Annotated in this window: 105 protein-coding genes and 1 other RNA gene (1 of these 106 only partly in view); 78 read left to right on the forward strand and 28 right to left on the reverse strand. The window is 63.5% G+C overall.

Going from position 1 to position 114,942, the window contains the following annotated elements; translation table 11 throughout:
• Positions 1–348 precede the first annotated feature (348 nt).
• The 4 genes from GT613_RS06720 (at position 349) to hisS (ending at position 5,425) form a co-directional block, all read left to right on the forward strand.
• Positions 349–762, forward strand: a complete 414-nt coding sequence (locus tag GT613_RS06720) for a PadR family transcriptional regulator (RefSeq protein ID WP_009609487.1) — start codon at positions 349–351, stop codon at positions 760–762.
• Positions 763–796: 34 nt separating this feature from the next.
• Entirely contained in the window at positions 797–1,177 is a 381-nt protein-coding gene (locus tag GT613_RS06725; protein ID WP_009305176.1) for a NifB/NifX family molybdenum-iron cluster-binding protein, read from the forward strand.
• A gap of 117 nt (positions 1,178–1,294) precedes the next feature.
• The gene (locus tag GT613_RS06730; RefSeq protein ID WP_009305175.1) at positions 1,295–3,985 is read left to right on the forward strand and encodes a hypothetical protein; all 2,691 of its coding nucleotides are present in this window, start codon (positions 1,295–1,297) and stop codon (positions 3,983–3,985) included.
• 66 nt (positions 3,986–4,051) lie between these two features.
• Positions 4,052–5,425 carry a histidine--tRNA ligase gene (gene hisS / locus GT613_RS06735; RefSeq protein ID WP_009305174.1) on the forward strand — a complete coding sequence of 458 codons (1,374 nt, stop codon included), beginning with the start codon at positions 4,052–4,054 and terminating at the stop codon, positions 5,423–5,425.
• Positions 5,426–5,518: 93 nt separating this feature from the next.
• On the opposite strand, the gene GT613_RS06740 is transcribed toward hisS, so the two are convergent.
• Positions 5,519–7,285: an FAD-dependent oxidoreductase gene (locus GT613_RS06740; RefSeq protein WP_021410710.1), complete on the reverse strand. Its 1,767-nt coding sequence runs from the start codon at positions 7,283–7,285 to the stop codon at positions 5,519–5,521.
• Between the two features lie 174 nt (positions 7,286–7,459).
• Positions 7,460–7,816 (reverse strand): hypothetical protein, encoded by a 357-nt coding sequence (locus tag GT613_RS15455; protein WP_229061881.1) that lies wholly within the window; start codon positions 7,814–7,816, stop codon positions 7,460–7,462.
• A gap of 647 nt (positions 7,817–8,463) precedes the next feature.
• Between GT613_RS15455 and GT613_RS15460 the strand changes: the two genes are divergently transcribed.
• The 4 genes from GT613_RS15460 (at position 8,464) to aspS (ending at position 11,920) form a co-directional block, all read left to right on the forward strand.
• Positions 8,464–9,006, forward strand: coding sequence for a helix-turn-helix transcriptional regulator (locus tag GT613_RS15460; RefSeq protein WP_271802128.1), 543 nt, complete (start codon positions 8,464–8,466; stop codon positions 9,004–9,006).
• Positions 9,007–9,184: 178 nt separating this feature from the next.
• Complete coding sequence (locus tag GT613_RS06750; RefSeq protein ID WP_009305171.1) at positions 9,185–9,577, forward strand: argininosuccinate lyase; 393 nt, start codon at positions 9,185–9,187, stop codon at positions 9,575–9,577.
• Positions 9,574–9,987, forward strand: a complete 414-nt coding sequence (locus tag GT613_RS06755) for a type II toxin-antitoxin system VapC family toxin (RefSeq protein WP_035577846.1) — start codon at positions 9,574–9,576, stop codon at positions 9,985–9,987. Before GT613_RS06750 ends, GT613_RS06755 begins: the two co-directional genes overlap by 4 nt.
• A 154-nt stretch (positions 9,988–10,141) precedes the next feature.
• Positions 10,142–11,920: an aspartate--tRNA ligase gene (aspS, locus tag GT613_RS06760; protein WP_114516666.1), complete on the forward strand. Its 1,779-nt coding sequence runs from the start codon at positions 10,142–10,144 to the stop codon at positions 11,918–11,920.
• Between the two features lie 85 nt (positions 11,921–12,005).
• Here aspS and GT613_RS06765 read toward each other — a convergent pair whose 3' ends face one another.
• Positions 12,006–13,466 carry a radical SAM protein gene (locus GT613_RS06765; RefSeq protein ID WP_114516667.1) on the reverse strand — a complete coding sequence of 487 codons (1,461 nt, stop codon included), beginning with the start codon at positions 13,464–13,466 and terminating at the stop codon, positions 12,006–12,008.
• A gap of 323 nt (positions 13,467–13,789) precedes the next feature.
• On the opposite strand from GT613_RS06765, the gene ffs reads away from it, so the two are divergent.
• The 13 genes from ffs to GT613_RS06830 all read left to right on the forward strand — a co-directional run bounded on the left by ffs (position 13,790) and on the right by GT613_RS06830 (position 26,991).
• Positions 13,790–13,885: signal recognition particle sRNA small type (ffs, locus tag GT613_RS06770), an RNA gene on the forward strand.
• 36 nt (positions 13,886–13,921) lie between these two features.
• A complete protein-coding gene (locus tag GT613_RS06775) occupies positions 13,922–14,761 on the forward strand; it encodes a VTT domain-containing protein (RefSeq protein ID WP_114516668.1) in 840 nt (279 codons plus the stop codon).
• A gap of 20 nt (positions 14,762–14,781) precedes the next feature.
• Entirely contained in the window at positions 14,782–17,013 is a 2,232-nt protein-coding gene (dnaX, locus tag GT613_RS06780) for a DNA polymerase III subunit gamma/tau (protein ID WP_114516669.1), read from the forward strand.
• 66 nt (positions 17,014–17,079) lie between these two features.
• The gene (locus GT613_RS06785; protein WP_009305164.1) at positions 17,080–17,421 is read left to right on the forward strand and encodes a YbaB/EbfC family nucleoid-associated protein; all 342 of its coding nucleotides are present in this window, start codon (positions 17,080–17,082) and stop codon (positions 17,419–17,421) included.
• Positions 17,422–17,445: 24 nt separating this feature from the next.
• On the forward strand, positions 17,446–18,042 hold the full coding sequence (gene recR, locus GT613_RS06790) for a recombination mediator RecR (protein ID WP_009609491.1): 597 nt from the start codon (positions 17,446–17,448) through the stop codon (positions 18,040–18,042).
• Between the two features lie 145 nt (positions 18,043–18,187).
• Positions 18,188–19,708: a response regulator transcription factor gene (locus GT613_RS06795; protein WP_009305162.1), complete on the forward strand. Its 1,521-nt coding sequence runs from the start codon at positions 18,188–18,190 to the stop codon at positions 19,706–19,708.
• A gap of 224 nt (positions 19,709–19,932) precedes the next feature.
• Positions 19,933–22,665 carry a molybdopterin-dependent oxidoreductase gene (locus tag GT613_RS06800; protein WP_009609481.1) on the forward strand — a complete coding sequence of 911 codons (2,733 nt, stop codon included), beginning with the start codon at positions 19,933–19,935 and terminating at the stop codon, positions 22,663–22,665.
• Positions 22,665–23,246 (forward strand): 4Fe-4S dicluster domain-containing protein, encoded by a 582-nt coding sequence (locus tag GT613_RS06805; RefSeq protein WP_009305160.1) that lies wholly within the window; start codon positions 22,665–22,667, stop codon positions 23,244–23,246. The genes GT613_RS06800 and GT613_RS06805 overlap by 1 nt, the downstream gene beginning before the upstream one ends.
• Positions 23,247–23,248: 2 nt before the next feature.
• Positions 23,249–24,064 (forward strand): DmsC/YnfH family molybdoenzyme membrane anchor subunit, encoded by an 816-nt coding sequence (locus tag GT613_RS06810; RefSeq protein WP_009609485.1) that lies wholly within the window; start codon positions 23,249–23,251, stop codon positions 24,062–24,064.
• A gap of 65 nt (positions 24,065–24,129) precedes the next feature.
• Entirely contained in the window at positions 24,130–24,759 is a 630-nt protein-coding gene (locus GT613_RS06815; RefSeq protein WP_009305158.1) for a 4Fe-4S dicluster domain-containing protein, read from the forward strand.
• A 20-nt stretch (positions 24,760–24,779) separates the two neighbouring features.
• On the forward strand, positions 24,780–25,661 hold the full coding sequence (locus GT613_RS06820; RefSeq protein ID WP_370516111.1) for a 4Fe-4S binding protein: 882 nt from the start codon (positions 24,780–24,782) through the stop codon (positions 25,659–25,661).
• Positions 25,658–26,314 carry a hypothetical protein gene (locus GT613_RS06825; protein WP_009609483.1) on the forward strand — a complete coding sequence of 219 codons (657 nt, stop codon included), beginning with the start codon at positions 25,658–25,660 and terminating at the stop codon, positions 26,312–26,314. Before GT613_RS06820 ends, GT613_RS06825 begins: the two co-directional genes overlap by 4 nt.
• Positions 26,314–26,991: a molecular chaperone gene (locus GT613_RS06830; RefSeq protein ID WP_009609473.1), complete on the forward strand. Its 678-nt coding sequence runs from the start codon at positions 26,314–26,316 to the stop codon at positions 26,989–26,991. The genes GT613_RS06825 and GT613_RS06830 overlap by 1 nt, the downstream gene beginning before the upstream one ends.
• A 240-nt stretch (positions 26,992–27,231) precedes the next feature.
• On the opposite strand, the gene GT613_RS06835 is transcribed toward GT613_RS06830, so the two are convergent.
• Complete coding sequence (locus GT613_RS06835; protein WP_009609478.1) at positions 27,232–28,620, reverse strand: LuxR C-terminal-related transcriptional regulator; 1,389 nt, start codon at positions 28,618–28,620, stop codon at positions 27,232–27,234.
• 285 nt (positions 28,621–28,905) lie between these two features.
• Here GT613_RS06835 and GT613_RS06840 point away from each other — a divergent pair, with 285 nt between their 5' ends.
• From GT613_RS06840 to GT613_RS06875, 8 genes are all read left to right on the forward strand, one after another.
• On the forward strand, positions 28,906–30,762 hold the full coding sequence (locus tag GT613_RS06840; protein ID WP_009609475.1) for an FAD-binding protein: 1,857 nt from the start codon (positions 28,906–28,908) through the stop codon (positions 30,760–30,762).
• Positions 30,763–30,907: 145 nt separating this feature from the next.
• A complete protein-coding gene (gene mobB / locus GT613_RS06845) occupies positions 30,908–32,245 on the forward strand; it encodes a molybdopterin-guanine dinucleotide biosynthesis protein B (protein WP_009609488.1) in 1,338 nt (445 codons plus the stop codon).
• 24 nt (positions 32,246–32,269) lie between these two features.
• Entirely contained in the window at positions 32,270–33,415 is a 1,146-nt protein-coding gene (locus tag GT613_RS06850) for a 4Fe-4S binding protein (RefSeq protein ID WP_086414952.1), read from the forward strand.
• Between the two features lie 191 nt (positions 33,416–33,606).
• The gene (locus GT613_RS06855; RefSeq protein ID WP_009305145.1) at positions 33,607–34,071 is read left to right on the forward strand and encodes an Rrf2 family transcriptional regulator; all 465 of its coding nucleotides are present in this window, start codon (positions 33,607–33,609) and stop codon (positions 34,069–34,071) included.
• Between the two features lie 9 nt (positions 34,072–34,080).
• Positions 34,081–35,418, forward strand: a complete 1,338-nt coding sequence (locus GT613_RS06860; RefSeq protein ID WP_009609497.1) for a cytochrome c biogenesis protein CcdA — start codon at positions 34,081–34,083, stop codon at positions 35,416–35,418.
• A gap of 208 nt (positions 35,419–35,626) precedes the next feature.
• Positions 35,627–37,315, forward strand: coding sequence for an FAD-binding protein (locus tag GT613_RS06865; protein WP_009609479.1), 1,689 nt, complete (start codon positions 35,627–35,629; stop codon positions 37,313–37,315).
• A 4-nt stretch (positions 37,316–37,319) separates the two neighbouring features.
• Positions 37,320–37,697 carry a cytochrome c3 family protein gene (locus GT613_RS06870; RefSeq protein WP_009609470.1) on the forward strand — a complete coding sequence of 126 codons (378 nt, stop codon included), beginning with the start codon at positions 37,320–37,322 and terminating at the stop codon, positions 37,695–37,697.
• Between the two features lie 147 nt (positions 37,698–37,844).
• On the forward strand, positions 37,845–38,501 hold the full coding sequence (locus tag GT613_RS06875) for a TetR/AcrR family transcriptional regulator (protein WP_009609474.1): 657 nt from the start codon (positions 37,845–37,847) through the stop codon (positions 38,499–38,501).
• An 81-nt stretch (positions 38,502–38,582) separates the two neighbouring features.
• Here GT613_RS06875 and GT613_RS06880 read toward each other — a convergent pair whose 3' ends face one another.
• On the reverse strand, positions 38,583–40,382 hold the full coding sequence (locus tag GT613_RS06880) for an FAD-binding protein (protein ID WP_009609484.1): 1,800 nt from the start codon (positions 40,380–40,382) through the stop codon (positions 38,583–38,585).
• Between the two features lie 282 nt (positions 40,383–40,664).
• On the opposite strand from GT613_RS06880, the gene GT613_RS06885 reads away from it, so the two are divergent.
• The 18 genes from GT613_RS06885 to GT613_RS06970 all read left to right on the forward strand — a co-directional run bounded on the left by GT613_RS06885 (position 40,665) and on the right by GT613_RS06970 (position 60,080).
• On the forward strand, positions 40,665–42,146 hold the full coding sequence (locus GT613_RS06885) for a helix-turn-helix transcriptional regulator (protein WP_229033313.1): 1,482 nt from the start codon (positions 40,665–40,667) through the stop codon (positions 42,144–42,146).
• 297 nt (positions 42,147–42,443) lie between these two features.
• Positions 42,444–43,148 carry a sugar transferase gene (locus tag GT613_RS06890; RefSeq protein WP_009306544.1) on the forward strand — a complete coding sequence of 235 codons (705 nt, stop codon included), beginning with the start codon at positions 42,444–42,446 and terminating at the stop codon, positions 43,146–43,148.
• Positions 43,149–43,183: 35 nt separating this feature from the next.
• Positions 43,184–44,248, forward strand: coding sequence for a glycosyltransferase (locus tag GT613_RS06895; RefSeq protein WP_226844230.1), 1,065 nt, complete (start codon positions 43,184–43,186; stop codon positions 44,246–44,248).
• Positions 44,245–45,246 (forward strand): glycosyltransferase, encoded by a 1,002-nt coding sequence (locus tag GT613_RS06900; RefSeq protein ID WP_009306541.1) that lies wholly within the window; start codon positions 44,245–44,247, stop codon positions 45,244–45,246. Before GT613_RS06895 ends, GT613_RS06900 begins: the two co-directional genes overlap by 4 nt.
• Positions 45,247–45,293: 47 nt before the next feature.
• Complete coding sequence (locus GT613_RS06905; protein WP_226844156.1) at positions 45,294–46,490, forward strand: O-antigen ligase; 1,197 nt, start codon at positions 45,294–45,296, stop codon at positions 46,488–46,490.
• Positions 46,487–47,878 (forward strand): hypothetical protein, encoded by a 1,392-nt coding sequence (locus tag GT613_RS06910; protein ID WP_009609524.1) that lies wholly within the window; start codon positions 46,487–46,489, stop codon positions 47,876–47,878. Before GT613_RS06905 ends, GT613_RS06910 begins: the two co-directional genes overlap by 4 nt.
• Positions 47,875–49,194: a nucleotide sugar dehydrogenase gene (locus tag GT613_RS06915; protein ID WP_009306534.1), complete on the forward strand. Its 1,320-nt coding sequence runs from the start codon at positions 47,875–47,877 to the stop codon at positions 49,192–49,194. The genes GT613_RS06910 and GT613_RS06915 overlap by 4 nt, the downstream gene beginning before the upstream one ends.
• A 1-nt stretch (position 49,195) precedes the next feature.
• The gene (wecB, locus tag GT613_RS06920) at positions 49,196–50,290 is read left to right on the forward strand and encodes a non-hydrolyzing UDP-N-acetylglucosamine 2-epimerase (protein ID WP_035577888.1); all 1,095 of its coding nucleotides are present in this window, start codon (positions 49,196–49,198) and stop codon (positions 50,288–50,290) included.
• A gap of 1 nt (position 50,291) precedes the next feature.
• Positions 50,292–51,365, forward strand: a complete 1,074-nt coding sequence (locus tag GT613_RS06925; protein ID WP_009306530.1) for a Gfo/Idh/MocA family protein — start codon at positions 50,292–50,294, stop codon at positions 51,363–51,365.
• A 50-nt stretch (positions 51,366–51,415) separates the two neighbouring features.
• Complete coding sequence (locus GT613_RS06930) at positions 51,416–52,654, forward strand: GNAT family N-acetyltransferase (RefSeq protein WP_009609513.1); 1,239 nt, start codon at positions 51,416–51,418, stop codon at positions 52,652–52,654.
• Positions 52,654–53,376: a WbqC family protein gene (locus GT613_RS06935; protein WP_009306526.1), complete on the forward strand. Its 723-nt coding sequence runs from the start codon at positions 52,654–52,656 to the stop codon at positions 53,374–53,376. The genes GT613_RS06930 and GT613_RS06935 overlap by 1 nt, the downstream gene beginning before the upstream one ends.
• The gene (locus GT613_RS06940) at positions 53,373–53,951 is read left to right on the forward strand and encodes an acyltransferase (RefSeq protein ID WP_009306525.1); all 579 of its coding nucleotides are present in this window, start codon (positions 53,373–53,375) and stop codon (positions 53,949–53,951) included. Before GT613_RS06935 ends, GT613_RS06940 begins: the two co-directional genes overlap by 4 nt.
• Positions 53,938–55,065 (forward strand): DegT/DnrJ/EryC1/StrS aminotransferase family protein, encoded by a 1,128-nt coding sequence (locus tag GT613_RS06945; RefSeq protein WP_009609515.1) that lies wholly within the window; start codon positions 53,938–53,940, stop codon positions 55,063–55,065. Before GT613_RS06940 ends, GT613_RS06945 begins: the two co-directional genes overlap by 14 nt.
• A 3-nt stretch (positions 55,066–55,068) precedes the next feature.
• Positions 55,069–56,346 (forward strand): polysaccharide biosynthesis C-terminal domain-containing protein, encoded by a 1,278-nt coding sequence (locus tag GT613_RS06950; protein ID WP_009609516.1) that lies wholly within the window; start codon positions 55,069–55,071, stop codon positions 56,344–56,346.
• Between the two features lie 21 nt (positions 56,347–56,367).
• On the forward strand, positions 56,368–57,960 hold the full coding sequence (locus GT613_RS06955; RefSeq protein WP_226844146.1) for an asparagine synthase-related protein: 1,593 nt from the start codon (positions 56,368–56,370) through the stop codon (positions 57,958–57,960).
• A gap of 177 nt (positions 57,961–58,137) precedes the next feature.
• Positions 58,138–58,815, forward strand: a complete 678-nt coding sequence (locus GT613_RS06960; RefSeq protein WP_083803375.1) for a DapH/DapD/GlmU-related protein — start codon at positions 58,138–58,140, stop codon at positions 58,813–58,815.
• Positions 58,816–59,056: 241 nt separating this feature from the next.
• Positions 59,057–59,542, forward strand: coding sequence for a GDSL-type esterase/lipase family protein (locus GT613_RS06965; protein WP_009609517.1), 486 nt, complete (start codon positions 59,057–59,059; stop codon positions 59,540–59,542).
• A gap of 223 nt (positions 59,543–59,765) precedes the next feature.
• On the forward strand, positions 59,766–60,080 hold the full coding sequence (locus GT613_RS06970) for a UDP-glucose dehydrogenase (protein WP_009609532.1): 315 nt from the start codon (positions 59,766–59,768) through the stop codon (positions 60,078–60,080).
• 153 nt (positions 60,081–60,233) lie between these two features.
• Here the strand turns inward: GT613_RS06970 and GT613_RS06975 are convergent, their stop codons facing one another.
• Positions 60,234–60,914, reverse strand: coding sequence for an alpha/beta fold hydrolase (locus tag GT613_RS06975; RefSeq protein ID WP_009609525.1), 681 nt, complete (start codon positions 60,912–60,914; stop codon positions 60,234–60,236).
• A 338-nt stretch (positions 60,915–61,252) separates the two neighbouring features.
• Here GT613_RS06975 and GT613_RS06980 point away from each other — a divergent pair, with 338 nt between their 5' ends.
• The 16 genes from GT613_RS06980 to GT613_RS07050 all read left to right on the forward strand — a co-directional run bounded on the left by GT613_RS06980 (position 61,253) and on the right by GT613_RS07050 (position 77,004).
• Positions 61,253–62,671, forward strand: a complete 1,419-nt coding sequence (locus GT613_RS06980; protein ID WP_009609521.1) for a cytosine permease — start codon at positions 61,253–61,255, stop codon at positions 62,669–62,671.
• Positions 62,668–63,771, forward strand: a complete 1,104-nt coding sequence (locus GT613_RS06985) for a DUF917 domain-containing protein (RefSeq protein WP_161172571.1) — start codon at positions 62,668–62,670, stop codon at positions 63,769–63,771. The genes GT613_RS06980 and GT613_RS06985 overlap by 4 nt, the downstream gene beginning before the upstream one ends.
• The gene (locus GT613_RS06990; protein WP_156732820.1) at positions 63,772–65,322 is read left to right on the forward strand and encodes a hydantoinase/oxoprolinase family protein; all 1,551 of its coding nucleotides are present in this window, start codon (positions 63,772–63,774) and stop codon (positions 65,320–65,322) included.
• Positions 65,323–65,460: 138 nt separating this feature from the next.
• Complete coding sequence (locus GT613_RS06995; protein WP_009306515.1) at positions 65,461–65,847, forward strand: GntR family transcriptional regulator; 387 nt, start codon at positions 65,461–65,463, stop codon at positions 65,845–65,847.
• Positions 65,848–65,856: 9 nt separating this feature from the next.
• Complete coding sequence (locus GT613_RS07000; RefSeq protein ID WP_021410655.1) at positions 65,857–66,792, forward strand: slipin family protein; 936 nt, start codon at positions 65,857–65,859, stop codon at positions 66,790–66,792.
• 362 nt (positions 66,793–67,154) lie between these two features.
• Entirely contained in the window at positions 67,155–68,774 is a 1,620-nt protein-coding gene (locus GT613_RS07005) for a molybdopterin-dependent oxidoreductase (RefSeq protein ID WP_009609514.1), read from the forward strand.
• A 25-nt stretch (positions 68,775–68,799) separates the two neighbouring features.
• A complete protein-coding gene (locus tag GT613_RS07010; RefSeq protein WP_227101289.1) occupies positions 68,800–69,807 on the forward strand; it encodes a molybdopterin-dependent oxidoreductase in 1,008 nt (335 codons plus the stop codon).
• A gap of 38 nt (positions 69,808–69,845) precedes the next feature.
• Positions 69,846–70,505: a 4Fe-4S dicluster domain-containing protein gene (locus tag GT613_RS07015; RefSeq protein WP_057385287.1), complete on the forward strand. Its 660-nt coding sequence runs from the start codon at positions 69,846–69,848 to the stop codon at positions 70,503–70,505.
• A 1-nt stretch (position 70,506) separates the two neighbouring features.
• On the forward strand, positions 70,507–71,499 hold the full coding sequence (gene nrfD / locus GT613_RS07020; protein ID WP_114518494.1) for an NrfD/PsrC family molybdoenzyme membrane anchor subunit: 993 nt from the start codon (positions 70,507–70,509) through the stop codon (positions 71,497–71,499).
• A gap of 193 nt (positions 71,500–71,692) precedes the next feature.
• The gene (locus tag GT613_RS15465) at positions 71,693–71,968 is read left to right on the forward strand and encodes a hypothetical protein (RefSeq protein ID WP_240132872.1); all 276 of its coding nucleotides are present in this window, start codon (positions 71,693–71,695) and stop codon (positions 71,966–71,968) included.
• Positions 71,965–72,744 (forward strand): tyrosine-protein phosphatase, encoded by a 780-nt coding sequence (locus tag GT613_RS07025; protein WP_021410662.1) that lies wholly within the window; start codon positions 71,965–71,967, stop codon positions 72,742–72,744. The genes GT613_RS15465 and GT613_RS07025 overlap by 4 nt, the downstream gene beginning before the upstream one ends.
• Before the next feature lie 509 nt (positions 72,745–73,253).
• Positions 73,254–74,084, forward strand: coding sequence for a transporter substrate-binding domain-containing protein (locus GT613_RS07030; protein WP_015760081.1), 831 nt, complete (start codon positions 73,254–73,256; stop codon positions 74,082–74,084).
• A gap of 186 nt (positions 74,085–74,270) precedes the next feature.
• On the forward strand, positions 74,271–74,924 hold the full coding sequence (locus tag GT613_RS07035) for an amino acid ABC transporter permease (RefSeq protein WP_009306506.1): 654 nt from the start codon (positions 74,271–74,273) through the stop codon (positions 74,922–74,924).
• A gap of 10 nt (positions 74,925–74,934) precedes the next feature.
• Positions 74,935–75,711 (forward strand): amino acid ABC transporter ATP-binding protein, encoded by a 777-nt coding sequence (locus tag GT613_RS07040; protein WP_009306505.1) that lies wholly within the window; start codon positions 74,935–74,937, stop codon positions 75,709–75,711.
• Between the two features lie 133 nt (positions 75,712–75,844).
• Positions 75,845–76,312, forward strand: coding sequence for a YbaK/EbsC family protein (locus GT613_RS07045; protein WP_009306504.1), 468 nt, complete (start codon positions 75,845–75,847; stop codon positions 76,310–76,312).
• Positions 76,312–77,004: a histidine phosphatase family protein gene (locus tag GT613_RS07050; protein ID WP_009306503.1), complete on the forward strand. Its 693-nt coding sequence runs from the start codon at positions 76,312–76,314 to the stop codon at positions 77,002–77,004. Before GT613_RS07045 ends, GT613_RS07050 begins: the two co-directional genes overlap by 1 nt.
• Positions 77,005–77,051: 47 nt before the next feature.
• Here the strand turns inward: GT613_RS07050 and GT613_RS07055 are convergent, their stop codons facing one another.
• From GT613_RS07055 to GT613_RS07070, 4 genes are all read right to left on the reverse strand, one after another.
• Positions 77,052–78,083 (reverse strand): SDR family oxidoreductase, encoded by a 1,032-nt coding sequence (locus tag GT613_RS07055; RefSeq protein WP_009306502.1) that lies wholly within the window; start codon positions 78,081–78,083, stop codon positions 77,052–77,054.
• A gap of 149 nt (positions 78,084–78,232) precedes the next feature.
• Complete coding sequence (locus GT613_RS07060; RefSeq protein WP_009306501.1) at positions 78,233–79,525, reverse strand: MFS transporter; 1,293 nt, start codon at positions 79,523–79,525, stop codon at positions 78,233–78,235.
• Positions 79,526–79,632: 107 nt separating this feature from the next.
• On the reverse strand, positions 79,633–80,451 hold the full coding sequence (locus tag GT613_RS07065; RefSeq protein ID WP_015760083.1) for a MerR family transcriptional regulator: 819 nt from the start codon (positions 80,449–80,451) through the stop codon (positions 79,633–79,635).
• Positions 80,452–80,474: 23 nt separating this feature from the next.
• Positions 80,475–81,140 (reverse strand): hypothetical protein, encoded by a 666-nt coding sequence (locus GT613_RS07070; protein ID WP_015760084.1) that lies wholly within the window; start codon positions 81,138–81,140, stop codon positions 80,475–80,477.
• Positions 81,141–81,351: 211 nt separating this feature from the next.
• On the opposite strand from GT613_RS07070, the gene ptcA (GT613_RS07075) reads away from it, so the two are divergent.
• The 5 genes from ptcA (GT613_RS07075) (at position 81,352) to GT613_RS07095 (ending at position 86,596) form a co-directional block, all read left to right on the forward strand.
• Complete coding sequence (gene ptcA / locus GT613_RS07075; protein ID WP_015760085.1) at positions 81,352–82,377, forward strand: putrescine carbamoyltransferase; 1,026 nt, start codon at positions 81,352–81,354, stop codon at positions 82,375–82,377.
• Positions 82,378–82,406: 29 nt separating this feature from the next.
• Positions 82,407–83,909, forward strand: a complete 1,503-nt coding sequence (locus tag GT613_RS07080) for an APC family permease (RefSeq protein ID WP_015760086.1) — start codon at positions 82,407–82,409, stop codon at positions 83,907–83,909.
• Positions 83,910–84,138: 229 nt separating this feature from the next.
• Positions 84,139–85,254 (forward strand): agmatine deiminase, encoded by a 1,116-nt coding sequence (gene aguA / locus GT613_RS07085; RefSeq protein ID WP_161172572.1) that lies wholly within the window; start codon positions 84,139–84,141, stop codon positions 85,252–85,254.
• Between the two features lie 31 nt (positions 85,255–85,285).
• Positions 85,286–86,239: a carbamate kinase gene (gene arcC, locus GT613_RS07090; protein ID WP_021409845.1), complete on the forward strand. Its 954-nt coding sequence runs from the start codon at positions 85,286–85,288 to the stop codon at positions 86,237–86,239.
• 129 nt (positions 86,240–86,368) lie between these two features.
• Positions 86,369–86,596, forward strand: coding sequence for a hypothetical protein (locus GT613_RS07095; protein ID WP_147271071.1), 228 nt, complete (start codon positions 86,369–86,371; stop codon positions 86,594–86,596).
• 7 nt (positions 86,597–86,603) lie between these two features.
• Here the strand turns inward: GT613_RS07095 and GT613_RS07100 are convergent, their stop codons facing one another.
• The 5 genes from GT613_RS07100 to GT613_RS07120 all read right to left on the reverse strand — a co-directional run bounded on the left by GT613_RS07100 (position 86,604) and on the right by GT613_RS07120 (position 93,575).
• A complete protein-coding gene (locus tag GT613_RS07100) occupies positions 86,604–88,025 on the reverse strand; it encodes an MATE family efflux transporter (RefSeq protein WP_009306494.1) in 1,422 nt (473 codons plus the stop codon).
• Positions 88,026–88,343: 318 nt separating this feature from the next.
• On the reverse strand, positions 88,344–89,975 hold the full coding sequence (locus GT613_RS07105) for an amidohydrolase (RefSeq protein WP_009306493.1): 1,632 nt from the start codon (positions 89,973–89,975) through the stop codon (positions 88,344–88,346).
• Complete coding sequence (locus GT613_RS07110; RefSeq protein ID WP_009306492.1) at positions 89,972–91,399, reverse strand: MATE family efflux transporter; 1,428 nt, start codon at positions 91,397–91,399, stop codon at positions 89,972–89,974. Before GT613_RS07110 ends, GT613_RS07105 begins: the two co-directional genes overlap by 4 nt.
• A 217-nt stretch (positions 91,400–91,616) precedes the next feature.
• Positions 91,617–92,585, reverse strand: a complete 969-nt coding sequence (locus GT613_RS07115; protein WP_161172573.1) for a LuxR C-terminal-related transcriptional regulator — start codon at positions 92,583–92,585, stop codon at positions 91,617–91,619.
• A gap of 30 nt (positions 92,586–92,615) precedes the next feature.
• Positions 92,616–93,575 carry a helix-turn-helix transcriptional regulator gene (locus GT613_RS07120; protein WP_009306490.1) on the reverse strand — a complete coding sequence of 320 codons (960 nt, stop codon included), beginning with the start codon at positions 93,573–93,575 and terminating at the stop codon, positions 92,616–92,618.
• Positions 93,576–93,861: 286 nt separating this feature from the next.
• On the opposite strand from GT613_RS07120, the gene ptcA (GT613_RS07125) reads away from it, so the two are divergent.
• The 4 genes from ptcA (GT613_RS07125) (at position 93,862) to arcC (GT613_RS07140) (ending at position 99,101) form a co-directional block, all read left to right on the forward strand.
• A complete protein-coding gene (gene ptcA / locus GT613_RS07125) occupies positions 93,862–94,902 on the forward strand; it encodes a putrescine carbamoyltransferase (RefSeq protein ID WP_009306489.1) in 1,041 nt (346 codons plus the stop codon).
• A 133-nt stretch (positions 94,903–95,035) separates the two neighbouring features.
• Positions 95,036–96,538: an APC family permease gene (locus tag GT613_RS07130; RefSeq protein ID WP_009306488.1), complete on the forward strand. Its 1,503-nt coding sequence runs from the start codon at positions 95,036–95,038 to the stop codon at positions 96,536–96,538.
• A gap of 164 nt (positions 96,539–96,702) precedes the next feature.
• A complete protein-coding gene (aguA, locus tag GT613_RS07135; RefSeq protein WP_009306487.1) occupies positions 96,703–97,863 on the forward strand; it encodes an agmatine deiminase in 1,161 nt (386 codons plus the stop codon).
• A 284-nt stretch (positions 97,864–98,147) separates the two neighbouring features.
• Positions 98,148–99,101 (forward strand): carbamate kinase, encoded by a 954-nt coding sequence (arcC, locus tag GT613_RS07140; protein WP_114513594.1) that lies wholly within the window; start codon positions 98,148–98,150, stop codon positions 99,099–99,101.
• Positions 99,102–99,597: 496 nt separating this feature from the next.
• On the opposite strand, the gene GT613_RS07145 is transcribed toward arcC (GT613_RS07140), so the two are convergent.
• A complete protein-coding gene (locus tag GT613_RS07145; protein ID WP_015760091.1) occupies positions 99,598–100,227 on the reverse strand; it encodes an endonuclease domain-containing protein in 630 nt (209 codons plus the stop codon).
• A 592-nt stretch (positions 100,228–100,819) separates the two neighbouring features.
• On the reverse strand, positions 100,820–101,356 hold the full coding sequence (locus GT613_RS07150; RefSeq protein WP_035585906.1) for a hypothetical protein: 537 nt from the start codon (positions 101,354–101,356) through the stop codon (positions 100,820–100,822).
• A gap of 624 nt (positions 101,357–101,980) precedes the next feature.
• Between GT613_RS07150 and GT613_RS07155 the strand changes: the two genes are divergently transcribed.
• The 4 genes from GT613_RS07155 to GT613_RS07170 all read left to right on the forward strand — a co-directional run bounded on the left by GT613_RS07155 (position 101,981) and on the right by GT613_RS07170 (position 105,567).
• Entirely contained in the window at positions 101,981–102,712 is a 732-nt protein-coding gene (locus tag GT613_RS07155) for a response regulator transcription factor (RefSeq protein ID WP_161170873.1), read from the forward strand.
• 249 nt (positions 102,713–102,961) lie between these two features.
• Entirely contained in the window at positions 102,962–103,912 is a 951-nt protein-coding gene (locus GT613_RS07160; protein ID WP_015760093.1) for an ATP-binding cassette domain-containing protein, read from the forward strand.
• Positions 103,905–104,681 carry an ABC transporter permease gene (locus GT613_RS07165; protein WP_009607865.1) on the forward strand — a complete coding sequence of 259 codons (777 nt, stop codon included), beginning with the start codon at positions 103,905–103,907 and terminating at the stop codon, positions 104,679–104,681. Before GT613_RS07160 ends, GT613_RS07165 begins: the two co-directional genes overlap by 8 nt.
• A 4-nt stretch (positions 104,682–104,685) precedes the next feature.
• Positions 104,686–105,567, forward strand: a complete 882-nt coding sequence (locus GT613_RS07170; RefSeq protein WP_114513595.1) for a sensor histidine kinase KdpD — start codon at positions 104,686–104,688, stop codon at positions 105,565–105,567.
• Positions 105,568–105,751: 184 nt separating this feature from the next.
• Here the strand turns inward: GT613_RS07170 and GT613_RS07180 are convergent, their stop codons facing one another.
• From GT613_RS07180 to rsxC, 9 genes are read right to left on the reverse strand one after another with little or no spacing between them, the layout of a single operon-like run.
• Positions 105,752–106,315 (reverse strand): Gx transporter family protein, encoded by a 564-nt coding sequence (locus GT613_RS07180; protein ID WP_161172574.1) that lies wholly within the window; start codon positions 106,313–106,315, stop codon positions 105,752–105,754.
• On the reverse strand, positions 106,290–106,691 hold the full coding sequence (locus tag GT613_RS07185; protein WP_035585912.1) for a NusG domain II-containing protein: 402 nt from the start codon (positions 106,689–106,691) through the stop codon (positions 106,290–106,292). The genes GT613_RS07180 and GT613_RS07185 overlap by 26 nt, the downstream gene beginning before the upstream one ends.
• Complete coding sequence (locus GT613_RS07190) at positions 106,688–107,860, reverse strand: FAD:protein FMN transferase (protein ID WP_240132873.1); 1,173 nt, start codon at positions 107,858–107,860, stop codon at positions 106,688–106,690. Before GT613_RS07190 ends, GT613_RS07185 begins: the two co-directional genes overlap by 4 nt.
• Positions 107,832–108,635: an RnfABCDGE type electron transport complex subunit B gene (locus GT613_RS07195; protein WP_009306470.1), complete on the reverse strand. Its 804-nt coding sequence runs from the start codon at positions 108,633–108,635 to the stop codon at positions 107,832–107,834. Before GT613_RS07195 ends, GT613_RS07190 begins: the two co-directional genes overlap by 29 nt.
• A 12-nt stretch (positions 108,636–108,647) precedes the next feature.
• Positions 108,648–109,241 carry an electron transport complex protein RnfA gene (locus tag GT613_RS07200; RefSeq protein ID WP_009306469.1) on the reverse strand — a complete coding sequence of 198 codons (594 nt, stop codon included), beginning with the start codon at positions 109,239–109,241 and terminating at the stop codon, positions 108,648–108,650.
• The gene (rsxE, locus tag GT613_RS07205; protein WP_009306468.1) at positions 109,241–109,948 is read right to left on the reverse strand and encodes an electron transport complex subunit RsxE; all 708 of its coding nucleotides are present in this window, start codon (positions 109,946–109,948) and stop codon (positions 109,241–109,243) included. The genes GT613_RS07200 and rsxE overlap by 1 nt, the downstream gene beginning before the upstream one ends.
• Complete coding sequence (locus tag GT613_RS07210) at positions 109,948–110,556, reverse strand: FMN-binding protein (RefSeq protein ID WP_240129787.1); 609 nt, start codon at positions 110,554–110,556, stop codon at positions 109,948–109,950. Before GT613_RS07210 ends, rsxE begins: the two co-directional genes overlap by 1 nt.
• Positions 110,553–111,536, reverse strand: a complete 984-nt coding sequence (locus tag GT613_RS07215) for an RnfABCDGE type electron transport complex subunit D (RefSeq protein WP_161170874.1) — start codon at positions 111,534–111,536, stop codon at positions 110,553–110,555. Before GT613_RS07215 ends, GT613_RS07210 begins: the two co-directional genes overlap by 4 nt.
• Entirely contained in the window at positions 111,537–112,814 is a 1,278-nt protein-coding gene (rsxC, locus tag GT613_RS07220; protein WP_233671048.1) for an electron transport complex subunit RsxC, read from the reverse strand.
• Between the two features lie 469 nt (positions 112,815–113,283).
• On the opposite strand from rsxC, the gene GT613_RS07225 reads away from it, so the two are divergent.
• A complete protein-coding gene (locus tag GT613_RS07225; protein WP_009607899.1) occupies positions 113,284–113,724 on the forward strand; it encodes a DUF3788 domain-containing protein in 441 nt (146 codons plus the stop codon).
• Positions 113,721–114,149: a pyridoxamine 5'-phosphate oxidase family protein gene (locus GT613_RS07230; RefSeq protein WP_009607861.1), complete on the forward strand. Its 429-nt coding sequence runs from the start codon at positions 113,721–113,723 to the stop codon at positions 114,147–114,149. Before GT613_RS07225 ends, GT613_RS07230 begins: the two co-directional genes overlap by 4 nt.
• Positions 114,150–114,243: 94 nt before the next feature.
• Here the strand turns inward: GT613_RS07230 and GT613_RS07235 are convergent, their stop codons facing one another.
• Entirely contained in the window at positions 114,244–114,675 is a 432-nt protein-coding gene (locus GT613_RS07235) for a hypothetical protein (RefSeq protein ID WP_009607911.1), read from the reverse strand.
• A gap of 67 nt (positions 114,676–114,742) precedes the next feature.
• Positions 114,743–114,942 carry the 3' portion of a LytTR family DNA-binding domain-containing protein gene (locus tag GT613_RS07240; protein ID WP_009607806.1) on the reverse strand. The gene runs 238 nt beyond the window's last position, so only the last 200 of its 438 coding nucleotides appear in the window; its start codon lies beyond the right edge, outside the window; its stop codon occupies positions 114,743–114,745.

Consider the following 114,942-nt stretch of genomic DNA (forward strand, 5'->3'; position numbering starts at 1 on the left):
CTCGCGGAGGGCGTTTCGGCATGCGAAGGCCCCGCCCCCCTCGGGAGGCGGGGCCTTCGCGCGTTCTGGGGCTCCGCTCCTCTAGGAGGCGCGTGGCGTTCCGTGTCCGGGGTCTTGAGGTTCATCCCGCCCGGGAGCTGGATCGCGAAGCCTTCGAGTAATCCGTCTCCGGCCTTATTCGCCCTCTTCTTTCTCCCATTGTCTACTGCTTCCCTTTTCCTTGCGTTCCGCATGCGCCGAAGCGCCGTTGGGACAACTCGCTTGCTATATATGTTGACAACATGCATGCTTAAGGAGTATAGATGTTATTAGCATATAGAGGCGAGCTTGCGGAAGGAAGTGGGGCCTATGCCGAGAGACGATTGCGGCGGAGAGGGTGCGGCGCGTCAGCCGTGTTGTCGACGCCGCGGAGGCGGCGGCGGGGCGTTGGTCGAGCCTGCCGCCCTTGCAGCATTGCTGTATGCGGGCGGATATGGCTACGACATGCGCAAGGCGATCCTCGAGCGTACGAATGGCGAGGTGGATGTCGACGTAGGCGGCTTGTACCGGTCGCTCAGACGGCTCGAGGACGAAGGTGCGGTGGCATCTCGATGGTGCGACGAGGACGTTGGGCCGCGCCGTCGCGAGTACGAGCTGACGCAGCAGGGAGTCGAACTGGCCGAACAGTGGCTCGATGCGCTTCGGGCGCGACGGCGCCTCGATGATTTGCTGGTCGAGTTGCTGGAAGGCGGCTTGGCGGAGCTGAAACGAAACGACGTTTGAAGTATTATCCGGACATGAATGAAAGAAGGGCGAGATGGGCGAGACGATGAAGCTTGCGGTGCCGACGATGGGCGAAGCGGGGTTGGAATCCGAGCGCGCGGGGCATTTCGGCCACTGCGACTGCTTCACTGTGGTGGAGATCGCCGATGGCGAGATCACGGGTACGAGCGAGGTGGCCAACCCTCCGCACGAGGAAGGCGGGTGCATGCGTCCGGTCGGCTTGTTGGCCAAAGCCGGAGTGGACGCTATCGTGGCGGCGGGCATGGGCATGCGCCCGCTCACGGGCTTCAACCAGGCGGGCATCACGGTGTACTTCGAAAACCAGACGCCGATCGTGGGTGATGCGGCGAAGCTGGTGGCTGCGGGCAGCGTGCCGGTGATGAGCGCGGACAACGCGTGCAACCATCACCACTGATCATCTGTTTGACGAGGTCGTTCGAACACCCTCGAAGCTTGGGCTTCGAGGGTGTTCTTCTTTGCGCGTTTGAAAGGTCATGCTATGCTGCAAGGAAGCGAATGAAAGGACGAAGCGGTGCGGCAACTCGATGAAGAAGGCAGATATCGTCTCGGGGCAGCGGACCTTCTGACGTCGAAGCGCTGCGTGCTGGAAGGGGCGGTGCCTCCGATCGCTATCACGCAGGAGGAGCCTGTTCGGTCGTACGGTTGGGTGAGCAAGGGGCTGCCGACGCCCGCCACGGGCGGACTCTATGTTGTCGAGTTCTTCGGAAAAAGCGATATCGCGATCTTGGCTTATATCGATCCGTTCGGGCGCGTGTTTTCGACGAGCGAAGCGTCTGCCGTGCCTCCGGCGAGGACTCCCGATCTGACGTTCGCGAGGGTTCCCCAGCAGGCTGCCGGAGAAGAGCTGGGGTGCGTGTACGTCCATGAAAGCGACGGGTCGAAAAAAGATGTTGCCCAGTACCGCTGCGCAAGCGGCCGCTATGCGCTGTTCGATTCTTGGTACGACTTCGGCCCGTACGACATGAACTTGACGTACGAAGACGCGATGGCTCGGGCGTATTTGGCGTTCGTGCTGCGTCCTTCGCTCGGAGCGCCGTCGGTACCCGAGCGCGGCATCGGCGGCGTGTTCGAGCGGCTGAAGGGTGACAAGCCCTTGACGGCGATGCGATCCATCGTGGAGGACGCGCGCTGTGCCGAGGACGATCCGGTGTGCAAGCCTCCTGCGCTCGTCAGCTGCTTGGCGCACTGGCTGACCGAGGCGGGGCTGGACAAACTGGCAGGGGTCAAGGACGAGGCGCTGCGCTTGGTTCGCACCGTGCGCTACGCCAACACCTATTATCTAGGCGTGGAAGACGGGGAAGCTCCTATCACGATCGAGACGGTGTGGGCGATCGAGGCTGCGCTCAATCGGTTTCTGCTGGTAAGCGAGGCGTTCGGCGATCGCGCCTCGATGGCAACGGAGGCGGATTGCGCTCGGTGGGACGCCTATCTGCTGGAAACGGTGGCTGCGCAGCGTCCAGTGATGGACGGGCCTGCGGATGCGCCTGCGGCAGAGCGGGCGGGCGAATGGAGCGTGCGGTGCGCGATAGGGGCGATGCTCGAGCGGTTGCGGCTTCCGGTGCGTTTGGACGCGTCGATGCGCTTCGACGTGGAGGCGGGGGCGGCGGCGTTCGATCTGAAGGTTCCGGGCGCGTCGCTCATGCCGTCGTGGGCGTGGCGGGAGGAAAGCGGCTGGGTGCAGGCGAGCGAGCGCGATCGGGACGCGCAGGCGCATCGCTACGCGCTGCATCTGGGGCTGGTGCTGGCTGCTGCTGCATTCGACGCTTCGTCTGGAATCCGACGCGTCGACATCGTGGCGCGGCCGTGCGAGAACGCGGCGCCGAGCTCGAGCGACGAAAGTAAGGGAGAGTTTCCGCGCGAGTCGTCTGCGCGGGCGTTCGTGCAGACGACGTTCGCTCGGGAAACGTACGAGGCGTTCGGACGCTTCGAGGATGCGCGCGCCGGCGACCCGTTGCCGCCGTATGCGGCGAGCGGGGCGATCTTCGATGTGGAGGCGGCCGAAGCGTTCGCGTACGTCGACGCCCTTCCGTCGCACGAGCTGCGTCTGCAGATGCCGGAAGTGGTCGACGGGGCGTTGGCGGACGACATGCGCGTCCAGCTGGGCGCCGAGCGATGCAAGGACATGCGCATCACCTTTCATGCTGCGCGTCGCCGCATGGCCGAAGGCCTTGCCGACGAGATCGTGCGCGCTTCGAGCACGGCGGACGCCATCCGGCTCGTTCGCGCGGCGCAGGAGGAGGCGGCAGTCCAGGACGACGACCGTACGGTAGCGTCGTGCACGCGGCTCATGGCGGCGCTTGCCGAAGGCGAGATCGGCTTGGGCGATCAGAACGCAGTGGTGGCGCGCTTCCTCGGAGAGGATCGGTGCCTTGCGGCGCTCGGACGTGCTCGGTCGTTGTCTACGAGCGGCGACCAGGAGACGGCGGTGCAGGTGCTCATCGATGCCGTAGGGGAAGCGGCGGCCCTTGACGGGTTCGTGGACGGCGCGACCACCGTGTACCGTTCGTTCGACTCGTACGCGTCGCGCGTGCTGTACAACCGTGCGCGGGCGGGTGCGGGCGCTCCGTCGCGCGCTTCGGCGGATGCGGGCAAGCGGGTGGAGGTGGTCCCCGATTCCTACTACCTGTGCCATCTGGAGATCACGCAGCTTTTGGAGCACTCGTTCGAGCGTACCGAAGAGGCGTTGCGGTTCGGCCAGCGCGCCATCGAGCTGGGGCCTGCGACGGCAGCCGGCTACCGTCAGCTGGGTCGCGCTTACATGTTGGTGGGCGACATGGAGAACGCCGCCGCGGTGCTGGAGGAGGGACTGCTGATCGCCGTGCAGCCCAGCGACATCGCCATGGCGTACTACCAGCTTGCGTACGTGCTGTGGAAGGCGGGACGGCCGCAGGCGGGCGCGGCATGCTACCTTAAATCGCTCATGACCTCGTCGTCGATGGCGATGCAGGCCACGGCCGAACTCCAGGAGCTGGTGGAGGAGACGGGCGTGGCGCTGCCGCCGAGGGAAGTCGTCGACGAAGAACTGGCGAAGCATGCGGTGCCGGTGGCGCCTACCGCCGAGGTGCTCGAAGCGTTGGGCTCCGGCGCGTCCGCTGCCGTCGATGTCGGGATGTTCCCCGTCGCACGCAACCTGCTGGCCCTGCGCCTGCGCTACCGTCCGGACGACGCGCTGGTGAACGTGCTCCGTTCGTTGGGCGAGTGATGGCGGCTTCGCGGGTGTTTGCGCTACAATAGACCGATTCAGAATGCGAGAGACGAAGGATACGCCATGGCTTTGCAAGCTCCCGAAGGAACGAAGGACCTCCTGCCCGACGAGGCGAAATTCTGGGCGCACTTCAAGGCGACGGCCGCCGACATGTTCGGTCGCTACGGCTATGTGACTATCGAGACGCCCGTCTTCGAGCAGACCGAGCTGTTCGTGCGCGGCATCGGCGAGGCTACCGATGTCGTGTCGAAGGAGATGTTCACGGCGATCTCGGGCGAGAACCTGAACAAGCTTCTGGGCGGCGGCACCATCAAGGGCAAGAGCCGCCTGTCGCTGCGTCCCGAAGGCACGGCGGGTGTGGTGCGCGCGGTGGTGCAGCACGATCTGGTGCCGCAGGGCGCGGCTCCGGCGAAGCTCATGTACGCAGGCCCGATGTTCCGCGCCGAGCGTCCGCAGAAGGGTCGCCAGCGTCAGTTCAACCAGGTAGGCGTCGAGTGCCTGGGCGCCGAAGATCCCAGCGTGGACGCCGAGGGCATCATCATGCTCATGCGCTTCTTTGCCGCCATCGGCATTCCCGTGGACGCCACGCGCCTTCTGGTGAACTCTATGGGCTGCGAGCAGTGTCGCCCGGCGTACCGCGATGCCGTGAAGGCGTACATGGACGCGCATGCGGACGAGCTGTGCGACGAGTGCAAGCGCCGCGCGGAGATCAACCCGCTGCGCGCGTTCGATTGCAAGAACCCCGACTGCGCCGCCGTGATGGCCGATGCGCCGAAGATCACCGAGCACCTATGCGACGACTGCCGCGAGCACTACGACACCGTGAAGGCGTACCTCGGCGGCGCGGGCCTTTCCTTCGAGGAGGATCCGAAGCTGGTGCGCGGCTTGGACTACTACACGCGCACGGTGTTCGAAGTGCAGGTGACCGAGGGTATGGGCAGCCAGAACGCCATCGGTGGCGGAGGGCGCTACGACAAGCTGGCCGAGGAGGTGGGCGGGCGCCCCACGCCCGGCTTCGGCTTCGCGCTGGGCTACGAGCGGTGCGCGTTGGCGCTGCAGGCGGCGGGCTACGAGTTCCCCGCGGCTCGGCGCTGCGACTTCTTCGTGGCCTGCGTGGACGACTCGGTGCGCGCGGAGGCGTTCTCGCTCGTTCAGGCTTGCCGTGACGCGGGGCTCATCGGCGAGATGGATCATCAGCATCGCAGCTTGAAGAGCCAGTTCAAGCTGGCCGACAAGCTGGGCGCCGTCGTCGTGGCGGTGCTGGGTCCCGACGAGCTGGCCGCCGGCCAGGTGAAGGTGCGCAACATGCGGACGCACCAGGAGAGCGCGGCGGATCTCGCCGCGCTGAAGAAGCTGCTGGCGCATTTCGGCGGCGAGCCGTTCGGCGGAGAGGCGGATTCCCTCGAGGCTATGCTGGGCAAGCTGGAAGCCCGATAGCCGTCAGCGTGCGGGAGGGGCGATAGCGAGCAAGACGACGAAGGCGGCCGAGAGGCCGCCTTCGCTTGGGAGGGGGAGGATCTTGTTAGAGGCTTACCATTTCCCGGCGCTCAGGTTCTTGCCGAGCAGGTAGCCGAAGGTGGTGCAGGCCCCGCCCAGGTTGATGCCGGGCACCTTGTAGTCGTACACGTCGCCGTACATGTCTCCCACGACGGTGCCCACGCCGTACAGGCCGGGGATGGGGTCGTTTTGGCTATCGCACACGTGCATCTGGATGTCGGTGTTGAGGCCTCCTGTGATGCATAGCGTGTAAGGCTCGTTTTTGATGCCGTAGAACGGGGGCTGCTTCACTGGCAGCAGGAAGCGCTTGTCCTTGTGGAACTCGTCGTCGAGGCCCGTCTCGCAGTACGAGTTGTACCGTTCGACTTGGGCGAGGAACTCCTCGCGCGGCAGGCCCAGACCGTCGGCCAGCTCTTCGAGCGTGTCGGCCTTGACGGCGTTCTCGGCCATTGTGGCGTCGAAGCCGGCGTACTCGTCGGTGGTGGTCCAATCGGTGTTGGGGTCGAACAGCGCCTGGATGGCGTCGTAGACCTCCTGCGTGTCGCGCGGCTCGCCGCCCACGCGGTCGCTCTGCCAGGGGGCGGAGTCCTGCACCCAGTTCTCGTCCCAGATGAGGAACGCGCATCCGTCGGGCTGCACGCGCTGCGGATAGGGCATGTAGCCATACGTGCAGTTCTCGTTGGAGTAGCGCACGCCCTTCTTGTTCACCAGCAGGCCGGGGAACGTGGTGAGCGCGCCTTCCGCCCACCAGCGGCAGGGCAGCACCTCGTCGCCCATCGTGGCCAGCATGGGGGCGTTCGGCGTGTACTTCTGCCAGGACGCGCCGATCCACAGCGCCAGCTTGAGGCCGCTGCCGTCGTAGACGCCGCCGTAGCCGAAGGGCAGCGCCATGGGGCAGTACTTCGCCACCATGTCCTTGTCCTGCGAGAAGTCGCCCGTGGCCAGCACGACGCCCTTCGTGGCCTTGTAGCGGGTGTACTCGCCGTCGTGCTTGGCCACGCAGCCGGTGACGCGGCCGGTGTTGTCGCCCTCGCGGTCGAGCTGCACGGCGGTGGTGCTGAAGAAGACCTGGCCGCCGCCCTTCTGGATTTCCTCGGTCAGCGCTTCGACGACGATCTGCTGCGACGCGCCGGCCGCTTGGGCGCCCTCGGCGACGAAGGAGTGGGATACGTTCAGCGTTTTGAGCGGGCCGCCGTCCCACCAGTCGGTGCCGCCGTCGCGCTGGTTGTTCTCGATGACGGCGGAGATGCCGTAGGGCTCCATCTTGTCCATGAGCCAGTTCATGGCTTTGCCGGACTCGTTGTAGACGAGCCACCACTTCTCCTGGTCGAGGCGGAAGCTGTTCGACGCGAAGATCTCCTGGAAGATGGGTTCGATCTCCTCGCGGGTGAAGTCGAGGCCCAGCTCGTGGGTGAGGCGCGTGTTGAACGCCGCGTTGGAGCCGCCGCGCGACACGGGGCCGTCGCTCGAGGCGATTACCACGACGTCGGCGCCTTCCTCGACGGCGGACGTGGCGGTGACGAGGCCGCCCACGCCGGCGCCGATGACGAGGATCTCGCATTCCACGGTGTTTCCGATCTTGCTCTCGTCCACGGGCTCGGGCGGAATCTCGAAGTTCCACTTCGCGTTCGTGAATTTCTCGGCATCGAGCACGAGGTCGCCCGATGCGGCGGCGACGGTTTCCTTATCCTGCGGCGCGCATCCGGCCAAGCCGAGCGTGCCCGCCGCGGCCGCGGCGGCTCCGGCCACTGTGGCGCCCTTCAGGAAGCTGCGACGATCCATCGACCTTGCTGTTCCCATGTTCCCTCCTTTGTTCGGATGATCCCCTGCCGAGCGCTGCGGCGATGTCTTTTGCTTTGTCTTGCGCGACGCTCGACGGGATGTAGCGTATGATCAATCGGGCCGGCGCGCGTCACTCAAAACGTGGCATTGGCGGCTTCGAAGGCAAGCGGCGCGCATCTCACTCGAAATGCGTTATTCCTTGGCGGCGCCGTCATTTATACTGGCACCATGGCATCGCGTCCATGGAAGGGGAGTCATGGAAAAGGGGAGAGCCGATACCGAAGGAGGCTCCGCGCTGTTCGTCCGCCCGACGGTGCTGGACGCAGGAATCGGGGTGCTGTACTTCTTCACGTCGCACATGGTCATCCGGGCGATGTACTCGATCGGGGTTGATCGCACGTCGACGGAGCTGTCCGTGTTCTTCCTCGTGGTCATCGCATCGGTCATCGCGGCGCATCTGCTGTCGAGGCCGCTGCTGCGGGCGCGCCGGTTCGCGGAATCGGCTTTGGGGATACCGGCGGTCAGCGTGACGGCGGCGTTGGGAGCCACGCTCGCGCTCGTGTCGATGCTGCCGGTGGTGGACGTGGGGCTGTTCTACGTGTCGGGCGCCTTGCTGGGGCTTGCCTGCGGGTGGATCATCGTCATCTGGACGTCGACCATCCACGCTTCGCGGCCCGAGAGCGCCTCGTTCTACCTCGATCCGGCGCTCGTGGTGGCCGTCGTGTGCTATTTTCTGTTCCGCTGCGTCAGCTCGTTCTCGGACACGATCGCGCAGGGGTTCCTGCTCGCGCTGCCGCTGGTGACCATCGCGTGCATCATCCGCGCCGCCAAGCCCGCCGACGAGGGCGATGCGCCCGCGCTGGGCGAGGGGACGCAGGCGCTGCAAGTGCTGGTGGCGGTTGCAGCGGCGTTCGCCATCGGCTGCAGCGTGACCGTGTACTTGGCGGGGCGCGAGAACGACGTGCTGTCGTCGGGGCTTAACTACATGGTGCTGTTCGAGGTGCTGGCGGTCATCCTCATGGCGTTCTGCTGCTGGCTGATGAGCCGGTTCTCGCAGCAACGGGGCGCGCTGTCGCCGCGCGGCACCGCGGTGCTTTCGTTTTGCGTGTGCTATCTGCCCCTGTTCTCCATCGGGCTGGTGATGGGCGGGGCGGCCATCCCGTCGAACGCGCCGGGACGCGCTGTGGGAGAGCAACGTGTGGGTGCTGCTCATCGCCATCTTCGCTTACGACATACGCGATTCGGTGTACGCCATCCGCGGCTTGGCCGTGGGGCTGATGTTCGAGGCCATGTGCATCGGCCAGCTGATCGCGCGCGTGTCCACGCTGAGCTTCTCGTCGTGCGCGCTTGCGGTGGCCGGGGCGCTGACGGCGCTGTACTTCTTCAGCGTGGGAGGGCAGCTGCTGCGCGGGGTGCCGAAGAGGAAACGGCCGCGCGAGGAGGAGAGGCAGGTCGAGGAGCCGCGGGCGCGCGCCGAGACGGAGACGGAAGGCGAGGCGATGCCGTCCGAGATGCTGGCGTACTGCCGCAAGCTCGCGCTGGAGAACGGCTTGACGCCGCGGGAGGCCGAGATACTCGGGCTCATCGCCATGGGGCGCAGCGCGAAGTACATCGCCGAGGAGCTGACGATCTCGCACAACACGACGCGCACCCATATCAAGCACGTGTACGAGAAGCTGAACATCCACTCGAAGCAGGAGCTGCTCGACCTCGTGCTGTTCGGGTCGGGATTGATGTGAGGCGCGCCCGCGCCGCCGGGGCGGGCGGCGTGTTCGCGAGGGGCGGGATAGGCAAACGTCTTAAAAGGCACCTGCCCCTGTTTACGGCATTGATCGGTGTCGCGTGGGGCGCCGGTGGCGTTTGAGTGCTCGGTCATGTATACTACATGCATATCGCAGTTTCATGAAAGGAGCCCTCATGCCGGCTTTGCAGGTGCGAGATTTTCCCGACGATTTGTACGAGCAGTTGAAGGCGTATGCGGCCAGCCAGCATCGCAGCATCGCGCAGCAGACCATCGTGGCGGTGGAGCAGATGCTGGAGGCCGCCGACGCGCAGCATTATTGGGACGGGCATGACCTGCACCGCCTGGAGCGGCGCCCGCGTTACTTCGACTTCGACACTGAGGCGAAGCGAGCCGCGCGCATCGAGAAGCGCAAGGAGCTGTTCGCGGAGATCGACAAGCTGCCGAAATTTGACGTTCCGGATGATTTTCCGGACACGGTGGAACTCATACGCCAGGGTCGCGAGGAGCGGGATGCGATTATCGACGCGATGATTGCTGCCGAGAAGCAGAAGGCGGTCGAAGCATGATAGTCCTTGATTGTTCTGCGGCGGTTGACATGGTAAGGGAGACCGAAGCCGGTCGAGCTCTGAGGCAATTGATGCTTGAAGGAGAAGAGGTAATCAGCTCTCAGCTCTTTCTCATTGAGGTGTCGAATGCTTTTTGGAAATACCATAAAGCGGGTCTTCTTGATGAGAAAACGGTATGCGCCAACATCGAGAAAGCGATCGCTCTCGTAGACGAGTTCTGTGATCTTGATAAAACCCAGTGCTGCGAGGCCACGAAAGAAGCGATGCGCTTGCGCCATCCCGTTTACGACATGCTGTACTTCGTGCTCGCGCGGCGCAATGCGGCCACGTTGTTCACGCTGGATCGCAAGCTGCAACAGTTGTGCTTGGACAACGGGGTGGACTGTGTGCTGACCGATACGAACTTCTAGCGGGTCGTTCGCGCGCATTTTGCATGAAACCGGATACCTGTTTCGACCCGCGCGCCTTCGATACTGTACAATGGCTAAGTTTGAGTAACGTTTGCCGCGTCACGGAGGGGCGGCGAATGCAGATAGCAGTGCTGAGGAGCAAGGAACCAACGTTATGACGGACTTCATGAACGAATACTGCATGCACACCGCCACGTGCGGCGAGCTGCGCAAAGGCGACGTCGGCCGCGAGGTCGTGCTGTGCGGCTGGGCGTGGCACAACCGCGACCACGGCGGGCTCATCTTCGTCGACCTGCGCGACCGCGCGGGCTACACGCAGGTGGTCGTCGATCCCGACTGCGTGAGCGCCGACGACTTCGCGAAGGCCGAGCACCTGGGCCGCGAGTACGTGCTGAAAATCGCCGGCACCGTGCGCGAGCGCGGGGCGGAGGCCGTGAACCCCAACATGGCCACGGGCGAGATCGAAGTGCTGGCGAAGTCCGTCGAGGTCCTGAACACGAGCGTGACGCCGCCGTTCTCCATCGAGGACGGCATCGAGACGGACGAGACCACGCGCATGAAGTGGCGCTACCTGGACATCCGCCGTCCCGAGATGTATCAGGCCCTGCACTTGCGCCACAAGGTGGCCCAGGCCATGCGCGGCGCGCTGAACGAGCGCGGCTTCCTGGAGGTGGAGACGCCCATCCTGGCGAACTCCACGCCCGAGGGCGCGCGCGACTACATCGTGCCGAGCCGCCCGAACCCGGGCCGTTTCTACGCGCTGCCCCAGAGCCCCCAGCAGTTCAAGCAGATGCTGATGGTGGGGGGCATCGAGCGCTATTACCAGATCGCCCGCTGCTTCCGCGACGAGGACCTGCGCGCCGACCGCCAGCCCGAGTTCACGCAGGTGGACATCGAGATGGGCTTCGTGCAGGGCGAGGACGTGATGAACCTCATGGAGGACGTCATGGCCGAGACGCTGGCGGCCGTGGGCGTGGAGCACGCCTTCCCGCTTGAGCGCATGCAGTACCGCGAGTCCATGGACCGCTTCGGCAACGACCGTCCCGACACGCGCTTCGGCATGGAGCTGGTGGACATCACCGACATCGTGAAGAACACGGGCTTCAAGGTGTTCTCGAGCGTGGCGCAGTCCGGCGGCGTGGTGAAGGCCATCAACGCGAAGGGCGCGGGCGACTGGAGCCGCGGCGACGTGGAGAAGCTGGCCGACATCGCAGCCGAGAACGGCGCGAAGGGCATGGCCTGGATCGCGTTCACGACCGACGGCAAGGAGAAGAGCCCCATCATCAAATTCTTCAGCGACGAGGAGTTCGCCGCGCTGAAGGAGGCCATGGACGTGGAGCCGGGCGACCTTCTGCTGTTCGCCGCCGACACCTACGAGGTGGCGAGCGCCGTGCTGAGCGCGCTGCGCCTGCATATGGCCGACGCGCTGGACGTGCCGCGCGAGGGCCATCAGCTGCTGTGGGTGGTGAACTTCCCCATGTTCAAGTACGACGAGGACGAGAAGAAGTACGCCGCCGAGCACCATCCGTTCACCCACGTGCTGGACGAGGACGTGGACAAGATCGAGAGCGACCCGCTGGCGTGCGGCAGCTACAGCTACGACTTGGTCATGGACGGCTTCGAGGTGGGCGGCGGCACCATCCGTATCCACAACGCCGACGAGCAGCGCGCCGTGCTGCGCACGTGCGGTTTGACCGACGAGGAGATCGAGGAGAAGTTCGGCCACCTCATCCACGCGCTTGAGCTGGGCGCCCCGCCGCATGGCGGCATCGCGCTGGGCCTCGATCGCTTGGTCATGCTGCTGGGCGGCAAGGCGTCCATCCGCGACGTCATCGCCTTCCCGAAGACGAGCTCCGCGAGCGATCCGATGACCGGCGCCCCGAGCGCCGTGACGGGCCGCCAGCTCAAGGAAGTCAACCTGCGCACGCTGTAGGGAAGCGAGCGAAAGAACGCATCGAGGGGCCCGTTGATCTCAACGGGCCCCTGTTCTATCCGAATGCGTTGTCGTCTGCGCCGGACTACGCCGCTGGTTCGCCGGTCTGGGCCTTGTCTTCCAAAGGCTTGCGCTGCCGGTTCAGGCGATCGAACTTGTTCTTATCGGTTTCGGCCATGCCTTGGCCGGGATCGTGACGTTTATCGAACAGCGGATCGGCGGCGTTGGTCCAGATGCGCTCGGCCACAGGTTCCCATTCCTCGATGGAACGCGTGCACTTGGCGCACAGGTCGCGCGCGCTTTCCTTCGCCTGCAGGTCGGTGGAGTGGGCGCCGGCGGTTTCCACCATGTCCGCCAGCACGTCCCGGTTCTCCAAGATGGGGCAGGGGCGCAGCAAGTTGTCGTTGAACGGCTGCCGCTCGTAGTACTGCATGAAGATCGGAGATTTCAGGGCATCGAGCAACGTCGTCTCGCGTATGTTCGCGTTGGCGTAGTGCGCGAACACGCACGGCTCCACGTCGCCGGCGGCGTTGATATGCAAATAGCGTCGTCCGCCGGCGATGCATCCGCCCACGAACTCGCCATCGTTTTGGAAGTCGAGGGTGAACAGCGGTTTCTTGCTGCGCATCTCGCGGACGAAGCGGTAGAGGCGTTCGCGCTGGTCGGCTTGCACCATGAGTTCGACGGGCGCGTCCACGCCTACGGGCATGTAGGTGAATATCCAGGCGAATAGGACGCCCTGGCCGATCATCCAGTCGAAGAACTCCTCGGAGGCGATGGAATCGGCGTTGGCTGACGTGTAGCAGCACGAGACGCCGAAGGGGAGCCCGTGCTGTTTGAGCAGGCGCATTGCCCGGACGACCTTTTGGTACGTGCCCTCGCCGCGGCGTCCATCGGTTGCTTCCTCGAAGCCTTCCACGCTGATGGCGGGAATGAAGTTCTTCACGCGCAGCAAATCTTGGCAAAACTCTTCGTCTATGAGCGTCGCGTTGGTGAACGAGAGGAACGAGCAGTCGGGGTGCGTTTCACAGAGCGCGATGAGATCCCGCTTGCGCACGAGCGGCTCGCCGCCCGTGTAGATGTACACGTAGGTGCCGAGCTCGGTGCCTTGGCGGATAATGGAGTCCAGTTCGTCGTAGGAGAGGTTTTCCTGGTGACCGTACTCGGCGGCCCAACAACCGGTGCAGTGCAAGTTGCAGGCGCTCGTAGGATCCATGAGGATGGCCCAGGGCACGTTGCAGCGGTGCTTCTCGCGCATGGTCTCCTGCTTTGGCCATGCCATGAGGTTGCCGTCAACGAGGAACGTCTTGATGAAGTCGTTGCGCATCGCGGGATTCAGCTCGAGCACGCGCGTGATGAGCTGGTGCCAATTGCTCTGCTGGTCGATAGCGTTGCGGAAGGCGGTCCTCTGACTGGGGAACAAGTCGGCAGGTGCTACCTTGTCCAGCATATCCATGATCTTGGTGGCGTTGCGCTCGGGGTCTTCCAAGAGATAATCGAGCGTCTTCTCGAAGGCCGCGTGCTTGATTTGATCGGTTGCCTTCATCGCTTCCTCCTCTAATGCATTGATTGTTCCACGAATGCCGAATAATCATCTTACGTAGATTCCGGTAACGAAATGAAGAAGGGCGATCGCCAAGTTGGAAACGAATGGATCTATCTGGGTGTTCTGCAGAGGATCGGGTTCGATCAACTTAGCTGGAAAGACGACGGCTTGCGATGGCGCGGCACCGCAAGGCAAAGGATTCCTGCGGTCTCGACGGCGAACGCGATGGTCGAGACTGTGTGCTTTTGGTTGCTTCAGAGGGTTGGGGTTCGACCGGATTTTGCGCTTCCTTTATACTGGAACGGTTGTTGTTTTGAGTATCTCGAATGGGCCGGGGCGGCGCCATGTTCCGAACCTGGTCAGGTCCGGGAGGAAGCAGCCATAAGGGACCGCTGGCGAGCGCCCCTGCCTATTCGAGATACTTTTTTGTATCGGGCTGTGACCGCGAGGACGACATGGACATCATCAATTTCTTCGTCAACCTGCTCTCGGATCCGCGGGGGGCTATCGCGGGCTGGATCATCGCGCTGGGGCCGCTGTGGGTGTACTCGCCGCTGTTTCTCATCGTGTTCGTGGAGACGGGTCTTGTGTTCTTCCCGTTTTTGCCGGGCGATTCGCTGTTGTTCGCGGCAGGCGTGTTCTCTGCCGACGGTGGAGGGTTGAACGTCTGGGCTACGCTCATCGTGTTCTACGTTGCCGCTATCTTGGGCAACACGTCGAATTACTGGATCGCGCGGTTCTTCGGCGTGCGCATCATCGATTCCGGCAAAGTGAAAGCGCTCACGCCTGAACGCATGAGCAAGCTCGACCATTTCTTTGCCAAATACGGCGGGCTCACCATCGTCATCACGCGCTTCATGCCGTTCTTCCGCACGTTCGCCCCGTTCATTGCGGGTACCGGCCATATGAACTTCGGCAAGTTCACGCTGTTCAACTGCATCGGCGGCATAGCCTGGGTCAGCCTGTTCGTTTTGGTGGGATACTTCTTCGGCGGTATTCCGCTCGTGCAGGATCACTTCGAGGTCATCGTGCTGGGCATTGTCGCCGTGTCGGTGGCTCCGGCTATCATCGGCGCCGTCAAGGCCGCTATGAGCTCGCGCAAGAAGAAGACGGCTGACGGACGCACGCAGGCCCAAGCCGAGATCGATGCCGAATTGGTCGAGGAGCTCGAGCTGCGCGGCGCTCATGCGGCAGTCGAAGAAGGGCTCTCCGGCAAGCATGCGGCCCCTGTCGCGAAGGCGGTTCAGGAGATGCCGCACGGCGCTCATGCGAAGGCGGAGTCCGAAACGGAGTAGCAGGGAAGAGGGCGTACGCGATGGCAGAGGCACTTTACCGTAAATACCGGCCGCAGATCTTCGAAGACGTTGTCGGTCAGGAGCATATAGAGCGCACGATCAAAAACGCGATCGAACAGGACAAGGTGAGCCACGCCTACCTGTTCACGGGTCCGCGCGGCACCGGCAAGACCACCACGGCTCGTCTGCTGGCGAAAGCCTTGCTGTGCGAATGCGGCCCTACCTCCGAGCCTGACGGCACGTGCGATGACTGCGTGATGATTGCGAACGGCGAACATCCGGACGTCTACGAGCTGGACGCCGCGTCGCGTACGGGTGTGGAGAACGTGCGCGAGGAGATCATCGGTCGCGTCCAGTTCGCTCCTACGCGCGGGCGCTATAAGATCTATATCATCGACGAGGTTCACATGCTTTCGACGGCGGCGTTCAACGCGCTGTTGAAGACGCTCGAGGAGCCGCCGAGCCACGTGGTGTTCATCCTGGCCACCACCGATCCGCAGAAGGTGCCCGAGACCATCCATTCGCGTTGCCAGCGGTTCGACTTCCGCCGCATCTCGGCCGAGTCCATCGTGTCGCGCCTGGGTGCCATTTGCGTGTCCGAGGACGTGGAGTTCGAGGGCGAGGCGCTCGATCTGATCGCCCATCGCGCCGAAGGCGGCATGCGCAACGCGCTGACGTCGCTCGAGCAGCTGATCGCGTTCGGCGAGGGCAAGGTGACGATGGAGGTGGCCGAGAGGCTATTGGGCTCCATCGACACGAACGACCTGGCCGAGATCGTGCGCGCAATCGGTACGCGCGACGTGGCCTCGTGCTTCCGCTGGACGGCGGAGTACGTGGAAACGGGTGCGGATCTGGCGCAGTTCGTGCGCGATTTGGCCGAGCATATGCGCAACATGTACGTGCTGTCGCTGGCGGGCGCCGACGTGGCGCTCGAGGTGAGCGAAACCGTGCGGCGCGAGCTTGCGAGCGAGCTGCCGCTGTTCGGCCCTGACCGCCTGGCGCGCCTGCTGGGCGTGCTGGGCGACCTGTCGGCCGAGTTGAAGACGTCGACGAACCCGCGTCTGTCGTTCGAGATCGCGCTCACGCGCATGGTGCGGCCCGATTCCGACTTGACGCTGGAGGCTCTTGCCGAGCGCATCGAGGCGCTGGAGAGCGGGCACTCCGCGGTTGCGCACGTGATCGGGGGAGGGGCTGCCGCGGTTGCCGCCCCTCAGGTTGCGGCGGCTTCGGCTTCCCAGGTTTCGGTTGCGCCCGTGCCGGCTTCTCCGCCTGCATCCCCTGCGACCCAGGGGGCTCCGATGCCCGCCTCCCAGCCTTCCGCGGCTCCCGCTTCCGCTCCTGGTCCCGATCGCGCATCGTCGGCCGAACGCGCTGGGGCGGTGCCTGCCGCGTCGGTGCAACCCGTCGCTGCTCCGCAGGTTGCGGCGCCGTCGCGCGAGGCGGGCGGCGTCCCGCCGCAAGGGGCGGAGGGCGTTTCGGCTCCTCGACCCGCATCGCCCGTGATGCAATCTCAGGCTCCGTCCGCCGCGGCCCCCTCCGACCAGCTCAAGGCCAGCCTGCAGAATCCGGCCGCCTTGCAGCGCGTGTGGCAGGCGGTGCTGGCGACGCTCAAGAAGAACAAGGCTGCTTACGGCGTGCTGTTCCTCAACACAAAAGCGGTGTACGACGCGGGCAAGGACACGTTGATCATCGAGTTCCCGGCCGAGAACTCGTTCGCCTTCAAGGCGGTGCAGAAGCCCGACGTGCAGGAAGCGGTGTCGGTCGCGCTCAACCAGGCGTGCGGCGAGTCGTTGCACTTCGCGTATGCGCAGGGCGGCGCGGTTGCCACGGCGGCGGCTCCGGCCGCGCGTCCTGCGCCGACGTCGGCTTCCGCGCCGTCGCCGACGCCGCGTCCGACGCCTGCTCCGGCCCAGCGCCCGCAGCAGCCTCAGCAGGCGGCTCCGGCGGTTTCTGCTCCCGCGCCGCGCCCGATGCCCGTGCCGGACTACGACATACCTCCGTACGAGGACGAGGTGGTTCCGTACGATGACGGTTACGTCTCGTCCGCGCCGACGCCCGCGCCTGCTCCGAATCCAGCTTCGGCGCCGACGCCTGCTGCCGCCCCGGCTCCCGCGGCTCCGGCTCCGACTCCGGTGGATGCTCGCACGTCGGCGACGCCCGAGCCTGCGGTGCGGCAATCGCCCGAAGAGCTGCAGGCCATTCTGGCCGCCGGTTTCGGCGATGGCGTGCGCGTCGAAGAAGTGAGAGAATAGCGCGACAGCTAGTTCGCCGCACGTATGCGGCTTGTTCGAAACGACCATGACAGATAGGAGACGACGATGTCGAAACGAGGCGGTTTTCCCGGCGGCGGCGGTAACATGGGCGCCATGATGAAGCAGGCGCAGAAGATGCAGGCCGAGCTTGCGCGCGCCCAAGAGGAGATCAAGGACATGACGTTCGAGGCCACCGCCGGCGGCGGCATGGTGAAGGTGGTTGCGAACGGCGACATGACCGTGGACAGCATCGTCATCGACCCCGAGGCCGTGGATCCCGAGGACGTCGAGATGCTGCAGGACATGGTGGCCGCCGCGGTGAACGAGGCGCTGCGCGGCGTGTCCGAGATCAGCTCCCAGCGGTTGAACGCCGCGACCGGCGGCTTGAACATCCCGGGCCTCATGTAACCAGGTTCGGAGAGAATCGCGATCATGTACGCTGCGCCGTCCATTCAGAAACTGCTCGACGAGCTTGAGCGCTTGCCGGGCGTGGGGCCGAAGTCGGCGCAGCGTATCGCGTACTGGATCCTCAACGCCGATAAGGCTACGGCGCTGCGCTTGTCGGATGCCATCGCCGAGGTGAAGGAAACGGTGCGCTTCTGCTCGCGCTGCTTCAACTACGCCGAGGACGACCTGTGCGAGATCTGCCAGTCGTCCAAGCGCGACGCAGGCATCATCTGCGTGGTCAGCGAGCCGCGCGACATCCCGCCCATCGAGCGCACCGCGGTGTACAACGGCGTGTACCATGTGCTGGGCGGCGCCCTTTCCCCGATGGAGGGCATCGGCCCCGACGAGCTGCGCATCGCCCAGCTTATGAAGCGCCTCGCATCCGACGAGGTGCGCGAAGTGGTGCTGGCCACGAACCCCAACGTTGAGGGGGAGACCACGGCGACCTACCTCGCCCGACTCATCAAGCCGCTCGGCATCGCCGTCACCCGTCCCGCCAGCGGCCTGCCCGTCGGCGGCGACCTCGAGTTCGCCGATGAGGTTACCCTCGGCCGCGCTATCGAAGCCAGACGGCCGCTGTAGGGGAGGCGGGCAGGGGAGTTTACTCCTCTCGCTTGCGAGTTTAATCTTGCCGCGAACGTATCGAAGCGAGCGTATGAAGTACTATGGGACGTATGGCGACGGCATTGACGGGTGATGTCGGGTGCCGAAGGGGCGAGGGGGACGTATGAGGGCTTGGCCGGCGGCGAAATACCTGACGTACTGTTTCTGGCGTTCGTGGATCCTCGTGGTGTATACGGCGCCGATCTGGAGCTACGTAGCGAACGGGACAGGGTCCGCATCGTGCTCGTTCTCCATGTATGCTTGGTCGACCGTTGCATTCGCGCTGGTCGCGGCTCTGTTGGCGTTGTTCCATGAAAAGGCTTCTCTCGTTTTGGCGCGCAAGGGCGTTATGTGCCTTGCGGGCGTAATCTCGTCGGTCGGCATGTTGATGGAATATGCGGGCGCGTTTCTGTTCTTTGACGGAGCCAACCTGCTGTTCGTGTCGGGAGCGCTCCTAACGGGCGTCGGCACCGCGTTCATTGCCGTACGCGCCGGTCAGATCTACGCGGCGACGCGTCCGGTGGTGGCCGTGACGAACACGGCGCTGTCCGAGTTGGCCTCCGGGCTCGTCTTCTTCTTCGTGGTGGGCACTGTGCCGCAGATCGCGCTGTTGGTGGCGGCGCTATTGCCGTTGGCCGCCGCGTTGATGACGCTGTTCGAGTCCGACGCGGACGCGACGCGCGGACTTGTGCGTCGCCGCGCGGCCGACATCGATGCGGCCACGCGTCGTGCAAGCGTCTTCGCGTTCGCGCGCTTCCTCGTAGTGGTGTTCCTGCTCACGTTCATGGCGAACCTGTCGAAGGGCGCTTTCGCCCTGCAAGATGCCGAGGCGTCGTTAGCGAGCGGCACGATAGGCGTGTCGCTGGTCATTTTGGTCAGCTTCGTGTTGGTGCTGGTGAGCAGCTTGCTCAAATCGTTCGATTTCGGCGTGGCGTATTACCCGCTCGTGCTCATGCTCGTGCTGGCCGTGGTGGTGGTGTTCTCGTCGGATGCGGGCAATATGGCCGCTGCGGCGGTGATCGTGCTGGTGTACTGCTTGTTCTCTCTGTTCATGTGGTGCTTGCTGACGTATTTGGCTCGCAGCGATTATTGGAGTTCGATTCAGGTGTTCGGGTACGGACGCTCGGTTTTCGCGCTCGGTTCGTTGGCAGGGCTCGTCGTGGGGCAGGGTTACCCGCTTGCCGAGATGGATGGCTCTGAGTCGTTCATCGTCGGCTTGGTGTTGGCGTTTTTGCTGGTGGCAGCATCCATGCTGATTTTCAGGGAAAGCGATGTGCGCAAGATCACCAGCGCGGGATGGCTGGCGGTCGAAGCGGTGGCCCCGAAATCGTCGGTATCGGACGGGCTCGATGTCGTTCGCGATGCCGTCGTCGCAGACGACTCTCGCGACATGTTTTCCGAGGAGGTGATCGCCGAGATGGGGTCCGGGGTCGATGCCGATGGGTTCGCGGCCGATCACAACCTCACTGCACGCGAGCGCGAAGTGTTCGAGCTTATGCTGCGCGGCCGCGATGCGAAGTCCATCGGCGAGGCGCTGGTCATCTCCGACAACACTGCGAAGGCGCATATCCGCAGCATCTACGCCAAGACGGGCGTGCACACGCGTCAGGAGTTCATCGACGCCACCGAGCATGTGATGCGCTGAGCCGTTAACGATCTCGCCTCCCCTCGATGGCCGCCTCTGCGGCCATTGCTTTGTCTAAGGGTTGTTTCTCCTGATGAAAAGACAGTTTACTCCTGCAGTCAGCCGGTTTAGCCCTTCCAGGCGATAGGCGAGCGCCTTCGTCGCGCGCACAATCTCTCTCGTGAAGGTCGCAGGAACGTTCTACCCCTGCGGCCGTAAGGAGACGAGAGAGAAAGGCGATGTGTATGAGTCAGCTCAACATGTCGAGGCGCGGGTTCGTGAAAGCCGCAGCCGCCACCGGAGCGCTTGCCGCATTCGGCGCGACGGCGGTCGACGGCGCGACGTTCCGCGAAGCGCATGCCGACGAGACGACCTCCCAAACAAAGAAGGTCTACACCTCGTGCCAAGCGTGCATCTGCAGCTGCGCCGTCATCGCGACGGTGCGCGACGGACGCGTCATTCGGCTCGAAGGCAATCCGGAAAGCCCCATCAGCCGCGGAGGCCTGTGCGCGAAGGGCCTTTCGGGCATCCAAGCGCTGTACAACCCCTGTCGCAACAAGTACCCCATGAAGCGCGTGGGGGAGCGCGGCACGAACAGCTTCGAGCGCATCAGCTGGGATCAGGCTATCGAGGAGATCGCGCAGAAGCTCACGCAGGACTTCTTCAAGTACGGCGGCGAGTCGCTGGTGACCTCTACGGGCGGCGGCGGGAACCCGCACTTCAGCTCGCCGTGTCGCTTCACGCAGGCGTTGGGATCGCCGAACATCTTCGAGCCGGGCTGCGCGCAGTGCTTCCTGCCGCGCATGGCCACGTTCTCGCTCATGTACGGCGGCAGCAAGTCGGGCACCACGTCGATGGCCGATTCCAAGTACGGCGGCTGTTCGTCGCTGTACTTCCCGGAGGACAATCCTATCCAGACGCTGGTCATGTGGGGCACCTGCACCAGCTACCACGCGCCCAGCGGTTCGGGGCGCGCCATTGCCGAGCTGCGCGCACGCGAGCAGGGGCTCAACATGGTAGTGGTGGACCCTCGCTTCACGCCCGATGCGGCTATGGCCGACGTGTGGCTGCCCATTCGTCCCGGAACCGACGTGGCGCTTATGATGACGTGGATCCGCTACATCATCGAGAACAAGCTGTACGACGAAGATTTCTGCAAGCGTTGGACGAACCTGCCGTACCTCATCGACACCGATACGAAGAAGATGCTGCGCGCCTACGAAGTGGGCCTGGGCGAAGCCGATGCGGAAGATGCGGAAAAGACGTTCGTGGTGTGGGATCAGAAGACGAACTCCGCGAAGGCGCTGCCATGGCCGTACGACGAAGCGCTGGACCCCGCGTTCTTCGGCACGTACGAGATCGACGGCGTCGAATACCCCACGGCGTTCACGCTGCTGCAGGAGCGCGTGGACGAATGGACGCTCGAAAAGGGCTGCGAGGTATGCTGCCTTGAGAAGGACCAGGTGGAGAAGGCCATCCGCATCTACGCGGAGAACGCGCCGTCCGGCCTGGTTCTGGGCGTGGCCACCGACATGAGCCCTCAGTCGGCCCAGGGTACGGAAGGCGCCTGCATCCTGGAGTTCTTGCTGGGCAACGTGGAGAAGCCGGGCGCGCTGCTGCAGCGTTTCCCCGACCCGCCGAACAAGGTGGATCTCGGCACTATGAACACGCTGGTCACAGGCGATATGCTGGAGAAGCGCCTAGGGTATCGCGAGCACAAGGGCCTGGGCATCTGGTCGCATGCGCACATCCCCACGGTGTTCAAGGCCATCACCACAGGCGAGCCGTACCAGCCGCGCAACTGGATGGAGCGCTCTGGCAACAAGCATGCGATGATCGGCAACGCGGGGCAGCTGTCCGAGATCATCGACAAGATGGAGATGATCTGCCATCTGTACATGTACCCCACGGCCTTCACCATCGAAGCGGCCGATTACGTTCTGCCCACGCAGGAGTGGCTGGAGAGCTATTTCACCATCGCCCACGCGAACAAGATCATCATCCGCCAGCCGGTGGTGCACTTGTACGAAACGGTGAACGAGGGCGTCATCTGGTCGGAGATCGCGCATCGTTGCGCCGAGCTGGGCAATCCGTTCGCTCAGAAGGCCTTCGACAAGGAATACCTGGCAACGCTGGGCACCGATCTGGTGTACTGGCGCGGCCAGCAGGAAATGATGGACTTCCATATGGGCTCGCTGCCTATGAGCTGGGACGAACTGGCCGAGATGGGCACGTACGAGTGGATCTCCAAGGAAGACTACCTGACGTATTACACCTACAAGACCATCGATCCGAAGACGGGCAAGGAGAAGGGCTGGAACACGCCGTCCAAGAAGGTCGAGCCGTATTCGGAAGGCACGCTCATGCTAGGCCGCACGGGCGAGCCGTGGGCGAGCGCCGAGGGCAAATCCTACGTCATGCCGCCGGCCGACGAAGATTACGATCCTTTGATCTACTATCTGGAGCCCGAGGAGACGAACCTCACCGATACGGAATATCCCATCATGCTGACCCAGGGACGCATTCCGCACTACCATCACGGCACGTTGCGCAACATTCCGTATCTGCGCGAGCTGTATCCGGTGCCGCTGGTCAGCATCCATCCCGAGACCGCCGAGAAGTACGGCGTGGAGGACGAGCAGTGGGTGTGGGTGGAAAGCCGTCGCGGCAAGGTGCGCGGGAAGGCGCATGTGACAGCGGGCATCGCAAAAGACGCCGTGCACATGGAACGCTTCTGGAATCCCGAGTACCTGGACACCGACACGCCGAGCAAGGCCTGGACTGAGATGAACGTGAACATCCTCACCAAGACCGACGGGCGTTACAGCCCCGAGCACGGCACGTACACGCTGCGCGGCTTCACGGTGAAGGTGTACCCGGCTCCCGAAGGCGCGCCTGAAGGCGCATGGATCAACCCGACCGATTTCGAACCGTGGATGCCTGAATTCAGCGAATCCACTGAGGTGGTGTTCAAATAATGGCTCATTACGCTATCGTCGTCGATCTCGACCGCTGCATCGGCTGCCACGGCTGCGAGATCGCCTGCAAGAACGAGAACAATATCGCATTGGGCGAGTACTGGAACAAGGTGGTGGAACGCGGGCCTTTCGGCGAATATCCCGATTTGGAGATGTATTTCCTGCCCACCATGTGCCAGCAGTGCCAGGATGCGCCCTGCGTGAACGTGTGTCCCACCGGGGCCAGCTATCGCGACGCCGACGGCATGGTGCTGGTGGACAAGGAGAAGTGCATCGGCTGCAAATACTGCATGATGGCCTGCCCGTACGGCGTGCGTTCATGGAACGCGGCCGAGAGTGTGGTGGAGAAGTGCACGCTGTGCGCGCATTTGTCCAAGAACGGCGAGCTTCCCATGTGCGTGCGCACGTGCTCGGCCGGCGCCCGGTTCTACGGCGATATCGACGACCCCTCGTCCGATGCGTCGAAGGCTCTTGCCGCGGCCGATCCCGCCAGCATCCACACCCTGCAAGATGTGGGGAACCATCCGGCGACGCACTACATTCTGTCGCCGAAACGCGCCGCTTGGAAGGAAGGTGAGTAGCCATGACGATCCAGTGGTCTTTGGTTCTGTTCACGGTGCTGTCGGGATGCGGTGCCGGACTGTTCGCCTGCACGGCCCTCGATGAATTTCGCGGAGGCGCGGCGTCGAAGGTGCGCTTGCCGGCATGCGCGGTGGCGGTGGCGCTGCTGGTGGTGGGCGGCATCGCGTCGGCTACGCACCTGTCGCACGTCGATCGCATGATGGCGGTGCTGGCTCATCCTACGGCGGGCATCTTCCTGGAAGCTTTGCTGCTGGGCCTGCTGGCGGTTTGCATCGCGGTATACGCGCTGCTGGTGAAGCGCGAGGCATCATCCGGAGCCCGCAAGGCGCTCGCCGCGACGGGTATCGTGCTGGCCGTGGCGTTCGCGTTCGCCTGCGGCGTGTCGTACATGATGACGTCGCGCCCGGTCTGGAACACCGTCGCGCTTCCGTTGGCCTACTTGGGAACGGCGCTGGCGACAGGTGCGGCGTTGTACCTGGTGCTGTGTGCGGCGCTCAAGGTTGACGAGGGCGACGTGAAGAAAGCCGGCGTGTACGCGGCGGCGGGCGGTGCGCTGTCGCTGGTGTTGACGGTGGCGTTCGGCCTTGTCAGCGGTACCGCCTTCGGCGATCAGGCCGCGCTCTTCTGGGTGGCCGTGGTGCTGTGCGGTTCTGCGGCGCCGGCGGTTTGCGGCGTGCTGGTCGCGCGTAAATCCGGCGGCGCGCTTTCGTTGGGCGTGGTGGCGCTGGCGGGCGCCCTGGTGGGCTCCGTCGCCGTTCGCGCGGTGATGTGGCTGGTAGGCACGGCAGTGGCGAACTACTTCGGGTTCGCGTTGTAACCGGAGATCCCCCGAGCGCCGTATCGCGCGGCGCCCGGGTTCGAGGATGAAAGCAAGGCGAGAGTATGGCTGACTACACAAGGCGAGCCTTTCTGGGATTCACCGCCGCCACGGCCGCGCTCGCGGGCGTGGGCGCCTCGGCGATCGCCTTCGCGGGCGAGGGCGGGCTGCTGCGACCGCCGGGCGGCCAGGACGAAGGCGCGTTGGTGGCTGCATGCGTGAAGTGCGACCGCTGTCGCTCGGCATGCCCGACGAACGTGGTGGGGGTAGCGCATGTGGAGGATGGGCTGCTGCAAGCTCGCACCCCCGTGCTCGACTTCCACAAAGGGTACTGCGATTTCTGCGGAAAGTGCCAGACGGCCTGCCCGACCGGGGCGTTGGGGTCGTTCGATCCCCAGCGCGACAAGCTGGGCGTGGCGGTGGTGCAGAAGGACCGCTGCATCGCGTACTTCGAAGGATGCGTCGAATGCGAGAAGGCGTGCCCGTACGAGGCGATCGCGTTGGACGATGTCGGGCATCCGGTGATCGATGCAGCGAAGTGCAACGGTTGCGGCGTGTGCGAGAACGTGTGCCCCGCGCTCGTGTACCGTTCGTTCGCGGGCGGGTCTCGGCGGGGCGTTGTCGTGGTGGCGCCCGAGCGCTACGAGCGTTTGGGGAGGACGACGGTTGAGGGCGAGAGCGAGATGATCGTATGAAACGGGAAGGGAAGCGGCGCGTGAGGGCGTCGACGTTGCGCGTGCTGAGCGCGCTCGGCGTGGCGGCTCTCGTGTGCTTGGGGCTGGCGTTGCACACCGGCACCGGCACGCCCAGCTCGTTCGGCATCGCGGACATTGCGGCGCTCTGCCCGCTCGGCGGTGTCGAGGCGGCCATTGCTTCGAGAACGGTTGTCCCGCCCCTGCTCATCGGGCTGGCGGTGGTCGTAGCGCTGACGCTGCTGTTGGGCCGGGCCTTCTGCGCCTGGGGCTGTCCCGTCCCGTTGTTGAGACGGGTGTTTCGAGGAAAGAAGGCCTCGAAGCGCGATGCTTCTTCACCGGATTCCGGGCCTCTCGATGTCCCGGCGTCCGAGCGCGGGGGCTTGCGCGATTCGCGCAACTGGGTGCTGGGCGGGGCCATCCTCTCGACGGCTGCGTTCGGGTACCCGGTGTTCTGCCTTGTGTGCCCGGTCGGTTTGACGTTCGGAACGCTCGTCGTGGTGTGGAGGGTGTTCCAGTTCAACGAGGTCACCTGGTCGCTTCTGGTGTTTCCAGCCATGCTCGTGCTGGAGTTGGCAGTGCTGCGGAAATGGTGCCATCGGTTCTGTCCGCTGGGAGCGCTGCTGTCGTTGGTGTCGCGCGGCAACCGCACGTTCCGGCCGCAGGCGAACGTCGGGACGTGCTTGCATGCGGCTCACGGCGAGCGCTGCCATCGGTGCGCCGACGCGTGCCCGGAAGGCATCGACTTGCATGATCGGGCGGCTTCCGCTCCGCTCAACGAGTGCGTGAAGTGCCGCGAGTGCGCCGACGCGTGTCCCGTGCACGCCATCACGTTTCCATTCCTGTCCAAGAAAACCCTGCTCGAGCCTTCTGCGGCCGAGCGCGATACGAAGGAGGAGCAATGAATGTCGAAGAGGTGTTCAAGGCCGCACCGGGATGCCAGAAGGTGCTGATGACCGCGTTGAAAGCGTGCCGTACGCCGCGCACGCCCAGCGAACTGGACTCGATCATGGACGAGGTGCTCCGGTGCAACCGTTCGGTCTATCGTCCGGCGGAGCTGCGCGCGCTGCTGGAGCGCTACGGCGCGCTGGCGTACGAACCCAGCGAGGAAGAGCAAGCGGCGCAAGCTGCCCTTGAAACGGGAGAGGAACCCGAACTTGCCGTGGACGAGGACGGCAACTTCGTGACGACTGCGCCGGCCGAGGGCGTATGGGCGATCACCGAAGCCGGCGTTGCGTATCTCGATTCCGATCCTATCGGCGCGAAGGCGCAGGCGCTGCTGGCCAAGGACGCGGTCTACCTGCCGGTGTATCGCGCCTTGCTGGAGTTCGCCGCCGAATGCCCGCGCGACAAAAGCGCCATCGACGCGGTGATCGACCCTCATCCGCTCGTGCAGAATCCGCGCTTGTTCGCCGGATATTTCCTGGGCGAGCTGGAGCGCATAGATGCAATGGAGTGGGCCGATGCCTGGCATGTCACGGAGCGCGGTCTCGACTTGCTGGAAGCGCTGCGCGATGGAGAAGACGACGAAAGCGGCGTTGCCGCGAAGGAGGCATGATGATTGACGAGGGAATGCGCGCCTTGGCCGAGGCGCTCCGGCAGCAGAGTGCGGCGTACGGGTTCGTGGCGCGTTTGTTGCGCACCGAGGTGGATGACGAGGCTCTCGGGAGGCTGCGCGCGATGAGGTTTCCTGCCGCGAGCGGCAACGATCATCTCGATGCGGGCTATCGAGGGTTGTGCGCTTATCTGAACGCAGGCGGAGAGCGCCAGCGCGGCGATTTGGCCGTGGACTTCCTGCATACGTTCATCGGCGTGACGCAGGATCGAGAGCAGGTGGCTTTTCCGTACGAGTCGGTATACACCTCGCCTGAGCATCTGCTGATGCAGGATGCGCGCGACGAAGTGCTGGCGGCGTACCGTGCGGCAAAGGTGGTGTTGGTGGACGAAGCGTGCGAGCCCGAGGATCATCTGGCGTTCGAGTTGGAGTTCATGCAGCTGTTGGGAGAGCGCGCCGCCGAGGCGCTGGAAGCGGGGGACGATGGATCGTGCGCGAACCTTTTGGAGGCTCGCCGTGCGTTTCTCGAGGAGCATCTGCTGAACTGGGTTCCCGATTTCGCCGACGACGTGCAACGCGTTGCACGCACGGGATTCTATCGGGCGTTGGCCGACATCGTGTTAGGGGTGCTTGAAACGGATCAAGCGTTCCTGGAAGACGTGCTGGACGATGCCGCATAGCGCGGAACGCAGGCATAAAAAATGGGACGCGAACGTCCCAAAGAAAGACAAAGGGTTCTGCCCCCTCCAAAAAACAGAACCCTTATCTTTACCGAAGCATCAAAGCCTCTGTAAATGCACGGATTATTATACCACCCCTCTTCACGAAATCACAACATATATTTTCGGCGAACAACGAGCGGGGAGCTGAGCTGGGGCGACGATGCCGACGAGTTCGTATTCGGCTCGGTGCGACCGAGATCAACCTTTCGTCAGACGCAGGATGTCCTCGCGCGAGGAGACGTCGAGCTTGCGATAGATGTTGTGGATGTGGGTGCGCACCGTGTTCGGCGAGATGAACAGCACGTCGGAGATGTAGGCGCCGCTGTGGCCTTCGGCGAGGTAGGCGAGGATTTCCTGCTCGCGCGCCGTGAGGTTGTGCGCGTCCGCCAGCTGGGCGCAGCGGTCGGGCGAGCTTGCGGGCGTCGCCTCGTCCTCGGCGTGCTCGGCGGCGCGTTGTTCGTCGTGCGCATCGCGGGTGCGGCGCACGTACGACGAGAGCACCATGACGAACGCGTACAGCGTGGTGGTGACCGTCACCGCCACATGGACGAGGTCGTCGTCGAGCGCGCTTGCGAAGCTCTGGCCGGCGAAGGAGGCTGCGCAGAACAGCAGCACGGCGGTGGAGAACACGAGGTCGGCCGAGAACTCGCCCGCGTTCGCGATGGCGCATAGCGTGGCCAGCGTGAGGATAGCCGCCAGCGCGTACAGCGCGTAGGTCAGAAACGACACGAGCCCCGAACCGCTGCCCACCGATGCCGAGATGCTGGTGGCCGCCAGCAGCACCATGGCCATGAGCGGCAGGAACGTCTGGTGCATGCCGCCTCGCAGCGCGAAGCGCTTTTTGCGCAGGGTCGTGTACGCCAGCAGCGCCGCGGCATCGAGCGCGAGCGCGGCCAGGTAGGCGTCCTGGCTCTCGTTGAACGCGGTGCGCATGACGGCCATCGCGAACGCGAACACGAGCAGCCCCAGCCCGGGCGCGACGATCACGTCGGCCAGCGAGGCCAGGGTGGCGCCCGTCGTGCGGCCCTCGGCTCGTTCGGGGGTGGTCTGCACGGTGCCGTCCGCCGTTCCCGAGAACGCGAGAGGGACGATGACGGCCGCGATGGAGCTGAGCACGAACAGCACCGTCACGCCTGGCAGGGGCAGCACGGCGTACAGAAAGCAGATCCCGGCCGATAGCATGCTGGCAAGGGAAACGGCGACGAGCGCGCGCTTGATTTTGAAACGCGCGCATATGCGCCCCCACGTGAGCGCCAAGCACACGTCGCCGAGGGCGGCGGCCACGGCAAGCGCGATGAGCAGCGCCGTACCCAAGCTGCCGAACCAGGAGAAGTACGCGAACGCGAGCGCGCAGCACAGGTACAGCATGCCGCCCCCGGCGCCCAGCAGCATGGACGGCAGGCGCTTTCCCGCCAGCGACAAGCCGAGGAACAGCGCGCCGAACAGCGTGGCCGCCAACAGGGTGGTTTCGGCGAAGGTGCCCACGAACAGCAACGTATGCTCGAAGCGCAGAAACGAGATGACCGTTCCCGAATAGATGAGCAGCGTGGAGAACAGGCAGGCGACGCCCACGATGAGCGCTGTCATAGCGGGTAGGGAAAGCCCTTCGCCCGCCCGCCCGCGTTCGAGCTTGCCCGTTGTTTCGCGTTGCGTCTCGATAGCCGCCTCCTTCCCTCGCCGTGCGTCGCATTATAGCATCCGCGCATCTCACCTGCGCAAACAATCGGCGTTGAGGCGTCTACGTAAAACCGTTGAGAAGCATTCGCCATCTGCGGAAACGCAAATCAACGTTTTTTCGGATGGAAGCGTGCGTCGGTTCGGGCAAAGATGGGGTCGCAGGGTACGAAGCACAACGCAAAGGAGATGGGGAACATGGAACTTTCTCGCAGGAACTTCTTGGTGGGTGCCGCCAGCGCCGGCGTCCTCGGCGCGATGGCCGGGCTGACCGGATGCGCGCCGCAGGCGTCGTCCGCGTCGGCCAAGAGCGGCGACGTGTCGTCCGCCGACGCGGCGGTCGCGCGTCCGACCTATTACATGTGCGACGAGGATTGGCTGGGAAGCGCGCCCGAGATCGCCGACGCCGACATCAAAGAGACGAAAAGCTTCGACGTCGTGGTGGTGGGCGGCGGCCACGCCGGCACGCAGGCGGCGCTTGCAGCGGCGCAGGAAGGCGCGAAGGTCGCCGTCATCGAGAAGCACAACGACGGCGAGATCGTCTACCGCGGCGACGACATCTGCTCGTACAACTCCAAGATGCTGGAGGCGTGGGGCTTCGGCCCGTACGACCTCGACGAGATCGTCAACGAGTACGTGCGCCGCGCCAACGGCCGCTGCAACACCGAGGTTATCCGCTCGTTCGTGTACAACTCCGGCGAGATGATGGACAACCTGGCCTCGCTGATCCCCGACACATCGGACGTGTTCGACTACGAGGGCGGCCAGTGCATCGTGCAGATCGCCTACGACAAGCCCAGCGGCGCCGATTACCCCGTGGAAGTTTCGGGCTACAAGATGTGGGCGTCCACGGTGCAGACGGTGGGCACGAAGAACGAGCAGCCCGTGGGCAAGAAGCAGAAGACGGGCATCTCGCGTCTGGCCGAAATCGAGGAATACTGCCGCGACGCGGCCGAGGACCTGGGCGCCGAATGGTTCTGCGGGCAGACCGCGGCGCGCTGCGTGCAGGATGCCGACGGCGCTGTTAAGGGCATCATCGCCGAGGACGCCGACGGTAACTACGTGAAGTTCGAGGCGGCCAAGGGCGTCATCCTGGCCACGGGTGACTTCGGCGGCAACACCGACATGGTGTGGGAGCTGTGCTCCGAATGCGCCGAGAACGCCGAGCGCCACGGCGTGGACCGCGCCGAGCTCATGGGCATGACCGACTGCGACGGATCCGGCCATAAGATCGGGTGCTGGGCGGGCGGCGCCATCGAGAGCCATCCCCGCCCGGTTGCGGGCGACGCGCCCTCCATCTCGTTCGGCCCTTGGGGCTCCACGCCGTGTCTGTGGATGAACTGCAACGGCCAGCGCTTCATGAACGAATCGTTCGCGGGCCTCGTGCTGGCGCAGTCGTGCCGCCAGCCTATCAACCCGGAGGCCAAGATGGTGGGCAACTTCGCCATCATGGACAGCAAGTACATGAGCTACATCCAGGCGGGCGGCCTCGATCACGGCGCTCCCAACTGGGGCTTCCCCGAGGGCATCGAGGAGTTCCAGGCGCAGATGGAGGCGGCGGATCCCGCTGCCGGCACGGTGGAAGTGCGCGGTTTGGAGATCGCGAACCGCACGAGCCCGTTCGTGAACGAGATATTCGTGGGAGCCACGCTCGAAGACGCGCTGAAGAACGCCGGTCTCGAAGGCAAGGCGCTCGAGAACGCCAAGACCAGCGTCGAGCGCTACAACGAGCTGTGCGCCGCGGGCAAGGACACCGACTTCGGCAAGCCCGAGAACCTGCTGATCCCCATCGACGAAGGTCCGTTCTTCATTGCCACGCAGGGTACGAACAGGTTGTACGGCCCTGGCCTGAACACTCTGGCGGGTCTGTGCGTGAACGGCGATTACCAGGTGCTGACCGCTTCGAAGAGCGAGGTGATTAAGGGTCTGTACGCCGTGGGCAACACGATGGGCGAGCGCTACGGCAACGCCTACAACTGCCCCTCGGCCGGCAACAACATGGGCAACGCCATGACCAGCGGCCGCGTGGCCGGCAAGCACGCCGCGACCGCGTAGCTCTTCAACCTGCCATACCCTCCCTCCCTCGGAAGCCGCGCCTTTTGGCGCGGCTTCCGGCGTGCGGGGGAGCGCGCCCCGGCTCTCCTTCCCGGTGCGGGCGGCGCTTCGTGCTATACTGTGCGCCGAACGAACGGGGGAGCGCATGGTCAACATACCGAGCCCCGCCCTGGCTATCGTCGGGCGGCATAATTCAGGCAAGACGACGCTCATCGAGCAGCTCATCGCCGAGCTGGTGCGACGCGGGCGCGACGTGGGCAGCGTGAAGCATCACAGCCACGTGGGTTTCGACATCGACTATCCCGGGAAGGATTCGTACCGCCACCGCGCCGCTGGCGCGCGCGAGACGGTGATCGCCGCGCCCGGGCAGATCGCCCGCATCAAGTCCGTGGAAGGCGAGATCGAGTGCTCGGACATCGTGCGCAGCATGCCCGGCCACGACATCGTGGTGGTGGAGGGGTACCGCAAAAGCGGGCTGCCCACCATCGAGATCATGCGCTCGGGCAACGACGCCGACGCGCGGGTGGCCGACGTGTTCGCCGAGGGAGCGCGTTGCGGCTGGCCGCTGGGAACCGACTTCACCCAGTTCACCCGCGGCACCGTGCCTCCGGCCGACGACGATGCGGCGCGCGAGGAGCTGAGCCGTGCCGCGCAGCGGGTCGAGAGGGCTTCAGGAGACCATTTCAAGACGCAGCATCCCGACTACGCCGACATATCGAACAAGCTGCCGACGTCGGACACGGTGGCCGTCGTCACCGACATCGAGGAGGCGCGCCATGCCGCCGAGCTGTACCACGTGCCGGCGTTCGCGCTCGACGACATTGCCGGCCTCGCCGACTTCGTGGAGCAGCGTTTCGTGCGGCCGCGCGTGACCATGGTCATCCAGGCGGGCGGCGAGAGCAGGCGCATGGGGCAGAGCAAGGCGACCGTGCCGTTCGCGGGCCGGCCGCTGATCTGCCGGCTGGTGGAGCGTCTGGGCCCGGTTGCCGACGACCTCGTGATCACCACGAACGAGCCGGAGCGCCTGGACTTCCTGCACGCTGAGTTCCCGCAGTATCGCATCCAGCTGGTGCGCGACGCGTTCAACGTGCGCGGGGCGCTGCCGGGTCTGTACACGGCGCTGGAGGCTGCGCGCAACCCGTATGTGGCCGTGGTTGCCTGCGACATGGTGTTCGCTTCCCCGTCGCTCGTGGTGGCCGAGGCGCTGGCCATGAACGAGACGGGCGCCGACGTGGTGGTGCCGGTGAACAAGCACGGGTTCGAGCCGTTCCATGCGATGTACCGCCGCGCGGGCTGCCTGCCGGCCGTGAGCGCCGCGCTCGACCGCGGCGAGAAGCGCGCCCAAGGGTTCTTCGCGGACGTAGAGGTGTGCGAGTTCCCGCAGGAGCGCGTGCTGGAGGCCGAGCCCATGGGCGGCTGCTTCATCAACGCGAACACGCCCGAGGAGCTACGCGCCATCGAGGAGACGTTTCTCGAGAAGTAGCGGAAGACGAGACGAGGAATTGGCATGCCGAACCTGGTAGACATCGTGGAAGTGGCCGAGGCGCTGGAGTCGAAGGCCGTGTACCTGGCGAGCGATCGCTGCGTGGTGGTGCGCAACCGCCATGCGTCGTGCGCGAAATGCGCGGACGCCTGTCCGACGGGCTCGGTGTTCGCGGCCAACAACGTGTTGGAGCTTGACGGCGAGGGATGCGTGGCGTGCGGCGCCTGCACCACGGTATGCCCGGTGGAGGCGCTCATCCCGTTGCGCCCGCTGGACGAGGACCTCGCCTCCAGCGTGGCGTCCGCCGTGGCGGCAACCGGCGGGAAGGCCGTGTTCGCATGCGCGCGCATAGCGTCGAAGCGCCTGGCCGACCCGGCGAAGTACGCCGAAGTGCCCTGTCTCGCGCGCATGGAGGAAAGCGTGCTGCTGGGTCTTGCGGCGCGCGGCGTGGAGGATATCGTGCTGGTGGACGGCACGTGCGCCACGTGCAAGTTCCGCTCGAACGTGCCGGGCATCGACGCCACGGTGGCTTCGGCGAACGAGCTCATGGCCGCGCAGGGCTCGGACGTCTGCGTGCGGCGCGCGTCGGCGTTTCCCGACGAGGTGCTGCTCGAAGACAAGCGCACGCTGCTGGGCGAGTCGCGCCGCGGCTTCTTCACCAGCGCGCGCACGCGGGCGAAGGACGCCGCGGGCAAGACGGCCGAGGTGATGGTGTTCAAGAACGACAACGCCGCGCCGTCGCTGCGCGAGCGGCTGCGCATGTCCGACGCTGGCACGCTGCCGCAGTTCAACCCGCAGCGACGCATGCTGGTGCTGGATGCGATGGACCGGTTGGGCGCGCCGACGGTTCCCGAGATCGACACGCGGCTGTTCGGCTCGGTATCCATCGACACGCAGGCGTGCAGCTCGTGCAACATGTGCACGGTGTTCTGCCCGACGGGCGCGCTGCGCAAAAGCGAGCTGGTGCCTGAGGAGGGGGAGGGCAGCTTCCTGGAGTTCTCGGCGGCCGACTGCGTGCAGTGCAACCTGTGCGCCGACGCGTGCTTGAAGAGCTGCCTGACGGTGAGCTCGACGGTGTCCACCGAGGAGCTGTTCGACTTCGAACCGCGGCTGATCCATCTGCCGAACCCGCCCGCGCGGCCCGGAATATTGTCGAGCTTGAGGCGATAGCGGTCGGAAGGGCTCATCATCGGCTCAAAGACACGGAATTCGGCTCGGAAGCGTGTTTTCGGGCCGATGATTCGCCCTCGCCTGCTCTCTACGGGTTTTTCGGCTCGATTTCTCAACTGTATCTTTCTTTTGTACAAAAGTTACTGTATAAAGAAGTGAAACAGTTGATTTGTCGTAGACGGAGCAGCATCATGAACAGCGATTTCATTGTTGCGGTGCACGCGCTGGTGTATCTGAACCATAAGGCGGACATCGTTTCCAGCGAGGCTTTGGCCAAGAATATCTGTACGAACGCGGCGCGTGTGCGCAAGGTGATGGCTCCGCTCAAGCGCGCCGGGTTCGTGACCACGCGCGAAGGCAACGTGGGCGGCTACCGTTTTGCAGGGGACGCTTCGGCGGTCGACCTGCACATGGTGGCCGATGCGCTCAACATCAGATTTGTGCAATCCGGTTGGCATAGCGGCGATATGGACATGAAATGCCTTGTGGCATCCGGTATGGCGGGCATCATGGACGACATATTCCTCGATTTAGACGAGCGTTGCCGTGAACGGCTTGCGCAGATATCGATCGCCGACATCGACGACCGCATATTCGGCTCCGACGGCGTCGTGCCTTTCGATGGTCGGCCGGCATCGTCCGGCGCAGAGGGCTAGGAGGAGATCATGGGCTTCTCCCTCGAAACAAGCATTCCCGTGCTCACCGTGTTCGTGCAAGGCCTGCTGAGCTTCTTCTCGCCGTGCGTGCTGCCTCTGATTCCTCTGTACGTGGGCTATCTGGCAGGCGGCGCGGCGAAGACGAACGATGACGGAACCGTCGAGTACCCGCGTAAGAAGGTGTTCGTGAACACGCTGTTCTTCGTCGTGGGCGTGAGCTTCGCGTTCTTCCTGTTAGGCTTCGGGTTCACTGCGCTCGGCCAGTTCTTCACCGGAAACCAGCGCGTGTTCTCGATCGTCGCCGGCGTCATCATGGCGGCGTTCGGCCTGTACATGCTGGGCGCGTTCGGCAAGACGAAGGCGGTGGAGAAGGAGCGTCGTCTGCCGTTTCGGCTGAATAGGTTCGCGATGAACCCGCTGGTGGCGCTGGTGCTGGGCTTCACGTTCAGCTTCGCGTGGACGCCGTGCGTGGGTCCGGTGCTGGCCAGCGTGCTGCTGATGGCGTCGTCGAGCGCTTCGGCCGCGGCAGGCTTCGGGCTGGTGGCCGTGTACACGATCGGCTTCGTGCTGCCGTTTTTGGCGGTGGGTCTGTTCACGGGCGAGGTGCTGCGCTTTTTCCGTACGCACGGCAACGTGGTGAAGTATACGGTGAAGGTGGGCGGCGCGCTGCTCATCGTCATGGGCGTGATGACCGCGACCGGGTGGATGAACGGCGTGACCAGCTATCTGTCGTCGTTCGGCGGCGCGCCCGCTGCGCAGGAGCAGCCGGCCGACCAGGGCGCGGATGAGGCGAAGGGCGACGGGGCGAACGGCGGTTCGTCCGATGCTTCCGATGCGGGCAAGGACGCCGGCTCGGGCGATGGCGCTGCGAGCAAGGCCGATGCGCAGGCGGCGCCGCTGGCCGACCTCAAGCTGGTCGACCAGAACGGCGAGGAGCACTCGCTGGACGAGTACCGCGGCAAGACGGTGTTCCTCAACTTCTGGGCCACCTGGTGCGGGCCGTGCCAGCGCGAGATCCCCGACATCGAGAAGCTGTACCGGGATCGTGGCGAGAACGAGGGCGACCTCGTGGTGCTGGGCGTGGCGAATCCGAAAACCGACAGCCGTCCCAACAACAGCGACGTGTCCGAAGCGGACGTGAAGGCGTTCATCGACGAGCGGGGCATTGCGTATCCCGTGCTCATGGACACGACGGGCGAGATGTTCAGCGGCTACCGCATCAGGTCGTTCCCCACGACGTTCATGATCGACAAGGACGGCAACATCTTCGGCTATATCAGCGGCATGCTGACCCCCGACATGATGGACAGCATCGTCGAGCAAACCATGTCCGGTGTGAGGAAGTAGCGCTACGCCGCCCGCCCGCCGCTTCGCGCGGCGCCTCCGTAACGCGGATGTTTCACGTGAAACATCTGTTCGTAAAAGGGATCCTGCGGGATCCCTTTTCGCGCTCTGCTGCTCGACGCGGCGTATTCGCAAGCTCTTACTTTACAACGTAAATAAAACACGTTACCATTCACTTTACGTTGTAAAGAAAAACGAACAAGGAGGGACTATGGGAGAGTACGACGTATCTCGTCGCTCGTTCCTGAAGGGGATCGGCTTGGCGGGCCTTTCAGCTGGCGCGCTGGGGACGTTGGGCGCGACAGGCATCGCCTTCGCCGACGATGCGCCCGCCGTAGAAGCCGGGGACGCATATAGGCAGCTTGCGTGCGACACGGCGCTCGTGCCGGTGAAGAAGGCGGCCTGCCCTGGGCCGCGCGGGCCGGTCGGCTTCGAAGACCGCGACATCGCCGCGAGCGACATCGCTTCGACCGAGGATTGCGACATCGTGGTGGTGGGCGCGGGTATCGCCGGGCTCATGGCCAGCCTCAAGGCAGCCGAAGAGGGCGCGAAAGTCATCTGCATCGAGAAGATGACGAAGGGCCGCGGCTGCTTCGAGTGCTTCGGCGCCGTGGGGGCGAAGTGCCAGGAGGGCACCGAGATCGACAAGGTGGCGCTGTTGGACGAGATGTACCGCAGCGCGTACTGGCGCGTGCGCCCCGAACCCATACGCACCTACGTCGACCGTTCGGGCGAGGCTACCGATTTCTGGCAGGCCGAACTCGACAAGGGACAGAACGGCTTCGTCATCTCGAAGGTGGAGCAGGCTCCCTCCACCTGCGGCATGCCGGCGCTGACCCCGCTCATCGACACGGAGCTGGGCTTCTACGACAGCCCCTCGCTGCCGCCCGACGCCGGAGTGCGCTCCGGCTATTCGGGCATCTACGTGTGCCTCGAGATGCAAGAGGTGGCGAAGGCCTACGACAACCTCGACCTGCGCTTCAGCACGCCGGGCGTGCAGCTGGTGCGCGACGGTTCGGGACGCGTGGGCGGCGTCATCGCCAAGAGCGGCGACGAGTACGTGCAGATCAACGCCGGAAAAGGCGTGATCCTGGCCACGGGCGGCTACGATGCGAACCCTGAGCTCATGGAAGCGTGGACGCGTCCGGAGGATTATGCCTCGTCGAGTTGGTGGAACCCCGGTTGGGGCACCACGGGCGACGGGCATCTCATGGGCATCAAAGCAGGCGCGCAGATGGATCCGTGCCCTCAGCCGGTGATGAACTTCCGCTGGGGCAATCCCGATTCGTTCTACGACGCGCGCACGTGGAACGCCGTGTACTTCGCCCTCATGGTGAACGGCGACGGCAAGCGCTTCGTGCGCGAGGATCTGCCCTTCCAAAGCGTGTCGAACGCGCAGAACGCCCAGCCCGACTTCGGGAAGAGCTGCTGGCAGGTGTTCGACGATACCATGTTCGAGGGCATGGAGGACGCGGTTGAGGAGTTCAAGCAGAAGGGCTGGCTGTTCGAGGGATCAACGCCCGAAGAGCTGGCCGCCGCCTGCGGCGTCGACCCGCAGGGCCTCGCCGACACCATCGCGCGGTACAACGGGTTCTTCGAGGCCGGCGTGGACGAGGACTTCGGACGCGACCTGGCGGGAACCATCCCGTTCACGGGCACGCGCTTCTTCGCGCTGACCACGAACAGCTGCGTGCTCGCCACGGTGGGCGGGCTCACCATCGACGGTTCGTGCCGCGTGCTCGATACCGACGACCGGGTGATCGAGGGGCTGTACGCCGTGGGCAACGCGTCGGGCAACTTCTTCGCCGGCAACTACCCCCGTCATATCCCTGGAACGTCCATCGGACGCGCCGTCACGTTCGGCTACGTTGCCGCCGAGCATGCGGTGAAAGGAGCGTAAAGCCATGTTGAACGTCAAACGATCCACGGTAGGCGCGTTGTCGACGGTTGCGCTTGTCCTTTGCCTGACCTTGGGGTTGGCGGCATGTGCGCCGCAGACATCAGAACCCGGCGCCGATGCGGACGGCTCGTCGGCCAAGACGACGCAGACCGCTGCCGGCGACGGCACCGGTGCGTATGTGTCCGACGAGCAGTGCTTGAGCTGCCATGGAGGCTCGTACGAGGCGCTGGCCGAGACCACTTCGTCCTACGAGCAGAGCAACCCGCACGACCCCCTCCACGGAGGGTACAACTCCTGCGTGAACTGCCATGCGCGCGACAAGGAGATCACCGACAACCAGTGCATGCACTGCCACGATTGGCCGCATAATCCCGCGGCGTAACGCCGATCGGCCTGTTCGGAAGAGGAGCCGGAGCGAGCGCGCTTCGGCTCCTCTTGGTTTTCGCATGCGAAGGAGGCGGGAGGGCTCGCGGCCGGGCATGCTCATGCTATGCTGGGCGAAACGAGGTGCTGGCAGGAGGGACGCGGCGTGGATGCGGAAACCGAAAAGAAGCGGAAGAGCGGGCTGACCCGGGACGTCATCGTGGATACCGCGTATCGCATGATCGATCGCGACGGCATGGGCGCATTCACGATGCGTGCCCTCGGCGCGGAGCTGGGCGTGTCGGCCATGGCGTTCTACGCGCACTTTTCCTCGCGCGAGGAGGTGCTGGTGGCGGTGCTCACGCGCTTCATGGAAACGCTCGACACCGATCCGGTGCCGGGAGAGCGGTGGGACGACACGCTGCGGCGCACGATGACGTCCATCCATCGGGAGTACTGCGCGCATCCGCACATGAACGATATCGACCTCGATCCGAACATCTCCTACGCGGGTTTGGCGGCCCACACCGAGAAGATCGTGTCGCTGCATCTCGACCAGGGTATGCCCGAGCCCGTGCTCACGAAGGCGTGGGCCATGGTGGACGCCTTTCTCACCGGGTTCAACGGAAGCGCGATCGCCGCCCAGAAGCGACGGCTGGCAGACGAGGCGGCGGGTGGCGCGACGCGCGACATGCCCGTGTGGCAGCGCATCGTGGATTCGGCGTACTCGGAAGAGTCGTTCGCGAACGGCGTGGAGATGATCATCATGGGCGTGCGTGGCTTGGCGGCACCCGACCCGTGCGAGTGGCATACCCCGAAATAATGCCGCGCCCCGGGGAGGTCGGGGCGCGGGTAGGATGCTGCGCGCGGGAGGGGAGGGCGCGCAGCTTATGAGGGGAACGCGTTACTTGGCGGCCACGAGCTTGACCACGTGCAGGGCCTCGGTCATCGTGCGGCCGCAGGCGACGCCGTGCATCTGGTCGGGGTAGTTGCCGCTGAAGAGCGACCCCGAGCAGTCGCCGGCGCAGTACAGGCCCTCGATGGGCTCGAAGTCGGTGTTGAGCGCCTGGCAGTCGGCGTTGATGCGGATGCCGTCGATGGTGGTGAGCAGCGTGCCGCCCAGCGTGGCGCCGAAGAACGGCGGGGTGCGCAGCTCGGAGAGGCGGTAGGGCTCCTTGCCGAAGTCGACGTCTTCCTGGTTGTCGTACAGCTCGTTGTAGCGCTCGCAGGTGGCGAGGAACGTCTTCTTGGCGTCGGCGTCGAAGCCAAGCTTGTCGGCAAGCTCGTCGAGCGTGTCGGCCTTCTGCAGGCGACCGTCGGCCAGCTCCTTCTCGAAGTACTTGTCCAGGTCGTACGTGCCGTCTCCCTTCTTCACGCCCAGCACGCCCATGCGGGTGCCGGCCGAGCAGCCGAGGGTGTGGAAGCGCTGCACGTCGTCGCCGAAGTTGCCGTCCCAGACGCTGATGTACACGCCGCCGGGCTGCTGCGCGGCCGCATGGGGCAGGTAGTCGTAGTCGGCGGACTCGAGGGCGAAGCGCTCGCCGCGCAGGTTCACCTTGAGGAAGGGCTGCGTGCCGGGGTTGAACTGGCCGTTGCCCGGCCACTGCGGATTGCCGGCCTTGACGGACTCCTCGGTGTAGCCCGCGGTGGTGCCGGGCGCGACGAGGCCGCGGTCGAAGATCATCGTGGCGCTGGTGATGTCCTTCACCGCACCCGCCCACAGCGCCGCCTTGATGCCGTCGCCCGTGTTGTTCTGGTTGTAGCCCAGCGCGGTCACCGACGCGGTGGTGATGGGGGACAGCGACGAGAGCATGGCCGGGTTCGCGGAGTACCCGCCCGTGGTCAGCAGCACGCCCTTCTTGGCGTTGATCTGCGTGTAGCCGTTGTCGGTCTTGAAGATGGCGCCGGTTACCTTGCCGGAATCCTCGGTGACCAGCTTTACCAGCTCATGGTTGTAGGAGATCTCGTAGCCGTTGTCGTTCATGACCTTCTCGAACAGCTCGTTGCGCACGGGGACGCCGTCGCGGCCGCCCTCGGCGTTGCCGTAGTGGTGCTCGCCGCAGGGGGTGTAGAAGGGGGTGGCGCCCATGCCGCCCGGCATCTCGAACTCGTCGGCGATGACCACGGCGCCGGCTTCGCTCATGAACTTGTCGACGTACTCGAACATGTCGTTGCTCTCGTTCATCCACATGTTGATGAGGTTGTGGTCGCACGTGCCGCTGGAATAGCGAGCCCACTCGCCGTGCAGGCGGGCGCGGTCGGTGTGGTAGCCCTGGTCGGTGAAGGGCTTGGTGTCGACGGCGTTGAACCAGTGGCGCGTGGCGCCCACCTCGGTGCCCTTCTCGCATAGGATGAAGTCCATCTTCTGGTCGGATGCGTACGCGCCGGCGATCATGCCGCCGTTGCCTGCGCCCACGATGAGCAGGTCGGTGTCCTTCGTCTCGGTGATGTCGCCGATCTCCGGCGGGGCGCCCAGCCAGTCGACCGTGATGGCGGCGCTGCCGTCGTCCACGGCCACCGCGTTGTTGTCGGCCACGCCCGTGGCTGCGCTGGCAGAGCTGGAAGCGCTCTCGGCTCCGGTTGTACCCGCGGCCTTGGGCGAGCAGCCGGCCAGGCCCATGGCGGCAAGCGCGCCGACGCCTGCGACGCCGCCCAGGAAGCTGCGGCGGGAGATGCCGCCTTCGTTCGTTACGTTCGTTCCCATGATGATCCTCCTAATGGTGCGATTTGTTTTGCGGCTCCGGATGAGGAGCCGCTTCCCTCGACGTGCACTCTACGGCGTTCGGCGAGGCTTGAAACCACCCCGTCGGGGGTGTTTCGGCTGGCGAAAGGCGAGTTGGCGCGCTCCCCCTGCGAGGGTGATTTGAGGGCGATAAGGCTGATGAACGTGGTGGATGCGGGGTGCCGTGATCGGATGGCGCAGGTTTCGCTTACAATGGGAGCAAGCGATGAGGGGGAGGGAGCCTTGCAAGCGATGGTGGAACGTATGCGCGATTCGAAGCACGGCGAAAGCGCGGCTATAGTGGTGTGCGTGATCGCCTTTGCGATCATGGGCTGTGTCGGCGGCATTCTGAACGCGAGCGTGTATTCTCGCGTGGCCGAATACTACGGCATCGCTCGGGAGATTTCCACGATGACGTCGGGCTTTCTGTTCTTGATCTTGTTTCTGATCGCCACGCGCAAGCCTTCGCTGCTCGATCGGCGCTTATTAACCGTGGTGGCGCTGGGCTGTGCGATCACGGCGGCGTTCGTGCTGGAGTTCGCTCTGCAGATGGCGAACGGTCCGCTGACGGTGGCGGGCTTCCTGTTCTACAACACGGCCTCCGCGTGGGCGTCGATCATGATGGTTTCCGCGTTCTCGTCGTTGCGTTCGTCGAAGGCGGTGCTTGCGGGGGTGGTGTGCGGCATGGCGTTGGGCGAAGTGGTGCGCGTGGCGCATCCTCCGGTCTCGTACGAGCTGGGCATCGTCGAGGCGACATGCTCGTACGCGCTGGTCATCGTAATGCTGTATCGCCGAGGCGGGCGGCAGCTGGACGCGATCGCGCGCGAAGCGTCCCCGGCCAGCCTCGAACTGTCCAATCCGGAATCGTTCTTGCGGCCTGCTCATGCGCTGTTTTTATGCGTAGGATTGTTCAGCGTTGCGACGGGTTACGGACTCACGCTCAACGAAGTGTCCCATGCTCCTATCAGCGTCGATGTTTCGGCGGTCGTGCTGGTGGGGGTGGCCGCATGGATGCTGCTGTCGCGCAGCGAGAGCAAGGAGGACATGTTGTTCTCGTTCGCGATGCTGTTGGTGGTGGCCGGCTTCATCATCGCGCCGTTCACGTTTTTGACGGATCTGCCCTCGGCGAATGCGCTTTTGCGCATCGGCGTGCGCAGCTTCGACATGCTGGTGTGGCTTGTGGTGTTGGCGGTGGGGCGGCAAAACCTGTTGGCTTTGTTGCCGACGTTCGCGCTTGTGCGTTTCATGAGCGCGGTTGGAACCGACGTGGGCGCGATTGCCGGGCATACCACGAACGATATCGTGGGCACGAATGACGATGCAGCCATGCTCATCGCCGAGGTCGTGCTGTTCGCGTTCGTCGCGTTTCTGTGGTTGGGATTCAGGAAGTTCAGTTTCGCCGACACGATCCGAGGCGTGGTGAACGTGGGCGAGCGCGAGGCTGGGTCGGCTGGGGCTGCTGCTGCCGAGGCAGTCGGCGAGGTGAGGTTTGGCGGCGCTGGTGAGACGGTGCGGCAGCTCAGCATCGAGGAGCGGTGCGCTGAGCTGGGTGCGCAGCACGGCTTGACCGAGCGCGAGACGGAGATCTTCGCCATGTTGGCCCGCGGGCGCAACGGGCAGTTCGTCATGGAACACTACGTGGTGTCGCGCAACACGGTGAAGAGCCATGTCAAACATATCTACGCGAAGTTGGATGTGCATTCCCAGCAGGAGTTGATCGACCTGGTGGAGCGCGCGGGGGAGTAGTGCGGGGTAACGCTGTACTGATAGTGGTACATGCTGCAAGCGTTGTGCGCCGTCGCGAAGAAGCCTGTACGTTGTTTACGGGGTCATGGTGACCCCGTAAGAATCAAGAGGTTAGCTAACCGCCCGATCAAGGTGTTGTCGGCAACATTGCTCGATAAGCGCGGTTATGGAAACCTAAGCGGGAGCATCGGGGTTTGTCATCCTGAGCGGAGCGACTCCTCGGGTTGTCATCCCGAGCGAGCGAAGCGAGTCGAAGGATCCCGCGCGGCGGCAGGAGCCAGATGCGCCTCCGAGTCGATGGCCGCCTCCGACGTGGCGTTCCTGGCGCCCGAACTGGTGTCGGAGGCCGAGGGCCCGGTGCCCGTCCCGGCTCCGGCGGAAGGGCGGCTGGGGTACCGCTTCGTCAAGCGGGTGTTCGACATCGCCTTCAGCCTGTGCGCGACGATAGTCGGCCTGGTTCCGATCGCGCTCCTTTGCGTCGCTATCGGCCTGGAGTCCCCCGGATCCCCCATCTACCTCCAAAAGCGCGTCGGGTATCAAGGAAGGCCGCTACGCATCTTCAAGCTGCGTACCATGGTGGCCGACTCCGACGATGTTGAGAAGCATTTGGATCCCAAACAGCTCGAGCGGTGGAGGCGCGAGCGCAAGGTGGATGACGATCCTCGCGTCACCAAGGTGGGGCGCTTCCTGCGCAGGACCTCCCTCGACGAGCTGCCTCAGTTCCTGAACGTGCTGGCTGGCCAGATGAGCGTTGTCGGCCCGCGTCCCATCGTTGAGGAGGAGCTGGCGGCTTACGGCGACGCGGCGGGCGAGCTCCTTTCCGTCAAGCCCGGCATCACCGGCTGGTGGCAGGTGCAGGCGAGAAACGATGCGACCTACGGCGACGGCAGCCGCCAGGAACTGGAGCTTTATTACGTCAGGAACGCCTCTCTTGCTATAGATGCGAAGGTGTTCCTGAGGACGTTCTCGATCATGTTCGGAAAAGGCAGGACGGGAAGATGAGTGAGCCTATCCGCGTAGCGCATGTTGTGGGCAAGATGTGCGGCGGCGGCGTCGAGGCCGTGGTCATGAACTACTACCGGCATATCGACAGGAGCCGCGTGCAGTTCGACTTCCTCGTGGACGAGGACTCCGCGCTCGTGCCGCGCGAGGAGATCGGGTCGCTCGGCGGCCGGGTGTTCGTGGTTCCTCCTTACCAGCGCCTCCTCGCTTACATGGGGCGCCTGGAGGGTCTGTTCTCGGACGAGGGGTGGTCCATCGTCCACTCCCACGTCAACGCGCTCTCGGTCTTCCCGCTGCGCGCGGCCGCCCGGGCGGGCGTGCCCGTGCGCATCGCCCACTCGCATTCGACGGCGGGCAAGGGCGAGCCCGTCAAGAACGCGCTCAAGCGCCTGCTGCGCACCCAGGCGAACCGCTACCCGACGCACCGCCTCGCGTGCTCACGCTATGCCGGTGAATGGCTGTTCGGCAAGGAGGTCGAGCTCGAAGTTGTTCCGAACGCGATCGACATGAATGCATTCGCCTTCGACGAGCGTTGGAGGTCGAAAGCTCGCCAAATGTGGAACATCGAGGATGGCCAGGTGGTGATCGGGCATGTAGGGAGGCTTGCCCCTGTGAAGAACCAATCATTCCTGATAGAGGTTTTGAGTTGCCTAAGAAAGAGCGGCGTGGATGCTCGATTGGTCTTGGTTGGAGAAGGAAAGGATCGCATCGCCATTCAGAATCGTGCGGCCTGCCTAGGTCTTTCGGAGTATATGGTTATGCCCGGCCAAATGGACTCTTCGTTGGCGTATCAAGGATTCGATGCATTTGCCTTCCCCAGTACGTACGAGGGGTTTGGCATGGCGGCGCTTGAGGCGCAGAGGGCCGGCTTGCCGTGCCTGCTGTCCGACGCGATCACCCGCGAGGTGGACGTGACGGGAGCGGTGCGCTTCCTGCCGATCGATGATCCTTCGGCCTGGGCGGACGCGCTATGCGCCTTGAGGGCCGGCGACAGGGTCCCTGTGCGTCCGGAGCGTTTCTCGTACTACGACATTGATGCAGCGGCGCAGAAACTTGCAGCGTTATACATCGCTCTCGATGGCGAAAGGGCGGGAAAATGAACCCGCTTGTCAGTGTTATCATCCCTGTTTATAACGTTGAGTCGTACGTGTCGGAATGCATAGAGAGCGTGATCGCTCAAACTTATAGCAATATCGAGATCGTTGTAGTAAACGACGGATCGACAGATGGATCGGGGTTTTCTTGCGATCAATACGCTTGTAGCGATTCCCGTGTGGTTGTGGTGCACAAAGAGAACGAAGGGCTGAGTGCTGCCCGAAACGCTGGAATAGCCGTTTGTCGGGGTGATTTCGTGGCCTTCGTTGACGGCGATGATTTCGTGTCCCCTGTTTTCATTGAGACGCTTATGCATGCTATCGAAGTGTGCGACTGTGAGATAGCGGCGATACCTTGTGGTACGGCATTCGAGGACGGCTCTTCATGCGAGCTTGTTGCGAAGGCGGCCTTTATTCCCGACGCAAGGGTTATGGATTCATATACGGTTCAGAAGTTGATGCTCTATCAAAGGCTCGATACGGGAGTTCCATGGAGGCTTTATGCTAGACGTATACTCGGCGATGCTCCTTTTGCTGTGGGGTTGTATTACGAGGACCTGGCAAGCGTTTACAAGTTCATTCATGATGTAGATCGTGTTGCGTTGGTTGATTGCAGGGCCTTGTATGCGTATCGTCTGCGGAAATCCGGGATCATCAGTCAGGCGTACAGTCCGATAAAAGCCTTATCTGCCATTGAGGTTTCACGACGACTTAGCTCGGATATGCAGGAATGGTATCCGGATCTAGCCGTTGCATCCGCATCGCGCTGTTTTTCTCTTTGCCGGATGGTTTATGCACAGATACCGGTAGAATACGAGCTTTCCAGTAAGTTCGAGAATGATCGTCGAGCTTTGTGGGGCGAACTCAAGGAGAGAAGAAAGATCGTTCTGAGTGATTCTTCGGCTCGGAAGAGGGAACGACTTGCTGCAGCCATTGCCTTGATCGGCGAAGCTCCGTTTGCTCTTTTTTGCCATGCGTGTAGAAAAGCCGGTCTTCTCAGATGAGGGTTTTGAGAAAAATCTCATTTTGTATGACTGCGAGAGAGACGGCCTTGTCAGCTCTGTTGATTTCTGCGTGTTTCCAGAACGTCGTTATCTTCTCTCTGGGTGGGGCGGCTATCAAGCCGTTTCATGTCATTGCCTTGATCTTGCTGGTTTTGTCCATTGTGGCACTTAGGGCTTCCTGGTCTCTATTCAACAGGTGGTTTCTGATTTCCGTTTTATACGTGATTGGAATATCGCTGATTGACTCCATGCGTTTTGGGATAAATGTCGTTTTATTCAATTATGCGTTTTTCTTCGTCATGATAGCTTCTGTGATGAATTACGGAAGAGGCCTCCCCATGGATAGATGGGGCGTGATTGTTAGATCGTCGGCGTTATTTGTTATAGCTGTGGTAGCTATTAAGATTGTGCTCTACGGAGATGCTGTTATGGGGTTTGTTTCTTATGGGGGTAATGGGCATCCTTCCATCCCGTCCTTTTTTAGCGACAGCGTTAATTTGGAGGCATCATGGCTAGCATTGTTTGGAGTCTTCTTTAATAGGGATAGAGTTGGTCTGCTATACCTAATTGGAAGTTTGTCCATTTCGGCTCTTTATGCCTCTCGTGTGGGGATCATTCTTTCATTGTTGTCCATCGCCTACGTTCTGTTCGTGAAATCAAAGGATCGAATTGGAGTATCGAAGCTTGTTGGCATTGCCGTGTTGATTGCGGGTCTGATTGCGGTTGCTCAAATCGCAGGACTCCCAATTATGGATCGGTTTCTTGCAATAGGAGAGGACAAGGGGTCGACTGGGAGAATGGACATGTGGCAATACGCATTAAGTGCCTTTATCGACGCTCCTTTGTTCGGAAATGGTGCAGGAAACGCCGTTGTTCACTTGAAAATGGTCAGTGGAACGCCTTTCTCTGAGGGCAACATACATAATTATCCTCTTCAGGTTCTTTTGGATTTTGGCTTCATAGGATTCGTCTTTTTTATTGCGTTAATCTTAAATGTTATGGCTATTTTTCGGAAGGAGAGGTTCTCGAACCCCTTCGCTGCATACATCCTTTGCTGGGTAGTAGGTTCATTATTTCAATTCAGGGGTGCGGATGCGTTACTAGCCTTTTTCATTGCGGGTTATCTTCTGACAACGACCATGGAGCCGAAAGCGCGTTTTTGTGGCAGCAGATCTTCGTTCGCATCGCAGGAACGAATATTGGTTGGAAATGCTTCTCGAAAGCTTAGGGGTTCTGGAAAATGAAAGTGCTTCTTATCGCGGAGTATATTGCGCCGGTTAACGCAATTGCTTCGATTCGATGGACAAAAATTTCGAAGTATCTAGTACTGCATCATCAAGCTTCGATCGATCTCCTTACGAACGAGAAAAACTTTTCAGGGAAAAAACTATTGTCTGAAAACTATTCGGTAGATCCAACGCTTATGCAAGATGTGTCTAATTTTCAAAAGGCTTACCTGGTTCGTGATGGGGCTAAATTAAAAATCTTTCATGGAATCCATAATTTTCTAAGATATGCAAAGAACATATCTTCAAATAAATGGGAGAAAGATAGGAAGAATCGAAAGAATAGTGAATTCGTCTCACCAAAGAATGGATCTCGCGATACACGCGGCATATTGTCATGTATTAGAAGAAGTTTAAATCAAGCGGTTGATGAATCGATCTACGGAAGAGCATGCCATGCAATAGGCGATTGCTCTCAGTACGATGTCGTTATTTCGTCCTATGGACCGCGATGGACCCATAGAGTGGCGGCGGAAATAAAGAAGAAAAACCCATCGATCATATGGGTTGCCGATTACAGGGATTCTTTAGTGTATTCCGATGCGACCGACACTGAGGACAACCGTTCCTTTGCCAAAAAAACCACGCATAACGCGGATTGTGTCATATCCGTTTCTAAAGGGGTTTCCGACCTTTTGTTTCTTGACCCCTTGCAGCGTAGAGAGATAGTAACGAATGGATTTGATCCAGATGATGTGCTTTTTCGCAAAAAGAGACATCGATCAAATAAATTCGAAATCACTTATACGGGAACCTTGCACGATGAAGGCGATGCTCGAAGGGATCTGACTCCGCTATTTCGAGCTCTCGTGGACCTTGTTGATGGGGGTGTAGTTTGTTGCGATGATATCGTTGTTAGATATGCGGGAGGTACCGAGGGCATCTTTTTCAGGCAAGCTAGCTGCTTTCCCGACATACCTGTAGAATCCGTTGGCTTGGTTTCGCGTGATCGGGCTATGGAAATGCAATCAACGGCCTCATTACTGATTTTCAGTAACTGGAATACCTCTTTGCAAAAGGGAGGGATAACAGGCAAGCTTTTCGAATATCTAACTAGTGGCGTTCCCATTGTCGGTGTAAGCTCTGGCGATTCTCCCAATTCGGAAGCGAAGAAAATTATCGAGAAATCCGGTGCTGGATTTTGCTACGAAGAGGCTTCGGATTTGATGGATTATCCCAGATTAATCGATTTCGTTCGTGAATCATATACCCAATGGAAGAATCGAGGTTTGACTTCCTGCAGAGTCGATTCGAGCTATGTTTCGAAGTTCAGTTATCCGGTGATTGCCAATCAGGTGGCTGGAATATTGTGCACCCTTTCAAGAAGCAAGGAGAATACGTTATGATGGGTTTTCAAGAGGGATGGGTGAGCATCCTGTCTCGCACCCTCGTCTGCGGCACGGTCGGCCTCGGCTACGTCGGGCTGCCGCTGGCCGTGGAGAAGGCCAAGGCGGGCTTCAAGACGATTGGCTTCGACGTGCAGGCCGACAAGGTCGACATGGTCAACCGTGGCGAGAACTACATCGGCGACGTCGTGCAGGAGGACCTCGCCGCGCTCGTGGAGGCCGGCACGCTCGAGGCGACCTGCGACTTCTCGCGCGTCGCGGAGTGCGGCTTCGTCGCCATCTGCGTGCCCACCCCGCTCGACGCCCACCAGATGCCCGACACCTCCTACATGGAGGCGTCCGCCCGCGAGATAGCGCCCTACATCCGCGAGGGCTGCATGGTGGTGCTCGAGTCCACCACCTACCCCGGCACCACCGAGGAGCTGATCCTGCCCATCCTGGAGGAGGGGTCGGGCCTCAAGTGCGGCGAGGGCTTCTACCTGGGCTTCTCTCCCGAGCGCGTGGATCCTGGCAACCTCGTCTACAAGACCAAGAACACGCCCAAGGTGGTGGGCGCCGTCGGCGAGGAGGCGCTCGAGCTCATCAGCGCGGTCTACGAGGCGGTGCTCGAGGGGGGCGTGACGCGCGTGTCGAGCCCGGCCGTGGCCGAGATGGAGAAGATCCTCGAGAACACCTACCGAAACGTCAACATCGGCCTCGTCAACGAGCTCTGCATGCTCTGCGACCGCATGGGCATCGACGTGTGGGAGGTAATAGACGCCGCCAAGACGAAGCCCTACGGCTTCACGGCCTTCTACCCCGGCCCCGGTCTCGGCGGCCACTGCATACCGCTCGACCCCTACTACCTGTCGTGGAAGGCGCGCGAGTACGGCTTCCACACCTCCATGATCGAGGCGTCCATGACCGTGAACGACTCTATGCCCGAGTGGGTGGCCTCGCGCGCGGCCCGCATCCTCAACCGGGAGGGCAAGGCGATGAGGGGGTCGAAGGCGCTCGTGCTGGGCGTCGCCTACAAGCAGGACATCGACGACTATCGGGAGTCGCCGGCCCTGCGCGTGATTGAGCGCCTGGAGGCGCGGGGCGCCGAGGTCTCCTACTACGACCCCTGGGTGCCGCGCTGCCAGCACAAAGAAGAGGTAAAGGAATCCATCCCGGACCTGTCGGCCGAGGCGATCGCCTCGGCCGATATTGTTCTGGTCGCCTGCGCGCACACCAACGTCGACTACGCCCTCGTGCAGAGGCACGCGAGGGCCGTGCTCGACGCCAAGAACGCCATGAAGGGCGTGTCCCCGCGAGAGAACATCGAGGTGCTGTGACGTGAAAGTGCTTACCGTTGTGGGGGCAAGGCCCCAGTTCATAAAAGCAGCCATGGTTTCACATGAAATCGAGAAGCGACACGGCATAGACGAAGTGTTGGTTCATACGGGACAGCACTTTGATCGGAACATGTCCGAGCTATTTTTTGAGCAGATGTCCATTCCTCGGCCTAAGCATAACTTGGGCATTTCAGGGGGTAGCCATACATCTATGACGGCGAGAATGATGCTCGGCCTTGAGGCGGTTATGGAAGAAGAGCGCCCAGACGCCGTTCTTGTTTACGGAGACACCAATTCAACCCTTGCCGCAGCGCTCACTGCCGTAAAAATGCAGATCCCAATCGCGCACGTCGAAGCGGGTCCTCGCTCTCATTCGCTCAGAAACGCCGAAGAGTCAAACCGCGTATGCGTCGATCATCTTAGCTCGATACTGCTTGCGGCAACAGAATCGGGGTTTCGAAACCTTAAAAAAGAAGGCCTCGAGGATAGGACCTTTCTCGTAGGTGATCCGATGTACGATGCGTTTCTGCATTACGGCGAAATCGCGGACTCCGAAGCGCTTCGTCCGGAATTGGTTTCAATCAGTGGAGGTTCGATTGATGTTCCGTCGCGTTATTGCTATCTAACATGTCATCGGGCAGAAAACATGGAAAAGGGGGCCATGTCCGAGATATTGATCGCTGCGTCTACTCTGTCTTGTCCCGTTATTTACCCTGTGCACCCCCGCGCTCTTGAACTCGCCAGAGACATCGTCATTCGTTATAGGCTAGATTCGATCATGCTCGTCGAGCCGGTCGGTTATCTTGAGAGCATTTTTCTTACCAAACACGCAATGCACGTGATCACCGACTCAGGAGGGGTGCAAAGAGAAGCCTTTTTTGCGAAAACGCCCTGTACAGTGCCTATGACGCTTCTTGCGTGGCCTGAGATTATGGTGGACGGGCGTTGCGTTCTCGTCTTTCCGGAGAGAAGCGAGATAGAGCGTGCGTTGGATAGAGCGCAAACGGTAAATGAGGACTATTTGCCGTTCGGCGACGGCAATGCGGCCAAGCGAATCGTCGATATTCTTGCCGGTCGTTCGAAAGAGGTGCTGTAACATGAAGTGCGCAATAATAGGCTGCGGGCGCATAGCGCTCAACCACGTCAAGGCCGTCCGCGCGAACGGATTCGAGCTCGCGGCGCTCTGCGACACCGCCTCCGGCAAGGCCGAGGGCCTGCTCGAGCGGGCGGAGTGGGACGGCCCGGCACCGAGGATCTACGGCGGCCACGGCGAGATGCTCGCGGCGGAGCCGGACCTGGACATCGCGGCCGTCGCCACCGAGAGCGGCGAGCACGCGCGCATCGCGCTGGACTGCATCGACGCGGGCGTCAACGCGATAATCGAGAAGCCCGTCGCGATGTCGATGGCCGACGCCGACGAGATCGTGCGGCGCGCCGAGGAGCGCGGCGTGAAGGTATCGGCCTGCCACCAGAACCGCTTCAACGTCGCCGTGCGCCACGTCCGCCGAGCCGTGGAGGAGGGTCGCTTCGGGCGCATGTCCCACGGATCGGTCCACGTGAGGTGGAACCGGGACAGGGGCTACTACGGCCAGGCCCCCTGGAGGGGCACCTGGGCCCAGGACGGCGGCTGCCTCATGAACCAGTGCATCCACGGCGTCGACCTGCTGCGCTGGATGATGGGCGGCGAGGTGGTCTCGGTCTACGCCCAGACCCGGCAGCGCTTCCACGACTACCTGGAGGCCGAGGACGTGGGCGTGGCGGTGCTCACGTTCGCGGACGGGTCGGTGGCCACCGTGGAGGGCACCTCCAACGTGTTCCCGAGAAACCTCGAGGAGACGCTGTACCTGTTCGGCGAGTCCGGCACGGCCAAGCTCGGCGGGACCTCGACCAACGAGATCGACGTTTGGGATTTTGCCGACGAGCGCGAGGGCGACGATGGGATGGCGGGGCTCAAAGAGCCCACCTCCAACGTCTACGGCAACGGCCACGCCCTGCTCTACGCCGACGTGGCCGACGCGATCGAGAACGACCGCGCGCCCTACGTGGACGCGAGGGCCGGCCGCGACGCTCTGGAGGTGGTGCTCGCCATCTACAAGAGCCAGAGGACGGGTCTTCCCGTGGAGCTGCCGCTGGAAGATTTCGCGAGCACGGACATGGAAGGGGAGTTCTAGGCATGCCTTCATGTGCTCAGATGCCTTTCACTCACAGCGCTTACAGGAACATGCTTCAGATCCTGAAAGAACGGGGGTACGGGTTCTGCGGGTACGGCGATTGGGGAGGTGTTGGGAAGCCTGTCATTTTGCGGCACGACATCGACTTCGATCCGATCGCAGCGCTCGCGATGGCCGAGCTCGAATCGAGCGAGGGCGTCCGATCGACGTATTTCGTGCTCTTGCGAACGGATTTCTACAACCCCCTAGAGCGCGGAAACGTCGAGAGGCTTCGAGAGATCGCGAGGCTCGGCCACGACATCGGGCTCCATTACGACGAAACGCAGTACGAGGACGGCGACGACGCGATCGCCGCGATCCAACGCGAGGCGGACACGCTGGGGGGCGCCCTCGGCCTGCCCATCGAATGCGTTTCCATGCACCGTCCGAGCAAGGCGTCGCTCGAAGCGCAGTGGAGCATCCCCGGCATCGTCAACAGCTATTCGAGCGAGTTCTTCCAGGGCTTCGAATACGCTTCGGACAGCCGGAGGCGGTGGCGCAAGCCCATTTTGGACATGATCGAGTCCGGGAAGTATCCGCGCCTGCATATCTTGACCCATCCGTTCTGGTACGGCGGGACGGAGGCCTCGCTCGAGGAATCTCTACGGCGGTTTATAGAAAGGGCGGGCGCCGATCGCCTGGGCAGCCTCGATCGCAACTTTACCGGGCTCGACTCCGTGCTCGGCTCTGCGGACGTCCTTTCCGCCCGCCTCGCTTCCCTGCGCAATGAGCGGTTTGGGACCGAAAGGCTCGTCTTGCGTCCCTTGCGGCTGGAGGATGCTGCCGACATGTTCGAATACACGTCGGACCCCGAGATAAGCAGATTCCTGAATTGGGCACCCCATGGCGAACCCGGGGAGGCGCGGGATTGGATAGCCTCCAAGCTCGCCCGACCGGAGCCGGACGACCTGCTGCTCGGCATAGAGCTCCGCGAGCCTCGCAAGCTCATCGGCACCGTGCGCGCCTACCGCTTCGATGCCGCCGCCTGCTCCTGCGAGGTGTCTTACGCGCTCAACTCCGCCTTCCAGGGCTGCGGCTACATGAGAGAAGCTCTGGGAAAGCTCGCCGACATCTGCTTCGACGAGGTGCGCGTGGGCAGGATTGTCGCCCGCATCGACGAGGAGAACGCCGCCTCGGCGCACGTTGCCCGCCGCCTGGGCATGAAGCGCGTCCGTGACGGGGACTTCGTGGTTCCGATCAAGGGCGAGGAGCGGATCCAGCACACCTACGTTCTCGGAAGGAGGCCGTGATGAAGACCGTCGCCATGCATCAGCCCCATTATTTCCCGTGGCTCGGCTATCTAGACAAGATGGCGAAAGCAGACGAGTTCGTCGTGCTCGACGAGGTGCAGTTCGAAGACGGCTCCCCTATGTCGAGGAACAGGTTCCTCCAGGTCGATGGAGAGGCGAAGCTCCTGTCCTTGAGCGTGGAAAAGAAGGGCTACCTTGAAAAACCGACCAGGGATGTGCGACTTTCCAATTGGCCGAAGACAAGGAAAAAGCACCGTGGCTTTATCGATTGCAACTATAGGAAAACCCCCTATTTCGACGAGGTGATGCCCCTTGTGGCGAAGGTGCTCGAAGCTGACTGCGACACCCTTCTCGATCTGGACATGGCGAGCATCGAGATGCTGCGATCCGCTTACGGCATAGAAACCCCCTTGGTGCTGCAAAGCTCGTTGCCATACGATATCGAAGCCAAGAACAACGATCTGGTCCTGGGCCTCTGCAGGGTTTGCGGGGCCGACGTGTACCTCTCGGGTCGCGGTGCGCGAGCGTACATGGACGACCGGTCGTTCGCTGAAAAGGGAATCGCTGTGCGCTATCAGGAGTTTTCCTATCCCGAGTACCCGCAATATCGGCAGAGCGGGTTCGTCCCCAATCTTTCAGCGCTCGATCCGCTCTTCCAGTGCGGAATCGACGGCGCCCGGAGGATGTTCAACGAGAACATGCGCAAGGAGATGATCCCATGACGGCTCCTTACGTGCACGAGAGCTCTTATGCTGACGAGGGCGTGGCAATCGGTGACGACACGAAGGTTTGGCACTTCTGCCACATCCAATCGGGTGCCTCCATCGGCCGAGGATGCTCTCTCGGCCAGAACGTTTACGTGGGCGCGAACGCGAAGATCGGCGACGGGGTCAAGATCCAGAACAACGTCTCGGTTTACGAAGGAGTGGAGTTGGGGGACCACGTGTTCTGCGGCCCCTCCTGCGTGTTCACGAACGATCTGACGCCGAGGGCGAAATACCCCAAGGGCGGCGATGGGTACAAGAGGACGGTCGTCCGCCGAGGCGCGTCGATCGGGGCGAACGCGACGATCGTCTGCGGCCACGAAATAGGCGCGTGGGCGATGGTCGGCTCGGGCGCCGTGGTCACCTCGGACGTCCCGCCGCATGCGCTCGTGCTGGGCGTTCCGGCGCGGCAGCGCGGATGGGCGTGCGAATGCGGAGCGGTCCTTTCGGAGGACCTGGCGTGCAGCGCCTGCGGGAGGACGTACGCGCAGAGCGACGAGGGGCTGAAAGAGGTGCAGCATGGAGTTTCGTGACCTGAATGCCCAGTATCAGGCGCTCAAGGGCGGCATCGACGCGGGCATCGCCCGCGTGCTCGAGCACGGCCGCTACATCGGCGGCCCGGAGGTCGCCGAGCTCGAGGCGCGCCTCGCCGCCTACGTCGGCGCCAGGCACTGCATAACCTGCGCCAACGGCACGGACGCCTTGCAGCTCGCGCTCATGGCGTGGGGCGTCGGGCCGGGCGACGCGGTGTTCGTCCCCGACTTCACGTTCTTCGCAAGCGGCGAAGCTCCCGCGCTGCTCGGTGCGATGCCGGTGTTCGTCGACGTGGACGAGCGTACGTTCAACCTCGATCCCGCCAAACTCGAGGAGGCGGTGCGGTTCGTCGAGGACGGGACGGACCTCGCACCCAGGGTCGTCGTGGCCGTCGACCTGTTCGGTCTGCCGGCGGACTACACGGCGATACGCGAGGTGTGCGAGCGGCACCGGATGCTCCTGCTCGAGGACGGCGCGCAGGGCTTCGGCGGGTCGATCGGGAGCCGGATGGCCTGCTCGTTCGGCGACGTCTCCACCACGAGCTTCTTCCCGGCCAAGCCGCTGGGCTGCTACGGCGACGGCGGCGCGGTGTTCACCGACAACGACGAGTGGGCGGAGCTGGTCCGCAGCTACGCCGTGCACGGAAAAGGGTCGATGAAGTACGACAACGTGCGCGTGGGCGTGAACAGCCGCCTCGACACCGCGCAGGCGGCGGTGCTGCTTGCGAAGCTCGACGCGTTCGAAGGCGAGCTGGACGCCGTGGGCGGGGCGGCGGCCCTCTACTCCGGGGCCCTCGCCGGAAGCGGCCTCGCCCTGCCGGAGGTCCCCGAGGGCTTCCGCAGCTCGTGGGCTCAGTACACCGTGCGGCTGCCCGAGGGCCTCGACCGCGACGCCCTGCAGGCCGCCCTCAAGGAGCGGGGCGTCCCGACGATGGTCTACTACCCCAAGCCCATGCACGGGCAGGGGGCGTTCGAGGGCGCGTGCCTGTGCCCCGACGGCTGCCCCGTGACGGAGCGGCTGTGCGAGACGGTGCTGAGCCTGCCGATGGGGCCGTATATGATCTCGGAAGACGTATCGGTCGTGGCGGATTCCCTCGTCACCGTTTTTGGGTAGACGATGTCGATACGCGACACATTGGCGGTGCAAGCGAAGAATCTTCTGAACAGGGGGTTCTTTCATATACTGGGCTCAACCCTTACGAACAAGCTGATCGTGTTCGCTTCGAATATCCTCATAGTGAGATTCTTGACGCAAGACGAATACGGCGTCTTCTCCTACGCCAACAGCATATATTCGATCGTTCTTCTTTTTACGGGGCTTGGACTGATAAGCGGTTTGTTGCAGTTTAGCTCAGAAAAAAGACCGGTCGAAGAGAAGTTCGAAATACAAAGGTACGTGTTGACGGTCGGGCTATTCATAGATGCGGTCATAATGATGCTTCTTGTTTTTGTCGGATATGGAGCAGGGCTTTCAATTGCAGGCTCGGGGCATTGCTTAGCAATGCTTGCTCCCTTGATTCCTCTGGATTACTTTTTCCAGTACGCAAGCAGCATACTGCGTTCAAGGAAACTCAATAAAGAATACTCCTTGTTGCTGAACGTCAATACGATTGGATATACGGGGCTGAGCTGTGTCGGAGCCTTTGCGGCGGGTGTGCCGGGAGTGATCAGTGGTAGGTACGCCGCCTACGCTATCACTATTTCTGTCGCTGTAATTCTATTGAAGGGCGTCGGCTTCCCCCTTCGATCCACTAAGTTCCTCTCTTCAAAGAAAGCGGTCGGCTTATGGAAGTTTTCGCTTCCGACGGGGATATCGAGCGTGTTCAACTCGGTAGTGTACCTCTTGGATGTGCTTATGGTGGGTATTATCGTAGCGAGTTCGATCGACGTGGCGTGTTACAAGGTCGCTACGATGCTCCCGGAAGGTTTTCTTTTCATTCCGCAGTGCATCGTCATATTCGCCTTGCCTTATTTTGCTGAACACCGTTTGGATTCAGTATGGTTCTCGAAACATGCTAGAGTGCTTCTTTTTGGGAGTCTTGTTCCTATGGCTGTCATTGCGGTCGTTCTCTTCATTTGGGCGCCGGACATTATCAAATTGCTATGGGGGGAGGAGTATGTTGATGCGGCTACGGCATTTCGAATAATTTCTTTGAGCCTGATTGTGTCCCCGTTGCGAACCGTAAGCGTCAATCTCCTAGCTTGTCTTCATCGTGTTCGCTTCAATCTTGTTGTTTCGGTTGTATCTCTGGCTGCGAACGTCGCTCTGATCGTCCCCCTAACGTTTGCTTTCGGCATTGTTGGTGCGGCGTTGGCTACCGTTTCGACAACGGTTCTCGTATCGCTGCTTTCTTTGAGAGGCTTGCGCTCCTCTCTCAAAGAAAGCGATAAGTAATTGAAAGCTTGGTGATTGTGCGTGAATTTGTCTCTAAAACTGGGGAGTTATCGTGGGTTTTTTTGGGAACAGGTTGGATCAGCTTGGGTGATCGGCTGTCTTCACCGAATAGAAAAGGAAACCCTTGCTGCTGTCGCATCTCGATGCGGCAATGCCGTATCTTTGGAAACGGATCTACTCGATTTCTTAGAGAAACAATGCTGCTTCTTTTCAATAGTGATCGATTCTGAGGAGTCGGTTTACTTAGCTGTCGACCACCTGGGGTCCTTCCCTTTGTTCTTTTCGGTTGATCGTATTTCCGGCACTATAGTAGTGAGCGACGATGCCCCTAGTTGTTCTAAAAGCAAAATGATTGATGATTTAGGACTGCTTGAATATCAATGTACTTACGTCACCTACGGGGGAAGGACTCTTTGGGAGGATGTCCGAGAGGTTAACGAGGGGACGTATGTGAGGATTGACAAGAAAATCGGGAGTGTCGAAGAGCGCAGATATTGGGAATTCAAAAGAGCATTTCCATCTTCCTCCGCCAGTCTTGATCAAGTTGAGGATGTCGTACGGCCTGTTTTTCGGGATGTTATCAGGTTTCTTGATGGTAGGACGGCTGTGATTCCCATTACGAGCGGGTTGGATAGCAGGACGATAGCAGCATGCTTGAAAGCGGCTGATTACGAGCGAGTTCTGACTTTCTCGATAGGAGCGCGCGATAGCGAGGATGTTATGATCGGGAAGAGAGTCGCGAGCAATCTCGGTTTTCCGTGGGAGCATGTTGAAATTACGGGCGAGATGTGGCGCGAAAGATTCGGTTCCGATCGATATCGGGAAGCTTTACGCTATAGCATTTTAGGAGGACGCATAAACCATATATTAATGGCATTTGCGCTCGACATTCTTAAAGGGAGGGGGGCGTTGCCGGACGATGCCGTTTTTTTGCCGGGGCATGCTGGTTCTATTATGGGAGGGGAGTTGAAATGCTCTCCTGTCTTTAAAAGAGCGATCTCGAAGGCGCGGCTCGTTGCGAATTCGTGTCTTGTCGAATGCCGAATCGACTTGCCGTCGGGCGTACGACGCAATCGACTCGAAAGCGTAATTGCTGATTTGATTGACCTTCCCGAAGGAGGGTATTCCTACAAAGATTGCGCTGCGGCTGCCGACACGATTCACACGATAGGGTATATCAATAAGTTCATTGTGAACGATGTGAGAAACTACGAATTTGCGAACTATGAATGGTATCTCCCACTGTTGGACAGGAGATGGTGTGATTTCTGGATGAATGTCTCGTTCGAGGACGCATGGCGTAAAGAATTGATCAGGCGTTTTGTAAATGAAGGGACGGCGCAATTCGGTCTTTTTTACGAAAAGGGTGATGCGCCTGTAGTTACGCTGCGCAACATTGTTAAATCCCATGCTCATTTGATTTCCGCAGTGAGACGAATCAAGGGGTGCATATGTCGTTCTCCCGCTCGGCGAAACGCCTATTTCAGTGCCTATGGCCAATTGGAATTTAAGTCGGTCTTAAAGAAAAATAGATATGCGATGGAGCTTCCCAATGCGAAGGTAATGGATGATAGCTTGGCTGTCGTTCTGGAAGACGGTCTGCTCCAGACGTAGGTCTCCGCTCTTCTTTGTAGGTTGAAGGTCAAATGAGTCGAACAATGAAGCGCAGATGCAATCAAAGCCAAAAGAAGCTAACTTGACCATTTCGTGTGACGAAGACGATGCAATGCTGAAGGTATGGAAGATGTATCGAGGATTTGGTTTGCGTCGTTGTGAGAAAGGCTTGAGGTAGTGGAAGTAAAAAAGGGTGGACTGGAGGAAGATCACCAGTCGTCAAGCCTAAAGGAAAAGATTGTTAATCGCAAGAAGCCAATTCATCTGTTTATCCTTAACGGAATTGATGCCTTTTTCGTATTCGGGTTTGTCAAAGTATTTGGGATACTCGCTTATGATCGAAAATTTCTTTCCGGAAAGCAATTCGAGCATTTTTGGTCACCAGGATGGCGTTGGGCCTTCAACGGAATGATTAGGAAATTGCTCACTGGCCACGGCCGTGGGATTCCGTGGCCTATCGGCCGATCATGCGATTGCGGTAGAAATGTTGACTTTCACATTGATGATTTGAACAATTTTAACGGAACCGCGCTTTTTCAGACTTTCGGTAACGCCCGAATCAGAGTCGGAAGAGGGGTTTGGATAGCGAGAGGATGTTCTCTCATCACCGCGAATCACGATTTAGCGAATCCCGACGTTCACGCCGAGCCGCAAAACATTGATCTTGGAGATCATTGTTGGTTGGGAGCGAACGTCGTTATCACTCCCGGTGTCGTATTGGGACCCCATACGGTTGTTGGCGCAAACGCTGTTGTGACGAAAGGTTTTCCCGAAGGGCACTGCGTTTTAGGCGGAGTTCCCGCGAAGGTTATCAAGCGTCTTGACAACACTCTCGAGAAAGAGGCAGATCGATGAGTTGCAGAAGCGGAAGACGTTGTGCTGAAAAGCCTAGAGAGCGGATTGCTCATTGTCTTTCGCTTGTCTTGAACATCGTTCTCATCGTGGGGATTTTGATTTTCGGGGCGATCAAGGTCGCTCCTAAGGTTGGGGGGGGGGGTATGATTATCGCGCCAATCACTATTACTACGATTTCACTTCTCAGTTTGATCAAGTCGTTCGAATCGACAAAGCCGATATCTGCTTTGTCGGCGATAGCTTGACGCAACTCGGGCTCTGGAGTGAGTTCTTTCCTGGTTGCACGGTTATCAATAGGGGAATTGGAAGCGATGTTTCCGAAGGGGTGCTCAATCGTCTGGATTCCGTATCGGATTGCCGCCCAGATATTGTATTCCTTATGATCGGCGTAAACGACTTGGCAACGGGCGTTCCTGAAGCCACGACGGTTGCCAATGTCAAAAAGATCGTCGAATCGCTTTTGGTTAGCCTGCCTGACACGACGATAGTGATACAGAGCGTATTGCCAGCGGAAGACGTCGACGAAGTCGCGATCCTCCGGCTTAACGAGAGCTATGAAGAGATTGCTTCCGAATACGTCTCCGTTGAATACTTGAATCTCCATCCTTTGTTTCTTGTTGATGGAGAGCGCAACGCCGATCTTTATTCAGCCGATGGGGTTCACCTTGTAGGTGCCGGATATGAAACATGGTTGAATGCGTTGCTCGATTGCCCTGCGATAGAATGAGGTTAGATGCAGTAGATGTGAAGATGCCTCGCTCCAATAATGAAAACAGAAGCATGTTTCTGGTAAGGTCATCTCTCGCAACTTGAGGTATTCTCTTAATCATGAGTATCTGCTTCTTTGCAACATGAACTAGTCCGGTATAAGAGCATCTAGAAGAAGCGAGCAAGGTTTTAAAGAATCGAATTTGCGTCTTTTATAGCAGCTGCTGGCGAACTACGCGGACGTGTCCCAGAACATAATGGGGGCCGTCGTGGACGCGAACCGCACGCGCAAGGACTTCGTGGCCGACGAGGTGCTGGCGAGAGTGGCGGGCGTCAAGAGCCCGGTCGCGGGGGTCTACCGTCTCACCACGAAGACCGGCTCGGACAACTTCCGCGCCTCTTCCGTGCAGGGGATCATGAAGCGCGTGAAAGTGAAGGGCGTGTGCGTGGTCGTGTACGAGCCGACGCTCGACGCCCCCGACTTCTTCGGCAGCGAGGTCGTTCGCGACCTGGCTTCGTTCAAGGAGCGCTGCGATCTCGTCGTGGCCAACCGTTGAAGCGACGAGCTGTCCGACATTGCCGGCAAGGTGTACACGCGCGACTTGTTCAGACGGGATTAGATCCGGTCTTCCGACACTCGCGACTACCTGATTTTTCGCTTGCATTATGCAATTTACATGCGTATTGCATAAGCATCCTGGCTAGGTTTATCAGCTTTCCAAAAACCTCCTCACGACCTTGTTGAACTCCTCGGGGTTCCCCGCAGCCACGAAGTGATCCCCCTCCACGAAGGCCAGCCTTGCGCCTGGAATGTTCCTCGCGATCAACCTGGTATGCTCCTCTTTGATCATGTCCCTCGTGCCGGCTACCACCAGTGTCGGCACCCTCAGCTCGGCTAGCTCCTCCGGGGCGATGTTCGGGTCGTTCACCATGAGGCTCAGCATTTCGGCTTTGCGGTGCGCGCGGACGCTCCAGCGCGCGAAGAGCGACGCCGCCCCGTAGCCCGCCACGATGGGCAGCTGCACCGACGGCTTCACGCCGCCGCCGTCCAGGTTCGCCCCGTTCAACACGAGCTTGCCCACGCGCTCGGGATGTGCGAGAGCGAACGCGAGCGCGATATTCCCTCCGTCCGAGAATCCCAGCAGATGCGCGCGCTCGATGCCTTGCCCGTCCATGAACGCCAGCAGGTCGTCGGCGAACTGGCGGATGGTGAAGGGCGCCTCCCCGCGCGGCGAGCGACCGTGCCCGCGCGTGTCGAGCGCGATCACGCGGAAGCGCGACGCGAACGCGTCCATCTGTCGCTCGAAGTACGAGCCGTCCTCGCCGTTGCCGTGCAGCAGGATGAGCGGCTCGCCGGTTCCTTGCTCACGGTAGTGCAGGTCGACGTCCATGCGGGCTCCTTTTCTTTCGCCGGGCGGCTCCCATTCTACTCCCTTGCAGTTGCGGAAATCTCCTGCCACGCTGCGGCGACGGGTCGGAATCGGATTGCGGTGGACGCAAAACGGCACCCATGACAATTTCAGCAGCTTAGTCGGGCGGGAAAGGGCATGCTCGATCTTCGCCACCTGGGCTTATGCGATCTGGTTACATGCTGCGATGCATCGGAAGCGCTCCAAGATTGTCATGGGTGCCGTTTTGCGTCCAAATCGTGATTGTCCCAGCTTGGCGCGCGGCTGTGCTACACTTTCGAGCCGATACCACCTGAAAAACGACGGACGAGGAGGCACCGGTGCCCACGGCACGCAACACCACTGCCGCGGCGGAAGCCGACGGCCTGCGCATCGACGAATCCGAGCGCAAGAGTTGGACCAGCATCGCATTCATCCGCGCGGGCGGCATGTTCAGCGCGCCGACGCTCATGGTGGGCGCGGCACTGGGGTTGGGGCTCGCGCTCAGCGGCGCGGCGCTGGCCACGCTCGTGGGATTCGGCTTCATCGTGGCGTACATGTGCTTCGTGTCCATGCAGGCCTCCGACCTGGGGCTTCCCACAGCTTCGCTCGCGGCCCCCGCGCTCGGGCGCACCGGCGCGCGCTACCTCGTGTCGCTCATCGTGGGCGTCGTCACCATCGGCTGGTTCGGCGTGCAGACAGCCGTGTGCGGCGCCTCGCTGGCGCTCATGCTGGCCGACGTGTTCGGCTTGGCCGTGCCCGTGTGGGCGTGTTCGACGGCGCTCGGCGCCCTCATGCTGGCGACGGCGCTCGTGGGCTTCGACGGGCTGAAATGGGTGAGCTCCGTCGCCGCGCCGCTGCTGGTGGCCATCTGCCTGTACGGCGTGGGCGCTTCGGTGGCGCAGACCGGCAGCCTCGACGCGCTGTTGGGCTACGTGCCGCTGCCCGCCGACGCCATCGGCCTCATCGCGGGCGTCAACATGGCGGTGGGGCTGTTCGCGTTCGCGGGCGCCACGGCCGGCGACTTCGCCCGCTTCGCGCGCACGCGCAAGGACGCCGTGCTTTCGTGCGTCGTCGGCGTCATCCCCGCAGCGCTTGTGGCGCTGCTGGCCGGCGCGGCGCTGGCCATCGTAACCGGCCAGGGCGACATCGCGCGTATCATGAACTCCATCGGGCTGCCCGCGGTAGGCCTCATCGCGCTCGTGCTGTCGGCGTGGACGGTGAACGCGAGCAACGTGTACTCCGCCGGGCTCGGCTTCGCGGTCATGCTGGGGAAGGGCGAGGGCGGCAGCAAGCTGACCACGGCCGTCTCGGGCGTTGCGGGCATCGTGCTGGCGGTGGGCGGCATCCTCGGGCAGTTCGAGGCGTTCCTCACCGTGCTGTCGGCTTGCGGCCCCGCGCTGGCCGGCGTGATGGTGGCGGACTACTGGCTGGTGCGCAAGGGCCGCCCGGCGAACGTGCGCGTGCCCGACGGCGTGTCCGCGGCGGGCGTGGCAGGGCTTGCGTGCGGCATCGCGGTGGCGCTCGTCACGGGCGGCACGTTCGCGCTGGTGCCGGGGCTGGAAGCGCTCGACCTGCCGTTCTTCGTCGGGCCGGTGAACGGCATCGTCGTGGCGATGGCCGCCTATGCGCTGTCCTACCGCCTGACGGGCGGCGAGCGCTTCGCGGGGCCCGTCGCGTTCAAGCGACCCGCGGAATCGGCTATCATGAACCAGGTCACACTCGACGCTTCGGAACGCGCACAGGAAGGACAAGCATGAGAAAGATCGGCATCCAGGAAATCGAGGACATCGCGCTGGGCGCGGCGCTCCTCGGCGCCGGCGGGGGCGGAGATCCCTACATCGGCAAGCTCACGGCCATCGGCGCCGTGAAGGAATGCGGCGAGGTGGAGCTGATCGGCATCGACGAGGTGCCCGACGGCGCGTTCATCATGCCCGCCGCATCCATGGGCGCACCCACCATCCTTGCCGAGAAGGGCGTGGGCGCCAACGAGTTCGCCAAGCTGTTCGATATGGTGTCGCGCTACTACGGCAAGCCCATCTACGCCACCATGCCCATCGAGGCCGGCGGCGTGAACTCCATGCTGCCCATCGCCGCGGCCGCGCGTCTCGGCATTCCCATGGTGGACGTGGACGGCATGGGCCGCGCATTCCCCGAGCTGCAGATGGTCACGTTCACCATCGGCGGCGCGTCGGCCACGCCCATGGCGTTCATCGACGAGAAGGGCAACTCCGGCATCCTCGATACCATCACGAACAAGTGGACCGAGGACATCGCCCGCGCCGCCACCATGACCATGGGCGGCACGCTGACCATCGCGCTGTTCTGCATGGACGTAGACACCTGCAAGCAGTACGGCGTGCACGGCATCGTGACGCGCTCCGAGGAACTGGGCCGCGCCATCCGAACGGCGAAGGACGAGGCGGCTGCGGCCGGCCTCACGCCCGAGGGGTTCTTCCTGAAGTTCACGGGCGGCCACAAGCTGTTCAAGGGCAAGATCTCCGACGTGCTGCGCGAGACGCGCGGCGCGTTCAACTTCGGCAAGGTGATGCTCGAGGGCATCGCCGACGACAAGGGATCCCAGGCGTTCGTCGAGTTCCAGAACGAGAATCTCAGCTGCACGGTGGACGGCGAGATCGTGGCTACGGTGCCCGACCTCATCTGCCTCGTGGACCCCGACACGTTCATTCCCGTGCCCACCGATGCGCTCAAGTACGGCAAGCGCGTGTTGGTGGTGGGCCTCGAGTGCTTCGATATGTGGCGCACGTCGGCGGGCCTCGACCTCGTGGGACCGCGGTACTTCGGCATCGACACCGACTACATCCCCGTGGAAGAGCGCTCGGCGCGGAAGGGAGCGTAAATGTACAAGTTGGGCATCGACGTGGGCGGGACGAACACCGACGCCGTCCTGATCGACGAGAACCTGCAGGTGGTGGCCGCGGTAAAGAACCCCACCTCGGGCGACATCTACATGGGCATCATGGGCGCGGTGGACGCCGTGCTCGACGAGAGCGGCGTCGACCGCACACTCATCGGGCAGGCCATGCTGGGCACCACCCAGTGCACGAACGCCATCGTGGAGCGCAAGGGCCTCGCGCCCATCGCCATCCTGCGCATCGGCGCGCCGGCCACGGTGGGCATCCCGCCGATGGTGGACTGGGCAGACGACATCGCGGCAGTGTGCGTGGACGCGCTCATCATCGAGGGCGGCTTCGAGTACGACGGCAAGCGCCTGGCGGAGTTCGACGAGGCCGCGTGCCGCGCGTTCTTCGAGGGCGTGCGCGGGCGCGTGGAGGCGGTGGCCGTGTCCAGCGTATTCTCCACCGTGCGCAACGACGACGAGCTGCGCGCCGCAGAGATTGCGCGCGAGGTGCTGGGCGAGGACGTGCACGTGTCCATCTCGAGCGAAATCGGCTCGATGGGCCTGATCGAGCGCGAGAACGCCACCATCCTGAACGCGGCGCTGTACGATGTGGCGCGCCGCTTCACCGAGGGCTTCGCTCAGAGCCTGGCCGACAAGGGCGTGGTGAACGCCGAGGTGTACCTGTCGCAGAACGACGGCACCCTCATGACCATGGAGCACGCGCGCCGCTATCCCATCCTCACCATCGCGTGCGGGCCGACGAACTCCATCCGCGGCGCCAGCTACCTGTCGCGCCGCGACGACGCCATCGTCATCGACGTGGGCGGAACCACTACTGACCTGGGCGTTCTGTCGCACGGCTTCCCGCGCGAGAGCGGCGTGGCGGTGACCATCGGCGGCGTGCGCACGAACTTCCGCATGCCCGACGTGGTGTCCATCGGCCTGGGCGGCGGTTCCATCGTGCGCGTGGCCGATGACGGCAGCGTCACCGTGGGGCCGGATTCGGTGGGCTACGCCATCACCGAGCGCGCGCTGGTGTTCGGCGGCGATACGATGACGGCCACCGACATCGCCGTACGCCTGGGAATGGCTTCGGTGGGGGATGCCTCGCTCGTGGCCGATATCCCGCAGGACGTGGCCGAGCGCGCGATGGCCGTCATGCGCGCGATGGTGGAGGACGCCATCGACGTGATGAAGGTGTCCAGCGATCCTATCGACGTGGTGCTGGTGGGCGGCGGCGCCATCGTGCTGCCGCACGAGCTGGCCGGTACGGCCGAGGTGGACGCGCCCGAGCACGCGGGCTGCGCGAACGCCATCGGCTCGGCCATCTCGAAAGTCAGCGGCGTGTACGAGGCGCTGGTGGACTACGACGTCACGCCGCGCGACGAGGCGCTGGCCGCGGCGCGCGCAGCAGCGGTCGAGGCGGCCGTGGAGGCCGGCGCCGTGCGCGACACCGTGGAGATTATCGACGCCGAAGACGTGCCGCTGGCGTACTACCCGGGCCACACGAACCGCGTGAAGGTGAAAGCCGCGGGCGACCTGGCGTAGCTTCCGGGTTGCAAGAATCGCGCCTTGCCGAGCGCGGCCGTCAACGCGACGGCCGCGCTTCTTTTCCCAGTCGATCCGTTGGCGTTCGCTTGTGTTATCATACGACTAGATGATACTTTGGCAGGAAGGTTGGGGCGCGTGTTCGAGACGTTGCGGGTGAACGATACATCGGGCGTTCCCGTGTGGATCCAAATCCGCAACCACATGATCTTCCTCATCAGGTCAGGGCACTTGAGGCCGGGGGATACGCTGCCTACGGTGCGCGAGCTGGCCATTCAGCTGGGGGTAAACTACAACACCATCCATAAGGTGTATCAGGATCTGGAGACCGACGGGCTGATCTTGTCGGGACGTGGAAAACGCTCGACCATCGCGGAAATCGATCGGGAAGCGCTCAGCCTGCCCGATTCGCCTGTAGACGTGGTGATCGAGGAATTGGTTCGCGTGGTACGGGAGACGGGGGTTTCCCGCGCGGACGCGATGACGCGAATCGAGGAAGCGTTCGCGAAGCTCGAGGATCGATAGGGGAGAGCCATGGGCGAAAAGAAGCCGTACTTCGACGAGTTGGACGACGTGAGCGCCGACGACGTCGTGATTGCGACCGAAGCGCAGTTCGACGAGACGACGACCAGCCGCACGGGTGCGACAGCGCTTCGGTGGGTGCTGACGCTGATCGCGTTCTTCCTGTTCGCAGGCATGGGGTGGCTTACATGGTCGCTTGCGCCTGTCGTCGTGGGCGCGTTGGCCAGCGCCGTGCTGTTCAGCTGCATGCACGTGGTGCTGGAGTGGGAGCGTTCGGTGGTCCTGCGCTTCGGCAAGTTCAACCGCGTGGCCGGCCCCGGCCTCATCTTCATGATCCCGCTGGTGGAATACTCGGCGGCTACGGTGGACATGCGCATGCGCTCGACGGCGTTCAAGGCCGAGCACGTGCTGACGGCCGACCTGGTTCCCGTGAACGTGGACGCCGTGCTGTTCTGGACGGTGTGGGATGCCGGGAAGGCGTGCTCGGAGGTGAAGAACTACGTCCGCCTGGTGTACTGGGCGGCGCAGACTACGCTGCGCGACGTGATGGGCGCGGTGAACATCGCCCAGCTGAGCACGCGCCGCGAGCAGATCGACCGCGAAGTGGCCGACATCTTGGAGCGCAAGACGAACGAGTGGGGCATCACCGTGGTGTCGGTGGAGATCCGCGACATCGAGATCCCCGACGAGCTGCAGGAATCGCTGTCGGCCGAGGCGCGCGCCGAGCGCGAGTACAACGCGCGCGTGATACTGGCCGAGGTGGAGAAGGAGATATCGGAGATGTTCGTGGACGCCGCGCGGACCTACGGTCGCGAGGATGCGGCGCTGCAGCTGCGTGCGATGAGCTTCGTCTCCGACAGCGTGCGCGAGAAGGGCGGTCTCGTGGTCATCCCCAGCGCCCTGTCCGAGGCGTTCGAGGGGTTGGAGAACATCGCGAAGAAAGCCTAGCGCGCCGTCTGCGCATCCGTTTGCCTGAAGGGGCTCCGCCGTCGCGGAGCCCCTTTCGCGTGTGCGAGCTCGACGCATGCCGGTTGACCACGGTTCCATCTGTGCCCGGCAACGGTGCCGGGTATCTATACTCGAAAAAGAATCATAAACATGTAAGACAAGTATCACAAATTTGTATGATTTATGATACGATACGGGCGACGGGGGAGGGTCGTATCGTGCAGCGTTCCTGTCAAGGGAGGGGGCGATATTCCGTTCATTACCGTTTTGAAGGCAGAAGGCGAGCAAGCCTTTACGGTGAAAGCGGCGCGCGGGGATTTCCGCGTTGATCCGCACGAAACGAGCGAAAGAAAGGAAGGGGAATGAGAAAGAAGCTGATGGTGGTGACCGCGATGCTGATGGCGGGATCGCTGTTCGCCGCCGGTTGCGCGCAGCAAGGAGCCGCGGAAGGGGAGAGCTCTTCGACCGAGGTTCAATATCAGAACAGCATCGAGGAGGCCGAAGCGTATCTTGACGGGGTGAACGAGCGTCAGGACGAGCTGAACAAGGAGTACGCTCCCGAAATCCGCACCTTGGAAGACGGCACGAAGGTTCAGCGCACGCCGACCGAGTACCAGTGCTACCACTGGAACCGTCCGTACGAAGGCGGCACGTCGTACAACAACTACTATCTTGATGCCGACAACCGCGGTTGCGGGGCTTGCCATGAAGATCTCGGCGACGCCCTGGCCAACATGGAGTACAGCCATCCGACCGTCTGGAACGACGCTCTCGGCAGCAAGATCACGGTCGACCAGTGCATGCTCTGCCATAGCGCAGACGACGGCTACGAGATGGGCACCGTCATGCACGGCGTCCACTACGGCGAACGCAACGGCGAGAACTTCGAGGAGCGTGGCGGCAAATGCATCAGCTGCCACAACATGACGGAGAACGAGCAGGGCGCCGAGCTTTGGGACGTGGTCAAGTACGACCATCTTGACGGCATCGTCAAGGTTCCCGACGTCCAGGGCGAGTTCGTGTTCGATCAGGACACCGTCGTGGCCCCCGAGGACATGTTCACCTACGACTGGATCCATTCCCGCTACGACAGCCTGATCCACATCATGGGCAAGAACGTGCTGGATACGGAGCTTCCGAAGGACTTCGTCGACAATTTCGAGATCACCATGGACGGCCTGGTGAACAAGCCGTTCACGGCGAAGCTGGCCGACCTGATCTCCGAAGCCGAGGCGGCCGGGGTCACCGTGACGAAGCTTTCGAAGATCCACTGCGTCGACAACATGCCCGGTGGCGGCGGCATCTCGAACGTTGAGATCACGGGCATCCCGCTGACCTGGCTTATCGAGAAGGCGGGCGGCGCGAGCAAGGACATCACCGGCGTGCTGTTCGATCGTCAGGAGTTCCGCACCAACGGCGCCCAGACGCACAGCAACCGCGGCGTCCCCGAGGCTTCGTTCGAAGACGTGTACCTCGTTTACGAGATCGGTGGCAAGCCACTCGATCCCAGCCAGGGCAGCCCCTGCATCAACTGGGTCGAGAAGTGCGACGCCCAGTCGTACGTCAAGCAGTGCGTGGGCTACAAGCTGACCGACGAGGAAAAGCCGTGGGAAGACTGGATGATGAACGGTTTCAATTCGTACGGCGAGGGCCCCTACATCAACAAGCCGAATGCGACGGTGCTCAAGGTCCCCGAGGGCATGATCATCGAGACCGGCAAGCCCTTCACCTTCGAGGGATATGCGGACGCCTACGACGAGGCGGTGGTCAAGCTGGAGTTCTCCATGGACAACGGCAAGACCTGGACGCCGTACGATCTGGGCCAGACCGATCCTAGCAAGTGGGTGTACTGGCACTACACGTGGACTCCTGAAAGCGACGGCAGCTACGTGCTGATGGTGCGGGGCACCACCGATACCGGCCTCGTGGGAACCAACATCCAAAAGGTGATGGTGACCGCCAAGAGCAATGTGGAGGGATAGAATGAGATACGCTACTGGGGCAAAGATGCTGGGTTGTACCGTGGTGGGCGCGACCCTTCTGCTGGGAGGCGCGGGCGCTCTGGGAGGGCTCGACATGGCGATGGCCCAAAGCAGCCTGCTTCCCGTCGAGACGATGCAGCGCAACGCGGTGGACTACGACAAGGTTGCGAACGTCTCGGGCGACTTCACCTTCTGCCAGGACGTGGTTACTCCGGCCGACGAGGTGTTCAACCTGTTCGGCACGGCGACCACGGCCCTGTGCGCAAAGCCGGGCTACGCCTTCGATGCGGTCACCCATGAAAGCTATTACCTCAACATCGGCGGCAACGTCGAGAAGGTGTACACGGTGGGTCTCGACGAGATCGAGCGCATGGACTCCAAGATCCAGAAGATGCGCTGCACGTGCGGCATGAGCCCCGCCCTCGCCATGGCCAGCGTCAAGGGCGTCAAGGTGTCCGACATGCTGTCCATGACCGACATCGCCCCCGAGGTGAACACCATCACGTTCAAGGACAAGGACGGCTACGGCCTACCCATGCCCCTATCGTACGTGCTGGAGAAGGAAGCGCTGCTGGTGTACCAGATCGACGAGCAGAAGCTGTCCGAGGGCGAGCGCCTGCAGGTGTGGATGCCCGACACCGTGGCCAAGTACTTCACCCGCGCGGTCACCGACATCGAGCTGTCCGTTTCCGATGAGGTGCCCGAGGTGCAGGGCCCGGACGACGAGTACCGCGCCAAAGTGAACATCCTCAGCACGGTCGACGGCGGCTTCAAGGTGGGCGACATGGTCTTCTTCGAGGGCTACGCCGACGATTGCGGCGTCAAGGTTGCCTCCGTTGAGTTCTCGATGGACGGAGGGGAGACGTGGACTTCGTTCGACACCTCCTCCTCGAACGCCGAGGACTGGGTGTACTGGCACTTCGACTACGTGGCCGAGACGGCGGGCACCTTCAAGCTCGACGTCCGCGCGGTCACGGAGGACGGCACGGTCTCTCCCCTCGCCTCCAGCGTGGTGTTCGACGTTGAAGCGTAGGCTCGTCGTCACTTCGATCTTGAAAGCGAGTGTTTGAAATGGGAGAACATGTGAGCGTGACGCGCCGCACGCTGTTGCAGGCGTCGGCTGCGGGAACCTGCGCGCTCGTCCTCGGCGGCGTTGCCGCTTTCGGCGGCGAGGCGCATGCCCGCGAGGCCGACCAACGGCAAGACGGCGACGGCGCGGCGTACGGCTTCCTCGTCGCCCTTGCGCGGTGTTCCGGATGCGGACGATGCGTCGAGGCGTGCAGGAAGGAAAACAATCTATCCGACGATACCCCTGACAGGAGAACGGTATCTTCGTTCAAGCGCCGAAGAGGGAGGAGCTTCTTCATCTCGACTTCGTGCATGCATTGCGAGGATCCGAGCTGCATGAAGGTATGCCCGGCCGGCGCCATCTCGAAGGACGCCCATGGGATCGTGAAGGTGAATCCGGACGTGTGCATAGGATGCAAGTACTGTTTCCAGGCGTGCCCGTACGAAGTGCCGAAGTACAACTCCGTTTCCATGGACAAATGCGATTGCTGCCAAGGGTCGGGGGTTGCAATAGGGGAGGATCCTTATTGCGTGCGCGCGTGCAAATTCGGCGCCTTGCAATTCGGGCCTTTGGATGAGCTGATGGAGCTTACGAACCATTCCGCGGTTCCCGTCGCGCAAGCGAACGGTCCCTCTTGCCTGGTGCTGGGAACGGAGAAGTAGTATGGAGCTGCAAACGATATGGAGTTGGCAACCCGCCCTGTACCTGTTCTTGGGCGGCATGGGCGCCGGCGCGTTCGTGATGGCGGCGGTGCTGTTCCTGATCGACCGGACGCGTCATCGCCTGATCGTGTGCGTGTCGATGTGGGCTGCGCTAGCCAGCCTTGCGGTGGGTCTGCTGTTGCTGCTTTCCGAGCTCATCACGCCGCTGCGAGGCCTGATGATGTGGCAGAGTTTCGGCCACTTCACCTCGTGGATGACCTACGGCGCCTGGGGCGCGTTCGCGGCGATGGCGGTGTTCGCGGTGTCGGCGTTGTTGGCGACGCGCCCGGTGGGCGTGTGGCTGGCGAAGAAGTGGAAGTGGTTCGAGAAGCGGGGCGTCGCGCTGCGGCGGGTGCTCGCGGTGATCGGCATCGTGCTGGGCGCGTTCGTGGCGGTGTACACGGGCATGCTGCTTATGGCGGCCGGCAGCGTTCCTCTGTGGAGCACTCCGTTGCTGCCGGCGCTGTTCACGGTGTCGGCCTTCGATACGGGCGTGGCGTTGGTGGAGCTGGTGGCGCTCGCGCTGTCGAAGAAGGATGCCCTTGCTCCCAAGGCGCGCGTGCTCATGGAGCGGATCGTCGTGGTGCTTGTGCTGGTCGAGATAGCGGTGTTGGCGGCGTTCTTTGCGGTCATGCTGGGAGGCGACGTCCAGACGGCGGTGGGCGCGACGGCTGCGGCTTCTGCGGCGCTGCTGCTGACGGGCGATCTCGCAGCCTGCTTTTGGGCTCTGGTGGCAGCGTGCGGGTTGGCGATGCCGTTGGCCATGGCCGTGGCGGGGCTTGTGCTGCACAAGCGCGGCAAGAAGAAGCCCGGTATGAAGCAGCATGGCGGCACGCTGATGGCGGCGGGCGCCGTGGGCGCTCTGATAGGCGGGTGCGCGCTCCGCTTCCTGATCCTCGCTGCCGGCATGCATGCCGACCTGGTTGCCGAAACGGTGATGAGCCTGATCGGATAGATGCGAGGACGGCCCTCCCTCGCTGTCTTTCGCAAGCGGGCCGGCAGCCCTTGGCTGCCGGCCCGTGTTTTCGAGGTCGCCCGCTGCTGCAAGGGGGCGGCCTGTTTGGTTTTGCGCGGGGTGTTTGCTTGTGGTAGGGTGGACGGGCGCGCATCGTTCGCGCGGACGAGGTGGAGTTTGCCGGTGAAAGGGGATGGCGGTGGCGCATCGGGTGGGGGAGCCTCTCGAGTTCGACGGGTACGTGGACGATTTCGAGCGCAATGTGTCCGCGATGCAGTTCTCGTTGGATGGCGGTGCAACCTGGACGACCTATCAGACGGCAGGCGCGGTCATCGACAAAGGCGTGAACTGGCATTTCGTGTATCGTCCGGAACGGCCCGGCCGCTATCTGCTGAAGGTGCGCGCGCTCGACGGCGACGGCACGGTATCGGATATCGTCGCGGAATACGCTTTCGAGGTAGAGTCGTGACGGACGCGAGGGCGGGCGCGCCTGCGGGCGCGGGCGCGCCGGGCGTCGCGTCGTTCGGCGGCATCCGCTTGCGCGCCATCGACGGGGGGCCGCTTGAGGGCGCGCGCCTGTTCCGGTCGGCTTCGCTTTCGCGCATCACCGAGCACGAGGCGGCGTTCGTCGTGGGCGGTTTGGGCGTTCGCTCTATCTACGACCTGCGTAACCGTTGGGAGGTGGCGTCCAGTCCCGAACCGCGTATCGTCGGCGCTAAAACGCTCGCATTCGAACCTTCCACCGATCGTGGACGTTCGGACGCGTCTCGCCGTCTGGTGGCCGGCGTCATCGGCGAGTACGGCCGTCCGGAAGAGCGCATGATCTGCAATTACCGGCGTTATGCGCGCGAGTTTCCCCTTATGGGAACCGTTCTGCGCACGATGGCCGCGGAACGCCTGCCTGCCCTCGTGCACTGCGAGCACGGCAAAGATCGCACGGGCGTGCTGTGCGCCGTGCTGCAACGCATAGCCGGATGCCCCGAAGACGACATAATGGCTGCGTACCTGGCCACCAACGAGGCGAACGCCGAGACGGCGGCTCACGAGACGGCTCAGTTGTCGCAGGGGATGTCGGATGACGAGCGCGCGGTGCTGGCGTCGTTTTTAGAGGCGCGGCCGACGTACTTGCGTGCGTTCTTCGACGAAGTCGAGGGGTGCGTCGGCGGGTTTCCGGCATACGTGCGTGACGCGCTGCGCCTGACGCCCGTTCAAGTTGCGAGCCTCCGCGCGCTGTTGGCTCGCTGAGCGCGGGCCGTTGCGGGGCGCCGCGCTCGCACCGGTTCCGCATGAAGCAGGCGCATTCCGGAAAGCGCTCTGGCACAGATCGTATGGTATGCACGATTTCAGGGCATCTTTTCGGGAATGGTTCGAGAAACTCCCAGCTCGCCTTTTTCTGTATGCTCGGCAAATCGTTCATAGCGCGCAATCTCTGCCAACAGCTTCGTGGGGAAAGGCGGGGCGATACGGAAAGCGCCATGGCGCAATGGCGAGCCGGGCCGCCATTGCGCCCTCACCTCGGAGCCGCCTCGATGTGATGTCCGTCGTGGCGCTTGCGCTTCGGGGCAGCTGCCGGCTCGCGCTCGCTCCGCTTGCGCCGTCCGTCGCCGGTTCCCGATCGCAGGGGGTTCCGCTTTTCGGCGGCTGTGCTATACTGTCCCCGCGCTTTAGTACAGTAAAGTAGAAAAGCGGCCGAAGCGAAGGCGCCACCAGGGAAGGGAGCGCATCGGCCGGACTTGAGGATGATGGGAGATGCGATGAAGAAGAAACTCGTAGCGCTCGCGGCGGCTGTCGCCACGTTGGCGCTGTCTGCGGTGATGCTGGCCGGTTGCTCCGGCGGCGGAGATGCGCAGAGCGCCGACAGCGCGGCCACGGACGGCTCGTTCACGCTGGCGGTGGGTTTCGACCAGGGGTATCCGCCGTACGGCTACGTGGGCGACGATGGCCAGTTCACCGGCTTCGACCTGGAGCTTGCCAAAGCCGTGTGCGAGAAGATGGGCTGGGAGCTCAAGCTGGAGCCCATCGACTGGGACGCGAAGGACGCGCTCATCGGCAGCGGCACCATCAACTGCATCTGGAACGGCTTCACCATGGAGAACCGCGAGAACGACTACACGTTCTCTGAGCCGTACATGTACAACGAGCAGGTGGTGGTCGTGAAGAAGGACAGCGACGCGAAGAAGCTTGAGGATCTGGCCGGCAAGACGGTGCTGACGCAGGTCGATTCGGCGGCGCTGCACGTGCTGGAGGACGAGAAGGGTCAGAAGGCGCTGGCCGACACGTTCAAGGAGCTGCAGACCATCGGCGACTACAACAACGCGTTCATGCAGCTTGAGTCCGGCATGGTGGACGCCGTGGCATGCGACCTGTCCATCGCCAGCTACCAGATGGCGGCCAAGCCCGACACGTACGTGAAGCTGGGTGTGCTGGCTCCCGAGAACTACGCGGTGGGCTTCAAGAAGGGCGACACCGAGCTGGCCAAGCAGGTGACCGACGCCCTCAAGGCGCTTGACGAGGACGGCACCGTCAAGCAGCTGTGCGACAAGTACGCCGACCAGGGCATCACCTACGACAACTGGGTGCTGTAAGGTTCCGCCGGCCTGACGGCCGGCGGACCTGCTCGACGCTGCGGGCCGTTCGCGCACCGAATCTTCGCGCGATCCCGGAAGCTCGCGTACCGCAGTACGCTTCGCCTCCGCGATCCCCCGAATCTTCGGCACGGGAACGGCCCTCGCTGACGTTACTGAACCTGTTATGTTTGAGAAAGGCCGAACATGGAATTCGCTACCATGATGGAGCTTCTGCTCTCGGGCTTGGCGTTCACTTTGCAGATATTCGTCACCACGCTCATCGGCTCGCTGCCGTTGGGCGTGCTGGTGGCGTTCGGGCGCATGAGCCGGTTCAAGCCGGTCGCGCTCGTTACGCGCTTCTACATCTCGGTGATGCGCGGCACGCCCCTCATGCTGCAGCTCATGGCGCTCATGTTCGGCCCGTACTACCTGTTCGGCCTGCAGATGGGCAACGATTGGAAGTACTGGGCGTGCTCCATCGGCTTCATCATCAACTACGCGGCCTACTTCGGCGAGATCTACCGCGGCGGCATCCAGTCTATCCCGCGCGGGCAGTACGAGGCGGCCGAGGTGCTGGGCTACTCGCGGTTCCAGACGTTCATGAAGATCGTGCTGCCCCAGGTGGTCAAGCGCATCCTGCCCGCCATGAGCAACGAGATCATCACGCTGGTGAAGGACACCTCGCTCGCGTTCGTGCTGGGCATCATGGAGATGTTCAGCCAGGCGAAGGCCATCGCCGCCTCGCAGGTGAGCATGCTTCCCTACGTCATCGCGGGCGTGATCTACTGGGTGTTCAACTTTATCGTGGAAATCATCCTCACCCGCGTCGAGAAGCGGCTGAACTACTACCATGATTAGGAGCGACGTCATGACCAACGAACAACCCGTCGTGCTGCTCGAGCATGCGCAGAAAAGCTTCGGCGGGACGCCGGTGCTCAAGGACATCTCGCTCAAGGTGCAGCCGGGCGAGGTGGTGGCCGTCATCGGACCGTCGGGCGGCGGCAAGTCGACGCTGCTGCGCTGCATGACGCTGCTGGAGACGCTCGACGCGGGGCGCTTGGCCTACGGCGACCTTGTGGTTGCCGAAAGCGACGGCGCGGGCGCGGCGGCCTATGCGCCAAAGGCCGTGCTCAAGGAAGCGAAGACCCGCTTCGGCCTGGTGTTCCAGAACTTCAACCTGTTCCCGCACTACTCGGTGCTGAAGAACATCACCGACGCGCCCCTCCACGTGCAGAAGCGCCCGAAGGACGAGGTGCTGGCGGCGGCGCGCGGCCTGCTGGCGAAGATGGGCCTCGCGGGCAAAGAAGACATGGTGCCCTGCGAGCTGTCGGGCGGCCAGCAGCAGCGCGTGGCCATCGCCCGCGCGCTCGCGCTCGACCCCGACGTGCTGTTCTTCGACGAGCCCACGAGCGCGCTCGACCCCGAGCTGACGAAGGACGTGCTGAAGGTCATCCGCGATCTGGCGGCCGAGAACATGACGATGGTCATCGTGACGCACGAGATGAACTTCGCGCGCGACGTGGCCGACCATATCGTGTTCATGGACGGCGGCGTTATCGTGGAGGAGGGCCCGGCCGAGCAGCTGATCAACAACCCCCAGCACCAGCGCACCCAGGCGTTCCTAGCGAAGTTCGAGGGGGAGTAGGGGTAGCTCCGCTCAGGATGACATCGCCCAGCCTGCTTCCGAACTGGGATCGCGGTATCCGGTCGTCGGCTTCTTCGATTCGGGATGCGGCGCTATACTGGAAGCTGCAACCTATCCGGAAAGCGAGGCGACGATGGCTATCGACAAGGTGAAGGCGTTTCTGCGCGAGCGGGGCATGGAGGAGCGCGTGCTGGAGTTCGAGACGTCGAGCGCCACCGTCGAGCTTGCCGCGCAGGCCGTGGGCTGCGAGCCGGCGCGCATCGCGAAGACGCTGTCGTTCCACGTGGGCGACCGCGTCGCGCTCGTGGTGGCCGCGGGAGATGCGCGCATCGACAACCCCAAGTACAAGGCGCGGTTCGGTTGCAAGGCGAAGATGCTCGCCGCCGACGAGGCCGAGCCGCTGATAGGCCACGGCGTGGGCGGCGTGTGCCCGTTCGCGCTCAACGAAGGTGTGGACGTGTTCCTCGACGAATCGCTGCGGCGCTTCGACACCGTGTATCCGGCGGCGGGCAACGCCGCGAGCGCCGTGCGCCTGGCACCCGACGAGCTGGAACGCTGCGCCGCGCCCTGCACCTGGGTCGACGTCTGCAAGGTCGTCTGATGGAGGCGGGGGAGCGCCGTTCCGGCGAGATGACGTTCTACGTCGTGCGTCACGGGCAGACGCTGTTCAACGTCATGGGCAAGGTGCAGGGCTGGTGCGACACGCCGCTCACGGACGAGGGCGTGCGCGCCGCGCAGTCGCTGGGCCGCGGGCTGGCCGAAGTGGACTTCTCCGCGGCGTACTCGAGCGACAGCGGCCGCGCCGTGCACACGCTCGACGAGCTGCTGCGCGCGCGGGGGAGCGGGGTGCCGTTCGGCCCCTACGACGATATGCGTCTGCGCGAGTGGTGCTACGGCGACCTCGAGGGCGAGCCGGGCGAGTTGCTGCACGCCACGCTCGACGCGGGGTTCGGCGCGCCGCTGTCGTTCGAGGAGCACAATCGGCGGCTGCCCGAGGTGGCCGACGTGCTGGCGGATGCGGATTGCTCTGGCCGCGCCGAGCGCTTCGATGCCATCGAACGGCGCCTGCGCGGGTTCTTCCGCGAGGCCGGGGATGATGGGCTGAAGCGCGGCGGCGGCAACGTGCTGGTGGTGACGCATTCGTTCGTCGTGCGCACGCTCGTGTACCTCATCGACCCGGAGCGCGTGAACGATCCGGTGAAGATACCGAACGCCAGCGTCACGCGCATCTCCTACGACGGGTCGGATTTCCGCCTGGGCGAGATAGGCTCCACCGCCTGGCAGCGGCCGTGAAGCGGAAGCGGCCGGAGCAAGCCTGCCCCGGCCGCTTCTGAAAGGAACTACCAGCGATCCCAGCTGATGCGGCAGACAGGCGCGGTGCCGCCCATGCCGCCGTGTTCGCGCTGGCCGTGCTGATGGTGGTCGTGCCTCCGAGCCTGATCGTCCTCGCGTCCGCGAGGATGCCCGTCTTCGTGACCGGCCCCGTGATCGTGCGCATGGCCGCATCCGCAGGCCTGCGTCCCGGCTTGACCCTGCTTCCGGCCGTGCGGATGCTCCTCGTGCGAGCCCTCTTCGGTTCCCTCGTGGTCGAGCGGATGCTTGCGCGCGCCCATCAGCCACTCGCCGGCCAGCAGCTGCATGCCCATGGGCATGAGCCGCACCGAGATCGAACCCACTTTGTTGTACCAGCCCGTCACGGCGCAGCGCTCGCCGCGCATGAGCGCGCGGTACACGCGGATGGCCGTCTCGTCGGTATCCATGGAGAAGTACTTCCACGCGGGCGCGTCCTCGATGCCGGCGTTCTTCGGGAAGTTCGTGCGCGTGGCGCCGGGGCAGACGGTGGTCACCGACACGCCGGTGTGCTTGAGCTCGCGCGCCAGCGCGGTTGAGAACGACAGCACGAACACCTTCGCCGCGCCGTACAGCGCGTTGTAGGGGCACGGCGTTTTCGCCATCATCGAGCTCATGTTGAGGATGCGGCCGTGGCCGCGCTCCAGCATGGGATGCAGGAACACGCTGGTCAGCTCGGCGAGGCTGGTGACGCTGACCTGGATCATCGAGCGGATGTCGGCGATGGGCAGGTCGGAGAACTGGCCGGCGGGGCTGTAGCCCGCGTCGTTGACGAGGATCTCGATCTCCTTGCCCGCCTCCTGGACGCGCTTGAATATGGTGCGCGCTGCGTCGGGGTCGGAGAGGTCGCAGGCGATGGGCAGCACGTCGATGTCGAGCCTGCGCAGCTCGTCGGCCTGCTTTTCCAGGGCTTCCTTGTCGCGTGCGACGGTGACCAGATCGAAGTCGTCGCTGGCGAACAGCAGGCAGAGGGCCTCTCCGATGCCGCTCGTCGCGCCGGTGACCAATGCGGTTTGTGCCATGATGGCGCTCCTTTCGTGCCGGACGCGCTGCGCCCGAGTAGTTTTTCCCGCTATGATAGGAGCGAGAAGCGGGTGCCGTTCGGGCGGCTGCACGGCCGTTGGAAAGGTGCGACTTGCACGCAATCGGGCTGAAATGGCGAGGAGGACGCTTACGAATCGAGTCGCGCCTCCTCGAGGGCGCCCTCCTCCCGCTTCAGGTCGGGCGCGGCGTCGTCGAGGTTGCGCATGCCGCGCGCGACCAGGGCGAAGGCCGTGATGGCCATCCAGCAGCCTACGAGCACGACGGCGGCCACCGAGGTGCCCAGTGCGCTGACGCCTACCGAGGTGGCGAACACGGCAACGGGCGCCGCCGCCAGCAGAAGCGAGTTCTGCGTGCCCAGCGCGCTGCCGCGCGACGCTTCGGGAATGCGATCGAGCATGAAGAAGCCCAGCAGCGCCGACGCGGGTCCGGCGCTCACGCCCAGCACGAGCGCGCCCAGCAGCATGAACGGATAGGGAGGCAACGCGCCCAGAATAGCCACGCCCAACAGCATGCCGAACATCGACAGCACGTACCATGTCCGACGCGACAGACGCGGAGCGAACACGGCATAGGCGAGCGAGCTTGCCAGCAGGCCCAGCGACATGGTCGACAGCACGTAGCCCAGCAGCTCGGGACGGCCGCTGTCCGTGAAGAACACGGGCAGGACGAGGCCCTGGAACGATCCCATGACCATGACGATGCCGAACGTGAGCAGGGTGGAGACCGTCAGCACGCCGTCGGTGCGGAACAGCACGCGGATGCCGGTGCGCAGCGCGCCAACGGCCGATGGCACGACGCCCCGCTGCGCGGTCGCGTCGCCTTCGTTCGCAGGGGCACCCGATCGCACCGCGCCCACGCGGCGCGGGATGGTGGCGGTGGCAAGCGCTGCCGAGAACGAGAGGGCGGCCGTGAACCACAGCGACGGCACGCCGCCGACCAGGCCGATGGACAGCGCCGCCAACGCGGGCCCTACGATGGTGACCAGCGAATCGAGCGACTGCGACAACCCCATGAACCGTTGGAGGTCCACGTCGTCGTGTTTGGTGACGGCTGGCAGCAGCGCGTCGCGCGCGGTCATGCCGGGGATGTCGCCCACGGCTCCCAGCAGGCCCAGTGCGACGAACCACCAGAAGTTCAGCCCCCATACCATGTCCACCACGGGGATGAGCGCGACGCTGGCGGCGGATACGAGGTCGGAGGCGATGGATATGGTGCGGCGGTTGAAGCGGTCGAGCGCCGCACCGCCCACGATGCCGATGGCCATCTGGGGGACGGCGCAGATGAGCGCCAGCGTGCCGGCGGCCAGCGCATCGCCGGTGGTAGCCAGCAAGATGAGCGGAAGCGCGACGGCTGCGATGGAGTTTCCCAGCAGGGAAAGCGCGTTCGATACGAGGAAACGGATGGAGGTGCGGCCGAACATGAGGGGGATCCTTTCTGGCGAGTTCCTTCGACTGCGCGCCTGCGGCGCTTCGCTCAGGATGACAATCGTTGCTAGAAAGGAGTAAAAACTACGACGCTGCGTCGGGGTCAAGCGTCCTGTGACGAAGATATGGAGGGGATTCGCTCAAGGATGCGCGCCTTCAGCTCTTCCATGATGCGATCTTCGGCAACAATCTCTGTGGGCGAAAGGTCTTTGCGGAGGAGCTCTTGTATAGGGCTCCATGCGGTTGAATTCTCGAAGTCGGCCTCATCCTCCCAGTTGACCGGCTCGAAGCAGTCCATAACGGGGTCAAGCAGTTCAAGCGACTCCTTGACAAGGCGATCTATGTCCTCCGTCGTTGCATCGGGGCGCAGTTCGTCGTAACGCGCTTGGAGAGCCCGTATCTTATCGATGAGTCCCTTCTCGCTGAGTGCTGCAGTCACTCGCTCGAGCTCGGCGACCTCCCCTTCGTCATAGAGGTGCCCCATGATGAGCATCGCCTGGCGCTCCCCGTCATTAAAGTGTTCTGCAGCAAATAGCGCCTTGGCCGCGCGGGCGAACCGCACCGGCAAGTCGGGGTCCAACTGCTCGCGCTTCAGCAGGGCGATGGTGCGGCGTTGCTCCTGCAGACGCTCGATCTGCAGCGCCAGTTCGCGGTCGAGCTCATCGAGCGCCTCGTCGGCGTTCGGGCCGGCTGCTTCGGCCAGATGAGCGTCCATTTCGTCGAGCACCTCCGAAATGCGCGACAGCGAGAACCCTAGCGACGACAGCCGCTTGATGCGCAGCAGGCGCACGAGGTCCCCTGCGCCGTAGTCGCGGTAGCCGTTCTCGCCGCGCGGCGGCTCGGGCAGCAGGTCGATGGCGTGATAATGGCGCAGCGTGCGCACCGACACCCCCGCCAGCTTCGCTATCTCGCTCGACTTCACCAGGAACTCTCCTTCGCTCGCGCCTACCGCGCCCGGCGGACCATCAGGCGCTCTTCGATGGGGAAGGCGTCGATGCTGCGGCGCTCCACCGTCTCGAAGCCGAAGTGGCCGTACAGCTGCTCGAGCCGTTCGGTGTAGCAATCGAGGTAGCAGGCCAGCCCGTGCTCGTCGGCGTATTCCAGAAACGGCGTGAACAGACGGCGGAATGCTCCGCTGCCGCGCTTCTCGGGATCCACGCCGGCCGAGATGAAGTAGATGAAATCCTCGTCGGCCGCCGCACGCTCGAGCGGCCAGCTCGTGGAGGAGATGGGGTCCATCGCCTCGATGCGCGGTCCCAGCACGTCGATCTCTTCGTCGGTGAGCACCTCGGCCAGAAGCGCGCCCGATTCCTCCTCGAGCTCGGTCCAGTCGACGTCGCCCAGCTCGCTGCGCAGGTAGACGTTCGCGGCCCCCGCTCGGTCGGGCAGCGCGTACACGCACTGGTACGGTGCGGTGACCTCGTAGTCCGACCGGATGACGGCGCGCGTGATCTCCAGCTTGCGATCGCGTCCGATGCCCAGCTCGTCGAGCGCTTCGAGCCAGGTGACGTACCACATCTCCTCGAGGAAGCACGTGCCCACCATGCGGGCGAGCGCATCGAGCTCCTCGGTTCGGTCGGGTTGAACGGTGACGAGTCCGGGCAGGTTCATAGGGCATCCTTTTGCGATTCGGTTTCGGTTCGTCTTCGATTCTCGCACGACCCGCAAGCCTTGTCGAGCGCTTCGGCGATTCGGGTTACAACTGAGGGCAAGGCGCGGCCGTACTGCAATCCGGTCGCGCCGGTTTGTCTTCGCCGCATCGCGCTGGCGCTGCCGCGACGACGGGCTGCCCGTTCAGTTCGCTTTCGAAGGAGGCTTTTCGATGACCGTCAAGGATTTTCTCGATACCAACGATTTCACGAAGGACCAGCTGCTCGACATGATCGAGCTGTCGCGCGTGCTCAAGCGCTGCGTGAAGGCCGGGTACTACCCCGAGCTGCTGAAACATAAGACGCTGGGCATGATCTTCCAGCAGGTGTCCACCCGCACGCGCCTGTCGTTCGAGGGCGCCATGGCCGACCTCGGCGGCACGGGCCAGTTCTACGCGCCCGGCACCATCCAGCTGGGCGGTCACGAGACCATCGAGGACTCGGCCCGCGTCATGAGCCGCCTGCTGGACGTTCTCGAAGCGCGCGTCGACCGCCACGAGGACCTCGTCGAGCTGGCGAAGTACGCGACGATCCCCGTGATCAACGGCATGTCCGACTACAACCATCCCACCCAGGAGATGGGCGACCTCCTCACCATGATCGAGCATCTGCCCGAGGGCAAGCGCATCGAGAACTGCAAGATGGTGTTCGTGGGCGATGCCACCCAGGTGTGCGTGTCGGAGATGTTCATCACCTCGAAGATGGGCATGACCTTCGTGCAGTACGGCCCCGAGGGCCATCAGATTCGCGAGGACCTGCTGGAGATCGGTCGTAAGAACTGCGAGGTGTCGGGCGGCAGCGTCAGCGTCACCGACAACCGCGAGGAGGCCATGAAGGACGCCGACTTCGTGTACACCGACGTGTGGTACGGCCTGTACGACAAGGAGCTGTCGAAGGACGAGCGCATGGCCATCTTCTACCCGACGTACCAGGTCACCGAGGAGCTTATGGCCATGGCTGCCCCGGACGCCAAGTTCATGCACTGCCTGCCCGCCTCGCGCGGCGAGGAAGTGACCGACGCGGTGATCGACGGCTCGCAGTCCATCTGCTGGGACGAGGCCGAGAACCGCAAGCACTCCATCCGCGGCTTGCTGGCGTACTTCTGCAAGCAGGCCGAAACCGACCAGACCGAAGCCGGAGAAGCCCACGACCAGCTGAACTACCTGCTGGAAGGCCTCGGCAAGCAAGCGATCAAGTAAGGGTCCGACTGATTTGAAAGAGGCTCCTTATGGCAAAGAATAAGAAATTCCGGTTGGTCGATGCGATCCTGTCGGTCATCACCGTCGTGTTCGTGGCCGAGGCGGCGGCTCCTGCGGCCGCCATCGGCAACTCGCAGTTCTTCTGGTGGATCTTCCTCATCATCGCGTTTCTGCTGCCGTACGGCTTGGTGGTCAGCGAGCTGGGCACCACCTACGACGACGAGGGCGGCCTGTACGACTGGGTTCGCCGCGCGTTCGGCGACAAGTGGGGCAGCCGCGTGAGCTGGTACTACTGGATCAACTTCCCGCTGTGGATGGCGTCGCTCGCTTTCCTGTTCCCCGAGACCATCTCGATGATCACCGGCATGGAAATAGGGCTGGTGCCCTCGCTGGCCATCGAGCTGGCGTTCATCTGGATCGTCGTGTTCCTCAGCTTCTCGAAGGTGTCGGACTCGGCGTGGATCCTCAACCTGGCCGCCGTGCTCAAGGTGGGCATCGCGCTGGTGGTGGGCGGCCTCGGCATTTGGTACGCCGTGAACTTCGGCTTCGCGAACGACATGGCGCCCGAGACGTTCCTGCCGGCGCTCGACTCGAACAGCCTGACGTACTTGTCCATCATCCTGTTCAACTTCATGGGCTTCGAGGTCATCACCACGTACGTGGGCTCGATGGAGAACCCGAACAAGCAGATTCCCCGCGCCATCATCGCGGGCGGCATCGCCATCGCGGCGCTGTACCTGTTCAGCTCGTTCGGCATCGGCGCCGCCATCCCGGCCATGGACATCTCGCTGGACTCCGGCATCATGGACGCCGTGGGCATCATGGCGGGCGTGGGCAGCGTGCTGTTCATCGTGGTGGGCATCGTGTTCCTCATCACGTTGTTCGGCAACATGGTCAGCTGGTCGTTCGGCGTGAACTTCGTGGCCGAGCACGCGGCGCGCAAGAAGAACATGCCGAAGGTGTTCGCGCACGAGAGCAAGAAGAACCAGATGCCCACCGGTGCCGCCATCGTCAACGGCGTGGTGGCCAGCGTGCTGGTGCTGCTGTCGCCCGTGATGGAGCTGGCGGGCTTCGACAGCTTCTTCTGGATCTTCTTCTCCATGAACATCGTGTTCCTACTGATCAGCTACATTCCCATGTTCCCCGCGTTTTTGAAGCTGCGCAAAATCGACCCTGCGGCGAACCGCGTGTTCAAGGTGCCGGGCGGCCACGGCGTGGCGCTGGTGGTGGCGTGGGTGCCGGTGATCCTGCTGGTGCTGGCCATCATCGCCACCATCGTGCCGCTGAACGGCTCGCCCGACGAGATGGGCAAGATTCCCATGCTCATCGGCGTGATCGCGTTCGTCATCCTGGGCGAGATCGTGCGCATCTGGTCGGCGCGCGGGCGCAAGGACGATTACGGCGGCATGGGCTCGAGCGGCGATCCGTTCGAGTTCGACGTGGCGCACGGCTACGAGGAGATGCCCGAATCCGAGAAGATCGCCGTGGAAGAGGACCTGCTCATCGGCCGCGAACCGCGCGATCTGGTGTAAAGCGACCCCTGTCATCCTGAGCGGAGCGTAGCCGATGTCATCCTGAGCGTAGGCGGCGAAGCCGCCGGAGTCGAAGGATCCCGTGCGGCGCCAGCCGTAAACCTTCCTGCTGCCGCCAAACGGGATCCTTCGACTGCGCGCTGACGCGCTTCGCTCAGGATGACAACCCGGATGGCGCTTCAGCTCGGTTTTCATCAAGGATGACAACCAACCCCGAAAGGACGTACCTATGGATACGATTTACGAGAACGAATCGACCCCGAAGAAAGACGGCTACCGCATGCCCGGCGAATTCGAGCCGCAGGAGTGCATCTGGATGCTGTGGCCGCATCGTCCCGACAACTGGCGCGACGGCGCGAAGCCCGCGCAGAAGGCGTACGCCGACGTGGCGCGCGGCATCGCCCAGTTCGAGCCGGTCATCGTGGGCGTGAACCCCGAGGACTACGCCGCCGCGCACTACGTGCTGGCGGGCGAGGAGAACATCCTGGTCGTGGAGATGACCAGCGACGACTCGTGGATCCGCGACTGCGGCCCCACGTTCGTGGTGAACGACGACGGCGACGTGCGCGCGGTGCACTGGCACTTCAACGCATGGGGCGGGCTGGTGGACGGCCTGTACTTCCCGTGGGACCAGGACGCGCTCGTGGGCCTGAAGGTGGCCGACCTCGCGGGCGTGGACCGCTACCGTCCGGACTCGTTCGTGTTGGAGGGCGGCTCCATCCACGTGGACGGCGAAGGCACCGTGATGACCACGGAGATGTGCCTCTTGTCCGAGGGGCGCAACCCCGAGCTCTCGAAGGAGCAAATCGAGAACTACCTGTGCGAGTACCTGGGCGTCGACAAGGTGATCTGGATCAAGGACGGCATCGACCCCGAGGAGACGAACGGGCACATCGACGACGTGGCCTGTTTCGTGCGCCCGGGCGAGGTGGCCTGCATCTGGACCGACGATGAGGACAACCCGTTCTACGAGGCCGCGCACGCCGCCTACGAAACGCTGTCGAACGCCACCGATGCCAAGGGCCGCCAGCTCAGGGTGCACAAGCTGACCATGCCGAAGGAGCCTACCTACATGACGCAGGAGGAAGTGGACGCCATCGACGTGGTGGAGGGCACTATCCCGCGCACCACCGAGGACGTGTGCATCGCCTCGTACATGAACTTCCTGATCGGCAACGATTTCGTGCTGGTGCCCCAGTACGACGACGAATACGACGAGAAGGCCTTGCAGCAGGTGCAGGAGATGTTCCCCGAACGCGAAGTCGTGGGCGTGCCCACGCGCGAGGTGGTGTACGGCGGCGGCAACATCCACTGCATCACCCAGCAGCAGCCAGTTGGAGTGTAAAGTCCGAAGCCCCAATCAGAAAGGATTTCCCATGTCCTATCAGAAAGGACCCGGCCAGACCGTGGTCATCGCCCTCGGCGGCAACGCCTTGGGCAACACGCCGCAAGAGCAGCTCGAGCTGGTGAAGAACACCGCCTCGCACATCGTCGACATGGTGGGCGAGGGCGTGAACGTCGTCGTGTCCCATGGCAACGGGCCGCAGGTCGGCATGATCCAAAACGCGTTCGACTACGCGAACGCCCATGACGGCAAGACGCCGGCCATGCCGCTGCCCGAGTGCGGCGCCATGAGCCAGGGATACATCGGCTACCAGCTGTCCCAGGCCATCCTGAACGAGCTCAAGCGTCGCGACATCATGCGCTCGTCGGTGGCTCTCATCACCCAGACGGTGGTCGACGCGAACGACCCCGCGTTCCAGGATCCCACGAAGCCCGTGGGCGCGTTTCTGACTGAAGACGAGGCCGTGCGTCTTGCGAACGAGACGGGCGCCACGTTCAAGGAGGACGCCGGCCGCGGCTGGCGCCAGGTGGTCGCATCGCCCGCGCCGGTGCGCATCGTGGAGTTCGATGCCATCAAGGACCTCGTGGACGACGGCTACCTCGTGGTTTCCACGGGAGGCGGCGGCGTGCCCGTCATTGAGGAGGACGGCGGGTATCGCGGTGTGCCGGCCGTCATCGACAAGGACCGTTCCAGCGCCAAGCTGGCGGCCGACTTCAAGGCCGACATGCTGGTCATCCTCACCGCGGTGCCGAAGGTGGCCATCAACTTCAACACGCCGGACCAGCAGGACCTCGACGTGCTGACCGTGGCCGAGGCCGCGCAGTATATCGAGGAAGGCCAGTTCGCTTCCGGCTCCATGCTGCCGAAGGTGGAGGCCTGCATCGCGTACCTGCAAGCCTACCCCGAGGGCAAGGCCATCATCACCAGCCTCGAGAACGCCGCCGAAGCCATCGAGGGCGAGTCCGGCACCCTGATCGTGGCGTAAGCGCCGAAAGCGTGCGGCCCGTCGACGCGCGGGCCACGCGCTTCTCCATCGTGAAGGCGCGAGTCGAAATTCTGGCACAAAATAACGGGTAGGGGAGCGATTCGGCGCTGTTTCGCATGTACGATAGGGGTGAAAAACAAGAAACCCCAGGTCGAAATCGTCCGCAATCCGAACCAAATTCCCCTACCCGCAAATTTGTGCCAAAAACAGGCACCCCACGTTCAAACCGCAACCCGACAAACCGATGCTAATCGTGACAAGCGGGAGCGGCTCAACATGGGCGTAAGCTCTCGTCAGGAGGTGCTCGACATTGTGTACGATGCGGGCGCCGAAGGCAAGACGACGCCCGCATCGTGAGAGGTTCTTACTCCGCTTCGAGCAGCGGTTCGGATTCGGGGGCGGGTTTTGTTTGCATTGCCCCCGCCCGCCTCAGCTTCCCGCATTCCCGCGCGGCCAGCGCCACGGTCAGGGAGGCGGCCATGAGATCGGCGGGGGGCTGCGACCACCAGACGCCGGTCAGGCCCTCGACGGCCGCCAGCACCACGATCATGGGGATGGCGAACAGCAGGTAGCGGCAGACGCCCAGCAGAATGGAGATGCGCTCCTGTCCCACGGCCTGGAAGTACGCCGAGGCCACCTGCGCCAGGAACCCGAACGGCGCGCACACCAGCAGCGGCAGGAAGTGCGAGGCGGTCAGCTCGATCAGCTGGGGGTCGTCGCCGATGAAGAACGTCGAGATGGGCGCGGCGAACGCGATGACCAGCCCGCACACGACGGCCAGGATGGCGAACGTCCCGCCCAGGCTGGCCTTCACCAGCTCGTGCAGGCGCTCGAAGTGGCGCGCGCCGCGGTTGAAGCTGGCGATAGGCTGCAGGCCGTAGGTGGCGCTGAGGCACAGCATGTCCAGCAGGTAGACGACGTAGCCGTTGATCACGGAGAACGCCGCGAGGTCGGGATCGCCGCCCAGCGAGCCCAGGTAGTTGTTGATCACGATGGTGTACACGAGGCTGGCCACCTGCACCAGGAACAGCGGCAAGCCCTGCCAGAGGATCGTGCGGCAGATCGCGGGATCCAGCTTCATGCCTCCGAACGTCACCTTGAAGGTGGACTTCTTGTTGAACTGGAAGTACAGGATGGCGAAGAACCATAGCCCCGTGCTCATGCCGTAGTACGCGCCTGCGGCAGCGAAGCCCAGGTCGAGCACGTACACGCACAGATACAGCCAGAACAGCGCCAAGACGGAGGCGATGACGGCCAGCGCCGAGGCCAGCGAAGGCTTCTCGTCGGTGCGCAACAGCGAGCACAGCAGCTGCCCCAGCGTGCAGAACGGGTAGAAGCACATGAGCAGGCGGATGAACGCCGTCACGTCCTCGTGGATGTCGGGCGTGGCGCCCAAAAGCGTGGCTATCTGCGGCGCGAACAGGGCGATGACCGCGGAAAGCGCCACTAGCAGGTAGGCGGCCAGCCAGAACCCCTGGTTGAACACCTTCTGCGCGCCCGCCGTGTCGCCGCTGCCCAGGCGCTGGCCGGCTGCGGCGGCGGTGCCCATGCCCAGCGCCCCGCCCAGCGCCAGGTTCAGCAGCTCCAGCGGAAGGATGACGGTGACGGCGGCCAGGCCGAGCGGTCCCAGGCCGTTGCCGATGATGAGGCCCTCCAGCACCACCATCACCATCTGCGCCAGCATGCCGGCGAACGTGATGGCGGCGTAGCGGGCGAACAGCGGCTTGATGGGCGCGGTGCCCAGCTCGCGTTCGGTGGGTTCGGGCTCGATAAGCAGCTCGTCCATTGCCGTCGGCCTCCTTGAGCCTGGTGGCGGTTTCCGTCGTGACGACCTTACCGCGAAGCCGACGCGAGCGGGGGATTATACCGGTCGCGTTTCGCCGGAGTGCGGGATTATATGGGATTAGCCGGGTAGCGCGAAGGTTACGGGATGCCGAGGGAGCAACGGGAACGGCGCGCGCATGTCGTCCGCAGTCCGGGGACGCATCTTCGCCCCTAAAACACGCTACAGGCCCCTTTTCCGTGTTTTAGGGGCGAAGATGCGTCCCGGCGGTGCCCCCGGTTCCGCGCCGGGGGCACCAAACATGGAAGGGGATGGGTCTGGTTAGGCTTCGTACACCTTCTTGCCGTCCAGGTAGGTGGCAAGCACCTTCGCGCCGAGGATGTCCTCCGGGGCGCAGGTGACGAGGTCGGTGTCGAGCACGGCGAGGTCGGCCAGCTTGCCGGCCGTCAGCGATCCCACCTCGTCGTCGCGTCCCGCGGCGATGGCGCTGCCCAGCGTGTAGGCGCGGACGGCGTCGGCGGCGGGGATCTTCTCGTGCGGCTGCCAGCCGCCTGCGGGCTCGCCGGTGGCCGGGCTCTGGCGCGTCACGGCGTCGTAGATGACCTCGCGCGAGTTGATGTCCACCACGGGCGAGTCGGTGCCGAAGGAGAACTTCACGCCGGCGTCGAGGTAGCTCTTGTACGGCCACATCAGCTTGGCGCGCTCCGGCCCCAGGTCGCGCTCGATGCCGTTCGGGTCGAGCACCGTGTGGGGCGGCTGGCAGTTGGCGCACACGTCCAGCTCGGCCAGCCGCTCGATGTCGCCCGGCAGGAAGTTCTCGAGGTGCTCCAAGCCGTTCTGGCCGTTCGGCGCGCCGAACTTCTCGCGCGCCTCCTCGAAGATGTCGAGCGCGGTGTGGATGGCCTTGTCGCCGATGGTGTGGATGCGCACGGCGAAGCCCTCCTCGGCCGCGCCCAGCACGATGGTGCGCATGCGCTCGGGGTCGGTCACCGGCGCGCCGCATTCGCCCTCGTGCGCCGCGTTGGAGTACGGCTCGGAAAGCCAGGCGGTGTGGGTGGACGACACGCCGTCGAAGAACTGCTTGAGGCCGGGAGAGCGCAGCAGGTCGTTGTCGGCGAACTCGTCGCGCAACTTCCGGGCGCGAGTCAGATCCTCCAGCGCGGTGGGGAACATGTTGATGCGCACGGTGAGGTCGCCGCGCTCGTGCAGCGCGCGGTACACGTCGTCGCGCACGAAGTCGCCGCCGGGTACGGCCAGAAGCGACACGTCGCACACGCTGGTGATGCCCTCGGCGTTGAGGTCGGCCAGGAACTGCCGGATGCCGGCGTTCGTTTCCTCCTCGCTGAATTCGAGCATGGTGGGGATGAGCGCGGTGGCCGCCGTTTCCTGGATGATCCCCGTCAGCTCGCCGTTTTCGTCCTTCTGGTAGACGCCGCCGGCGGGCGGGATCGAGTCCTTCGTGATGCCGAACTTCTCGAGGCCCTTCGAGTTCACCCACAGCGTGTGCGAGTCGCCCGACTGCAGGCACACGGGACGGTCGGGGTAGGCGGCGTCGAGGATGTCCTTGTTCGGCAGCACGGGGTCGTCCCACAGCGGGTGGTACCAGCCGTACGACAGCATGAACTCGTCGGCCGGCCGGGCATCCTCCACCTGCTTGAGCGCTTCGACGCAGTCCTCCGGGCACGTGCCCTCGCAGAACACCACGTAGGGCGAGCGGTCCATGGCCGAGGGGAAGAAGTGCAGGTGCGAGTCGTGGAATCCGGGGCAGACGAACGCGTCGCCCAAGTCGACGGTCTCGGTGCCGGGGCCCGCATAGGCGGCGGCTTCCTCGCGCGGCCCGACGAAGGCGATGCGTCCGCCCTCGATGGCGATGCTGCCGTCCATGGTAGCGTCGACGCCCGGTTCGGCGGTGAAGATGCGGGTGCTGTTCAAGATCAGATCGGCCGGCTTCATGCGACGGCTCCTTCCTTCGACAGATCGGACGAATCGACGGTGCGTTCGACGCGCAGCGAGCCCAGGCGGCGCAGCTCGCGCACCACGAACACCATGGTGAACGCGAAGCACAGCACGTCGGCCACCGGCTGCGCCCACCATACGCCGGTGATGCCCATGAACGACGACATGATGATAATGCAGGGGACGGTGAACAGGAGATAACGGCTCATGCCCAGCACCGTGGCGATGACCACCTTGTCCACGGCCTGGAAGTAGGCCGACATCACGTTCGAGGCAGAGCCCAGGCAGGCCAGCAGGCAGAGCGGCAGCGTGTTGGCGGCGGCCAGCGCGATGAGGTCGGGCTCGTCTCCGCAGAAGATGGTGCAGATGGGCACGGCGCACAGGATGAACAGCGCCGACACCACGGCGATGGCGGCGGCGGTGTCCACCAGCGACGCGCGGATGAGCGTCTTCAGGCGATCGGGGCGCTTGGCGCCGTTGTTCACGCTAGCCAGGGGCTGCACGCCGTAGGTGGAGCACAGCCACATCATGTTGAGGATGTACACCAGGTAGCCGTTCAGGATGGCGAAGGCGCCTATCTCCAGATCGCCGCCCAGCACGCCCAGATAGTTGTTGATGACGATGGTGTACAGAAGGCTGGCGGCCTGCACGAGGAACGTGGGCAGCCCGATGGTCAGGATCTCCTTGCACAGCTTGCCCTCAAGCTTCATGTCGGAGAAGGCGATCTTGAACTTCGTGTGCTTGCTGAAGACGAAATAGAACACCGCGACGAACCAGAGGCCGATGGACAGGCCGTAGTACACGGCCGCGCCCGCAACGCCCATGTTCGCCAGGAAGATGGAGCAGTACAGCCACACGATGGCCAGCACGGCCGATCCGAACATGGCGGCGGTGGCCAGCCCCGGTTTCTCGTCGACGCGCAGCACCGACGACATCATCTGGCCGAGGATGCAGAACGGGTAGAAGCACACGAAGATGCGCATGAACGTGACCACGCCGTCCACGAGGTCGGGCGTGGCGCCCAGCATCAGGGCGATCTGCGGCGCGAAGATGAAGATGAGCGCCGAGACGGCCAGGATGAGGTACGTGGAAAGCCAGAAGCCCTGGCCGAACGCCTTGCGCGCGCCCGCCATGTCGCCGGCGCCCAGACGGTTGCCCGCGACGGTGGCCACGCCCATGCCCAGCGATCCGCCCAGCGCCAGGTTCAGCAGCTCGAGCGGCATGATGATGCCCACCACGGCCAAGCCGAACGATCCCAGGCCGTTGCCGATGATCACCCCCTCGAGGATAACCATGACGGCCTGCGCGGCCATGCCGATGAGCGTGATGAGCGAGTACTTGACGAACAGGCCGTGCACGGGCTTCGTGGCTAACTCGCGGTCCTCGTCGGTGACCGCGACGGCGGTTGCGTCTTCTGCCATCAGCGCTGCCCTCCTTTCCCGATCCTTGGTCTGCGGCGTTTTGCCGCCTCCCCGGGCGACCGGGCGGCCGCCCCTTGCGTTCGGGCGGCTCCCTTGCAGCCGCCCCGTCTGCAAACGACCATACGCCCGCCGTGCGGAAGAGGGAAAGTTTATAAGGGGTTGGATTGCCCCGCTGCGGGTTTAGAAGGGGTTAGTGCTCGTTTGACCAGGAGCTGCTTCAATCTTCTTTCCAGAAGCTTTGCAGCAGCTGCTGGCGCGAGCTGACGTTGGCCTTGCGGTAGATGTTGTGCACGTGCGCCTTCACCGCGCCCAGCGACAGCGTGAGCGCGCTCGCGATGTTCTGGTTGTCCTTGCCTTCCAGCAGCAGCGTCAGCACGTCGCGCTCGCGCGGCGTGAGCGCATGGCGGTCGGCGTAGCGCGCCAACTGCGTGTGGGCGCGCTGCTGCACCTTCGTCGTGGCGCCCGTGGGCGGTTCGAGGAAGCGGATGGACAGCGTGTCGGCGGCCGAGCGGATGGCCAGAACCGCGCAGAAGATGACCGCCACGTTCTCGCACATGTTGCGCTCGCTGAGGTGGTACGTGAACGACAGGTCGGTGATCTGCGGCGCAAGGTAGTACATCATGAGCGAATCCTCGGCGAACACGAGGGCGATCAGCACGGCGAACGCGATGAAGGGCTTGCGCATGCGCAGCAGGTGCTGCCGCAGCGTCTCGTCGGCTCCTCGCCGGTACGTCCAGAAGCCGTAGCCGAGCGCCGAAGCGACGCACAGGTCGCGCACGCCGTAGAAGATCCACTGGCTCAGCCTCGAGTCCTGCACCGCCACCACGACCGCCGCCTGCACGAGCACGCATGCCCCGCACGGCACGGCGATGCGCAGCCAGGTGCGGCGCTCGACGTATTCCAGCACCACCCACCACACGCTCATGATGAACAGCGTGGAGAACGCCAGCTTGATCCACGGATGCAGGAAGGGGAAGGTCACGATCTCGGCCAGCGTGTCGGGCTTCAAGTAGGAGTACTCGTCCAGGAAGATGAGCGATGTCTCCAAGCAGAACGCGATGAAGAACGCCATGATGCCCAGGTACGTGGTGCGATGCGACACGAAATAGGCCGACAGCGACATGCTGGCCGAGAACAGGCACATCAGTATGAACAGCATGGTGTAGCAGAACCAGATCTCGTTCACGATGCCTCCTCGTCCCTCTGTCCCTTTGTCTCACTCTTTCCAGAAGTCGCGGGTGAGATCCTGGCGGCTTGCGTGGTCGGTCTTCTTCAAGATGTTGTGCACGTGCGCCTTCACGGTTCCCAGCGCCAGCTGCAGCTCGCTCGCGATGTTCTGATTGTCCTTGCCCTGCAGCACGAGGGCGAGGATCTCCCGCTCGCGTGCGGTCATGCCGTGGCGTTCGCAGTACGCGGGCAGCAGGTCGTCGATCTGCCGTCGCACCTCGGGGTTCTCGGATGCGGGCGGCTCCTTGAACCGCAGCCGCAACGTGGCTCCGGCTTCGCGCAGGCTGAAGAACGCGAACGCCAGCATGAGGAAGTTCTCGGAGAAGTTGCGCTCGGATATGTAGAGGGGCAGCATAGAGACCGACGTGGGGTCCCACACTAGCATCATGAACGTGTCTTCCAGGATGATGCACATGGTCAGCACCAACGTGATCAGGAACAAAGGCTCGTGACGGCGCAGTCTCGTCTTCTCGATCTCGCTTTTGGTGGTGCGGTAGCGCATGAGCACGTAGCCGAGGCACCACAGCAGGAACACCTGGCGCATGCTGTAGAACAGCCATTGCTTGTACTGCCCTTCGGGCAGGGCGACGATCACGACGGTGCTGAGCACGACGAAGCCCACGGCTGGAGCGATGCGCATCGACATCCGTTTCTCGCCGAGGAAATCCAAGGCGATCAGCCACAGGGCTTCCAAGATGCCGAGGGCGAAGAATATCCTCAGGGCCGGCTGGTCGATGGCGTAGAACACTTCGAGGGGGAACTCGGTGTTCTGTCCGAGGTATTCGTTCTGGAAAATGAGCGCCAGATCGAGGAAGTAGAACAGGAAGAACGCCACCATGTACAGATGGCTTCGTTTACGGCAGACGAAGTACGCGGAAAGGGAGATCGTTCCCGCCGCGATACAGACGAGCATGACGAGGATCGTGTAGAAGTAGAAGGCGATCTCCAAGGTTTAGTCCCCCTCGCTTTCCCGTTTGCGGGTCGGCCGTTCTTCATGCGGCCATTCTACCTCGTGGGTTTAGCGAGTCGTATCGGGGTTGTAGAGCTTTTGTAAACTGAGACTATAGTGCCTGTTCAGAGGATGGGTTACGGGGGATTATTTCGGTTATAGATTTCTTTTCGTGAAAATAATCTTCATTATTCCTTCACAACGCGGGGTGCCGGTCGCATAGTGGGCGCCAAGAGATGCGGCTGCCGACGGCATGTCGCGGACCACCGATTCCATAGGAGGAACCATGGCAGTGAAGGACTACATCGACACCAACGACTTCACCAAGGAAGAGCTGCTCGACATGATCGAGCTGGCGCAGTCCATGAAGGCTATGATCAAGGAGGGCGGCCGCTACCCGCTGATCCTCAAGAACCAGACGCTCGGCATGATCTTCCAGCAGGTGTCCACCCGCACCCGCATCTCCTTCGAGACGGCCATGACCGACCTGGGCGGCCATGCGCAGTTCTTCGGCCCGGGCACCATCCAGCTCGGCGGCCACGAGACCCTCGAGGACACCGCCCGCGTCATGGGCTCGCTCGTCGACATCCTCATGGCCCGCGTGAACCGCCATCCCGACGTGGTGAACCTGGCGAAGCACTCCGCCGCGCCGGTCATCAACGGCATGTCCGACTTCAACCATCCCACGCAGGAGCTGGGCGACCTCTTGACCATGATCGAGAACCTGCCCGAGGGCAAGAAGATCGAGGACTGCAAGCTCGCCTTCATCGGCGACGCCACGCAGGTGTGCGTCTCCCTCATGTTCATCGCCTCGAAGATGGGCATGGACTTCGTGCACTTCGGCCCCAAGGGCAAGCAGGTGACCGACGGCGGCCTCGTGGTCGACTCCGACGTGGACATCATGGCCATCGCCGAGGAGAACTGCAAGGTGTCCGGCGGCACCGTCACCGTGTCCGACGACATCGAGTGCATCAAGGGCGCCGACTTCGTCTACACCGACGTGTGGTACGGCCTGTACGACGAGGAAGAGGGCGGCGAGAGCTACATGGACGTCTTCTATCCCAAGTACCAGGTGACCATGGAGATGATGGACTTCGCCGGCCCGGACTCCAAGTTCATGCACTGCCTGCCGGCCACCCGCGGCGAGGAAGTGACCGACGAGGTCATGGACCATCCCGAGCGCAGCCTGTGCTGGGTCGAGGCCGAGAACCGCAAGCACTCCATCCGTGCCATCCTGGCCTACCTCTGCCCGAAGACGAAGGAGGATGCCGACGCCGCCGACGCCGCCGAGGCTCGCATGAACGCGGTGCTCAACAAGATCGCCTAGTTGGGGATTGCGCATCCTGGAGGGGGACGGCCTTCTCCAGGATGCCTGCACTGATCGAACGCTCCACCGGGCCGGGCCCGCGACGTTAGCTGACGCGGCCCGGTGGGGCTGAACCCCTGAAAGGGGACAACCAATGGGTAATAAAGTCAAGAAGTTCTCATTCATCAGCGTTATTCTGTCCGTGATCTGCGTGGTGTTCGTGGCCGAGGCCGCCGCCCCCGCTGCCGCCATCGGCAACCAGCAGTTCTTCTGGTGGATCTTCCTCATCATCACGTTTCTACTTCCCTACGGCATGGTCGTCGCCGAGCTGGGAACCACCTACGATTCCGACGGCGGCCTGTACGACTGGATCCGCGAGGCGTTCGGCGACCGCTGGGGCAGCCGCGTGGCGTGGTACTACTGGATCAACTTCCCGCTGTGGATCGCCTCTCTGGCCACGCTGTTCCCCGACATCCTGGGGATGGTGTTCGGCGTGGAGTTCGAGCTGGCTCCCGTGCTGCTCATCGAGCTGGCGTTCGTGTGGATCGTCGTGTTCATGAGCTTCTCGAAGGTGTCGGACTCCGCTTGGATCCTCAACGGAGGCGCCGTCCTCAAGGTGCTCATCGCGGTGTCCGTGGGCGGCCTCGGCATCTGGTACGCCGTGAACAACGGCTTCGCCAGCGACATGTCGCCGGCCACGTTCATGCCCGACCTCACCAACACCAACGCGCTGACGTACTTGTCCATCATCCTGTTCAACTTCATGGGCTTCGAGGTCATCTGCACCTTCGCCGGCGCCATGAAGAACCCCTCGAAGGACATCCCCAAGGCCATCGTGCTGGGCGGCCTGGCCATCGGCGCCATCTACCTGTTCTGCTCGTTCGGCATCGGCGCGGCCATCCCGGCCGACCAGATCGACCCGGACTTCGGCATGATCTACGCCGTGATGACCATGGTGGGCGAGGCGTCTCCCATCTTCATGCTCATCTGCATCATCTTCCTGGTCACCCTGTTCGCGAACATGGCCTCCTGGTCGTTCGGCGTGAACTTCGTGGCCGACTACGCCGCCAAGCACGGCAACATGCCAAAGGTGTTCTCGCATGAGAACGCGAAGACCGAGATGCCCACCGGCGCGGCTATCGTGAACGGCGTGGTGGCTTCGCTGGCCCTCATGCTGCAGCTGATCCCGATTCCGGCCATCTCCGAGGGCATCTTCTGGATGCTGTTCTCGATGAACGTCGTGTTCCTGCTGATCAGCTACATTCCGATGTTCCCGGCGTTTTTGAAGATGCGCAAGGTGGACCCGAACCGCAAGCGCGTGTTCACGTTCCCCTTCAAGGGCAAGCTCATGTACGTGATGCTGGCCATTCCCGCCATCGAGCTGGTGCTGGCCATTATCGCCACCATCGTGCCGCTGAACGGCTCGGAGGAAGAGCTTTCGAAGATCCCCATGCTCATCGGCGTCATCGTGTTCGTGGTGCTGGGCGAAGTGGTGCGCATCTGGTCGAAGCGCGGCCGCACGGAAGAGTACAAGGGCCTGACGCCCGCCTTGGCCGCCGAGCGCTTGGCTGAGGAAGCCGCCGAAGAGGCCGCCGACGAGGCCGAGGCCCCCGAGGCGAAGGGCGACGCGGAACCCGAAGCGGTGCCGGTCGCGTAAGCAAGAACCAAGCTGGCGCCGCGCAGGTCGTCATCCCGGCTGTCATCCTGAGCGGAGTCGCGACGCGAAGCTAGTCCTTTAGGGAAGGATCCGGCGCGGCGCCAGCAGAGTAACAAACAACGCTTGAAGCAAGTACTGCAAACCAAAACAGAAAGGTGTGCATTATGAAGACGATTCACGAGAGCGTTTCCACCCCGAAGGCCGACGGCTACCGCATGCCCGGCGAGTTCGAGCCGCAGACCCGCATCTGGATGGCGTGGCCGCACCGCACCGACACGTGGGCCTGGGGCGCGAAGCCGGCTCAGAAGCAGTACGCCGACGTGGCGCGCGCTATCGCCGAGTTCGAGCCCGTCACCATGTGCGTGAACCAGGTGGACTACGCCAACGCCAAGGCCGTGTTCGAGGACGACGAGAACGTCACCGTCGTCGAGATGACCACCGACGACGCGTGGGTGCGCGACACCGGCGCCACCTGGGTGGTCAACGACGAGGGCGACAAGCGCGCCGTGCATTGGCACTTCAACGCCTACGGCGGCTTCGAGAACGGCCTGTACTTCCCGTGGGACAAAGACGAGCAGATCGCCCTCAAGATGGCCGAGATGAGCGGCTGCCGTCGCTATCGCCCCGAAAGCTTCATCCTCGAGGGCGGCTCCATCCACGTGGACGGCGAGGGCACGGTCATCACCACCGACATGTGCCTGCTCGATCCCGGCCGCAACGCGTCCGTGACCGACTACGAGCCCTGGTCCGAGGAGCTGCGCGCGTACTGCGACGAGCAGCTGAAGAAGTACCTGGGCGTGGAGAAGGTCATCTGGGTCAAGGACGGCATCGACCCCGAGGAGACGAACGGCCACATCGACGATGTCGCCCAGATCGTCGCTCCCGGCAAGGTGCTGTGCATCTGGTCCGACGACCCGGACTACCCGTTCTACAACGAGTGTCATGCCGCTTACGAGACGCTGTCCAACGCCGTGGACGCCAAGGGCCGCAAGCTCGAGGTGACCAAGCTCTGCATGCCCGTGAAGCCGCTGTACATGGACCAGGCGTCCTGCGACTCCATCGACACCGAGGAGTACGCCGAGCCGCGCGTGGCCGATGAGCCGCTGATCGCGTCGTACATGAACTTCCTCATCGTCAACGGCGGCGTCATCGTGCCGCAGTACGGCGACGAGAACGACGCGCTGGCCGTCCAGCAGATCCAGGCTGCGTTCGACGAGGCGTGGGGCGAGGGCGCGTACAAGGCCGTGGGCGTGAAGACCGACCAGGTGGTCTTCGGCGGCGGCAACATCCACTGCATCACCCAGCAGGAGCCGGCCGGCAAGTAGGCTGTTCCGGCGACCTCGCGGCCGGCGGGGCGGATCGTCCCGCCGGTGCCGCGAGCGTTCTGCGATTGATTATCCTCTGCCTGACAGTCTCCGGCCGTGGCAACCCCGGCTTTTTCATCAAGGCATTTTCCAGAAGGCCCCATCCGTCCTCCGGCCAACCGGTGCGCACCGGCGGAGGTCGGCGGGCCACGGAGCGGTCCTTTCGCCAGGGGCCGCTCCGCTTTTTCCTCACCTCCCGTCCCTGCGGCGCGCGTTGGGCGCGCCCGAGAGAAAGAGAGCATCGCATGCCTTATCAGAAGGGTGAAGGTAAGTCCGTCGTCATCGCGCTGGGCGGCAACGCCCTGGGCAACACGCCCCAGGAGCAGCTCCAGCTGGTGAAGGACACCGCCAAGAACATCGTCGACATGGTCGAGGAGGGCACCAACGTCATCGTGTCCCACGGCAACGGCCCGCAGGTCGGCATGATCAACAACGCGTTCGCGTACGCGTCCGCCAACGACGGCAAGACGCCCGAGATGCCGTTCCCCGAGGCCGGCGCCATGAGCCAGGGCTACATCGGCTACCAGCTGTCCCAGGCCATCCTGAACGACATGAAGCTGCGCGGCATCGACCGCTCGACGGCCTGCGTCGTGACGCAGACCGTGGTAGACCCGGCCGACCCGGCGTTCCAGAACCCCACCAAGCCCGTCGGCGCCTTCCTCTCCGAGGAGGAGGCCAAGGCCAAGGCCGCCGAGACCGGCTGGACCTTCAAGGAGGACGCGGGCCGCGGCTGGCGCCAGGTCGTCGCCTCCCCGAAGCCGGTGCGCATCGTGGAGTTCGACGCGGTGAAGGACCTCATGGACGCCGGCTACATCGTGGTGTCCACGGGCGGCGGCGGGGTGCCGGTGTTCGAGAAGGAGGGCCTGTACGAGGGCGTCCCGGCGGTCATCGACAAGGACCGCTCCTCGGCCAAGTTGGCCGCCGACTTCGGCGCCGACATGCTGGTCATCCTCACGGCCGTCGAGAAGGTCTGCATCAACTTCGGCAAGCCGGAGCAGGAGGAGATCTCCACGATGACGGTCGCCGAGGCCGAGGAGTACATCGCCCAGGGCCAGTTCGCCCCCGGCTCCATGCTCCCCAAGGTCGAGGCCTGCATCGAGTACGTCCGCGCCTACCCTGAGGGCAAGGCCCTCATCACCAGCCTCGAGTGCGCCGCCGCGGGCCTCGAGGGCAAGACGGGCACGGTCATCACGGCGTAAAGCGCCTCCGAAGCCCGAAGGGCCCGCTGCCGCATGTTCGGCAGCGGGCCCTTCCCTTTTGCGCGGCCGCCTCGTGCCCTGCGCCCGTGCGTCCGAAGCCCAGCCGGCCCGCCGCGACCCCCCCGGCGTCGCATCGCACCGGCTCGCCGCGCTCCCCGGCCCGCCGAATCCCTCCGGCCCGCCGCGTCCCCGCTGACCCGCCGCCCCTCCGGGCCGCCGTGTCCCGCCGGGCCGCTTTCTTGTCCGTGTTTCACTACCCGCTGCCGGCGGCCAATGCGCAAAATTCGCGCCGGATTGCACAAAAAGTGGCGACGTTCGATGGTGAAAGGGCCGTTCGAGCGGGACGGAGGGCTTCGCATCTCGGACGGGTTCCGGGCTCGAGTTTCCCACCTGCGGTTTTGTCGAGATCCCTCGATCGGCGCTCCCTCGGCTTTCTTCAAGGAATCAAACGTCGCGGTTTTTTGTGCGAATCACAGCCTGGAAGATGCATCGAAAGTCAGTCGTACCCTATTGGGAGGCCGAGCTGTCTGCGGAGTTTCAGCTTCCTCGAGTGGTAGTTTGCCACGCGCACCTGCGATCGTTTTCCGAGATGCTTGCGGATCCTGTCCGCGATCGCATCGGTGGCGACTAGGCTGTCCAGCTCGTCATTGGTGACGGAGACGACGGTCCAGCCCATGGAAGCGAGGGCGTTCGTCCTTCGGGAGTCCTCGATGCGCTTTTCTTCCCCGGAGTGCGATTCCCGGCTTTGGTATTCGACATCGAGCTTCGCTTCCGGCCAGCATAGATCGCACCGGAAACACGATTTGCCCGTAAGCGCTCGTGCAGCCGGGTTGGCTTTCACCTCGTAGTTCATGCGGGGAATGCCCAGCCCGTATCCGCCGTACATCATGGGCAGGCCGAGGAGAATGGCTTTCTTGGTCTCGCGCGGGGAGGCCGAGTTGTCGGCAAGGTAGCGCAAGGTTTTCGCGGCTTTGGTTGCGCCGCGAAGCGACGGGTTTCGTGTGGCGAAGTCTGCAAGGGCGTGAATCGATGACAGGGGTTCGACCTGGTAGGCGGATGATGTGCCGGTTCGTCTGGTTTGATAGGAGCCGCACAGTTCGTAGCCGAGTTCGAGCAGTGCGATCATGCTGGTCTCTTGAGCTGCTATATGCACGAAGGCGAGGGGTGCAGCGCTTACGTATGCGCCGTTGCCAAGTCGGTGAAGCGGGCGTCCCTGCACGATCGTTTTGCATGCGCGCACCGTGAAAGCGCTTGTAGATCGGCATTGGGATACGCGAGACACCAGAAGATGCACAGGTTGTTCGAGCATCATGGATGGGTGCAACGTTTCGAGCGATTCGAGGGCCTGCCGAAAGGCGCACATGCTGGGCGCTCGATCCGGCATCGTGTGCGCTCCGCTGCGCAAAAGGGTTCGCTCTCGCGGGTCGGTCGTGCGCAGGATCTGCAAAGCGGTTTCGTATCCGAAGCATATCGAGGGTGAAGCCACCGCGCCTCCTCATTGCCCTTGGGTTGAGAGGATCTTACGGGCGTGGTAGGGGAAACGAGGGCACGGTTTCCGCAATGGGCCGCCTCGTGAGGAGGGGCGCTCGCACTGGCTCTTTGTTGCCGATATTCTAGCACGCGAGAGGCGGTGCGGGAATGCGAGTGCAGCAAGATGCAAGCGACCGACGGCCAGGCCGACAGCCGGTTCCATCTCGTCGTCACGATCGGGTGCGCGCCTATTCGGCCGCATCGGCGTTTAGCGCATCCCCCTCTTCCTCGATGGCCTGCACCTCGATCACTTCCATGATGAGGCGACCGAAATCGGGCGCGGTGGCCGAGGTGATGACGGGCCCGCCGATCTTCTTCTCGGCTGCTTTGCGCGCGATGCCCGCCACCTCGCCGCCTGAGCGTGCGACCTCGCGATGCTCGGGGAGGCTTTCAGGGTCGGTCGCTCGCTCGACCTCGGCCGTGGTGGCTTCCGCCAGCGTGCTCAAAGCTAGCTCTAGGTCGCTCATGTTGTCGCGCAGGCTTTCGTTGGCGAGGCCTTTGAAGGTTTTATACTCGCGGGCGGTCATGTCCGACCAGGCGCGATATATGTCGTTGGTCAGGATGGCGTATTCGGAATTGGTTTTCACGCCGCGTTCTCGCCATTCGAACGTCAGGTTCTTCCTCACGCGAATGGAGAACAGGCGCTGGCTGATCCAGTCCTCGGTGTAGCCTTTGCGGCGGTAGTACTCGATGGCGCGTTCGATGGCGAGCTCGGGGTCGAACATTTCGTCGATGCGCTCTTTGCCGACCTGTGCGAGCCACAGCTTGAACGGCTCGGCCTTGGGCGAGGGGATGGACCGGACGAGGCGCAGTACCTGCTCGGTGGTGCCGGCGTCGGTGCGGTAGAACTATTGTCTTCCGCAGACTGCGTTTTCAGTTGGCTGCATTCTGCAACCAACCGACTGCCTTCCTCTTCGAGGCGATGCTTGAGCGCTCTCCGATAGGTGCGAGCTTCGGGGCTTTCCGTCAACATCGCCATCGCGTCCACGATGGAAAAGTTCCCGACTTATGCGCTGCTCTGCCATGAAAAAGGCCGAAAAAGGCAATGTCCGTGACTTACGTGCGCTCCGAAAGGCTCCAACCTTCTCTTTTTTGCGGCTCTCGCAATTCAAAAGATTCTGTGACCAGGTATTTCCCTGATCACGTTCACGATGAGACGCGCAGAAGTCTAAGACTTGCTTGGCGGAAGTGCGCATAAGTAGGGGACATTGCCGTTTTCGGCCTTTTTCATGGCAGAGCGCGTTTCACCGCCGGTTTTGCCGTTTGGGCTTGGAGCGAAAAGAGGGTGCATGCGGTTGCGGCTCTCGAAATGCGGGTTCCCGCGTTTGCCTTGCGGTACAATACCCTCTATGAGCGAGCCAGCATCCATAGTGATCATCGAGGACGACGCCGACATCAACGAGGTGGTGGCGGTGCATTTGCGCCGCAACGGGTTCGCTTGCACGCAGGCCTTCTCGGGCAGCGAGGGGCGGCTGCTGCTTTCCGGCTCCGAGCCGTTCGACCTCGTGATCGCCGATCTCATGCTGCCGGGCATGGCGGGCGAGGACGTGGTGCGCCTCGTGCGCGCCTGCGGCGACATGCCCGTCATCGTGATGTCGGCGCGCACGACCGCCGCCGACAAGGTGGCGCTGCTGAAGCTGGGCGCCGACGATTACCTGACCAAGCCCTTCGACCTCGACGAGCTGCTGGCTCGCGTGCAGGTGCAGCTGCGCCACGCCGACGTTCGCCGCGCATCCGCGTCCGGCGCGCCTTCCGACGAGCGCCTCCCCGAACCCGCCGCCGCAACCGCGATGCGCTACAAAGACTGGACGCTCGACGTCGACGCCCGCACGCTTTTGGTGCGGGAAGAGCCCGTGCGCCTCACGCGCCTTGAGTTCAACATCCTCGAAGCTCTCGTGCGACGTCCGCGCAAGGTGTTCACGAAGCGCGAACTGTTCGAGATCGCATGGAACGAGGAAAGCGCGGTCGAGGAGAAGGCCATCAACGTGCACGTCAGCAACATCCGCAGCAAGCTGCGCGCCGCGCATTCGGCCGGCGAGATAGAAACGGTATGGGGCATCGGCTTCAAGCTGGCCGAATGAGCAGTTCGCTTGCCGTCGCGCGCGTTCTTACAACTTTCTTAACGTTTTCGGGAGGGTTCCCTAACGCCTTCTCCGTATCGTGGATGGCAGAGCGTTCACGGCAGGAGTAGGCGGGATTGCTGCGACGAGCCGCATAACCTTGAAGGTTCTGAGGGTTTGAGCTAAGAGGCCTGATGCGCCTGTGCGAAAACTCTCAGCTTCTGAAAGGCTAAGCGGACGTTGCGGCAAGCCGTCAGGAAGGAGAATCGCGTGCTGGCAATTGAAACGCGTGGCCTGAGCAAGGCGTATCGCGGGCGCAACGTCGTCGACGGGCTGGACATGCACGTCGCCCGCGGCGATATCTACGGCTTCGTCGGCCGAAACGGCGCAGGAAAATCGACCACGATGAAGATGATCTGCGGGATGATCCGTCCCACGGCGGGTGAGGTGCGTCTGTTCGACCGCCTGGCCGCCGACCCGTCGGGCAGCGCTGAGTACAGCGAGGCCGTCCGCATCGGCGCGTTGGTGGAAAGCCCTGGACTGTACCCCAACATGACCGCGTTCGATAATATGCGCTGCAAGGCTATCGCGCTGGGCATCGTGGACGATGTGGGGGAAATCGAGCAGCTGCTGAGCGTCGTGGGGCTGGGTACTGCGGGCGGGAAGCGAACGGAGAACTACTCTATGGGCATGAAGCAGCGCCTCGGATTGGCGCTGGCGATGCTAGGCTCGCCCGACGTGCTGCTGCTGGACGAGCCGATGAACGGGCTCGATCCCGAGGGCGTGCGCGAGATGCGCAACCTCATCATCCGCTTGAACGAGCAGCGTGGCGTCACCGTGGTGGTGAGCTCGCATGTGCTGGACCAGCTGGGGCGCATCGCCACGCGCTACGGCGTGATCGACGCGGGTCGGATGGTATGCGAGATGACGGCGGACGAAGTGACCCAGGCGTGCGGCGATTACCTGGTCGTGCGCACGGCTGAGCCGGAGCGCACGCTGGCGCTGCTGGCCGAGGCATATCCTGATATCGCCTGCACGGTGTTGCCGGACGGGACGCTGCGCTTGCGGGGCGTGTCGGAGGAGCGCGCAGCGCTCGACGCGACCGTGTTCGGCACGTTCCTGGCTGCGAACAATATCCCGGTGTACGAACTGCGTGTCCACGAGCGTGATTTGGAAGACTACTTCCTCGAACTCATGGGAGGGGATGCTGCTCATGTTTAAGTACCTGCGCATGGATGCATATCGCCTGATCAAGACCAAGACGCTGTATGTAGCGCTCGGTATTATCCTCGCGGCGGTGGCGTTTTCGGTGTATATGATGAGCACGGCGGCCATGCCTGACCTTAGCGCGACGGGCGGGGAAGGCCCCTCGTCGATGGCGATCCAAAACGGCAAGGAGCTTGGAAGCTTCACGCAGACCCAGTCCGGTCTGTGGATCTGGACGACGGTCCTCCTCGTCTCCGTGGTGGTCGCCCAGTTCTTTGCGCTTGATTTCTCAAGCGGTTTCGTGAAGAGCCTGCCCCTGTCGCGACGGGATCGCTTGGACTACTACGGCGGGAAGATCGTGTTCGTCGTCATGCTCTCGACGGCGTTCTCGGTGTTCGGTATCGCTGTGTTCGAAATCCTTCTCAAGGCGGCAGGGTTCGCGTACGCCCATGCGGATTCGGTCCCGGAAATCGCCGTCTGGTACGGGTTGCTGCTGCTTGTCCTTTGGACGTATGGAATGCTGGCCGCGACGGCAACCTGGTTGACGCGGAGTAGGGGTGTGGGCATTGTCGTCACACTGCTCGCGAGCACTTCCGTTGCATGGGAGCCCCTCGCTCGCGCAGCGGAATGGCTTCCGTACGGCAGCTGTGCGCTGCTGGTTCAGGGCGGTCAGGCGCTGCTGGCGTCGCCGGGCGACATAGGCCATATCCTCGTCTCGTGCGGCACGGTGCTGGTGGCGTGCGTGGCGGTGGCGCTGGGCGTGTGCGCTCGAAAGGACGTGTAGGAACATGAACGGGTTCGTGCTGGCCGGTGTCGCGATTGCGGCGTTCGCCGCGGGGGCGGCGCTCGTCTCCTTCCGATACGAGCGGGAGCTGCGGCGCATGGCGCGATTCCTCGACCAGCGCGAACCTACCGGCAATGCCCGCATGACGGCGTTCGTGCGCACGCGCGGCGTGCTGGGCATCGCGCGCGGCGTGAATGCGGAGTTGGACGAGCTGCAAAACGAGCGCATCGCTTCCCAGCAGGCGCGCCAGGCGTTCCAAGCGGGGCTCACGTGCCTGTCGCACGACATCCGCACGCCGCTGGCCGGGGCGCAGGGCTACCTGCAGCTGGTGGAGGACGAGGCCGATCCCGCGGCGAAGGAGCGCTACTTGAGCGCCGCCGCCCATCGGCTGGACGACGTGCGGGTGCTGCTGGACGACCTGTTCTCGTTCGCCCAGGTGCACGATCCGTCGTTCGAGGTGGCGTACGAGCCGGTGCGTCCGGCCGACGTGCTGGGAGACGTGCTGGCCGGGCTGTACCCGCAGTTCCGCGAGCGGGGCTGGGAGCCGCGCGTGCTGCTGGACGACGAGGCGGTCGTGCAGGCCGATGCCGAGGCGCTCGCGCGCATCTTCCGCAACTTGACGGCGAACGCGCTTCGCCACGGCGCGGCGGCGCCCGTCATCGAGCAGCGCGGCGGGCGCGTGACGTTCGAGAACCGCGTGGATGATCCGGATGCGATCGACGTCGACCGCCTGTTCGAGCGCTTCTACCAAGGAGGCGGCGCTCGATCGAGCGCGGGGGCAGGTTTGGGCTTGGCCATCGTCTCCCAGCTGGCCGCCTCCATGGGGGCCACCGCCGCCGCCTCTCTCGAGGGAGACTTCCTCCGCGTGACCGTGGAACTGCAGTAGCCGGTGTATAGGGCATCCCGGCGACACCGGCTCAGCCGGTTCGCTTGAAGCTGTCGATGCAGGCATCCAGCACGTCGCGCACGACGCGCGGCGCACCGGGACGGACGTGGGCTTCGTAGGCGAGGGGCGGCAGCTCCATGGGGCGCGCTTCCAGCGGCGGGCAGTGCACAAGGGGCCGAAGCGGTCAGGCACGAACGCGCTTTCCGCGGTCGGCCGTCGCATGCGCGTGCGGAATCCGGTCGAGCACCGCTTGCGCGACGGTGCCGGTGGCGAACCCCGCCGCGATGCCCGCCCCCAGCAGAACGGGGAGGTAGAACGCGATCTCGGGCGTGCCGGTGACCGCGACGGCCACGGCGATCTGCCCGATGTTGTGCGCGACCGCCGCCGCCATGGCGGCGAGGCGCACGCGATTCGGCGACGAGAAGCGGACGAACGCCAACGTCACCGCCAGCGCGCAGGCGCCGCCCACGATGCTGAACGGCAGCGTCGCCAGCTGGCCTGTCAAGAAGGCCGCCAGCACGATGCGCACGCCCAGAACCACGGCCACATCGACGGGGCCCAGCCAGAACGCGGCCGCCGCGGTCACGACGTTCGCGATGCCCAGCTTCATGCCCGGCACGGGCATCGGGACGGGGATGAGCGATTCGAGCGCAGCCAGCGCCAAAGCGAGCGCGGCCATCAGGGCGCAGCGGCAGACGCGCAGGGTGGAAGGGGCGGCGATGCTAGCGCGCCACGGCGTCGAGGCCATCGCCATCGTCTCCTTCCCGCGCGACGGTGACGGTCAGCCCGTGGGGCACGCAGGCTATGGGCATGGCAGGACCGTCGATCCAACCCGTGTGCACGCACACCTCGTCGGGGCAGTCGGCTTCGGCCACACGGATGCGGCCCGGCTCCACGGCCACCACGTTCACGCCGCGCTCGTCTTCGAGGCGCAGCGTGTAAGGGTTCTTCACGGCATCGAGGTCGATGGTCTCGATCACGACGCCGTCGCGGGCGATGGTAGCGACGGCATGGCCGCTCGGGTTGGCGGCACCCGCGGCGTGCGCGACGGCGAACCCGCCCATGGCCGCGACCACGACGACGGCTGCGAACAGCAGCTCCGCTTTGCTCGCGCGGCGTTTCATGAGCGCACCACCTGGGCGTTGGTTCCGGCGGCCGGAGTGTACGCATCGGCGATGCCGTCGGTGACGAACGTGCGACCGTCGGAGGCGATCAGCACGAGGTCGAACGCCGCATCGCCGTCCGCCGCGGCCGCGCGCCACAGGTCGAGGGCGCCGTCGAGCCCCAGCACGAAGCAGGCGGTGGACAGCGCGTCGCATTGCGCGCCGTCCGCGCCGACGACGCTTGCGGAGGCCAGGTCGGACGCGGCAGGATAGCCGGTGGAGGGGTCGAGCAAGTGGTGGTAGCGCGTTCCGTCTTTGCCTTCGAAGTATCGTTGGTAGGCGCCCGAGGTAGACACCGTGGCGTCGCGCACCTCGAGCAGGCCCGCCAGCTTCCCGGGGTCGTCCGGGTCGGCGACGCCCACCTTCCAGGGCGAGCCGTCGGGCTTGGAGCCGAGGGCCGTCACGTTGCCGCCGAGGTCGAACAGCGCCGAGGTTATGTCGCGCTCGCGCAGCAGGGCGCGCAGCTCGTCGGCTGCGAAGCCCTTCGCCACGCCGCCCACGTCGCTCTGCGCGCCGTCTTCCAACGTGACGGTGCCAGCCGCTTCGTCCACCTGCACGGCGGCGTAGCCCACGCACGGCAGCAGCGCGGCCACCTCGTCGGGGGAGGGCACCCGATGGTCGCCGGTCGTGAAGCCCCAGGCGCTCGTCAGCGGGTACACCGTGGGGTCGAAGGCGCCGCCCGTGCGATGCGCCGCGTCGAGCGACGCGGCGACGAGCGCGGCCGTCGCCGGCGAGACGGCCGTCGACGCGCCGCTTGCGGCGTTGATCCGGGCTATCTCGCTGGTCGCGTTCTCGGGGGCCAGCAGCTCGTCCAGTTCGAGGACGCGCTGCCGGCAGGCGTTTGCCGCGTCGTCAGCGACGGCTTGGCTGACGGCGTGCACGGTGAGGGTCATGCCGGTGTCCATAGCCGTGAAGGAGCTGGTGGCCGTTGTGGTCGGGACGTCCGCCCCGTCGGGCTCGCCGCCCACGCATCCGACGGGGCCGACGGCCAGCGCAGCGCCCAGCGCGCACGCGAGCAGCGCAGCAAACGCTCGTCCGGTCCAAGAACGACGGGACGAGCGGGTGGTTCGGTTCTGTCGCGCGAAACGCTTCACCATGGCATCACTGGAACACCAGTTTGCTGATGGCATGGGTCGGGCACACTTCGATGCACGTTCCGCAGCCGATGCACGTGTCCGTGTCGATGCGCGCGAGGTTGTTCTCCACAGTGATCGACTGGGTGGGGCAGGTTTTCGCGCACTTCTGGCAGCCGATGCAGCCCACGCTGCACACCTTGCGCGTTTTCGCGCCTGCCATGGTGTTCTTGCACGTCACTACGGAGGCGGTTGGCGACGAGGCCTGGTCGACCATCGAGATGATGCCGCGCGGGCATATCTTCGCGCACGTGCCGCAGCCGGTGCAGGCTGCCGTGTCGATGCGCGCCACGCCGTTCTCCACGACTATGGCGTCGAACGGGCACGCTTCGGCGCAGTCGCCGTAGCCGAGGCAGCCGAACGGGCACGACAAGCTGCTGTACGACAGCGTGCTAAACACGCGGCAGCTGGGAACGCCCTTGAACACGAGCTGCGGGTCGATATGGTCGAGCGAGCCTTGGCAGGCCACGAACGCTTCGCGCTGCACCACGCCCGTGGACTCCACGCCCAGGTACGCGGCCAGCGCCTGCGCGACGCGGTCGCCGCCGGTGGTGCAGGCGTTGGGCGGCGCGCCGTTCATCATGGCCTTCGCGTACTGCTCGCAACCGGGGTGGCCGCAGGCACCGCAGTTGACGCCCGGCAGGATGCTCATGAGGTAGGTGAGGCGCTCGTCCTCGCCGATGGCCAGCTTGCGCGAGACGATCAGCAGCAGCACCGACCCTACGAGGCCGACGGCGGCCATGAGCACAACGGTCCAAACGACAGTGTCCATTCGTCCCCCTTCCTACAGCACGCCGAACAGGTTGTCGGCCACGCCCGCGAAGCACATGAAGCTCAAGGACACCAGGGCCGCGGAGATCAACGTGATGGGCATGCCCTTGAACGCCTTGGGCGGCTCGGCCTCGTCCACGCGCCGGCGCACGCCGCTGAACAGCACCATCGCCAGCAGGAAGCCCAGACCGGCGCCCAGCGCGGCCACGAGCGCTTCCGGATAGTTGTAGCCTTCGTCCACGGCGAGGATGGTCACGCCCAGCACCGCGCAGTTCGTGGTGATCAGCGGCAGGTACACGCCCAGCGCCTCGTGCAGCGCGGGAAGAAAGTAGCGGATGACGATTTCCAGCATTTGCACGAGCACGGCGATGACCAGGATGAACGCGATAGTTTGAAGGTAGCCCAGCCCCAGCGCGTTCAGCAGCTGCTGCAAGGGCCACGTGACGGCGGTGGCAAGCACCATGACCACGGTCACCGCGCAGCCCATGCCCGCGGCCGAGTCAAGCTTTTTCGACACGCCGAGGAACGGGCAGATGCCCAGGAACTTCACCAGCACGTAGTTGTTGACCAGGATCATGCTGAATAGGATTGCGGCGTACTCGGCCATTATGCCTCACGCTCCTTCAGGTCGCACATCTGACACGACGCGCACACGTCTTCCTGCGATGCGATGGCCTCGTCTTCCGGCTCTCCCGCGCGCCGCTTGCGGCGCATCTCGAAGACCACCGAGATGGCGATCAGCACGCCCAGCACGGCGAAGCCGCCCGGGGGCATGATGAACACGGTCATGGGCTCGACGATGCCGAGGAGGATAGGGAAGCCCAGCAGGGTGCCCGCGCCCAAGAGCTCGCGGATGGCCGACATGAGGACGAGCGTGAGGGTGAAGCCCGCGCCCATGCCGAGGCCGTCGAGCGCCGCGTCCTTCACCGGGTGCTTCGAGGCGAACACCTCGGCGCGGCCCAGCACGATGCAGTTCACCACGATAAGCGGCAGGTAGATGCCCAGCGCCTGATTGAGGTCGGGCAGGTACGCCTCGACGACCATCATGACGATGGTCACGAACCCGGCGATGACCGTGATGAAGGCGGGCAGGCGCATGGTGGTGGGAATGATGTTGCGCAGAAGCGACACCACGATGCCGGAGCAGACGAGCACGAACGTGGTGGCCACGCCCATGCCGATGCCGTTCGTGACGGCCGTGGTTACGGCGAGGGTGGGGCACAGGCCCAGCATCTGGCGCAGCGTGGGGTTCTCGATGAGCAGGCCCTTGCTGAATACGGAAAGCGCCGAGGGCTTTTGGTCGATGGCTGCCATTATGCTGCTCCCTTCTCCGTCGAGGTTGCGGCGGCGGCAGGCGCCTCGCCGGCAGCGGATCGATAGGCTTCGATGGCCTCGTTCACGGCGGCCAAGGCTGCTTTGGACGAGATGGTGGCGCCCGTGACGGCATCGATGTCGTCGATGGTCAGGGGCTCGGCGGCGCGGCCGAGGAACTGGTCGGTGAAATCGGGCAGCTGCACCTTCGTGCCCAGTCCGGGCGTCTCGGTGTTGTCCATGCCGATGACGTTCGTGATGGTGCCCTCGTCGTCGAAGGCCACGGCCATGGGAACCTGGCTGGAGTATCCCTTCGACTGCGCGATGACGGCGTAGCCCAAATCGTCGTCGGCTTCCATGAGCGCGGTCACGCCGGGCACGTCGCAGGACAGCGCCTCGAAGTCGGTCGCCTCGGGGATGAGCGCGTTGTAGGTCGCCCAGGCGCGCGCCTCGCGGTTCGCCGTGATGGTGGGCAACGTGAGGTTGTCGACCGAGCCCAGCAGGAATCCTACGATGGCGCAGATCAGCACGAGGACGACGGCTGGCTTCACCAGGCTGTTCCAGAGGGTTGGAGCGGGCGCGGCGGGAGTGTCGGGTGCGTTCGCCATCATTCGCCTCCTTCTTTCTTCGCGCGGGCAAAGCGGCGCTTCTTCTCGCCGCCCAACGGCGTGGTTGCCGTGAGCGAGTCGATGTACGGCACCACGAGGTTCATGAGCAGGATGGAGTACGCCGCGCCCTCGTTCATGTTCCCCCAGAAGCGGATGAGGCACGTGATAAGCCCAAGGCCCACGGCGAAGATCACCTGGCCTTTGAACGTGGTGGGCGAGGTCGTGTAGTCGGTCGCCATGAATACGGCGCACAGCAGCAGTCCGCCTGAGAACACCTGGGTGGCCACGTCGTGGCCGGTGAGCAGGCTGCACACGATGACGGTGCCCACGTACACGCCCGGGATGGTGAACGTGACGGTGCGCGTGACCAGAAGCCAGGCGAAGCCCAGCAGGATGGCGATGCCGCACGTCTCGCCCAGCACGCCGGGGTGCACGCCGAACAGGAGGTCCATGAACGGCAGCTGCGCGGCGCCCGGGGCCAGCGGCGTGGCGGAGCTCACGGCATCGACGCCGGTTGCGCCGGGGAGGAAACCCTGGGGCGCGGCGTAGTTCGTCATGGCCGCGGTGAACGACACCGACAGCACGATGCGGGCCACGATGGCCGGGTTCGCGAAGTTGCGCCCGATGCCGCCGAACAGTTCCTTCACCACGACGATGGCCACGAACGAGCCGATCACCGCCATGTACAGCGGGATGGTGGAGGGTAGGTTGAAGGCCAGCAGCAAGCCCGTGACCACGGCGGACAGGTCGCCTGCCGTCTGGGGGGTCTTGCGCAGCAGGCACCATAGGTACTCGAACAGCACGCAGGCCGCCGTGGTCACGGCGGTAACCAGCAGCGCCCGCCAGCCGAATATCACGAACGAGGCGATCAGCGTGGGCACGAGCGCTATCACCACGTTCAGCATGACCTTCTGCGTGGTGATGCCGTCGAACACGTGCGGCGGCGTCGAGAGGACAAGCGGTCGTTTCGTCGTATGTTTCATCTAGCCCCTCCTTGCCATCTCGGCGCGCATGAAGTCGCGCGCAAGTTTGCTTGTCTGGGCGAGCGGCTGTTTGGCTGGACAGACGAACGAGCAGGTGCCGCAGCCCATGCACAGATCCGCCATGAGGTCGTCGAGCTTCTTCGCGTCCTGGACCGTGTACGCCTTCTTGATAGCGATGGGCGACAGCTGCATGGGACACGAGTTCGTGCAGCGACCGCAGCGGATGCATGCGGTGGTGGCGGGCTGTTCCATGGCGTCTTTGCTGAACACGAGCACGCCGTTGTTCTGGCGGATGACCGGATAGTCCATGTCGATCTGGGCGTTGCCCATCATGGGGCCTCCCAGCACCACCTTGTGCGGCTCCTTCGTCAGCCCGGCGAATTCCATGACGTCGCGCAGGCGCGTGCCGATGATGATGTTCGCGTTGCAAGGGCGGGCGATGGCGTCGCCTGAAACGGTGAAGCGTCTTTTGACGAGGGGCATCCCTGTTTTCAGGAAGCGTCCGATGGAGGCCATGGTGGTCACGTTGTTCAACATGACGCCCACGTCGGTCTGGCGCTTTCCGCGCGGGACGACGCGTCCCGTGGCATTGTGCACGAGCACGTTCTCGGCTCCCTGCGGGTAGCGGCTGGGCAGCGACTTCACCTGGATGGACGAATCGTCCTTCGTGAGCTCGCGCATGATCTCGATGGCCTTGGGCTTGTTGCTCTCGATGCAGATCATCGCGTTCGGAATGCCGAGGTGCCTGCATGTCTCGCGAATGCCGAACAGCACGTCGTCGGGGCTCTCCATCATCTCGCGGTAGTCGGTGGACAGGTACGGCTCGCATTCCGTGGCGTTCACCACGTAGAGGTCGATCTCCTCGAGGTTGGGCGGCGCCAGCTTGATATCGGTGGGGAAGCCCGCGCCGCCCAGGCCCACCAGACCGCTTTTCTTTATTGCCGCGAGGAACGACGCCTGGTCGGTCACCTCGGGGGGTGCCACCGTGTCCGCGACGGTCTGGGCGCCGTCGGATTCGATGATCACCGTCGTGTCGGTTTTGCCGGTCGAATAGAAGACGGGCTGTATGGCCTTCACGGTGCCCGACACGCCGCTGAAGATGTCGGCGGACAGACCCCGCGGCGCGTGCCCGACGAGGCTGCCCACGTCCACGTGGTCCCCTTTCTTCACGACGGGTTCGCACAGCGCTCCGATATGCTGCTGCATGGGCAGCACGATTTCGCTTGGGACGGGCATGTCGATGGTTTCCAGTTCCGCCGTGTCCTTGCGATGGGGCACGACGGCGCCTCGCGTGCGTCGGAATCGCGACAATAGGGCGGTGGCGTTCATGGGCGTTCACTCCCCTCGAAGGGCGTTGGCTGGCGCGGTTGGCCGGTGCGCGGATAGGACTGAGCCTCACCTGGCCGTTTGCGGGCAAGGCGAAGCGCTCAACTCGTTGCGTTATGAGATGCTGGTCATCCTACGTGAGCCGCACGTCCGATTCCAGGAATCGTCGGTGAAGGGAAACCACGTCGCTCGCCAAAGGCGCGTGCGCCGATTCTCGCGTGCGCAATTCGCCGGTGGACGGTGCCGCTCACGATGGCGCGGCATGCGTCCGGGGATCGATGCCTTCCATGCTGCGCCGGTCGCCCGCCCCTCTTTGGCCGCTCTCTCTAAAAATAGAGAACATAAGTTCTTAAATTCTAGATCAAAGCATGCTGAGTGTGATATACTGCGTCTATTCGACCCTGAAGCTAGGAGGATGCCCATGGCGGCTTGGCACGAGCTGTTTCCCCTCGATCGCGAGCCGACGATGGAAGACATCGCCGGCTATATCGACCATCCCCTGTGGGACGCGTTCACCGCGTTCATCGATGAAAGCTACGGCGCGAAACCGCGCATCGAGTACAGCCGGTGCGGCGGCGCTCCGGGTTGGAACGTGAAGTACAAGGCGCGCGGCCGCGCGCTGTGCACGGTATATCCGCGCGACGGTTTCTTCATCTGCATGGTGTCGGTGGGCTCGAAGGAGAAGGATGAGGCCGAGGCGCTGCTCGCGACGGCCGACCCGTACGTGCGCGCCCTGTACGAGCGCTCGGCCGACAGCAGCATGGGCCGCTGGCTCATGATGGAAGTAACGAGCGAGGACATATTGCGCGACGCCGAGGCGCTCATGCTCTTGCGCGCCGCCCCGAAAGGAGCGCGCTCATGATGCGAGACCCCGAACAGACCATCGGCAACCTCATCGACCGCCGGAACACCTCGTTCGTCGGCTCGGTGGACGAGGACGGCTACCCCGAGGTCAAGGCCATGCTGCCGCCGCGCAAGCGCGAGGGCATCCGCACGTTCTACTTCACGTCGAACACCTCGTCCATGCGGGCCGCGCATTACCGCGCTCATCCGCAGGCGTGCATCTACTTCGTCGACCGGCGGTTCTTCCGCGGCGTCATGCTCAAGGGCACGATGGAAGTGCTCGAAGACGCGTGGGCCAAGGAGCTGATATGGCTCGACGGCGACGAAACGTACTATCCGCTGGGGGTGACCGATCCCGACTACTGCGTGCTGCGCTTCACGGCCGAGCGAGGCCGCTACTACCAGAACTTCAGCTCCGAGGATTTCGCCGTGCCGGCCGTTTGACCCACCAGGCGGCCGCGATGCTGAACAGCAGCGTCTGCGCGAGTATCTCCAACATGCCGCCGACGCTCGCGTTCAGCGGCTCGCCTGCGCGGTATCAGCGGCGGTTCTGCTCGCGGTAGCGCGCGAGCGCCTCGTCGTAGCCGCCGGCGGTCTTCTTGTAGTACACGGTGTAGCCTGCGGTCATGCCCGCGAGGATGAACAGGTAGATCACGACGAAGCTCGCCCACGCCCCGGGATCCTCTGCTGGGAGCCACTGGCCCAACCACGCGCACAGCGCGAGCACCGGCAGCAGGCACGCGCCGAAGCCCGCGATGCGCGCCGGGTAGGGAAGCTTCTTGATCAGCGCGCCCGTGAACCAGATCGCTTGGAGTGCCGCCATGCCGAAGGCGGCGCCGTACAGGCTTGCCGTGAGGTTGAGGCCGTAGCTGGGCCCGGCGAACAGGTAGCCCATGGCGAGGAACCAGGCCATCATCACGGTGAAGACGATGCAGACGGCGGTTGCGGTTTGTGCGATGATCTTTTTCATGAGGTGCTCCTTTGCATGGAGAATTGAGTTGCGGAAGGGTTGCGATGCGGCAGCGGGGCGGATCGGCTCACAGCCCCAGCTTGCGCTTGATGGCGGGCGCGTACTGGCGCGAGACCATCACCGATTCTCCGTTGTCCAGCAGCAGCTGCAGTCGCGCGTTGATGGCCGGGCGGATGGCAACCACGTGGTCGAAGTTCGCCAGCAGCTGCTTGGATGCGCGTACGAATTCGGTGCCGGCCAGCTTGTCCTCCAGCTCATACAGCCGAA

It is taken from the genome of Eggerthella sp. BIOML-A4 (genome assembly GCF_009875575.1).
GTDB lineage: Bacteria > Actinomycetota > Coriobacteriia > Coriobacteriales > Eggerthellaceae > Eggerthella > Eggerthella lenta.

Bases quoted from the DNA above. Each gene is read 5' to 3' on its own strand.
- GT613_RS06720 (WP_009609487.1), top strand. From the start codon at position 349: ATGCCGAGAGACGATTGCGGCGGAGAGGGTGCGGCGCGTCAGCCGTGT.
- GT613_RS06725 (WP_009305176.1), top strand. From the start codon at position 797: ATGGGCGAGACGATGAAGCTTGCGGTGCCGACGATGGGCGAAGCGGGG.
- hisS (WP_009305174.1), top strand. From the start codon at position 4,052: ATGGCTTTGCAAGCTCCCGAAGGAACGAAGGACCTCCTGCCCGACGAG.
- GT613_RS06740 (WP_021410710.1), bottom strand. From the start codon at position 7,285: ATGGGAACAGCAAGGTCGATGGATCGTCGCAGCTTCCTGAAGGGCGCC.
- GT613_RS06750 (WP_009305171.1), top strand. From the start codon at position 9,185: ATGCCGGCTTTGCAGGTGCGAGATTTTCCCGACGATTTGTACGAGCAG.
- GT613_RS06755 (WP_035577846.1), top strand. From the start codon at position 9,574: ATGATAGTCCTTGATTGTTCTGCGGCGGTTGACATGGTAAGGGAGACC.
- aspS (WP_114516666.1), top strand. From the start codon at position 10,142: ATGACGGACTTCATGAACGAATACTGCATGCACACCGCCACGTGCGGC.
- GT613_RS06765 (WP_114516667.1), bottom strand. From the start codon at position 13,466: ATGAAGGCAACCGATCAAATCAAGCACGCGGCCTTCGAGAAGACGCTC.
- GT613_RS06775 (WP_114516668.1), top strand. From the start codon at position 13,922: ATGGACATCATCAATTTCTTCGTCAACCTGCTCTCGGATCCGCGGGGG.
- dnaX (WP_114516669.1), top strand. From the start codon at position 14,782: ATGGCAGAGGCACTTTACCGTAAATACCGGCCGCAGATCTTCGAAGAC.
- GT613_RS06785 (WP_009305164.1), top strand. From the start codon at position 17,080: ATGTCGAAACGAGGCGGTTTTCCCGGCGGCGGCGGTAACATGGGCGCC.
- recR (WP_009609491.1), top strand. From the start codon at position 17,446: ATGTACGCTGCGCCGTCCATTCAGAAACTGCTCGACGAGCTTGAGCGC.
- GT613_RS06795 (WP_009305162.1), top strand. From the start codon at position 18,188: ATGAGGGCTTGGCCGGCGGCGAAATACCTGACGTACTGTTTCTGGCGT.
- GT613_RS06800 (WP_009609481.1), top strand. From the start codon at position 19,933: ATGAGTCAGCTCAACATGTCGAGGCGCGGGTTCGTGAAAGCCGCAGCC.
- GT613_RS06805 (WP_009305160.1), top strand. From the start codon at position 22,665: ATGGCTCATTACGCTATCGTCGTCGATCTCGACCGCTGCATCGGCTGC.
- GT613_RS06810 (WP_009609485.1), top strand. From the start codon at position 23,249: ATGACGATCCAGTGGTCTTTGGTTCTGTTCACGGTGCTGTCGGGATGC.
- GT613_RS06815 (WP_009305158.1), top strand. From the start codon at position 24,130: ATGGCTGACTACACAAGGCGAGCCTTTCTGGGATTCACCGCCGCCACG.
- GT613_RS06825 (WP_009609483.1), top strand. From the start codon at position 25,658: ATGAATGTCGAAGAGGTGTTCAAGGCCGCACCGGGATGCCAGAAGGTG.
- GT613_RS06830 (WP_009609473.1), top strand. From the start codon at position 26,314: ATGATTGACGAGGGAATGCGCGCCTTGGCCGAGGCGCTCCGGCAGCAG.
- GT613_RS06835 (WP_009609478.1), bottom strand. From the start codon at position 28,620: ATGACAGCGCTCATCGTGGGCGTCGCCTGCCTGTTCTCCACGCTGCTC.
- GT613_RS06840 (WP_009609475.1), top strand. From the start codon at position 28,906: ATGGAACTTTCTCGCAGGAACTTCTTGGTGGGTGCCGCCAGCGCCGGC.
- mobB (WP_009609488.1), top strand. From the start codon at position 30,908: ATGGTCAACATACCGAGCCCCGCCCTGGCTATCGTCGGGCGGCATAAT.
- GT613_RS06850 (WP_086414952.1), top strand. From the start codon at position 32,270: ATGCCGAACCTGGTAGACATCGTGGAAGTGGCCGAGGCGCTGGAGTCG.
- GT613_RS06855 (WP_009305145.1), top strand. From the start codon at position 33,607: ATGAACAGCGATTTCATTGTTGCGGTGCACGCGCTGGTGTATCTGAAC.
- GT613_RS06860 (WP_009609497.1), top strand. From the start codon at position 34,081: ATGGGCTTCTCCCTCGAAACAAGCATTCCCGTGCTCACCGTGTTCGTG.
- GT613_RS06865 (WP_009609479.1), top strand. From the start codon at position 35,627: ATGGGAGAGTACGACGTATCTCGTCGCTCGTTCCTGAAGGGGATCGGC.
- GT613_RS06870 (WP_009609470.1), top strand. From the start codon at position 37,320: ATGTTGAACGTCAAACGATCCACGGTAGGCGCGTTGTCGACGGTTGCG.
- GT613_RS06880 (WP_009609484.1), bottom strand. From the start codon at position 40,382: ATGGGAACGAACGTAACGAACGAAGGCGGCATCTCCCGCCGCAGCTTC.
- GT613_RS06885 (WP_229033313.1), top strand. From the start codon at position 40,665: ATGCGCGATTCGAAGCACGGCGAAAGCGCGGCTATAGTGGTGTGCGTG.
- GT613_RS06890 (WP_009306544.1), top strand. From the start codon at position 42,444: ATGGCCGCCTCCGACGTGGCGTTCCTGGCGCCCGAACTGGTGTCGGAG.
- GT613_RS06895 (WP_226844230.1), top strand. From the start codon at position 43,184: ATGTGCGGCGGCGGCGTCGAGGCCGTGGTCATGAACTACTACCGGCAT.
- GT613_RS06900 (WP_009306541.1), top strand. From the start codon at position 44,245: ATGAACCCGCTTGTCAGTGTTATCATCCCTGTTTATAACGTTGAGTCG.
- GT613_RS06910 (WP_009609524.1), top strand. From the start codon at position 46,487: ATGAAAGTGCTTCTTATCGCGGAGTATATTGCGCCGGTTAACGCAATT.
- GT613_RS06915 (WP_009306534.1), top strand. From the start codon at position 47,875: ATGATGGGTTTTCAAGAGGGATGGGTGAGCATCCTGTCTCGCACCCTC.
- GT613_RS06925 (WP_009306530.1), top strand. From the start codon at position 50,292: ATGAAGTGCGCAATAATAGGCTGCGGGCGCATAGCGCTCAACCACGTC.
- GT613_RS06930 (WP_009609513.1), top strand. From the start codon at position 51,416: ATGCTTCAGATCCTGAAAGAACGGGGGTACGGGTTCTGCGGGTACGGC.
- GT613_RS06935 (WP_009306526.1), top strand. From the start codon at position 52,654: ATGAAGACCGTCGCCATGCATCAGCCCCATTATTTCCCGTGGCTCGGC.
- GT613_RS06940 (WP_009306525.1), top strand. From the start codon at position 53,373: ATGACGGCTCCTTACGTGCACGAGAGCTCTTATGCTGACGAGGGCGTG.
- GT613_RS06945 (WP_009609515.1), top strand. From the start codon at position 53,938: ATGGAGTTTCGTGACCTGAATGCCCAGTATCAGGCGCTCAAGGGCGGC.
- GT613_RS06950 (WP_009609516.1), top strand. From the start codon at position 55,069: ATGTCGATACGCGACACATTGGCGGTGCAAGCGAAGAATCTTCTGAAC.
- GT613_RS06975 (WP_009609525.1), bottom strand. From the start codon at position 60,914: ATGGACGTCGACCTGCACTACCGTGAGCAAGGAACCGGCGAGCCGCTC.
- GT613_RS06985 (WP_161172571.1), top strand. From the start codon at position 62,668: ATGAGAAAGATCGGCATCCAGGAAATCGAGGACATCGCGCTGGGCGCG.
- GT613_RS06990 (WP_156732820.1), top strand. From the start codon at position 63,772: ATGTACAAGTTGGGCATCGACGTGGGCGGGACGAACACCGACGCCGTC.
- GT613_RS07000 (WP_021410655.1), top strand. From the start codon at position 65,857: ATGGGCGAAAAGAAGCCGTACTTCGACGAGTTGGACGACGTGAGCGCC.
- GT613_RS07005 (WP_009609514.1), top strand. From the start codon at position 67,155: ATGAGAAAGAAGCTGATGGTGGTGACCGCGATGCTGATGGCGGGATCG.
- GT613_RS07010 (WP_227101289.1), top strand. From the start codon at position 68,800: ATGCTGGGTTGTACCGTGGTGGGCGCGACCCTTCTGCTGGGAGGCGCG.
- GT613_RS07015 (WP_057385287.1), top strand. From the start codon at position 69,846: ATGGGAGAACATGTGAGCGTGACGCGCCGCACGCTGTTGCAGGCGTCG.
- nrfD (WP_114518494.1), top strand. From the start codon at position 70,507: ATGGAGCTGCAAACGATATGGAGTTGGCAACCCGCCCTGTACCTGTTC.
- GT613_RS15465 (WP_240132872.1), top strand. From the start codon at position 71,693: ATGGCGGTGGCGCATCGGGTGGGGGAGCCTCTCGAGTTCGACGGGTAC.
- GT613_RS07030 (WP_015760081.1), top strand. From the start codon at position 73,254: ATGAAGAAGAAACTCGTAGCGCTCGCGGCGGCTGTCGCCACGTTGGCG.
- GT613_RS07035 (WP_009306506.1), top strand. From the start codon at position 74,271: ATGGAATTCGCTACCATGATGGAGCTTCTGCTCTCGGGCTTGGCGTTC.
- GT613_RS07040 (WP_009306505.1), top strand. From the start codon at position 74,935: ATGACCAACGAACAACCCGTCGTGCTGCTCGAGCATGCGCAGAAAAGC.
- GT613_RS07045 (WP_009306504.1), top strand. From the start codon at position 75,845: ATGGCTATCGACAAGGTGAAGGCGTTTCTGCGCGAGCGGGGCATGGAG.
- GT613_RS07050 (WP_009306503.1), top strand. From the start codon at position 76,312: ATGGAGGCGGGGGAGCGCCGTTCCGGCGAGATGACGTTCTACGTCGTG.
- GT613_RS07055 (WP_009306502.1), bottom strand. From the start codon at position 78,083: ATGGCACAAACCGCATTGGTCACCGGCGCGACGAGCGGCATCGGAGAG.
- GT613_RS07060 (WP_009306501.1), bottom strand. From the start codon at position 79,525: ATGTTCGGCCGCACCTCCATCCGTTTCCTCGTATCGAACGCGCTTTCC.
- GT613_RS07070 (WP_015760084.1), bottom strand. From the start codon at position 81,140: ATGAACCTGCCCGGACTCGTCACCGTTCAACCCGACCGAACCGAGGAG.
- ptcA (WP_015760085.1), top strand. From the start codon at position 81,352: ATGACCGTCAAGGATTTTCTCGATACCAACGATTTCACGAAGGACCAG.
- GT613_RS07080 (WP_015760086.1), top strand. From the start codon at position 82,407: ATGGCAAAGAATAAGAAATTCCGGTTGGTCGATGCGATCCTGTCGGTC.
- aguA (WP_161172572.1), top strand. From the start codon at position 84,139: ATGGATACGATTTACGAGAACGAATCGACCCCGAAGAAAGACGGCTAC.
- arcC (WP_021409845.1), top strand. From the start codon at position 85,286: ATGTCCTATCAGAAAGGACCCGGCCAGACCGTGGTCATCGCCCTCGGC.
- GT613_RS07100 (WP_009306494.1), bottom strand. From the start codon at position 88,025: ATGGACGAGCTGCTTATCGAGCCCGAACCCACCGAACGCGAGCTGGGC.
- GT613_RS07105 (WP_009306493.1), bottom strand. From the start codon at position 89,975: ATGAAGCCGGCCGATCTGATCTTGAACAGCACCCGCATCTTCACCGCC.
- GT613_RS07110 (WP_009306492.1), bottom strand. From the start codon at position 91,399: ATGGCAGAAGACGCAACCGCCGTCGCGGTCACCGACGAGGACCGCGAG.
- ptcA (WP_009306489.1), top strand. From the start codon at position 93,862: ATGGCAGTGAAGGACTACATCGACACCAACGACTTCACCAAGGAAGAG.
- GT613_RS07130 (WP_009306488.1), top strand. From the start codon at position 95,036: ATGGGTAATAAAGTCAAGAAGTTCTCATTCATCAGCGTTATTCTGTCC.
- aguA (WP_009306487.1), top strand. From the start codon at position 96,703: ATGAAGACGATTCACGAGAGCGTTTCCACCCCGAAGGCCGACGGCTAC.
- arcC (WP_114513594.1), top strand. From the start codon at position 98,148: ATGCCTTATCAGAAGGGTGAAGGTAAGTCCGTCGTCATCGCGCTGGGC.
- GT613_RS07145 (WP_015760091.1), bottom strand. From the start codon at position 100,227: ATGATCGCACTGCTCGAACTCGGCTACGAACTGTGCGGCTCCTATCAA.
- GT613_RS07150 (WP_035585906.1), bottom strand. From the start codon at position 101,356: ATGTTCGACCCCGAGCTCGCCATCGAACGCGCCATCGAGTACTACCGC.
- GT613_RS07155 (WP_161170873.1), top strand. From the start codon at position 101,981: ATGAGCGAGCCAGCATCCATAGTGATCATCGAGGACGACGCCGACATC.
- GT613_RS07165 (WP_009607865.1), top strand. From the start codon at position 103,905: ATGTTTAAGTACCTGCGCATGGATGCATATCGCCTGATCAAGACCAAG.
- GT613_RS07170 (WP_114513595.1), top strand. From the start codon at position 104,686: ATGAACGGGTTCGTGCTGGCCGGTGTCGCGATTGCGGCGTTCGCCGCG.
- GT613_RS07180 (WP_161172574.1), bottom strand. From the start codon at position 106,315: ATGGCCTCGACGCCGTGGCGCGCTAGCATCGCCGCCCCTTCCACCCTG.
- GT613_RS07185 (WP_035585912.1), bottom strand. From the start codon at position 106,691: ATGAAACGCCGCGCGAGCAAAGCGGAGCTGCTGTTCGCAGCCGTCGTC.
- GT613_RS07190 (WP_240132873.1), bottom strand. From the start codon at position 107,860: ATGCCATCAGCAAACTGGTGTTCCAGTGATGCCATGGTGAAGCGTTTC.
- GT613_RS07195 (WP_009306470.1), bottom strand. From the start codon at position 108,635: ATGGACACTGTCGTTTGGACCGTTGTGCTCATGGCCGCCGTCGGCCTC.
- GT613_RS07200 (WP_009306469.1), bottom strand. From the start codon at position 109,241: ATGGCCGAGTACGCCGCAATCCTATTCAGCATGATCCTGGTCAACAAC.
- rsxE (WP_009306468.1), bottom strand. From the start codon at position 109,948: ATGGCAGCCATCGACCAAAAGCCCTCGGCGCTTTCCGTATTCAGCAAG.
- GT613_RS07210 (WP_240129787.1), bottom strand. From the start codon at position 110,556: ATGATGGCGAACGCACCCGACACTCCCGCCGCGCCCGCTCCAACCCTC.
- GT613_RS07215 (WP_161170874.1), bottom strand. From the start codon at position 111,536: ATGAAACATACGACGAAACGACCGCTTGTCCTCTCGACGCCGCCGCAC.
- GT613_RS07225 (WP_009607899.1), top strand. From the start codon at position 113,284: ATGGCGGCTTGGCACGAGCTGTTTCCCCTCGATCGCGAGCCGACGATG.
- GT613_RS07230 (WP_009607861.1), top strand. From the start codon at position 113,721: ATGATGCGAGACCCCGAACAGACCATCGGCAACCTCATCGACCGCCGG.
- GT613_RS07235 (WP_009607911.1), bottom strand. From the start codon at position 114,675: ATGAAAAAGATCATCGCACAAACCGCAACCGCCGTCTGCATCGTCTTC.